General features: G+C 59.7%; 108 protein-coding genes and 7 pseudogenes (2 of these 115 cut by a window edge). 81 read left to right on the top strand and 34 right to left on the bottom strand.

All coding sequences use genetic code 11. The annotated features are described in order from the left end of the window. Positions 1-291 carry the 3' end of an enoyl-CoA hydratase gene (locus ACVIGB_RS19300; protein ID WP_456721443.1) on the top strand. The gene continues 558 nt to the left of window position 1, outside the view, so 291 of the gene's 849 nt are visible here — the last part of the coding sequence; the start codon falls outside the window, past its left edge; its stop codon occupies positions 289-291. Between the two features lie 99 nt (positions 292-390). Continuing rightward, the gene (locus ACVIGB_RS19295) at positions 391-2,016 is read left to right on the top strand and encodes a GMC family oxidoreductase (protein ID WP_092117082.1); all 1,626 of its coding nucleotides are present in this window, start codon (positions 391-393) and stop codon (positions 2,014-2,016) included. 140 nt (positions 2,017-2,156) lie between these two features. Here ACVIGB_RS19295 and ACVIGB_RS19290 read toward each other — a convergent pair whose 3' ends face one another. The 6 genes from ACVIGB_RS19290 to moaA all read right to left on the bottom strand — a co-directional run bounded on the left by ACVIGB_RS19290 (position 2,157) and on the right by moaA (position 7,194). Then, positions 2,157-2,585, bottom strand: a complete 429-nt coding sequence (locus ACVIGB_RS19290; protein WP_456721444.1) for a nuclear transport factor 2 family protein — start codon at positions 2,583-2,585, stop codon at positions 2,157-2,159. 253 nt (positions 2,586-2,838) lie between these two features. After that, positions 2,839-4,023 (bottom strand): aminotransferase-like domain-containing protein, encoded by a 1,185-nt coding sequence (locus tag ACVIGB_RS19285; protein WP_456749191.1) that lies wholly within the window; start codon positions 4,021-4,023, stop codon positions 2,839-2,841. Further along, positions 3,914-4,306, bottom strand: a complete 393-nt coding sequence (locus ACVIGB_RS19280; RefSeq protein ID WP_456749190.1) for a GntR family transcriptional regulator — start codon at positions 4,304-4,306, stop codon at positions 3,914-3,916. Before ACVIGB_RS19280 ends, ACVIGB_RS19285 begins: the two co-directional genes overlap by 110 nt. Before the next feature lie 148 nt (positions 4,307-4,454). Continuing rightward, entirely contained in the window at positions 4,455-5,834 is a 1,380-nt protein-coding gene (locus ACVIGB_RS19275) for an FAD-dependent oxidoreductase (RefSeq protein WP_456721446.1), read from the bottom strand. 19 nt (positions 5,835-5,853) lie between these two features. After that, positions 5,854-6,072 (bottom strand): 4Fe-4S binding protein, encoded by a 219-nt coding sequence (locus tag ACVIGB_RS19270; protein ID WP_244549599.1) that lies wholly within the window; start codon positions 6,070-6,072, stop codon positions 5,854-5,856. 132 nt (positions 6,073-6,204) lie between these two features. Then, on the bottom strand, positions 6,205-7,194 hold the full coding sequence (moaA, locus tag ACVIGB_RS19265; RefSeq protein ID WP_456749189.1) for a GTP 3',8-cyclase MoaA: 990 nt from the start codon (positions 7,192-7,194) through the stop codon (positions 6,205-6,207). Between the two features lie 263 nt (positions 7,195-7,457). Here moaA and ACVIGB_RS19260 point away from each other — a divergent pair, with 263 nt between their 5' ends. Further along, the gene (locus ACVIGB_RS19260; protein WP_456721447.1) at positions 7,458-9,665 is read left to right on the top strand and encodes a molybdopterin-containing oxidoreductase family protein; all 2,208 of its coding nucleotides are present in this window, start codon (positions 7,458-7,460) and stop codon (positions 9,663-9,665) included. A gap of 133 nt (positions 9,666-9,798) precedes the next feature. Here the strand turns inward: ACVIGB_RS19260 and yghU are convergent, their stop codons facing one another. Further along, positions 9,799-10,674, bottom strand: a complete 876-nt coding sequence (yghU, locus tag ACVIGB_RS19255; RefSeq protein WP_456721448.1) for a glutathione-dependent disulfide-bond oxidoreductase — start codon at positions 10,672-10,674, stop codon at positions 9,799-9,801. 552 nt (positions 10,675-11,226) lie between these two features. Between yghU and ACVIGB_RS19250 the strand changes: the two genes are divergently transcribed. The 10 genes from ACVIGB_RS19250 (at position 11,227) to ACVIGB_RS19205 (ending at position 23,907) form a co-directional block, all read left to right on the top strand. Continuing rightward, entirely contained in the window at positions 11,227-12,936 is a 1,710-nt protein-coding gene (locus tag ACVIGB_RS19250) for a PQQ-dependent dehydrogenase, methanol/ethanol family (RefSeq protein ID WP_456721449.1), read from the top strand. A gap of 116 nt (positions 12,937-13,052) precedes the next feature. Then, on the top strand, positions 13,053-14,273 hold the full coding sequence (locus ACVIGB_RS19245; RefSeq protein ID WP_456721450.1) for a c-type cytochrome: 1,221 nt from the start codon (positions 13,053-13,055) through the stop codon (positions 14,271-14,273). 728 nt (positions 14,274-15,001) lie between these two features. Beyond that, positions 15,002-15,487, top strand: coding sequence for a (2Fe-2S)-binding protein (locus ACVIGB_RS19240; protein WP_092117064.1), 486 nt, complete (start codon positions 15,002-15,004; stop codon positions 15,485-15,487). 86 nt (positions 15,488-15,573) lie between these two features. Continuing rightward, positions 15,574-17,913, top strand: a complete 2,340-nt coding sequence (locus ACVIGB_RS19235; RefSeq protein WP_456721451.1) for a xanthine dehydrogenase family protein molybdopterin-binding subunit — start codon at positions 15,574-15,576, stop codon at positions 17,911-17,913. 10 nt (positions 17,914-17,923) lie between these two features. After that, the gene (locus ACVIGB_RS19230; protein WP_456721452.1) at positions 17,924-18,718 is read left to right on the top strand and encodes an FAD binding domain-containing protein; all 795 of its coding nucleotides are present in this window, start codon (positions 17,924-17,926) and stop codon (positions 18,716-18,718) included. Positions 18,719-18,981: 263 nt separating this feature from the next. Continuing rightward, positions 18,982-19,404, top strand: coding sequence for a VOC family protein (locus ACVIGB_RS19225; RefSeq protein WP_092117058.1), 423 nt, complete (start codon positions 18,982-18,984; stop codon positions 19,402-19,404). Positions 19,405-19,513: 109 nt separating this feature from the next. Further along, positions 19,514-20,458, top strand: a complete 945-nt coding sequence (locus ACVIGB_RS19220) for a ketopantoate reductase family protein (RefSeq protein ID WP_244549598.1) — start codon at positions 19,514-19,516, stop codon at positions 20,456-20,458. Between the two features lie 135 nt (positions 20,459-20,593). Further along, entirely contained in the window at positions 20,594-21,415 is an 822-nt protein-coding gene (locus ACVIGB_RS19215) for an oxidoreductase (RefSeq protein ID WP_456721453.1), read from the top strand. A 145-nt stretch (positions 21,416-21,560) separates the two neighbouring features. After that, on the top strand, positions 21,561-22,016 hold the full coding sequence (locus ACVIGB_RS19210; protein WP_456721454.1) for an SRPBCC family protein: 456 nt from the start codon (positions 21,561-21,563) through the stop codon (positions 22,014-22,016). A gap of 697 nt (positions 22,017-22,713) precedes the next feature. Further along, positions 22,714-23,907: an adenylate/guanylate cyclase domain-containing protein gene (locus ACVIGB_RS19205; RefSeq protein ID WP_456721455.1), complete on the top strand. Its 1,194-nt coding sequence runs from the start codon at positions 22,714-22,716 to the stop codon at positions 23,905-23,907. Between the two features lie 912 nt (positions 23,908-24,819). Here ACVIGB_RS19205 and ACVIGB_RS19200 read toward each other — a convergent pair. Beyond that, entirely contained in the window at positions 24,820-25,230 is a 411-nt protein-coding gene (locus ACVIGB_RS19200) for a hypothetical protein (RefSeq protein WP_092117045.1), read from the bottom strand. 189 nt (positions 25,231-25,419) lie between these two features. On the opposite strand from ACVIGB_RS19200, the gene tnpA reads away from it, so the two are divergent. From tnpA to ACVIGB_RS19165, 7 genes and pseudogenes are all read left to right on the top strand, one after another. Continuing rightward, positions 25,420-25,782: an IS66-like element accessory protein TnpA gene (tnpA, locus tag ACVIGB_RS19195; protein ID WP_456721456.1), complete on the top strand. Its 363-nt coding sequence runs from the start codon at positions 25,420-25,422 to the stop codon at positions 25,780-25,782. Next, positions 25,779-26,126, top strand: coding sequence for an IS66 family insertion sequence element accessory protein TnpB (gene tnpB / locus ACVIGB_RS19190; RefSeq protein ID WP_456721457.1), 348 nt, complete (start codon positions 25,779-25,781; stop codon positions 26,124-26,126). The genes tnpA and tnpB (ACVIGB_RS19190) overlap by 4 nt, the downstream gene beginning before the upstream one ends. A gap of 73 nt (positions 26,127-26,199) precedes the next feature. After that, a protein-coding gene (gene tnpC, locus ACVIGB_RS19185; protein ID WP_456721458.1) for an IS66 family transposase occupies positions 26,200-27,742 on the top strand; the annotation gives its coding sequence in 2 pieces (ribosomal slippage) (positions 26,200-27,557 and positions 27,556-27,742; 1,545 coding nt in all). A 104-nt stretch (positions 27,743-27,846) separates the two neighbouring features. Further along, complete coding sequence (locus tag ACVIGB_RS19180; RefSeq protein WP_143046684.1) at positions 27,847-28,098, top strand: hypothetical protein; 252 nt, start codon at positions 27,847-27,849, stop codon at positions 28,096-28,098. Between the two features lie 47 nt (positions 28,099-28,145). Continuing rightward, positions 28,146-28,397, top strand: a pseudogene (locus ACVIGB_RS19175) (transposase domain-containing protein); the annotation flags it as partial. Positions 28,398-28,545: 148 nt separating this feature from the next. After that, positions 28,546-28,692: a hypothetical protein gene (locus ACVIGB_RS19170; protein ID WP_456721459.1), complete on the top strand. Its 147-nt coding sequence runs from the start codon at positions 28,546-28,548 to the stop codon at positions 28,690-28,692. A gap of 252 nt (positions 28,693-28,944) precedes the next feature. Further along, on the top strand, positions 28,945-29,595 hold the full coding sequence (locus ACVIGB_RS19165) for a DsbA family oxidoreductase (RefSeq protein ID WP_092117043.1): 651 nt from the start codon (positions 28,945-28,947) through the stop codon (positions 29,593-29,595). Positions 29,596-29,817: 222 nt separating this feature from the next. Here ACVIGB_RS19165 and ACVIGB_RS19160 read toward each other — a convergent pair whose 3' ends face one another. The 6 genes and pseudogenes from ACVIGB_RS19160 to ACVIGB_RS19135 form a co-directional block, all read right to left on the bottom strand. Further along, positions 29,818-30,648 (bottom strand): N-acyl homoserine lactonase family protein, encoded by an 831-nt coding sequence (locus ACVIGB_RS19160; protein WP_456721460.1) that lies wholly within the window; start codon positions 30,646-30,648, stop codon positions 29,818-29,820. A gap of 125 nt (positions 30,649-30,773) precedes the next feature. Beyond that, on the bottom strand, positions 30,774-32,654 hold the full coding sequence (locus tag ACVIGB_RS19155; RefSeq protein ID WP_456721461.1) for a TRAP transporter large permease: 1,881 nt from the start codon (positions 32,652-32,654) through the stop codon (positions 30,774-30,776). Between the two features lie 48 nt (positions 32,655-32,702). Continuing rightward, positions 32,703-33,720: pseudogene (locus ACVIGB_RS19150) on the bottom strand (TRAP transporter substrate-binding protein). 38 nt (positions 33,721-33,758) lie between these two features. After that, a complete protein-coding gene (locus ACVIGB_RS19145) occupies positions 33,759-35,009 on the bottom strand; it encodes a mandelate racemase/muconate lactonizing enzyme family protein (protein WP_456721463.1) in 1,251 nt (416 codons plus the stop codon). Next, positions 34,918-35,316: an enolase C-terminal domain-like protein gene (locus tag ACVIGB_RS19140; protein ID WP_456725130.1), complete on the bottom strand. Its 399-nt coding sequence runs from the start codon at positions 35,314-35,316 to the stop codon at positions 34,918-34,920. The genes ACVIGB_RS19145 and ACVIGB_RS19140 overlap by 92 nt, the downstream gene beginning before the upstream one ends. Positions 35,317-35,340: 24 nt before the next feature. Next, a pseudogene (locus ACVIGB_RS19135) lies at positions 35,341-35,445 on the bottom strand (hypothetical protein); the annotation flags it as partial. 270 nt (positions 35,446-35,715) lie between these two features. Here ACVIGB_RS19135 and ACVIGB_RS19130 point away from each other — a divergent pair. From ACVIGB_RS19130 to ACVIGB_RS19120, 3 genes are all read left to right on the top strand, one after another. Further along, the gene (locus ACVIGB_RS19130; protein WP_456721464.1) at positions 35,716-35,853 is read left to right on the top strand and encodes a hypothetical protein; all 138 of its coding nucleotides are present in this window, start codon (positions 35,716-35,718) and stop codon (positions 35,851-35,853) included. A gap of 106 nt (positions 35,854-35,959) precedes the next feature. Next, the gene (gene pqqA / locus ACVIGB_RS19125; RefSeq protein WP_092117036.1) at positions 35,960-36,064 is read left to right on the top strand and encodes a pyrroloquinoline quinone precursor peptide PqqA; all 105 of its coding nucleotides are present in this window, start codon (positions 35,960-35,962) and stop codon (positions 36,062-36,064) included. Positions 36,065-36,299: 235 nt separating this feature from the next. Continuing rightward, positions 36,300-36,755, top strand: a complete 456-nt coding sequence (locus ACVIGB_RS19120) for a c-type cytochrome (protein WP_092117034.1) — start codon at positions 36,300-36,302, stop codon at positions 36,753-36,755. A gap of 268 nt (positions 36,756-37,023) precedes the next feature. Here the strand turns inward: ACVIGB_RS19120 and ACVIGB_RS19115 are convergent. Continuing rightward, positions 37,024-37,238: pseudogene (locus ACVIGB_RS19115) on the bottom strand (ATP-binding protein); the annotation flags it as partial. A 34-nt stretch (positions 37,239-37,272) separates the two neighbouring features. Between ACVIGB_RS19115 and ACVIGB_RS19110 the strand changes: the two are divergent. Beyond that, positions 37,273-37,422: pseudogene (locus ACVIGB_RS19110) on the top strand (adenylate/guanylate cyclase domain-containing protein); the annotation flags it as partial. Between the two features lie 437 nt (positions 37,423-37,859). Here ACVIGB_RS19110 and ACVIGB_RS19105 read toward each other — a convergent pair. Continuing rightward, positions 37,860-38,189, bottom strand: a complete 330-nt coding sequence (locus ACVIGB_RS19105) for a hypothetical protein (RefSeq protein WP_456749188.1) — start codon at positions 38,187-38,189, stop codon at positions 37,860-37,862. Between the two features lie 212 nt (positions 38,190-38,401). On the opposite strand from ACVIGB_RS19105, the gene ACVIGB_RS19100 reads away from it, so the two are divergent. Next, entirely contained in the window at positions 38,402-38,731 is a 330-nt protein-coding gene (locus ACVIGB_RS19100) for a hypothetical protein (protein ID WP_092117030.1), read from the top strand. Between the two features lie 104 nt (positions 38,732-38,835). Here the strand turns inward: ACVIGB_RS19100 and ACVIGB_RS19095 are convergent, their stop codons facing one another. Next, the gene (locus tag ACVIGB_RS19095) at positions 38,836-39,852 is read right to left on the bottom strand and encodes a LysR family transcriptional regulator (RefSeq protein ID WP_456725131.1); all 1,017 of its coding nucleotides are present in this window, start codon (positions 39,850-39,852) and stop codon (positions 38,836-38,838) included. Positions 39,853-40,006: 154 nt separating this feature from the next. On the opposite strand from ACVIGB_RS19095, the gene ACVIGB_RS19090 reads away from it, so the two are divergent. The 7 genes from ACVIGB_RS19090 (at position 40,007) to ACVIGB_RS19060 (ending at position 48,399) form a co-directional block, all read left to right on the top strand. Continuing rightward, complete coding sequence (locus ACVIGB_RS19090; RefSeq protein WP_456721465.1) at positions 40,007-41,527, top strand: M81 family metallopeptidase; 1,521 nt, start codon at positions 40,007-40,009, stop codon at positions 41,525-41,527. Positions 41,528-41,615: 88 nt separating this feature from the next. Next, entirely contained in the window at positions 41,616-42,059 is a 444-nt protein-coding gene (locus tag ACVIGB_RS19085) for a RidA family protein (RefSeq protein WP_456721466.1), read from the top strand. A gap of 45 nt (positions 42,060-42,104) precedes the next feature. Beyond that, positions 42,105-43,688: an ABC transporter substrate-binding protein gene (locus ACVIGB_RS19080; protein ID WP_456721467.1), complete on the top strand. Its 1,584-nt coding sequence runs from the start codon at positions 42,105-42,107 to the stop codon at positions 43,686-43,688. Positions 43,689-43,694: 6 nt separating this feature from the next. Further along, positions 43,695-44,636, top strand: coding sequence for an ABC transporter permease (locus ACVIGB_RS19075; protein WP_456721468.1), 942 nt, complete (start codon positions 43,695-43,697; stop codon positions 44,634-44,636). A gap of 10 nt (positions 44,637-44,646) precedes the next feature. Beyond that, the gene (locus ACVIGB_RS19070; RefSeq protein ID WP_456721469.1) at positions 44,647-45,585 is read left to right on the top strand and encodes an ABC transporter permease; all 939 of its coding nucleotides are present in this window, start codon (positions 44,647-44,649) and stop codon (positions 45,583-45,585) included. Position 45,586: 1 nt separating this feature from the next. Further along, on the top strand, positions 45,587-47,254 hold the full coding sequence (locus ACVIGB_RS19065) for a dipeptide ABC transporter ATP-binding protein (protein WP_456721470.1): 1,668 nt from the start codon (positions 45,587-45,589) through the stop codon (positions 47,252-47,254). 104 nt (positions 47,255-47,358) lie between these two features. Beyond that, positions 47,359-48,399 (top strand): alpha/beta fold hydrolase, encoded by a 1,041-nt coding sequence (locus ACVIGB_RS19060; RefSeq protein WP_456721471.1) that lies wholly within the window; start codon positions 47,359-47,361, stop codon positions 48,397-48,399. A 233-nt stretch (positions 48,400-48,632) separates the two neighbouring features. Here ACVIGB_RS19060 and ACVIGB_RS19055 read toward each other — a convergent pair whose 3' ends face one another. Further along, positions 48,633-49,496 (bottom strand): LysR substrate-binding domain-containing protein, encoded by an 864-nt coding sequence (locus ACVIGB_RS19055; protein ID WP_456721472.1) that lies wholly within the window; start codon positions 49,494-49,496, stop codon positions 48,633-48,635. 117 nt (positions 49,497-49,613) lie between these two features. Here ACVIGB_RS19055 and ACVIGB_RS19050 point away from each other — a divergent pair, with 117 nt between their 5' ends. The 10 genes from ACVIGB_RS19050 (at position 49,614) to acuI (ending at position 61,163) form a co-directional block, all read left to right on the top strand. Then, complete coding sequence (locus ACVIGB_RS19050; RefSeq protein WP_456721473.1) at positions 49,614-50,483, top strand: alpha/beta fold hydrolase; 870 nt, start codon at positions 49,614-49,616, stop codon at positions 50,481-50,483. Between the two features lie 26 nt (positions 50,484-50,509). Continuing rightward, complete coding sequence (locus ACVIGB_RS19045) at positions 50,510-52,027, top strand: amidase (protein WP_456721474.1); 1,518 nt, start codon at positions 50,510-50,512, stop codon at positions 52,025-52,027. A gap of 90 nt (positions 52,028-52,117) precedes the next feature. Beyond that, positions 52,118-53,368 carry a transporter substrate-binding domain-containing protein gene (locus ACVIGB_RS19040; protein WP_456721475.1) on the top strand — a complete coding sequence of 417 codons (1,251 nt, stop codon included), beginning with the start codon at positions 52,118-52,120 and terminating at the stop codon, positions 53,366-53,368. A 30-nt stretch (positions 53,369-53,398) separates the two neighbouring features. After that, entirely contained in the window at positions 53,399-54,292 is an 894-nt protein-coding gene (gene urtB, locus ACVIGB_RS19035) for an urea ABC transporter permease subunit UrtB (protein WP_456721476.1), read from the top strand. Between the two features lie 2 nt (positions 54,293-54,294). After that, positions 54,295-55,455 (top strand): urea ABC transporter permease subunit UrtC, encoded by a 1,161-nt coding sequence (gene urtC / locus ACVIGB_RS19030; protein ID WP_456721477.1) that lies wholly within the window; start codon positions 54,295-54,297, stop codon positions 55,453-55,455. Then, entirely contained in the window at positions 55,452-56,198 is a 747-nt protein-coding gene (gene urtD, locus ACVIGB_RS19025; protein WP_456721478.1) for an urea ABC transporter ATP-binding protein UrtD, read from the top strand. Before urtC ends, urtD begins: the two co-directional genes overlap by 4 nt. Next, positions 56,198-56,893: an urea ABC transporter ATP-binding subunit UrtE gene (urtE, locus tag ACVIGB_RS19020; protein WP_456721479.1), complete on the top strand. Its 696-nt coding sequence runs from the start codon at positions 56,198-56,200 to the stop codon at positions 56,891-56,893. Before urtD ends, urtE begins: the two co-directional genes overlap by 1 nt. A 745-nt stretch (positions 56,894-57,638) precedes the next feature. After that, the gene (locus ACVIGB_RS19015) at positions 57,639-58,046 is read left to right on the top strand and encodes a PAS domain S-box protein (RefSeq protein ID WP_092117018.1); all 408 of its coding nucleotides are present in this window, start codon (positions 57,639-57,641) and stop codon (positions 58,044-58,046) included. A gap of 552 nt (positions 58,047-58,598) precedes the next feature. Continuing rightward, on the top strand, positions 58,599-59,921 hold the full coding sequence (locus tag ACVIGB_RS19010; RefSeq protein WP_456721480.1) for an acyl-CoA dehydrogenase family protein: 1,323 nt from the start codon (positions 58,599-58,601) through the stop codon (positions 59,919-59,921). 258 nt (positions 59,922-60,179) lie between these two features. Beyond that, positions 60,180-61,163 (top strand): acrylyl-CoA reductase (NADPH), encoded by a 984-nt coding sequence (gene acuI, locus ACVIGB_RS19005; RefSeq protein ID WP_456721481.1) that lies wholly within the window; start codon positions 60,180-60,182, stop codon positions 61,161-61,163. A gap of 100 nt (positions 61,164-61,263) precedes the next feature. Here the strand turns inward: acuI and ACVIGB_RS19000 are convergent, their stop codons facing one another. After that, entirely contained in the window at positions 61,264-61,458 is a 195-nt protein-coding gene (locus ACVIGB_RS19000; protein WP_456721482.1) for a hypothetical protein, read from the bottom strand. 134 nt (positions 61,459-61,592) lie between these two features. On the opposite strand from ACVIGB_RS19000, the gene ACVIGB_RS18995 reads away from it, so the two are divergent. From ACVIGB_RS18995 to tnpC (ACVIGB_RS18985), 3 genes are all read left to right on the top strand, one after another. After that, the gene (locus ACVIGB_RS18995) at positions 61,593-61,940 is read left to right on the top strand and encodes a transposase (RefSeq protein ID WP_456721483.1); all 348 of its coding nucleotides are present in this window, start codon (positions 61,593-61,595) and stop codon (positions 61,938-61,940) included. Beyond that, positions 61,937-62,281 carry an IS66 family insertion sequence element accessory protein TnpB gene (tnpB, locus tag ACVIGB_RS18990; RefSeq protein WP_071916490.1) on the top strand — a complete coding sequence of 115 codons (345 nt, stop codon included), beginning with the start codon at positions 61,937-61,939 and terminating at the stop codon, positions 62,279-62,281. The genes ACVIGB_RS18995 and tnpB (ACVIGB_RS18990) overlap by 4 nt, the downstream gene beginning before the upstream one ends. A gap of 74 nt (positions 62,282-62,355) precedes the next feature. Continuing rightward, entirely contained in the window at positions 62,356-63,948 is a 1,593-nt protein-coding gene (gene tnpC / locus ACVIGB_RS18985; protein WP_456721485.1) for an IS66 family transposase, read from the top strand. A 91-nt stretch (positions 63,949-64,039) separates the two neighbouring features. On the opposite strand, the gene ACVIGB_RS18980 is transcribed toward tnpC (ACVIGB_RS18985), so the two are convergent. Continuing rightward, a complete protein-coding gene (locus tag ACVIGB_RS18980) occupies positions 64,040-65,356 on the bottom strand; it encodes an acyl-CoA dehydrogenase family protein (RefSeq protein ID WP_456721486.1) in 1,317 nt (438 codons plus the stop codon). Positions 65,357-65,672: 316 nt separating this feature from the next. Here ACVIGB_RS18980 and ACVIGB_RS18975 point away from each other — a divergent pair, with 316 nt between their 5' ends. The 4 genes from ACVIGB_RS18975 to ACVIGB_RS18960 all read left to right on the top strand — a co-directional run bounded on the left by ACVIGB_RS18975 (position 65,673) and on the right by ACVIGB_RS18960 (position 68,306). Further along, positions 65,673-67,010, top strand: coding sequence for an acyl-CoA dehydrogenase family protein (locus ACVIGB_RS18975; protein WP_456749187.1), 1,338 nt, complete (start codon positions 65,673-65,675; stop codon positions 67,008-67,010). Positions 67,011-67,359: 349 nt separating this feature from the next. Continuing rightward, on the top strand, positions 67,360-67,962 hold the full coding sequence (locus ACVIGB_RS18970; protein WP_456721488.1) for a superoxide dismutase: 603 nt from the start codon (positions 67,360-67,362) through the stop codon (positions 67,960-67,962). 109 nt (positions 67,963-68,071) lie between these two features. Next, a complete protein-coding gene (locus tag ACVIGB_RS18965) occupies positions 68,072-68,212 on the top strand; it encodes a hexameric tyrosine-coordinated heme protein (protein WP_456749186.1) in 141 nt (46 codons plus the stop codon). Further along, positions 68,196-68,306 (top strand): hexameric tyrosine-coordinated heme protein, encoded by a 111-nt coding sequence (locus ACVIGB_RS18960; protein ID WP_456749377.1) that lies wholly within the window; start codon positions 68,196-68,198, stop codon positions 68,304-68,306. The genes ACVIGB_RS18965 and ACVIGB_RS18960 overlap by 17 nt, the downstream gene beginning before the upstream one ends. 132 nt (positions 68,307-68,438) lie before the next feature. On the opposite strand, the gene ACVIGB_RS18955 is transcribed toward ACVIGB_RS18960, so the two are convergent. Further along, positions 68,439-69,074, bottom strand: coding sequence for a helix-turn-helix transcriptional regulator (locus ACVIGB_RS18955; protein WP_456749185.1), 636 nt, complete (start codon positions 69,072-69,074; stop codon positions 68,439-68,441). Between the two features lie 259 nt (positions 69,075-69,333). On the opposite strand from ACVIGB_RS18955, the gene ACVIGB_RS18950 reads away from it, so the two are divergent. The 6 genes from ACVIGB_RS18950 to ACVIGB_RS18925 all read left to right on the top strand — a co-directional run bounded on the left by ACVIGB_RS18950 (position 69,334) and on the right by ACVIGB_RS18925 (position 74,492). Next, a complete protein-coding gene (locus tag ACVIGB_RS18950) occupies positions 69,334-70,443 on the top strand; it encodes an S-(hydroxymethyl)glutathione dehydrogenase/class III alcohol dehydrogenase (protein ID WP_456721492.1) in 1,110 nt (369 codons plus the stop codon). Positions 70,444-70,560: 117 nt separating this feature from the next. Beyond that, positions 70,561-71,124, top strand: a complete 564-nt coding sequence (gene gfa, locus ACVIGB_RS18945) for an S-(hydroxymethyl)glutathione synthase (RefSeq protein ID WP_456721493.1) — start codon at positions 70,561-70,563, stop codon at positions 71,122-71,124. Positions 71,125-71,286: 162 nt separating this feature from the next. Beyond that, positions 71,287-71,796: a hypothetical protein gene (locus tag ACVIGB_RS18940; protein ID WP_456721494.1), complete on the top strand. Its 510-nt coding sequence runs from the start codon at positions 71,287-71,289 to the stop codon at positions 71,794-71,796. An 84-nt stretch (positions 71,797-71,880) separates the two neighbouring features. Further along, on the top strand, positions 71,881-73,269 hold the full coding sequence (locus ACVIGB_RS18935) for a cbb3-type cytochrome c oxidase subunit I (RefSeq protein ID WP_456721495.1): 1,389 nt from the start codon (positions 71,881-71,883) through the stop codon (positions 73,267-73,269). Positions 73,270-73,308: 39 nt separating this feature from the next. Continuing rightward, a complete protein-coding gene (locus tag ACVIGB_RS18930) occupies positions 73,309-73,881 on the top strand; it encodes an SCO family protein (RefSeq protein ID WP_456725132.1) in 573 nt (190 codons plus the stop codon). Beyond that, positions 73,878-74,492, top strand: coding sequence for a hypothetical protein (locus tag ACVIGB_RS18925; RefSeq protein ID WP_456721496.1), 615 nt, complete (start codon positions 73,878-73,880; stop codon positions 74,490-74,492). Before ACVIGB_RS18930 ends, ACVIGB_RS18925 begins: the two co-directional genes overlap by 4 nt. A gap of 673 nt (positions 74,493-75,165) precedes the next feature. Here ACVIGB_RS18925 and ACVIGB_RS18920 read toward each other — a convergent pair. Both ACVIGB_RS18920 and ACVIGB_RS18915 read right to left on the bottom strand, forming a co-directional pair. Then, positions 75,166-75,693 carry a tyrosine-type recombinase/integrase gene (locus ACVIGB_RS18920; RefSeq protein WP_456749376.1) on the bottom strand — a complete coding sequence of 176 codons (528 nt, stop codon included), beginning with the start codon at positions 75,691-75,693 and terminating at the stop codon, positions 75,166-75,168. A gap of 476 nt (positions 75,694-76,169) precedes the next feature. Continuing rightward, a complete protein-coding gene (locus tag ACVIGB_RS18915; protein WP_456721497.1) occupies positions 76,170-76,655 on the bottom strand; it encodes a universal stress protein in 486 nt (161 codons plus the stop codon). Positions 76,656-77,354: 699 nt separating this feature from the next. On the opposite strand from ACVIGB_RS18915, the gene ACVIGB_RS18910 reads away from it, so the two are divergent. Then, complete coding sequence (locus ACVIGB_RS18910) at positions 77,355-78,323, top strand: c-type cytochrome (RefSeq protein ID WP_456721498.1); 969 nt, start codon at positions 77,355-77,357, stop codon at positions 78,321-78,323. Positions 78,324-78,634: 311 nt separating this feature from the next. Further along, positions 78,635-79,309 carry a thiaminase II gene (tenA, locus tag ACVIGB_RS18905; RefSeq protein WP_456721499.1) on the top strand — a complete coding sequence of 225 codons (675 nt, stop codon included), beginning with the start codon at positions 78,635-78,637 and terminating at the stop codon, positions 79,307-79,309. Between the two features lie 218 nt (positions 79,310-79,527). Here the strand turns inward: tenA and ACVIGB_RS18900 are convergent, their stop codons facing one another. Together ACVIGB_RS18900 and ACVIGB_RS18895 are read right to left on the bottom strand one after the other, a co-directional pair. Then, positions 79,528-79,821 carry a hypothetical protein gene (locus ACVIGB_RS18900; protein WP_456749184.1) on the bottom strand — a complete coding sequence of 98 codons (294 nt, stop codon included), beginning with the start codon at positions 79,819-79,821 and terminating at the stop codon, positions 79,528-79,530. Between the two features lie 268 nt (positions 79,822-80,089). After that, complete coding sequence (locus tag ACVIGB_RS18895; protein WP_456721501.1) at positions 80,090-81,028, bottom strand: LysR family transcriptional regulator; 939 nt, start codon at positions 81,026-81,028, stop codon at positions 80,090-80,092. Positions 81,029-81,157: 129 nt separating this feature from the next. Between ACVIGB_RS18895 and ACVIGB_RS18890 the strand changes: the two genes are divergently transcribed. From ACVIGB_RS18890 to ACVIGB_RS18870, 5 genes are all read left to right on the top strand, one after another. Then, positions 81,158-82,474, top strand: coding sequence for a 4Fe-4S dicluster domain-containing protein (locus ACVIGB_RS18890; protein ID WP_456721502.1), 1,317 nt, complete (start codon positions 81,158-81,160; stop codon positions 82,472-82,474). Next, on the top strand, positions 82,467-82,820 hold the full coding sequence (locus ACVIGB_RS18885; protein ID WP_456721503.1) for a 2Fe-2S iron-sulfur cluster-binding protein: 354 nt from the start codon (positions 82,467-82,469) through the stop codon (positions 82,818-82,820). The genes ACVIGB_RS18890 and ACVIGB_RS18885 overlap by 8 nt, the downstream gene beginning before the upstream one ends. Before the next feature lie 6 nt (positions 82,821-82,826). Continuing rightward, on the top strand, positions 82,827-84,071 hold the full coding sequence (locus ACVIGB_RS18880) for an NAD(P)/FAD-dependent oxidoreductase (RefSeq protein WP_456721504.1): 1,245 nt from the start codon (positions 82,827-82,829) through the stop codon (positions 84,069-84,071). 66 nt (positions 84,072-84,137) lie between these two features. After that, positions 84,138-85,433, top strand: coding sequence for a C4-dicarboxylate transporter DctA (dctA, locus tag ACVIGB_RS18875; protein ID WP_456721505.1), 1,296 nt, complete (start codon positions 84,138-84,140; stop codon positions 85,431-85,433). 126 nt (positions 85,434-85,559) lie between these two features. After that, entirely contained in the window at positions 85,560-86,786 is a 1,227-nt protein-coding gene (locus tag ACVIGB_RS18870; protein WP_456721506.1) for an amidase, read from the top strand. Between the two features lie 335 nt (positions 86,787-87,121). Here ACVIGB_RS18870 and ACVIGB_RS18865 read toward each other — a convergent pair whose 3' ends face one another. From ACVIGB_RS18865 to ACVIGB_RS18855, 3 genes are all read right to left on the bottom strand, one after another. Then, positions 87,122-87,967 carry an SDR family NAD(P)-dependent oxidoreductase gene (locus ACVIGB_RS18865; protein WP_456721507.1) on the bottom strand — a complete coding sequence of 282 codons (846 nt, stop codon included), beginning with the start codon at positions 87,965-87,967 and terminating at the stop codon, positions 87,122-87,124. A gap of 190 nt (positions 87,968-88,157) precedes the next feature. After that, a complete protein-coding gene (locus ACVIGB_RS18860; RefSeq protein ID WP_456749375.1) occupies positions 88,158-88,439 on the bottom strand; it encodes a hypothetical protein in 282 nt (93 codons plus the stop codon). 31 nt (positions 88,440-88,470) lie between these two features. Beyond that, entirely contained in the window at positions 88,471-88,584 is a 114-nt protein-coding gene (locus ACVIGB_RS18855; protein ID WP_456721508.1) for a MerR family DNA-binding transcriptional regulator, read from the bottom strand. A gap of 17 nt (positions 88,585-88,601) precedes the next feature. Between ACVIGB_RS18855 and ACVIGB_RS18850 the strand changes: the two genes are divergently transcribed. Beyond that, positions 88,602-89,681 carry an NADP-dependent oxidoreductase gene (locus ACVIGB_RS18850; protein ID WP_456721509.1) on the top strand — a complete coding sequence of 360 codons (1,080 nt, stop codon included), beginning with the start codon at positions 88,602-88,604 and terminating at the stop codon, positions 89,679-89,681. A gap of 117 nt (positions 89,682-89,798) precedes the next feature. Next, positions 89,799-90,224 carry a DUF2147 domain-containing protein gene (locus ACVIGB_RS18845; protein WP_456749183.1) on the top strand — a complete coding sequence of 142 codons (426 nt, stop codon included), beginning with the start codon at positions 89,799-89,801 and terminating at the stop codon, positions 90,222-90,224. 71 nt (positions 90,225-90,295) lie between these two features. On the opposite strand, the pseudogene ACVIGB_RS18840 reads toward ACVIGB_RS18845, so the two are convergent. Then, positions 90,296-90,412, bottom strand: a pseudogene (locus ACVIGB_RS18840) (transposase domain-containing protein); the annotation flags it as partial. A 180-nt stretch (positions 90,413-90,592) separates the two neighbouring features. Next, positions 90,593-91,018: a YybH family protein gene (locus ACVIGB_RS18835; RefSeq protein ID WP_456721510.1), complete on the bottom strand. Its 426-nt coding sequence runs from the start codon at positions 91,016-91,018 to the stop codon at positions 90,593-90,595. A gap of 537 nt (positions 91,019-91,555) precedes the next feature. Here ACVIGB_RS18835 and ACVIGB_RS18830 point away from each other — a divergent pair. Beyond that, complete coding sequence (locus ACVIGB_RS18830) at positions 91,556-91,939, top strand: GYD domain-containing protein (protein ID WP_092116984.1); 384 nt, start codon at positions 91,556-91,558, stop codon at positions 91,937-91,939. Between the two features lie 201 nt (positions 91,940-92,140). After that, positions 92,141-93,301: an IS30 family transposase gene (locus tag ACVIGB_RS18825; RefSeq protein ID WP_456721511.1), complete on the top strand. Its 1,161-nt coding sequence runs from the start codon at positions 92,141-92,143 to the stop codon at positions 93,299-93,301. Between the two features lie 90 nt (positions 93,302-93,391). Here the strand turns inward: ACVIGB_RS18825 and ACVIGB_RS18820 are convergent, their stop codons facing one another. The 3 genes from ACVIGB_RS18820 to ACVIGB_RS18810 form a co-directional block, all read right to left on the bottom strand. After that, complete coding sequence (locus ACVIGB_RS18820; RefSeq protein ID WP_456721512.1) at positions 93,392-93,607, bottom strand: LysR substrate-binding domain-containing protein; 216 nt, start codon at positions 93,605-93,607, stop codon at positions 93,392-93,394. Between the two features lie 154 nt (positions 93,608-93,761). Further along, the gene (locus tag ACVIGB_RS18815; protein WP_456721513.1) at positions 93,762-94,562 is read right to left on the bottom strand and encodes a phytochelatin synthase family protein; all 801 of its coding nucleotides are present in this window, start codon (positions 94,560-94,562) and stop codon (positions 93,762-93,764) included. Positions 94,563-95,085: 523 nt separating this feature from the next. Next, positions 95,086-95,961, bottom strand: coding sequence for a LysR family transcriptional regulator (locus ACVIGB_RS18810; protein ID WP_456725136.1), 876 nt, complete (start codon positions 95,959-95,961; stop codon positions 95,086-95,088). Positions 95,962-96,020: 59 nt separating this feature from the next. Between ACVIGB_RS18810 and ACVIGB_RS18805 the strand changes: the two genes are divergently transcribed. The 7 genes from ACVIGB_RS18805 (at position 96,021) to ACVIGB_RS18775 (ending at position 103,554) form a co-directional block, all read left to right on the top strand. Next, positions 96,021-97,174 (top strand): IS3 family transposase gene (locus tag ACVIGB_RS18805; protein ID WP_456725137.1). Its coding sequence is split into 2 segments (ribosomal slippage): positions 96,021-96,270 and positions 96,270-97,174, totalling 1,155 coding nucleotides; the frame shifts between segments, so codons are not numbered across the junction. 207 nt (positions 97,175-97,381) lie between these two features. Then, complete coding sequence (locus ACVIGB_RS18800) at positions 97,382-98,263, top strand: ABC transporter substrate-binding protein (protein ID WP_456721514.1); 882 nt, start codon at positions 97,382-97,384, stop codon at positions 98,261-98,263. Positions 98,264-98,312: 49 nt separating this feature from the next. Next, the gene (locus tag ACVIGB_RS18795) at positions 98,313-99,584 is read left to right on the top strand and encodes a M20 family metallopeptidase (protein ID WP_456721515.1); all 1,272 of its coding nucleotides are present in this window, start codon (positions 98,313-98,315) and stop codon (positions 99,582-99,584) included. Positions 99,585-99,608: 24 nt separating this feature from the next. Continuing rightward, positions 99,609-101,243, top strand: coding sequence for an amino acid ABC transporter permease/ATP-binding protein (locus ACVIGB_RS18790; RefSeq protein WP_456721516.1), 1,635 nt, complete (start codon positions 99,609-99,611; stop codon positions 101,241-101,243). Positions 101,244-101,282: 39 nt separating this feature from the next. Then, a complete protein-coding gene (locus ACVIGB_RS18785) occupies positions 101,283-102,413 on the top strand; it encodes a M24 family metallopeptidase (protein WP_456721517.1) in 1,131 nt (376 codons plus the stop codon). A 320-nt stretch (positions 102,414-102,733) separates the two neighbouring features. Then, complete coding sequence (locus ACVIGB_RS18780) at positions 102,734-102,871, top strand: hypothetical protein (RefSeq protein WP_456721518.1); 138 nt, start codon at positions 102,734-102,736, stop codon at positions 102,869-102,871. 179 nt (positions 102,872-103,050) lie between these two features. After that, positions 103,051-103,554: an aromatic-ring hydroxylase C-terminal domain-containing protein gene (locus ACVIGB_RS18775; RefSeq protein ID WP_456749374.1), complete on the top strand. Its 504-nt coding sequence runs from the start codon at positions 103,051-103,053 to the stop codon at positions 103,552-103,554. 653 nt (positions 103,555-104,207) lie between these two features. Here ACVIGB_RS18775 and ACVIGB_RS18770 read toward each other — a convergent pair. After that, complete coding sequence (locus ACVIGB_RS18770) at positions 104,208-104,399, bottom strand: hypothetical protein (RefSeq protein ID WP_456721519.1); 192 nt, start codon at positions 104,397-104,399, stop codon at positions 104,208-104,210. 231 nt (positions 104,400-104,630) lie between these two features. Between ACVIGB_RS18770 and ACVIGB_RS18765 the strand changes: the two genes are divergently transcribed. The 8 genes and pseudogenes from ACVIGB_RS18765 to ACVIGB_RS18730 form a co-directional block, all read left to right on the top strand. Further along, positions 104,631-105,089: a DUF6894 family protein gene (locus ACVIGB_RS18765; protein WP_456749182.1), complete on the top strand. Its 459-nt coding sequence runs from the start codon at positions 104,631-104,633 to the stop codon at positions 105,087-105,089. A gap of 562 nt (positions 105,090-105,651) precedes the next feature. Next, positions 105,652-106,848 carry an MHYT domain-containing protein gene (locus tag ACVIGB_RS18760; protein WP_456725140.1) on the top strand — a complete coding sequence of 399 codons (1,197 nt, stop codon included), beginning with the start codon at positions 105,652-105,654 and terminating at the stop codon, positions 106,846-106,848. 180 nt (positions 106,849-107,028) lie between these two features. After that, positions 107,029-107,892 (top strand): FAD binding domain-containing protein, encoded by an 864-nt coding sequence (locus ACVIGB_RS18755; protein WP_456721520.1) that lies wholly within the window; start codon positions 107,029-107,031, stop codon positions 107,890-107,892. Positions 107,893-107,905: 13 nt separating this feature from the next. After that, positions 107,906-108,406 (top strand): (2Fe-2S)-binding protein, encoded by a 501-nt coding sequence (locus ACVIGB_RS18750; RefSeq protein ID WP_092124252.1) that lies wholly within the window; start codon positions 107,906-107,908, stop codon positions 108,404-108,406. Further along, a pseudogene (locus ACVIGB_RS18745) lies at positions 108,403-110,830 on the top strand (aerobic carbon-monoxide dehydrogenase large subunit). Before ACVIGB_RS18750 ends, ACVIGB_RS18745 begins: the two are co-directional and overlap by 4 nt. Continuing rightward, the gene (locus tag ACVIGB_RS18740) at positions 110,827-111,699 is read left to right on the top strand and encodes an AAA family ATPase (RefSeq protein ID WP_456721522.1); all 873 of its coding nucleotides are present in this window, start codon (positions 110,827-110,829) and stop codon (positions 111,697-111,699) included. The pseudogene ACVIGB_RS18745 and the gene ACVIGB_RS18740 overlap by 4 nt, the downstream one beginning before the upstream one ends. Further along, positions 111,696-112,907, top strand: a complete 1,212-nt coding sequence (locus tag ACVIGB_RS18735; RefSeq protein ID WP_456749181.1) for a vWA domain-containing protein — start codon at positions 111,696-111,698, stop codon at positions 112,905-112,907. Before ACVIGB_RS18740 ends, ACVIGB_RS18735 begins: the two co-directional genes overlap by 4 nt. Before the next feature lies 1 nt (position 112,908). After that, positions 112,909-113,510: the 5' portion of an XdhC family protein gene (locus tag ACVIGB_RS18730; RefSeq protein ID WP_456725141.1), read on the top strand. 235 nt of this gene lie beyond the right edge of the window; 602 of the gene's 837 nt are visible here — the first part of the coding sequence; its start codon is at positions 112,909-112,911; the stop codon falls past the right edge of the window.

The following is a 113,510-nucleotide window of genomic DNA, read 5'->3' as shown; positions in this document are numbered from 1 at the left end:
GGCCGGACCATTGGAGCCGCCGAGGCGAAGGCTGTCGGTCTCGTTGCGCGCGTCGTCCCAAACGGCGATCTTCTGCAGGTTGCGCTGGAGGCCGCGCATACGGTCGCCGGCTACAACGCGCCGGCCGTCAAGATGGCCAAGGAGGCCGTCAATCGTGCGTTCGAAGGACCCCTTTCGGAAGGGTTGCGGCATGAACGTCTTCTGTTTCAGGCAGCGTTTGCGACCGAAGGGCAGAAGGAAGGCATGAACGCCTTCGTCAACAAGCGGGCGCCGGTCTTCCGTCACCGCTGACCGCTCGCTGTTCCGGACGGGCGCTGCGGTCCGCGATCCGGACACGCAGGCCTACGGGCGAAGCACTGCAACGCGAACCGCCAACGATTGGAGAGGACCGTGGTTTCCAGCACTGAACTGGATGGCGACTACGACTACATTGTCGTGGGAGCCGGGTCTGCCGGCTGCGTTGTCGCCAACCGATTGTCGACTGACAAAAGAAAGCGGGTTCTCGTCCTGGAAGCTGGCGGCAAGGACAACTGGATCTGGTTTCACATTCCGGTTGGCTATCTGTTCGCGATCGGCAATCCGCGTTCGGACTGGATGTTCGAGACAGAAACCGAAGCGGGGCTGAACGGCCGTTCCCTTAAATATCCCCGCGGCAAGGTGATTGGCGGCTCGTCCGCAATCAACGCCATGATTTCGATGCGCGGACAGGCGTCGGACTATGACCACTGGCGCCAACTCGGTCTCACCGGCTGGGGTTGGGACGATGTCCGTCCGGTATTCAAACGCCTTGATGACCATTTTCTGGGTGAAACCGAGCATCATGGAGTTGGCGGCGAGTGGCGTGTGGAACGCCCCGGCGTGAAGTGGGATATCCTCGATAACGTGGCGAAAGCGGCGGTCGAGATGGGTATCCCGGCAACGACCGACTTCAATACCGGCGACAATACCGGTGTCGGATACTTTCACGTCAATCAGAAGCGCGGTTTTCGCTGGTCCGCGGCGCGCGGCTTTCTGAAACCGGTCCTTCATCGGGCCAACCTACGGCTCGAAACAGGGGTTTTGGTCGAGAAAGTGCTGTTCGACGGCAAGCGTGCCGTAGGAGTCCGATTTCGGCAGCATGGACGAACGATCAACGTTCGCGCGAAAGGCGAAGTCATTTTGTGTGCCGGCTCTGTCGGTTCGCCCCAGATCCTCCAACTGTCCGGCGTCGGCCCGGCTGATTGGCTCGGCGACCTTGGCATTGCCACCGTCGCCGACAGGCCCGGCGTTGGCCGCAATCTGCAGGACCACCTGCAGCAGAGAGCGATCTACCGGGTACATGGCACCAAGACACTCAACGAGACCTACCACTCTCCGATTGGGCGAGCGCTGATGGGCCTCGAATATGCGTTGTTTCGCCGCGGTCCGCTTACCATGGCGCCGTCGCAGCTCGGGATCTTTACAACCTCATCGCCTGTCTTCGATCGAGCCAACATCGAATTCCACGTCCAGCCTCTCTCGCTTAATAAGTTTGGCGACCCATTGCACCGCTTTCCCGCGATCACGGTTGCGGCCTGCAATCTTCGGCCGACATCCCGCGGCACCATCCGCTTGCGTTCGACGAATCCATCAGCGAAGCCTGTTATTGCGCCGAACTATCTTTCGACCGACGAAGATCGCCGCGTGGCGGCTGACGCCATTCGCGTTACGCGCCGTCTGATGAAGCAGGAGGCACTTCGTCGCTTTCGCCCGGAGGAGTATATCCCAGGACCGTCGGTCGATGACAGCGAGGCAGCTCTTGCCAAGGCCGCCGGCGACATCGGAACGACCATCTTCCATCCGGTTGGCACCGCGAAAATGGGCTTGGAGCACGACCCGCTGGCCGTCGTGGATCGCCACCTGCGCGTCATCGGTCTGGATGGGTTACGCGTTATCGATGCATCGGTGATGCCGACGATCACTTCGGGCAACACCAATACGCCGACAATCATGATTGCCGACAAAGGTGCAAGTTTTGTTCTGTGGGACGCTGCCTAAACGGGTGCTGACGGTCTTTTGAAAAAAGAACCCGGCCGAAGCCGGGCCCAGGTGCTCCACGGAAAAGGTCATATTCCGTGGAGAGGAGCTGCAAATGACCGCTGCCAAGAGCCGTGGGGGCTTCTCGGGCACGTCATGATTCAGCTGTGCAGATGGAAGACCTTGTTCATGATTTGCCATTTCCCATCCGTCTTCAGCAACGTGAACATGTCGGTGAAGCGCGATCCCTTCCAGTTGTCGATTTCCAGGCGCACGTTCGCGATCGTGCCGACGATGTCGATTTCCGAAAAGCGGGCTTGGATGCCGGTGGCAGCCCCGTTGGAGTCGTTCCAGTCGAACAGCCCCTGAATAGGTCCTGCAAACAAGTCGGATCCGACATATCCGAAGATCGTAGCGTCCTTGTGGAAGGCGGGCTTCATATCGCTCCCCTTGCCCGACTTGGCGCCGTCCAGATAGTGTTGAACGACCTTTGTGATGGCTTCGTAGTCGCCGAAATTCGTAGCAGTGCCACTCATCTTTTGCTCCCTTGTGATATCTAGCAGCAGCGCCATGGCCGAAGTGGAAAACACCCGCCGGCGCTCCTAACTGCCGGCGCCGTCGCAGTAGGAGCTCGCCCGCAATTTCCAGCGATAACCTAGTAAGACACGAGTGCGCCTCACAGCGCCGGTGCAGGCAAAGCAGATGGTACCGGTTCACAGCGAATGTTGAGCTGATTGGCTCTGTCTCAGCGCAGCGCGCGGCGACACGCGCGTCATCCCCTTCGCGCAAGCGTGCCTGGCCGACGGGCAAGGCATCATGGCCGGCTTCACTTCCGAGAGAGCGTCAAAGCGCCTTGGCGAGCCTTGATACTCCTTCTTCGATTGCCGATTCCGGCAGTGCCGCAAACCCCAACAGAAGATATCTGTCGCAATTCTCGAGGTAATCTGCGTCGCCGATATTTTGGTCGCGCAGCGTGTAGACGCCGATCTGCTGCTTCAGCATGAGCGACTGCAATCTGACGGCACTCGGAAAATCCGGCGGCAACTCCCATACCAGGTGCGTGCCGCAATGGACCGGGTTTATTTGGACGGATCCGATATGCTTTTGAAGCGCCAAGATTAAGCAGTCGCGCCGCGCCATATAGGTTTTGCGGATTTTTCTCAGATGCTTTTCGAAGGCGCCGGTTTCGATAAAATCGTTCAGCACCGCCTGCTCGAGCCAGGGAACACCCGTGCACGGAAAGCCGTGATCGAGCAGCGATGTCGCGTGGACGGCAGGATTAACCAGGTGCGGAGGTAGAACCATGTAGCCCACTCTCAGCCCTGGACCGATGGAAGCCGCAAACGAGCCAACATAGACAACCCGCCCGTAGCTATCGAGACTCTTCAGAGGCGACGGCGGTGAGCCCTGATATCTGATCTCGGTGTCGAAATCGACTTCGACAATGTGAGAATCCGTTTGATCGGCCCAGTTCAGGAGAATGTCGCGTCGGGAAGCCGACAGCATGACGCCCATCGGATACTGACGCGCTGAAGTGACAAAGGCGACGCCGTTCCGGGACTGCGGCAAGTGTCTTACAACAATCCCGCTTTGATCGACGGGAACCGGTGCAATATGTGCGCCATAGGCCCGGAAAAGGTCCGCTGTTGTCCGGCAGCCTGGCGCCTCCATGGCGACTGTCGTACCCGCGCGCACGAACAAGTGGGCGGCGACATTCAACGCCTGCTGAACGCCGGTCACGATGACGATTTGGTCCGGGCTGCATGAAATGCCGCGCGAAGCGCCAAGATACGCGGCAAGCGTTTCACGCAAATCCCGAAGTCCCTTGGGCGTACCGGAATACGTCAAGTTGAATTTTGACGATTGCATGCGCCAATTGGTCAGCCGGCGCCATACGCTGCGCGGAAAGCAGGCCGGATCAGTGCTCTCGAGCACAAAGTCGCAAACGATTTCGCTGGGAGCTCCGGATCGCTTTGCATCGTCGGCAACCGGAAACGAACAGATGAACCGGCTTATGGTAGGCGGCATTCTGGTTCGAACCGCCGGCGACCGATAGGGAGCTGTCGGGAAGCGTCGTCGACACGTAGGTTCCAGCGCCCTCCCGGGACTCCAGATAGCCTTCGGACGTCAACGTTTCATAGGCGAGTATGATTGTATTGCGCGACACCCCGAGTTGCTCGCTGAGGGCACGGGTGCCCGGAAGGCGTGCACCAGGTTTCAGGCGACCGGACACAATCAAGCCGTGAATTTGCTTGAAAACCTGATTCTGCAATGACGCAGCGGATAGGTCAATTTCAAGAGCTAACGGCATCGGCTGCTCCAGTCGTTCGACAGTCGGTACTCAGCCAACATGCCGGTCCGCAACCGCGTCTGTCGCCTGCTCGTTGGATCAAGGCTCGTGGGCAGCCTGGGGGCTGCGGCACTCCCGGGAAGCGGCCCTTGATCGTTACCGTGGAAGCCTACGGCCGGCCGGCGCTTGCTGCAAGCATTTCGGGAATTCTCGTGAATTTCTCCCGCGGCTTGCCCAAGGGCGCGCCGCGAGCCTTCTCCGCCTGATCGATCATTTCCCACTCCTGAAACGATACCGGCCGCATCGCCCGCTGCGCCAAGAGCAACGCGAAGGCATCGCGGCCCGGCTTCGGCTGAGGCATGAAGGTCGGCAAATCGGCAAGAAGGGTCGCAACCGTGGCCATGCTGTCGGCCCGGTTGGTTCCGATGATGCCGGTTGGTCCGCGTTTGATCCACCCGGCGACATAGACAGGGCATTCGCCAGCTGATGCCATTTCTGCGCGGCCATCCTTGTTAGGAATCGTGCCGCGTGCATCATCGAAGGGAATTCCTTCCAAGGCACGACCGCTGTAACCAACACTGCGGATCAGGAGCCCGGCTTTGATGGACAGCGTCTGCCCGGTCCCAACCGCCTCCTGGCGGCCGGCGGCGCCAACGAGCCGGGTTTGCTCGAGAACAAGCTCTTCGAGTTTATGCTCGCCCCGTGCTTCTCTTGGGCTCAGGAAGAAGTGGATGCGGCAGCATTTCCGCTTCTCCCGCTGGCGCGCGGCGAAGCTCCGGAATACATCGAAATTCCGTGCGCGGGTGGGCTCACGGACATCGGCCAATTCCGATTTGCAGGCGTCGCTCAAGAGCAGGTCATTGGGGTCTACAAACGGATCGCATTCAGACAGTTGACCGAGTTCGCGCAACTCTTTGGTGGTGAAGCGCGACTGCACCGGTCCTCTGCGGCCAATCAGATAGATTTCACGAATGCGGCTTTCAGCCAAGGCATCCAGCGCATGTGCGGCGATATCTGTCTTTCGCAGTTCATCCGGCGATTTGGCCAAGATGCGGCACACGTCGATCGCGACGTTACCTTGACCAATGATAATGGCGGAGTCGCCCGACAAATCGAACACAAGGTCGCGGTAATCGGGATGTCCGTTGTACCATCCGACAAAGGCCGTCGCGGCATGACTTCCCTGAATATCCTCGCCGGGAATACCAAGCTTCCGGTCGGTCGCCGCTCCCGTCGCAAGGATCACGGCGTGGTAGCAATCGGCCAGCTGCCCCAGGGTGAAATCCTTGCCATAGGTGACGTTGCCGATGAACGAGAAGCGGGGATCCCGAGCGATCTCGGCGTAGGTGTTGGCGACGTCCTTCAAGCGCGGATGATCAGGTGCGACACCATAACGAACCAAACCGTAAGGGACCGGAAGCCGTTCGAGAACATCGACCTCGGTTGCGAGTTCGGACTGCAGCAGCGCCTCGGCCGCGTAGAACCCGCTTGGTCCGCTGCCAATGATAGCCACCCGCAAGGGGTTGTCTGCTGTTCCAATTGCGTTCACGCCGACTGGTCCAATGTACCTAGCTGGGACCGTAGCCGAGGGCGGCGCGCCGCTCCTCGGCGCCTGCTAAAGGCGTTTGCTTGCTCCGGATCACAGGTGTGCTGCCGGATTTATCAGCGTTGATCTGAATCCACATCTGCTGGTCCTGCGAAAGATCCGCGCTTTCGCTGATCGCATGAACCGGACAGGCCGGAACGCAGGCCGCACAATCGACGCATGCGATGGGATCGATATACATGCGCTGATCGTCCCCGTGGAAGCACGCTACTGGACAGACCAGAACGCAATCGGTGAATCTACAATCACTGCAGTTCCCAGTAACCACATGGGGCATGGTCGTTCCTCATTCGAGCGTCGTTTTCGCGGTACGTCAGCCGCCCGTCGCGGCCATGATTCGTGAAATCTTCCCAGGCTTCTCATTGAACTCGTGGCGCTCCGGCTTTAGGCTCATGGCCGAGCGAAGTGCGTCCACGATCTCGTCGTCGCTGGCACCGCGGCGCAACAGTGGCCCGAATGCCAGCTGCTCACGCTGACCGAGACAGAGATACATTGTCCCGTCGGCGGCCAGCCGCACACGATTGCACGTGGCGCAGAAATGTTGGGACAGCGGGGTGATGAAGCCGATGCTCAATCGTGCATCTGGCGTTTTCATGTATCGGGCCGGTCCGCCGCCGGGCACGTCGGCTGCGACGAGACCGCGCTCCTGCTGCAAGCGTCGCCGGACAGGCTGGAGGTCGAGGTATTGGGTATTCCGGCCAGTCGTACCCATCGGCATCGCTTCGATCAGACGAAGAACAAAACCCTGCTCGATGCAGAAATCGACCATCTCATCGATTTCATCGTCATTCACGTCCCGCATCGCGACCATATTGATCTTGATCGGCGTGAAGCCGGCCTGTTTGGCGGCCTTAAGGCCGGCCAAAATCTTTGCGAGGACATCGCGGCCGCAGATTGCGGCGACGCGCTCGGCGCGAAGAGAATCCAAGCTGACGTTGATGCGCTGCACCCCGGCCTCTCGCAGAGGGGTGGCGAGGGCCTGCAAGCGGGTCGCATTGGTGCTCAAAGAGAGGTCGTCGATGCCCGGTATTGCCGCAAGTCTTGCCGCTAGATTTGGCAAGTCCCGCCTCACGAGTGGCTCTCCACCCGTGAGGCGGATACGCTTCAGTCCACGCGGAGCCATAATCGAGATCAGCCGCTCGATCTCATCGAACCGTAACCAGGAGGCTGGTTCCTGAAATCCGCGGAATCCGCTCGGAATGCAGTAAGTGCAGCGCAAGTCGCATCGGTCGGTGACCGAAAGCCGCAAATATTCGATGCGGCGCCCGAATGTGTCAACCAGGAGTGGGGCTTGCGATCTCATATGATACCGCCGCGATTTCATGTCGACACGCAATGCGCACAACAAGGATTCGCCAATGATCGGCCCCCAGGCCCGCACTGGTGAAGTACCGGTATAAATGAAAGGTCTGAGTCCGGACGGACGGTAAGGGCAAGCCGGCACCAAGAGATTCGAGGCAACCGGTACTCAATTCGATTGAGTCGTTGGATTTAACTGGGAAAGGCCGCTCTTGGCGACCGTAAGTCCCAAGCGCAGATTTCCCTTAGCCGGACGGTAGAAGGAATATGCCGATGTCTGCCAGCACCCAAACAACGAAGGCGAATAGCAAGGAATTCTTTGGCGGTTGCCCCCACGATTGTCCTGACACCTGTGCAATGCTTTACACCGTGGAAGGCAACAAACTGGTCAATGTCCGCGGAAATCCCAAACACCCGATTACGCGCGGCGGATTGTGCGTCAAGCTCAACGACTACGCGGATCGGCATTACAATGCGGATCGCGTCCTGTATCCGTTGAAGCGCAACGGACCCAAGGGCAGCCGCGCCTTCGTGCGGATCAGCTGGGATCAGGCACTGGCGGAAATCAAAGATCGCTGGACGAAGATCATTTCGAGCAATGGCGCAGAAGCCATCATGCCAGTCAGCTATCTCGGCAACGAAGGCTTGGTGCAGGGTCTTACGGTCGGCGATGCCTTCTTCAACAGACTGGGCGCCACTGTGTGCGAGAAGACCTATTGCGCATCGGGCTCTTCCACCGCCTGGCTCCTCACGGTCGGACCCACGAACGCAGTGGATCCGGAGAGCTTCGCCCACTCAAAATATATCATTATCTGGGGCTGCAATTCCCTCAGCACCAACCTGCATCATTGGCCCTTCGTCACCGAGGCGCGTCAAAAGGGCGCCAAAGTCGTCGTGATCGATCCGTACCGGTCGCGCACAGCCAAGCAGGCCGATTGGCATATCGCACCGAAGCCCGGCACCGACGGTGCTCTCGCCATGGCGATGATCCAAACCTTGATCACCGAAGACATGGTCGATCACGATTATGTCGACAAATATGTTCTCGGCTATCCGGAGCTCAAGGAACATGCGGCAACCTGCACGCCGGAGTGGGCCGAGAAGATCACCGGTATCCGCGCCGATGACATACGAAAACTGACGCGCGAATACGCGAAGTCGCGCAACGCCTCAATCCGCATTGGTGTGGCGCTCGAGCGTACCGCGGGCGGCACCCAGGCCATCCGCGCCGTCATCGCGATTCCTGCCTTGACCGGCGCCTGGAAGGACGTCGCCGGCGGCATCTATCAGGCACCGCTGTGGGAATTTCCCGTGAACTTCGGAGCGATCTGCCGCCCCGACTGGATCAAGCCCGGCACGCGCGTGGTGAATCTGCTCAAATTGGGCGAAGCACTGCTTGGCGAGACCAAGCTCGATCCGCCGATCAACTCGATCATGGTCTACAATACAAATCCCGTGACTCAGGCGATGGACGTCGACAAGATCGTCCGGGGGCTTCAGCGCGACGATCTCTTCACTGTTGTCGCGGATCATTTCATAAGCGACACCGCGGCTTACGCAGATATCATCTTGCCGGCGACGATGGCCGCCGAACACGATGACATGATGTTCTCCTGGGGACATTACTATCTCACGCTCAATCAGAAGGCCATCGAGCCGCCCGGTGAGGCTTGCTCGAATGCGGAAATCTTCCGCAGGCTTGCGAAGACGATGGGATTGACCGACCCTGAGTTCCTGAAATCGGACCTCGAGTTGGCCGAAAGCACGATCGACTGGACCGCGCCGCAGGTGGCAGGCGTCGATATGGATCTTCTGCGGCGGCAAGGCTTTGCCAAGTTGAACTTGGGCTCGGCCGATACGCGAACGCCTCACGCCGAGGGAAATTTCAAGACGCCGTCGGGCAAGTGTGAGATCCTGCTGACCGGCGCCACAAATTTCGTGGCACCGCCGTTTCGCCAGCTTTACAACGAAATGCAGAGCGGCGAGCCGATCGAACCGCTTCCCGGCTATACCAGGCCCTATGAGAGTGCGGCTGACGAGCCTGAGCTCGCCAAGCTTTATCCTCTGAACATCATCGCACCGAAAAGCCACGCATTTCTCAATACGAACTACGCCAACGAGCCCAAGAAGCGGAGACTGCAGGGAGATCAGTTCGTTCTCCTCAGTCCGCAGGACGCCGCTGAGCGCATGATCGAGCATGGCGACAAGGTAAAAGTGTACAACAGGACGGGCGGCTTTCACGGCGTCGCCCATATCACCGATGACGTTCAGGCCGGGCTGGTCGTTGCGACTGTCGGCTATTGGCGGACCCATAACGAGGAGGGTACCGTCAACAGCGTGTCCGCAGCTCGGTTCGGTGGGATGGGCAACTGTCCTACATTCTCGGACAATCTCGTTCAGGTGGAGCGAATTGTGAGCAAGAATGCCGCACGGAGCATGCACGAGCCTGCGCCGGTCGCGCTGGTGACAGCCTAGGCATTGTCAAGATGCGCTTGCGGGCCCGCAGCTCGACCGTCGCGGGTCCGCAAGCGTTTGAAGGGCCAATATGTCGCTATGGCCAGAGGCTGTTGAAGCCGTCATTCTCGGCACAAATCCGGTGCGCGAGCAGTTACCCGCCGGTCGCCAGTTTGTCTTGCGTTCTCGTCTCAAAATCACTGGCGTCATGACGCTCATGCAGCTGACTTGAAGCTTCGCCAGTGACGCGATTGACCATTCGCCCGCGTCGGACGGCCGGCCGCTCGGCGATCGCGTCGACCCAGCGCGCAACGTTCTTGTACCCTTGCACCTGAAGGAACTCAGCCGCTCCGTAGAGCCAGCCCCTCGCCAGACCGCCGTACCAGGGCCAAGCGGCGATATCCGCGATCGTGTAGTCGCTGCCGGCGATAAAATTGTTCGTTTCGAGGCGCCGGTCGAGCACGTCGAGCTGGCGCTTCGCCTCCATGGCGAACCGATCTATGGCATACTCGATCTTGGTCGGCGCGTAGGCGTAAAAATGGCCGAAGCCTCCGCCCAAATATGGCGCGCTTCCTGCCTGCCAGAACAGCCATGACAGGCATTCGGCACGCGCAACCGGTTCGGTCGGCAGGAAGGCGTCGAACTTCTCGGCTAAGTATATCAAGATCGCGCCGGACTCGAAGATTCGGATCGGCATCGGTCCGCTTTGGTCCACCAGGGCCGGGATCTTGGAGTTGGGACTCAGCTCAACGAAGCCGCTCCCAAACTGATCGCCTCGGTCGATTCTGATCAGCCACGCGTCGTACTCTGCGTCCCTGTAGCCGAGCGCCAACAGCTCCTCGAGCATCACTGCCACCTTCACACCGTTTGGCGTTCCCTGAGAATAGAGTTGGAGGGGATGGCGACCGACTGGGAGCTCCTTGTCGTGCGTAGGGCCGGCGATCGGGCGGTTGACGTTCGCGAAACGCCCACCGTTCGGCTTGTCCCAACTCCAGACTTTCGGCGGCACATAATCGAACGAGGTGGTCATTCTTAAGAACTCCAGGTAGTTGGTGGCGGTATACGGGTCCAAGGTGCGATCGCGTGCACCGCATTCGTAAGTCGAGGAATTATGCGATGTGCCGCTGGACCTGCCTTCCGTCGTGTGATCTCGTCAGACGGCGCTCTGGTGATTAGCCAGTCCCCCCGCAATCTTCTCCTAATTGCCAACACGAGGCGAAGTCGCACGAGTTCAACGAGCTTAAGGCTCCTTGGCACGAGCGTGAACACCCATTGTTCGGGAGACAGTGTCACGCTGTGCGATTGAGTGAGGGATCAGCGTCGAGTGTCTTTAACCATCGACTGTCGCGCGGAGAGATCGATTAACGCCCGCTCGCTGATGTGCAGGGATGTCCACTCGCAAGCAGAATGCCGTTGGTCGGCCGGTCCCTGCCTTGTTTCGCTTGACGTAACAATGTCTTCCGAACAACGGCTCTTCGAACCTGCGACAATCGTCGATACGCTGGCACGCTGAATCTGCGGCTGCGCTGCGAACGCCTCGGTGCTCCGCTGATGTGGTGATAATAACGCTCAGGAGAAAACGATGAGGAGCAGGCAATTCGTCGCGGTCATCTCAATCGCCATCGGTACATTTTCCGCAGATTTCGCCGCCAGCGCGCACGATTCGGTCGTTAAGGCCATAACCAATCCCGATCAGTGGGCGGTCGCGGGCCATGATTACGGGAATACACGGTTCAGTCCGCTAAAGCAGATCAATTCCGAGAACGCTAGCAAGTTATCCCTGGTCTACTCGTTTTCGCTCGGTTCTCTGCGATCAAACGAGTCGTCGCCGATCGTGATCGGAAGCACTCTCTATGTGACGACCTCATGGGGTCCAAAATATGTCTACGCACTTGATGCCGCGACCGGCGCCCGCAAGTGGACCTATGAGCCGGAGATCCCGGACGATGTATTGCAGTACGCGTGCTGTGACGTAAACAACCGTGGCGTCACCTTCGCAGACGGAAAGATTTTCGTGGGCCGGATCGACGGCAAGTTGACCGCGCTCGACGCTGCAACTGGTAAAGCGCTCTGGACCGCTGACGTTGTCGACTACAAGCAGGGCTCCGTTATCACTTCTCCGCCGTTGGTCGTACGCGACAAGGTGATCACCGGATTTGGTGGTGGCGAATATGGCGTTCGTGGTTCGCTTCAGGCATTTGACCTGAACACCGGAAAGCAGGTCTGGAAGACCTTTACGGTACCGGCGCCCGGCGAGCCTGGCAGTGATACCTGGAAGGGTGACACCGGATTAAGGGGCGGCGGCGCCGCCTGGCTGGTCGGCTCGTACGATCCCAAGACCGATACGGTTTATTGGGGCACCAGCAACCCGGGCCCGTGGAATACTGCCGTTCGCTCCACCGGCGACGGCAATTTCGGAAAGCTGACGAACCTGTACACAGCGTCCACGCTTGCCCTCGATCCGAATACCGGCGCGATCAAATGGCACATTCAGGGGACCCCGGCCGACGCGTGGGATTACGATGGCGTGAATGAGAATATCCTGGCCGACCTCAAGATCGGCGACAACACCGTACCTGCGTTGATGAAAGCCGACCGTAACGGCTTCTTCTTCGTCGCCAATCGCGAAACCGGTAAGCTGCTATCGGCCGAGAAATACGTCTTCGTCAATTGGGCCGAAAAATGGGACATCGCAACTTTACGCGCAGTCGAGAATCCCGACAAGCGCCCCGGACCGGCCCACCCCGTCAAGGACATCTGTCCGAACGTGATAGGCGGCAAGAACTGGCAGCCGATGTCGTTCAGCCCGCAGACTGGGCTTGTCTACATCCCGTCCAACAACTTCTGCATGGACTTCTCAATCAGCGATGTCTCGTACAAGCGCGGCACATTCTATCTCGGGGCCGAATTCCCCTCGAGGGAAGGCCCGGGCGGTTTCCTTGGTGAGCTGGTGGCATGGGACCCGGTCAAAAACCAGAAGGTATGGTCCCTCAAGGAAGACCTTCCATTCAATGGCGGCACGCTGTCCACGGGCGGAAACCTCGTGTTCTACGGTAACATGCATGGTGACTTCCACGCAATCAATGCCGCCAACGGCAAGATCCTTTGGAAGAAGAATCTCGGCTCCGGCATTGGCGCCGGTCCCGTCACCTACGCCGTCGGCGGCAAGCAGTATATCGCAGTCGTGGTTGGCCGTACGGCTTCCATTCCAGCATTCCTGGGAGACATCGGGAAGAAGATGACGGCGGCTGCACCTGAAGGCGGCTCACTGTTCGTATTTTCCGTTGAGTAGCCCACCAACCGAGCAACGTCCGTCGCGCCAGTGACTCTGGTTGGGACGGACGTAGGGCTCTCGATCACCTAAGTAAGCTTCTGGTCTATTCATCATCCGCCAAACAGGGGTTGTGAATGCTGGTAATCTCTGGCGAATATAGGGGCTTGTGCACTAATCACGGCGTGCGCCGGCTCTCAGGTTTCCTTGCCATGGTAGCCATTCTCGCCTGGGTCGAGCCGACCTCCGCTGCCGATACAAGCGACGTCAAACCCCTTCGCTTGTGCGCGGATCCGGCGAATTTGCCGTACTCCAGCGATGATGCCTCCAAGCCGGGCTTCTACCTCGAGGTCGGTCAGGCGATCGGAAAGGCGCTGGGCCGGCCCATTGCGTACAATTGGTACAAGACCTATTTTGGCAAGCGCACCGTGCGCGTCACCTTGTTGGGCGGGCAATGCGACGCCATGATCGGCTTGCCGCTGTCCGATGACTTCATGGGACCCGCGGTGATATTCTCCCGAAAGATCTCCACGCAAACCTACGCCCTCGTCGCCGCAAAGGAGAAAGCTATCAACAGCGTCGAGGATCTCAGGGGAAGCCGGGTGGCCGTGCAGTACCAAACGGCGCCACAAAACCTTCTCGCTCTTCGGGACGATATCGAAAAAGTCAGCGTGCTGAGCCCGGAGGAAGGCATGAAGGCGCTGTATCTCGGCACGGCGGACGTGGCCTTCGTCTGGGGACCAGCCGCCGGCTGGCTCAACAAGACTCAATATGAAAGCCGCTACAAGATCCAGACCGTCGAAGGCGAGGGCTTGTCATGGGACGCTGCCATCGGGTTTTCGAAGACCTCGAAAGAACTCCGCGATCAAGTCGATGCGGTTCTGCCGGGCCTTGAACAGACAATTGTTGATCTTGCCACAAAATACGGCCTGCCAAATGACCCGCCGATAGCGGTCCACGCATTCGCAACTGCGCCAAATCCGCTCACGCCACAAAAAGCCGCGACAGCCGATCTTCCTACTGCGCCTTCTCCTTCCGCCATTGTTGCAATCGCATCGACAGAACGCGCGCCAGACGCAGCAAGCTCCGCCAACGTCGACGCGGGCAAGGAAGTCTTCAATGCAACGTGCGGCCATTGCCATGGCATCGACGCGGTCCAAAGCGAGCGCCGGATCGACCTCCGGCGATTGCAGCTTCGCTACGGCGAAAACGCTCGAGCGACGTTCTGGACAACCGTCCATGAAGGGCGCCTCTCGAAGGGCATGCCGGCCTGGAAAGAAGTTCTCACCGACGACGCTCTCAACGACATATATGCCTTTCTGCTCACGTTACAGACCTCGGCCGGTACCGCCAACTGAAGCGGCGTTTCCCGCTCTGCGGGCAGGCAGCGCCGCAGCTCGCGATGCGGCACACCGGGAGGCGCCTAAGGCACGCGTGCCTGCCGTTGCTCACGAAGGTTGACCGAGGTTCTTATCGAAGCCATCAGCCCGAGCGATGGCTCCCAGCACTCTTCTTGATTGATGCCGTCGCGAAATGCCTAAGACGTTGAGAGTTTCGATTCTAGGGCATTGTTCTTACGATGAAATTTGCCAAACCAAATGATCAACGAGGCATGGAATAAAGTAAGAACGCGGGCCTGTCTGTGCGGCGCAGGGTGGAATTCCGGCGCTCAAGTGCGGCTGTTGAGCCTGGCCAGCCGACACGCCTCGCGATGTATCTCAAGCCGGGCCTCCAGTCTAACGGTAAGAGAATTCGCCGAACGTGATTGGAGGGTTGAATCGTGGATGCGCAGCGGTCTGGTACCATTGATTTCATATCGACCGGCGCTATCGCCGCTCTATGCGTTCGGCCAACATAGTGCTCGCGGCTGTTGCGGTGTGGATTGGACATCGGGTGGAGCCGGGCCAACGCAGCGCCGGAACGCGGATCGAGGCGGCTTGTGCGAGGCGGCTGGGCTTGTCTCACATCTCGCTGTCACGATAGGGACGCAGCGATACTATCGATCGATGCCGCAGACCGATGTGCGCACCTCCGTGTGCGACTTCGCGAGAGGTGCGGGAGACGAAAAAGGGCGGGAGGTCTAGTAGTGTCGACAGTCGATTTAACGATCAACGGTAGGGCTGTGTCTGTAGATGTTGAGGATAGAGTCCTCCTTGTCCACCTCCTGCGCGAAAACCTCAACCTGACCGGCACTCACATTGGCTGCGATACCAGTCAGTGCGGCGCCTGCGTCGTCCATGTCGACGGACGCGCGGTCAAATCCTGCACCATGCTGGCCGGACAAGCCGCGGGCTGCGACGTCACCACCATCGAAGGCATCGCCAAGGGCGACGAGCTGCACCCGATGCAGGCGGCATTCCGCGACAATCACGGCCTGCAGTGCGGTTACTGCACTCCAGGCATGATCATGTCGTCGATCGACATTGTGAACCGCCACAGTGGCAAGCTCGATGAGGAAACCGTCCGGCGCGAGCTCGAAGGCAATATCTGCCGCTGCACCGGCTACCACAACATCGTCAAGGCGGTGCTGGATGCGGCCGGCCGCATGAAGGGATCGCAACCGGTCCGATAGAGGCCCGGAGCTAAGCGACTTTTTCTTTTGGTCGTCGATTTCGGACAAGTCGGCAGAATCAATCACGCGGGTTGGGAGGAAACGGCATGGGCGTTGAAGGCATCGGCGCAAGCGTCGTGCGCAAGGAAGATCGACGGTTCATTACGGGAAAAGGCCGCTACGTCGACGATATTAAGTTAGTTGGCCTGACACACGCGCATTTCATTCGCAGCCCGCATGCACATGCCAAGGTCAAGGGCATCGATTCCTCCGCCGCGATGACGATGCCCGGCGTGGTCGCCGTTCTGACCGGGCAGCAGATCGTCGATGACAAGGTCGGCAATCTGATCTGCGGCTGGGCAATCACGTCGAAGGACGGTTCGCCAATGAAGATGGGCGCGTGGCCGGCAATGGCGCCGGAAACGGTGCGCTTTGTCGGCCAAGCCGTCGCGGTCGTAATCGCGGAGACCAAGAACCAAGCCAAGGACGCGGCCGAGGCCGTCGTCGTCGACTATGAAGAGCTCCCTGCTGTGCCGGATATCACAGCCGCCATCAAGCCAGATGCGCCGCAGTTGCATCCGGAAGCTCCGGGCAATGTTGTCTATGACTGGCATATCGGCGACGAGGCGGCGGTGAAGGATGCCTTCAGCAGAGCTGCGCAAGTGGTGACGCTCAATCTTACGAACAATCGCCTGGTGCCGAACGCGATGGAGCCGCGCGCGGCGATCGCCGACTATAACGGCGCCGAGGAGCATTTTACCCTCTACACGACGTCGCAGAACCCGCATGTTGCCCGTTTGGTGCTGTCGGCGTTCTACAACATCGCGCCCGAGCACAAGTTGCGCGTCATCGCCCCCGACGTCGGCGGCGGCTTCGGCTCCAAGATCTATATCTATCCCGAGGAGATGGTCTGCCTTTGGGCTTCCAAAAAGGTCGAACGCCCGATCAAGTGGACCGGCGACCGGACCGAAGCGTTCCTCACCGACCACCATGGCCGTGACCACATCTCGAAGGCCGAGATGGCGTTCGACAAGGACAACAAGATCCTGGGCCTCAGGGTGAAGACCCACGCCAATTTCGGCGCCTATATGTCGCTGTTCTCCTCGGCGGTCCCAACCTATCTCTACGCGACGCTGCTGTCGGGCCAGTATGTGATCCCGGCGATCTATGCGGAGGTGATCGGCGTCTACACCAATACTACACCGGTCGACGCCTATCGCGGCGCAGGCCGCCCCGAGGCGAGCTATCTGATCGAACGCATGCTGGAGACCGCGGCGCGGCAGTTGAAGGTCGATCCGACCGAGCTGCGCAAGAGAAACTTCATCACCCAATTCCCCTATCAGACGCCGGTGATCATGGCGTATGACATCGGCGACTTTAACGCCTCCATCGATGCCGCGATGAAGGCGATCGACTATGCCGGCTTCCCGGCCCGCAAGGCCAAGGCGAAAGCCAGTGGCAAGCTGCGCGGCATCGGCGTCTCCTGCTACATCGAAGCCTGCGGTATCGCGCCGTCGAAAGCGGTCGGCAGTCTCGGCGCCGGCGTCGGCCTGTGGGAGTCGGCGGAGGTTCGCGTCAACCCGGTCGGCACCATCGAAATCCTGACCGGCTCGCACAGCCATGGCCAGGGCCACGAGACGACGTTCGCGCAGCTGATCTCGGAACGTTTGGGCGTCCCGATCAGCCAAGTGCAGATCGTCCATGGCGACACCGATAAGGTGCAGTTCGGCATGGGCACTTACGGTTCACGCTCGCTCGCGGTTGGCGGCACAGCCATCATCAAGGCGATGGAGAAGATCGAGGCCAAGGCCAAGAAGATCGCGGCCCACGCGCTCGAGGCGTCCGAGGGCGACATCGTGATCGAGAACGGCGAGTTCAAGGTCACCGGCACCGACAAGTCGATTGCACTGCCGATGGTCGCACTCGCGGCCTACACGGCGCACAATCTGCCTGACGGCATGGAGCCGGGTCTCAAGGAGACCGCGTTCTACGACCCGACCAACTTCACCTTTCCGGCCGGGGCTTACATCTGCGAGATCGAGGTCGATCCCGAAACCGGCAAAAGCTCCTTCGTTAACTTCGTCGCCGCCGATGACTTCGGCCGGCTGATCAACCCGATGATCGTCGAAGGGCAGGTCCATGGCGGGTTGGCCCAAGGTATCGGCCAAGCGCTCCTGGAAGCAGCCGTGTATGACAGCAACGGTCAACCGGTAACAGCGTCGTTCATGGATTACGGCATGCCGCGCGCCGACGATTTGCCGTCGTTCAAGCTCTCCCACACCACGACGCTGTGTCCGGGCAACCCGCTCGGCGTCAAGGGCTGCGGCGAAGCCGGCGCGATCGGCGCCTCTGCTGCCGTGATCAACGCGATCACGGACGCCATCGGCAACAACAAGCTGGAAATGCCGGCGACGCCCGATCGCGTCTGGCACGCCATTCACGGTTGAGGAGGATACGATGTACGAGACCACTTATCACCGCGTATCCTCGATCGACGATGCCGTGGCGCAGTTCGCCAAGGGCACGGAGGCCAAGTTCCTGTCCGGCGGACAGACCCTGCTCCCCGTGATGAAGCAGCGCCTTGCGGCCCCGTCCGACGTGATCGACGTCGCCAAGATCAAGGACATGATCGGCATCGACGTGTCCGGCGACACCGTCACCATCAAGGCCGCGACCACGCATTACGACGTGGCGCAAAGCGACGCCGTGCAGAAGGCGATCCCGGCGCTCGCCAATCTGGCGTCGATGATCGGCGATCCCGCCGTGCGTCATCGCGGCACGATCGGCGGCTCGCTCGCCAACAACGACCCGGCGGCGGATTATCCGGCGGCGGTGCTGGCGCTCGGCGCGACGGTCAAGACCAACAAGCGCTCGATCGCGGCGGAAGACTTCTTTAAAGGACTGTTCTCGACGGTGCTGGAAGATGGCGAGTTGATCACCGCGGTCTCGTTCCCCATTCCCGTGAAGGCGGGCTACGCCAAGTTCCGGCATCCCGCGTCGCGTTTTGCTTTGACGGGGGTATTCGTTGCCAAGACCCTGGCGGGTCACGTGCGCGTTGCGGTGACCGGGGCCTCGCAAAGCGGCGTCATGCGTGTACCCGCGATCGAGGCGGCGTTGCTGGCCAATTGGTCGCCAGCCGCACTGGACACCATCAAAATTGCGGCCGATGGCTTGTTGAGCGATATTCACGGTTCGTCGGATTACCGCGCGCATTTGATCAAGGTGATGGCGCAACGGGCCGTGGCAGCTTGAGTGCTCCTTTGCCCGCCGCAGGCTGCACCAACATGCTGGCCTCGCGCGCGATAGGAGTGGCTCCGAAACAATGTGCAGTATTGCTTGACGCGCGCCGTCGCTCGGCTTGGGATCAACCGACACGCCAATGTTCCGTCAGAAGCAACAGTGTCTTTCCAGTAACGGCTCTTCAAGTCAATGACGACTCGCATTAGCGTGGAGTTGGATCTGCGCGTGGGTGGCTACTCACGCTGCCGGTTGGTGTAGGCGTCTGGAGAGCTGCGATGCAAGAGAATGTGCCGCTGACGATCGGTGTCGATCACGTCGGCCTTACCGTCAGGGACCTTGCGCTGACACGGAAATTCTTTTGCGACTGTCTTGGCTGGCGGGTTGTCGGTGAGAATCCAAGCTATCCCGCGGCCTTCGTATCGGACGGAAACGCAATTGTAACGCTCTGGCAAGTTGAAGACCCGGAAAGCTGCGTGCCGTTCGAACGCCGCCGTAATCTCGGCCTGCATCACCTTGCATTGAAGGTTGTGGACCACAACGCACTTGACGCATTGCACGCGCGCGTCGCGGCATGGCCTGGCACCGTGATTGAGTTCGCGCCGGAAAGGTCGGGCAAGGGTCCGAAATTCCACTTTATGATTCGAGAGCCTAGCGGCATCCGGATTGAGTTTGCCTGCGTGTCTCCCGCCACTGGTTAGCCAAGCTCCGGTTGGTGGGGGCCGTTGCGGCGGTCGGTCAGGCGCCCCTCCAGTGATGCCCGCTCCGTTCCCTCGCGCCGAGACCCGGCGTGTCAAAAGGAAGACCTTCGTGAGTAGTCCCAAGATTCTGGTTCTGGGTGCCGGTGGAATTGGCGGCTATTTTGGCGGCCGCCTCGCCGAGGGCGGTGCCGACGTCACGTTCCTTGTCCGGGAAGGACGTCGTCAAATCCTCTCCGAGCAAGGGCTGCGGCTCGAGAGCCCGTACGGAGATGCCCAGTTAGTGGTGAAGACCGTGGTCGCGTCCGAAGTGGCACCGATCTACGACGGAGTCATTCTGACGTGCAAGGCATACGACCTGGACGCCGCCGTAGCGACAATCGCGCCGGCCGTGGCACCGAGCGGTTACGTTTTGCCATTCCTGAACGGTATTGCTCATATCGACGTTCTGAACCAAAGATTCGGCCAGCACCGCGTGCTCGGCGGCACAGCAAAGATTCAGGCGACACTCACGCCGAGCGGCGCAATCCGCCAATTCAACGATTGGCGGACGCTCACTTTTGGCGAGCAATCTGGCGAGATGACCGAACGCGTGACAACGCTGGCGGCCCTGTTCGCTGCTGCAAAGGGCGTCGAAGCTTTTGCGGTAACCGACATAGTCCAGCGGATGTGGGAGAAAATCGTCCACCTCTCGACGGCTGCCGCGATGACCTGCCTGATGCGCGCGAATGTCGGCGAGATTGTCCGCACTCCCTATGGTCGGGAGCTTTTCCTTGACCAGCTTCGGTGCGGTGCCGCCGTCGCAGCCGCCAACGGTCACGCGCCTAGCGATAGCTTTATGAAATTGTGGGAAGAGACATTCTCCCAGCGAGAGTCGCAATACGCGACGTCGATGCTGCGCGACGTCGAACGCGGAGGTCCGACCGAGGTCGATCACATTCTGGGCTTCATGCTCAACAGGGCTATCGATGCCAAAATAGCGCATCGCACATTGATGCTTGCCTATACGAACATCAAGGCACTCGAGCAGAGGCGCGCGGCAGGCCGTCTGCCCTAATCGCACGCGACCACGCGACAATATCAGTGCGTGAACCGCACCGCGAATACCGCAGCTGGTGCGCGCCAAGCAGAGGGTCACGAGCTCATCGAGCACGGCTAAGAATTCGAGGAGAGACAGGGCGATGAGTGGAACATGAATTTTCTGATCACGGGTGCAGGGTCGGGTCTCGGACGAGCTCTGGCGATGGAAGCGCTCTCGTCCGGATTTTCCGTGATAGGCACGGTGCGAAGCGAAACCGCGCGAGAGGAGTTCGGCGCGCTGCCCGGACGTGCGCGAGCCATCATATTGGATGTCACGAATTTTGCGGCCATCGGTCGCGAGGTTGCGCAGGCCGAAAGAGATATTGGTCCGATAGACGTCCTCGTCAACAGTGCGGGATACGGCCACGAGGGGACCCTTGAGGAAAGTACGCTCGAAGAGATGAGGCGTCAGTTCGACGTCAACGTTTTCGGGGCCGTCGCGATGATCAAGGCGGTGCTACCATTCATGCGCGAGAGGCGCCGTGGGCATATCATCAACATTACCTCAATGGCGGGATATGTGGGACTACCAGGCATTCCCTATTACTCGGGCAGCAAGTTCGCCCTTGAAGGCATATCTGAAGTGTTGGCGAATGAAGTGCGCGGTTTCGGCATCAGAGTGACGGCAGTTGCTCCAGGCTCTTTCCGGACCGACTGGGCGGGGCGATCGATGGTCCGTTCGCCGCGGAGTATTGTGGATTACGATCTGCTCTTTGACCCCATCCGAAGGGCTCGAGCCGATAAGAGTGGGCAGCAGGCAGGTGATCCCGTCAAAGCTGCTCGTGCGATTTTGAAAGTGGTGGAGGCCGACGATCCGCCATTGCATCTGCTGCTCGGCAGCGACGCACTGAAAATGGCCCGAGACAAGTTGAATTCGCTCAGGAAGGAGATCGACACATGGGAATCGGTCACGAGATCGACCGAGTACGCGTAGGCGTCGGGACATGGAGTCGTCAGACTAACGCTGGCTGTCTGAAGAGGGATCACATGCAGAGAGAACACGCTGTTGGGTCTGCATCACGGCTGGCTCGCAAGTCGCCAGAAGTGCCCGACGGCGGCTTCATTGGAGGTTACGTCTTATGGCGATGACGATGGCCGGAGAGGTCCAACTTGCCGCGACCCGGGAAGCTGTGTGGGAGAAACTGAATGACCCGGATGTTCTGAAGGCGTGCATTCCGGGCTGCGAAGAGCTCGTGAGGTCGGCGGACAATCAGTTTAGCGCGGTTGCAAAGATGAAGGTCGGCCCGGTCTCAGCTAGATTCAAGGGGCGAGTCACTCTGAGCGATCTCGTTCCCCCGAGCAGCTACCGGATTTCGGGCGAAGGAGAGGGTGGGATCGCAGGATTCGCAAAGGGCGTGGCCTCGGTCGCGTTAGTGGCAAACGAGGAAGGTACGTTGCTATCCTACGGTGTAGAGGCGCAGATTGGTGGGAAGCTGGCGCAGTTGGGTCAGCGCTTGATCAGCGGGGCGGCGAAGAAGATCGCCGACGAGTTCTTTTCGCGCTTTGCAGATGTAGTCAAAGGTCCAACCAGCTAACTCGTTAGCCTAGCCACGCTCCGTCGTTCCTGGTGGGCCGGCGGCGATCGTAAGGGCCGCGCCGGTTAGGCGACTTCGGACACAGCCTTTCGGATGCCCTGCTCGAACGTCTCCGGCGGCTAGGCCCCTGTGATCAGGTAACGATCGTTGCCCACTAGCGGGAACGCTGCTTATCCCTGCTCGCCGCCATTTCTCTTCAGTGTCGCGCCGTCGTCGGCGTAGCGCCCTGAGGTGAGCACATCGCGCGCGGCCCCGGCGTCAAGGCCAGCCGATTCAGCAGCGGCCACGAGCAACGGTCTGATGGCGGTCCGTTCGCAATCGCCGAGTTCATATGCATGATTTGAGGTTCCGGTTTTGGAGCTTGAATCACGTCTCGGGTGCAGCCCGGATTCGCGGACGACTGGGCGGGACAATGCAAGATGTTGGCCCATCGCGTCATTTAGCTGCGCTGCAAACGTTGGTCGCTATCGGTGCATAGCGGATTCCGGCAAGTCGCTCGCCCCAGCTGATTTATGGATTCGGCCTAGCGGTCCTCCAGCATCGCTTGTCGATCACGGCGAGGTCGCGATACCCCTGCTGCGTCCTCTCCGCCAGTGAGGGAGCGGCCGTCCGATGCGCAAGGAGATTGCGGTTGGCTGATGCCGGGGTATGATGGATATCCCGCATTGTCGACCCTGATCTTGCCGAGGAGTGAGATATGAGCGCGCCGCCGAACGGAGATCCTGGCGCCGCGTATAGTAACGTGGTCCATTGGCTGACGAGCGAAACGCGCGATCAGCGCTTCATCGATAATATCTTTGCTGAGCTGTGCGTTCGGCTACGTCGCGCGGGAATTCCTGTCAAGCGCGCGGCACTCCACGTCCTGATGCAGCACCCGCAATGGCGCGGCGCCCGGATTTTTTGGGCCGACGGGATGCGCGAGGCAACAATTACCCGGGTCGACTACGATGTCAGGGAGCGGCCCGAATATGTCGGCAGCCCGGTGCAGGAGATTCATAACGGTGCTGCGGAGGTGCGCGAGAACCTTGAGGACGATCCTTCGCGGGGCCGCAAGCACAGCGTCTATCACGAGTGGCGGTCGGAGGGCCTGACTGACTACGTGGCCTGGCCGATGTATCACACGCTCGGGAAGCGACACGTCGCGGCCTTTGCGACCGACCGACCCTGTGGTTTCGATCAGGCTCATATCGCAAGCCTGTCAGCACTGTTACCAATCCTGGCGCTCGTCAGTGAAATCCGCATTAAGAACCGGCTGGCGCGAACGCTGCTTGAAACATATGTCGGGGCGCATGCCGGTGAACTTATTCTGGCAGGCGCCACGAGGCGCGGTAGCGGGACAACCGTCCACGCCGCCGTCATGATCTGCGATCTGCGCGACTTTACGAGGATCTCCGACAACTGGCCGCGCGATGACGTCATTGATATCCTGAACAACTATTTCGATGCAATGTCGGAGCCGATCGCGCGGTATGGCGGTGAGATCCTGAAATTCATGGGCGACGGCCTGCTCGCCATCTTTCCGCTGAGCGCGCCCCAGGCCTGCACAAACCTGCTGCGTGCGGTATCCGAAGCTCGTCAGGCGATGGCCGCCTTGAACGAAAAGAACAAGGAGACCGGGCGTACGTCGCTCAACTACGGCATCGGCGTGCACGTCGGAGACGTCATGTTCGGCAATATTGGTTCGCGCACCCGGCTCGACTTCACAGTCATCGGTCCAGCCGTTAACATGGCAGCGCGCCTCGAGGCACTCACCAAACAATTGGGGAGGACGGTGCTGCTCTCCCGGTCGTTCGCCGACCTCCTCGAGAACGAACCCGGTCTCGAGCCTGTCGGTGAATATCCCGTGCGCGGCTTCAGCGATCCCGTCGAGCTATTCACCTATCATGGTTGAGAATGCCTGATCCTGAATTCGGCCCTTCGCTGCCGTGATGCAAAAGACGACGGCCTGGCCAAGGACGAAGGTCCGGTGCAAGGCTGGACGCCGCGCTCTTGACGCAGGTATTTGAGCGGCCTGCAGCCTGGCGGCTTCGCTCCACTCGTGTGGCGGCCAAACGCGACGAAAAGACGATAAGGCTCGTCTCAGTGCCAGGGTGCGATGCCAAGCGGCCTCACCGAGCAGCAGGTTGCCCAACTCGCGCTGACGTTTCGGTCGCGCTGTCGCGATAGAGGACGAGCTCGATGTCAGGCAATGAAGGAAGGTCCTTCTTTGGCGCCAGAACGCGGAGGTCCGGAGTGAGAAACCTCTCCGCTAAAGGTGTCATTGCGATTCCGGCGATAGCCGCTGCTCGGATGCCAGAACAGCTGGCACGTGTAGACAATAGACCAGGACGCTCCGCCTCTTGGAGAATCTCAATAGCGGTGGATCGGTAAAGGCATGGCTTTGAGTAGACGGCGAGACGCAACGGAGAAGCCACGCTAGAGTCGTAGTCCGGCGAAGCAACCCAGCTGAGCTCTTCGCGAGACACAATCTGGGTCTATGGCGTCGGAGAGGACGGCGTCAAGGCGTTCACCGACTTCGGAATCGAAATCCTGTCGAGCTTATCAAGCTCTACAAGGATAACCACAAGCTGCTGAAGCGGTGATCCCGCGGCCTACGCCGCACGGTTACCCCGAACCTGGCGACCGCGCCGAAGGTCTCGCAGGCCGCGACGGCCACATGGATCGGCAGGGTGTCGAGCAGACCGCCGCGGAAGGGCCATAGAGCAGCGCATGGCGACCGTAGGCCTCGAAGCCGGTCAGAGGGGCGTCTGGGCCTCAGAGACGAGCGGGGAGAGCCCCTCGCAGGCGGCCTATCGATTTTCTCCTACGGTACGTTCGCTTGTCTTCGCGGTACCGCGTCTCGCCGGCGCCGCTTTCGTTCCCGCTTGCGTCGGGCTGGCGCCATCGAAGGCGTCGGTGATGGAGGCCCGTCCGGTGCCGGCTGCACGACTGCTTGGATGGAATCCATGGCCTCGGCGGGCGCCGGCCGCGTCTCCATGACCTCAAGAACAGCGCGGCCCTTCTCGGTAATGCGCCAGCCGCCGTTCAGCCTCTCGACGAGACCTTGCGAGAATATATCCAAGCCGGGCACGCGGGCTGCCAATCTCTTGGTGCGTTCGGTCCAGTCCCGTCCGCTGGTCGTTAGGATCGCCATATCGCGCTTGAGGTCAGCCATCGCAGCGAACCCGTCCGGATAGCTGACCAGCACCTTGAGAACTGTAACCTGGAAGTTCACTGCCCCTCACCCGTACCCGGCCTCCGCGAACTTACTCCCTCACACCTTAGGCGGCTCAATGAGCCGTTGTCGACTCATGCCATTCAATGGTATCCGTCCGGTGAAGGCCGCCTTGCCGAATGAGGCGTGTTGTTGAGAACTGTCCTTATGGACAGTGATAGGCGCAGTGCCCAAGTCGAGCGGCTTGAGGTGGTGGACACGGGCCGGCGGCGTCGCTGGTCCGAGGATGAGAAGCTCAAGATCGTCCTGGAGAGCTTACAGGCGCCGCGCCAAGTCGCGGCGACAGCGCGGCGGTATGGTGTTTCGCGCTCATTGCTGCTGCGATGGCGACGGTCGTTTCAATCCGAGCCGAAGGATGCCGCCCATCAACCTGGCTTCGTACCGGCGATGGTGGTCGCGGAATCAGGGTCGACGCCTTGTCCAGTCGCGCCGGTCAGCAGCAGCGGGTCGATCGAGATCGAGCTTGCTGCCGGGACTCGGATCACGAGTATGGTCGACGCGGCGACGCTGAAGGCCGTCGTCGCGGCGCTGGCAGATGGACGCCTACGGTGATCCCCATTGCGTCGGGCGTGCGGGTGTGGATTGCGACCGGCCACACCGATATGCGTCGCGGCATGAACTCGCTGGCTTTGCTGGTGCAGGAAGCTTTTAGACGCGACCCGCACGGCGGCGACCTCTATGTGTTCCGTGGCAAAAGCGGCAAGCTGATCAAGGTCCTTTGGCACGATGGACTGGGCATGTCGCTCTATGCCAAGCGGCTGGAGCGCGGCCGCTTTTTGTGGCCGTCATCGGTTGATGGCGTGGTGACAATCACCCCAGCCCAGCTTGGCTACTTGCTGGAGGGCATCGACTGGCGGCTGCCGCAACATACCTGGCGACCGCAGGCGGCGGGCTGATCGCTGGGATTTGAATCGGTGGCGCGATCAGCGGTTCGGACAGAGACCGCGTCTTGTGATTCTCTGGTCGGCGATGGGTACTGATGATTCTCTTCCCGACGATGTGACTACGCTGCAGGCGATGCTGCGCGCCGAGCGAGCGGCCCGGTTGGCCGCGGAAGCCGAGGTCCATGCGGGGAGCTTGCTGATCGAGAAGCTCAAGCTCACGATCAAGAAGCTGCGGCATGAGCAGTTCGGACAATCCTCCGAGCGCGGCGCATTGCTGGACCAGCTCGAGCTAAAGCTCGCCGACCTGGAGGAGAACTCGGCGCAAGGGGAGACCACGGCAGAGAGGGCCGCAGCCGACAAGATTACGGTGCCATCGTTCGAGCGCTGCAAGCCGGCCCGCCGTCCGCTGCCGGAGCATTTGCCGCGGGAGCGCATTGTCTATTCGGTGCCTGCCGCGTGCCCATGCTGCGGCGACAGCCGATTGCGCAAGATTGGAGAGGACGTGACCGGAATGCTGGAGCTCGTTCCGCGCCAGTGGAAGGTGATCCAGCACGTGCGCGAGAAGCTCACCCAGCCGCCGGCTCCTTCGCACCCGATTGCGCGGGGACGTGCAGAGCTGCTGGCCCATGTCCTCTTCGCCAAGTACGGCCTGCACTTGCCGCTTCATCGTCAGAGCGACGTCTACCAGCGTGAAGGCATCGACCTCGACGTATCGACGCTCGCGGACTGGGTAGGTGCCTCCGCAGCAAGCCTGATGCCTTTGGTCGATGCGATCCGGAGCCACGTCTTCGCAGCCGAGCGAATCCACGCGGATGACACCACGGTGCCGGTCCTGGCCAAGGGCAAGACCCGGACCGGCCGGCTCTGGACTTACGTGCGCGACGACCGGCCGTTTGCGGGCCCGGATCCGCCGGCGGCCGCGTTCTTCTACTCGCCCGATCGTGGCGGTGCGCATCCAGAGCAGCATCTGGCGGGCTATGCCGGACTGATGCAGGCTGACGCCTACGCCGGCTTTGGCAGGCTCTACGAGGCCAATCGCAAGGGCGGTCCGATCATCGAGGCCGCGTGCTGGGCGCATGGAAGGCGCAAGTTCGTTGACCTAGCGCGGCTCACCAAGGCGCCGATCGCGGCCGAGGCGGTGAAGCGCGTCGATGTCCTGTTCGCCATTGAGCGCGAGATCAACGGACTTCCTGCGCAGGAGCGTTTGCGTGTGCGCCAGGAGCGTAGCCGCCCCCTGATCGGCGAGCTGGAGGTGTGGTTGCGCGAGCAGCGCGCCAAGCTCTCCAGGAACAACGACACGACCAAGGCGATCAATTACTGCCTCAGCCGCTGGAGTGCGTTTAGCCGCTTCCTTGATGACGGAGGGCTTTGCATGTCGAACAATGCTGCTGAGCGTGAGCTACGGGCGGTCGCCATCGGACGAAAAAATTGGACCTTCGCCGTCCGATGAGGGCGGCCGGCGTGCTGCTGCCATCTACAGCCTCATCGCCACCGCAAAACTCAACGACGTCGACCCGCAGGCTTGGCTTGCCGACGTGCTGGCGCGGCTACCGGATCACCCTGCCAAGCGCATTGACGAACTGCTGCCTTGGAAGTGGAAGCCTCAAAGCGCTGCTCACGCCGCTTAAGGGCGATACTGTCGAGACCGCGATACGGTCTCCTACGGACTGGCTTTTGGACAGCCCGCGATGCACACTCCCAGCCGCGCATGCGAGCGACGAAAGGACGAGCGATGGCATTGGGAAAGGGCAAATATGACGAGCTATGCCGCGAGATCCGCGAGAAGGTCGGCCTCGGTGGTGGGGAGATTCCGCAAAGCGGCGGCGTGCTGCTGATCGTGATGGGCGGCGAGCACGGCAACGGTTTCTCGTGTCAGGCCGACATGGATACGACCCTTGCGCTCCCGGATCTGTTGGAGCGCGTGGCTCGCCAGATCCGGGAGACGGGCCCGTTCATCCCTAACCGAAGTAGTAAACCGCGATGAGCACGAGAGGGCCAAAGCCCCGAGCAACTAGTAGACGACGCGATAGGGACAATGCTGCCGAGCGTGAGCTGCGGGCGGGCGCCGTGGGGCGAAAACATTGGACCTTCGCCAGGTCCGATGAGGGCGGCCGGTGCGCTGCTGCCGTCTACCGCATAATAGCCAACGCCAAGCTCAATGACATCGATCCACAGGCTTGGCTGGCCGACGTGCTCACGCGCCAACGGGATCACTCTGCCAAGCGCATTGACGAACTGCTGCCTTGGAAGTGGCAGCCTCAAAGCATCGTTCAGGCCGCTTAAGCACGATCAGCCTTCCGCAAAAACGGTTTGCGCGGGGCCTTCGCCGGATGCGTACATTCAATGCGGGTTTGGCGGTGGACCGCACGCGGGCGAAAAAGATCGGGCCGACGTGACGAAGGAAAATGCTTGATCGCCTCGGAGATTAGGGATGATTGCCTCGAACGACGTGTCCGGTGTGCAAGCACCGGATTGCCTTGGCACGCATCTCGCCGGTGGACAGCGGGTTCGGGGAGCACTTTCCAATACTCCACCTTCCGGCATTGATCAGACCACGGTCGTTCAGCTTGCGCTGTGAGGAAGGCGCGCTGGCGGCGATGCTCCCGGAAAGCGAACTCCGAAGCGTTGGATAAGGCTGGGAGCGCTGCTCATGTCCAGGTCGAACGCGTAGCGCGCGCAGAGCGCCACAGCAAGATTGTACCGATCTACGAAAGAGTGTCTTCCTGCCGGCGGCTGTTCATCCGATGCCTAAGCGTCCTATCTGCAGAACTACTTCAGGGGACGCCTGGCGTGCCCAAACGTAACCAAGCGAACAGCGAGCGGCCTTTCCATGACTAAAACGGTCAAGATTGACTTCGTATCTGATGTGTCATGCCCCTGGTGCGTCATTGGGTTGGGAAACCTGGATGTTGCGCTCAAGCGATTTGAGGGGCAATTGACGGCCGACATCCGATTTCAGCCCTTCGAACTCAACCCGGGCGCCCCGCCGGAGGGTGAGAGCCGCTTCGACAACGTGGCACGCAAATACAACGTCGGGCGCGAGCAGGCGATCGCGAACCGTGAGCGCCAGCGCGCCCTCGCCGCGCAAGTGGGCTTCGACATGGTAACCACCGACGAAAGCCGGTTCTACAACACATTTGACGCACACCGCCTGCTGCACTGGGCCCGGATCGAGGGGCGACAGGTAGAGTTGAAGCGCTTGCTGCTCGCCGCCTACCATACCAACATGCAAAATCCCGGTGACCACGGCGTGCTCGTGGCCGCAGCTGAATCGGCTGGCCTTGAAGGCGCGGCCGCGCGCGATGTGCTCACCTCAAGGCGCTACGCCGACGAGGTGCGCGACACTGAGGAGAAATGGCGGCGAGCAGGGATAAGCAGCGTTCCCGCCGTGGTGGTCAACGATCGTTACCTGATCACAGGGGCCCAGCCGCCGGAGGCGTTTGAGCAGGCCATCCGAAAGGCTGTGTCCGAAGTCGCCTGATCGGTGCCGCCCCGACCATCGTCCGAGGTCTTGGTCGCGGCGCCGCGCCCCAACGGACAAGGAGTAGGGTGGCCATTTTCGGCGCGGTCCGTTTTGAAGCGAGATACGTAGCAGGGTCATTTCCGATACTTCGCAGCTGATAAGTCGTACGGAAACAGCGAAAGCCCAACGAGCCTGCGCGACGCGGTCTGACGTCGCGCAGCTACAGATAAAAAGCTCCGCTTAGTCGTAGAATTCCGGCGACAACTTTTGGGCGTCCCTCTGCACCTTGTCGTGGTTGATCCAGAGCGTCGCGTTTTCCTTCTTCAAGATGTCCGCGACGCGTTGCATCGAAGAATTCGTTTGATCCTTGCTGGTATTAAATGTGGGGACGCCACGGTTTTCCCAGTTGCTCATGAAATGAGCTAAGTCGCCGGACAGGACGATGTTGCCGGTTTTGGGGAGCTTCACCAGCAATACCTGGTGGCCTGGGGTGTGACCTGGGGTGGCTAGCAGAACAATGCTTCCGTCTCCGAAGACATCGAGGTCTCCTTCAACCTTCGTAACCGGATGCTCGGGCTTGAAGCGAGGCGTTCCGTCCGGGTTCGGCCATTCGTATTCGACTTTCTGAACATACAGCATGGCCTGCGGAAACAATTCGACATTTCCGATATGATCGGGATGGGTGTGCGAGACGGCGATCTTTTTGATGTCGGCAGGTAAAACATTCAGCTCGGCGAGCTGCGCCGCCAGCGTTTTCGCGCGACGCCAGTGGATGAACTTTGGGTTGGCGGGGGGCAGACCGTTTGGCAAGGTCGCAACCGAATCCGAAAGACCGGTGTCCCAAAGGAACCAACCCTCTTTGTGCTTGATAAGGTAACAGCTGTCGACGAAATCCATCGACTTTCCTTCGTCGATCCCTGGCGACCACAGGGAAATGTCTCCGGCGATCCCCTCGCCGCAGCTCAGGATATATAGCTTCTCAACGCCAGACTTCCCCGATTGCGCATGGGCACCGCCAAACGAAAGTGCAAAGGCGAAAACCATCGCGAAGGTAGCGGATATCATTCGCATTCTGCTTTTCCTTTTGAAAGCCGTGTAGAGATTGGCATTGCTGGCCATTATCGTTGGCCGTGGGCGATCATTGTTACGTGGTAGGGCAAGTGCACCAAATCAGCTCCCTGATAACGTCTCGATCGTTACAGGAAGCCCGTTGAAATCCAGGGGATTGCCGCAATAGCGAGAAGCGCGATGAACAGCGCGGCCAAGTAAGCCCACACATGCCTAACCGCCGCTTCCGGTCGCACTTTTCCGATGGCACAGGCAGCATAAAATCCGACTCCAAAGGGTGGTGCGAACAACCCCAGACCCATCGCAAAAACGGCGACCATCGCATAGTGCACTTCGTTGATTCCGACGTTCCGCGCTATTGGAAACAACAGGGGCCCAAAAAGAACGATCGCCGGAATACCCTCGAGAAAGCTGCCCAGGATCACGAAGGCAACGGCCGAGACCATCATGAAGCCCATCGGGCCCCCGGGGACGATGGACATCCACGCGGCTAATTGAACCGAGAATCCGGATTGGGTGAGAGCCCACGCCATGGAAGTCGCGCACCCGATGATCAGCAGGATGGCGCCGGAGAGGGAAGCCGTATTAACTAGCATCGGTTGAAGCGTCTTCCATTCGAACTTCCTGTAAAAAATCAGGCCAACTGCGAAAGTATACGCGATTCCGATCGTAGCCACCTCCGTCGCCGTCGCCACTCCGTTGACGACGGCGGTGCGGATCAAGAAAGGGAGGACGATCGACGGGAGGGCGTAACAAAGAGCAGTCCAGATATCCTTGCTCGATGCCCGCTGCAGATACTGTACGCTCTTGCTTCGGTTTTTGATCCAAACGACCATAGCCATCGCGAGAGCGCCAACTACGGCGGGCATGAAGCCGCCGGTAAACAGCGCAGCGATCGAAACGTTCGTGACTGATCCGATCGTGATCAATACCAGGCTGGGAGGAATGGTCTCGGACATCGCGCCGGCCGAACTCAACATGGCTACCAGCTCGCCCTCGTCCTCCCCGCGCCTTTTCATGTCCGGAAACAGCGCAGGCGCAATCGCCGCCATGTCCGCAGCCTTTGAGCCGGAGATGCCGGAGACAAGATACATGGCGCCTATCAGCACGTAAGAAAGGCCGCCGCGCATGTGGCCGATTAAGGAAGCGAGAAAGCCAATCATCGCTTCGGCCAATCCCATCGACTCGATGAGCGCCCCCAGAAAGACAAATAGCGGGATTGACAACAGGATCAGTCCTGACATCCCCTCATCGATACGGTTGACCGCAACGGTGATCGGAATATCAGTGACCGTTAGCAAATAGGCGAGCGTGGATAGTCCAAATGCCGTCATGATTGGCGCGCCGGCCAAGACGATAATCGCCACACCGATCACAAAAAATAGAAATAGATGAGCGTTCCCCATGTCCACGAGTTGCACCTGGAACAGGTAAAGCCCACCCGAGACACCGAGAACGAGCAGGCCGCAAAGAGCGATGTTTGCCGAGGAGGCGCTCGATATCAAGCGCGACAGGGCGACGGCAAACATCAGCGTGAAGCCGCATGTCAAGGCACCCACGCGAAATGCATGCGGTATCTGCAACGCAGGTGTCATGATCGCCCATTCGTCGACCGTGTACTCCCAGGCGGGCACGATCAAAAGGGCCATGAACAGAACCACAAGAGTGTTTGCCAGCGCCTCCGTCCGCTGCTTTGCCCGCGGCGACAATTTTGAGATTATGGTCGTGAGCCGCATGTGCTCACCTCGCCGAAGGGCGATGACACAACCGAGCATCGACAACCAGACAAAGAGCAGCGAGGCGAGTTCGTCCCCCCATGTGAGTGGGTCGCGCAAACCGTATCGATAGGTCACGTTGGTCAACAGCAAGCAGAATTCCGCGACCACCAAAAGCGCGGCGGGAATCTCCGTCGACCACGCTATGATGCGGTCCAGAATGAGGCTGGCGTGAACAAGCCGGCCTTTGCTGGCGCCCGTTCCGGTCGCGTCCTGCGAATGTTCAAACGACATGTCTTCGCCATCGTACGAATTTGACCGGGAATTGGCTCTCAAGCATTCTTACGCGATTGCTTTTGCGTATTTGCTAAGGACCGCCCAGCTTTCTTCGCCAAATTTCTTATGCCACTCCGCGTAAAATCCGGCAGCCTGGAGCGCATCGCGGAACGGCTTTGGATCCGTCTCGTTAAACACCATGCCTCGTTCGACCAGCGATTTCCGCAGCGCGTCTTTCTGCTTGACGACGTCGTCACGCAGATCCATCGCGGAACGATTCAGATGTTCCTGAACAATGTCTTGGACGGTCGCGGGGACCGCGCTCCAGCGGCGAGAATTCATCAATAGCCAGAATCCGTTCCAAACATGGTTAGTGACGGAGCAATATTTCTGCACTTCATAGAATTTCGCGGATTCGATGATTGAGAATGGATTTTCCTGCCCTTCGACGACCTTTGTCTGAAGCGCTGAATACAATTCGTTCATGTTCATTGCGGTCGGACCGCAGCCAAAAGCCTTGAACATCGAGACCCACAGCGGTGCCACGGGGACGCGGATCTTGAAACCGCGAAGATCTTCGGGGTGGTTGATCGGCTTCGTGCTGCTGGTAATTTGTCGGAAGCCATTCTCCCAGAAATTGCTCATCACCGATAGTCCGGATCCGGCGATCCTGCCACGGATGTGGGCACCCAAATCGCCATCCATTGCAGCGTGGACGTCAACTTCATTGTCAAACGCGAACCCCATCGCGTTGATGGACGCCAGCGGCACCAACGTTCCAAGGATGATGTCGGGCATTAACACCATCTCCAGAGCGCCGGAGCGCGTCTGCGTCAACATGTCGGTATCGCCGCCCGAGTTGGCTGTTGGCGAACGCCTGGAGCAGGAATTGCCCGTTGGTCTGAAGCTTGATGCGTTCGGCCGCTTCGACGAGGCGCAAATGAACCGGGTGCGTCGCCGCTTGGTCGTGTCCAATCTTGAAGTTCATTGGGGCCGCCAGCGCCAGCGAGGGTGACAAGGCGACATAAGAAGCTCCCACAGCGGTCGCGTTCGTCTTCAAGAACGTGCGGCGTGTAATGGACATGAAAATCTCCAAGTCGGCGGTGCGGATTGAAAGCGGTCTTAGCTCAGGACTTGAAAACTCCGTACGACGTCCGGATCCGGATCAACCCCCAGGCCCGGGCCTTGAGGAACAACAATCGCTCCGCGCTTGGGGAAGATGGCATCCCCGTAAAGTTGAGCCTCGAGATCGAAGTATCGCCACTCCACCAGCGACCCCTTCGAGCCAAGCGCAGCGCTCGCATGTACGCTCGCAAGCAAGCCAGGGCCGTCATAAAAGGTGTGGACCATGACCGTGGTGTTATGTGCAGCGGCAAGTGTAAAAACCTTTTGCAGCTCGGTGATGCCACCCATTTTTGCTGGGCTCGGCTGCACGAAGTCGACTGCACCTGCGACGAGCATTTGCTGGAAATCCATTAAGGTGGAAGCGTTCTCCCCGGCTGCGATCGGTATCCCCGCCTCGCGGCGCAACCGAGCCAGTCCGTCATAATTCTCCGGGGGCCAGATCGGCTCTTCGAGCCATCGCAGATTGAAAGGCCGCAGCTTGGAGCTCATATCTAGGGCTTCGCGGACCGTCCACGGGCAATTGACGTCAAGCGTAATTTCCACGTCGCCGCCGGCAGTCTTGCGCGCTGCCCGCACCGCCTCCACGTCAATTTCGTGAAGCTTGAGATGAGAGAACCCATCTGCCAAAGCCCGCTCGACGTTCGCAGCAACGACTTCCGGCTCAGAATAGCGAACGAGGCTGGCGTAGCACTGCAGTTCAGTCACTTCCCTGCCACCTAACAATCGATGAACTGGCCGACCTGTCGCTTTGCCAAGAATGTCCCACAAAGCGATATCGATTGCGGAAATGGCGAACATGATGGCGCCGCTGCGCCCGAAGATATGCAGGCGCTTTTGAACATCGAGCATCAATGATCCGATGCTAGCTGCGCTACGGCCGATGCATAAGGGAGCCAGTACCTGTTCGATCGCCGCCTTGACGGTAGGGATAGCCGTGAAGCCGAAAGACTCACCCCATCCGGTGATCCCATTCGACGTGGTGACCTTGACGAGGAGAGAGTCGGCGGTGTTCGCGTTCTTCTTGCCCCAAGCCGTTTCGGCCGACTTCCCGCCCCCAGCGAAGGGAATTGAAATCACGATCGCTTCGATCTTTGCGATCTTCACTTGGTTATCTGCAGCTTCGTATCCGGCATTCATCTGCGGTCCTCCAGAATCGTCAAACGCATTGGCAACATGAAACGCCGGGAGTTTTGCAAGATGCAGTCGCGCTTCGTTGGCATGGTGCCGCCATGGGTATTTCACTCTCACGGCGCATTCGAGCCAAACCGTCAAACCTCTCTGGAGGCCGAATGGGCTCTTCCAGCCAGCGCAGATTGAACGGTCGCAGCTTGGCGCTCATATCGAGGGCCTCGCGCACGGTCCGTGGACAGTTGACGTCCAGGGTGATCTCCACGTTATCGCCGGCAGCGATCCGCGCCTCACGGACTGCATCCGCGGTAATCTCATGGAGCTTCACATGACAGAAGCCATCGGCTAGAGCTCGAGTGACGGTTTCAATGACAAGCTGCGAGTCGGTGTAGCGAACGAGCCTTGCATAGCAAACCAGCTCCGACACTGCTGTACCGTCCAACAGTCGGTGTACAGGTTGTCCGGTTGCCTTTCCCAGGGTGTCCCATAACGCGATATCGATCGCGGAAATCCCGAACATGATGGCGCTGCCGCACAATCTGGGCCTGACCAAAAGACGCCAGGCGCTCTTCCTAAGCGCACAATCTCAATCCGAAAAACGAATAGATTAGATTGCACCTATCTCGACAGCAGATTGCGAGCAGCCCGGAGGGCTGCGCGCCCATAACGCAACAAGCGCTTGGGTACAATCATTCCGGTATGTCAACGAGCTGAGACGGAAGCGATTGATCGATTCGACAGTTGGAGACGCTCGACATTGATCCCGCACTCAATCGTGTAGACGATATCCGCGTGGGGCCCGACCTGTGCGGGGGTGTACGGGTTCTTGAACGGCGCGCATGTATCGATCATGCGGCTCTTCTCCGCCCTCGTCGCCGCGCGCATTGCGGCCGCGTCGAAGCCTCAGCGGCGCCTGCATCAACTGGCTATCGTATTTGAAGATGGCTATTATCTGAACAAGTGATTATCTATCGCTCGTTTCCTCGCGTATGAATCGAGGATGCGCGCGTTAGCTTCTTCGTGCGCTCTTTTTCTCAAATCGAAGTTACCGAGAAATTGGAGGAAAGCAGATGAAGTGGGCTGCACCAAAGATCGTCGAAGTGTCGGTGGGCATGGAGATTAATATGTACGCCAGTGCCGCAGGGCCAAAGCCGCTTATGCCCCGAGTCAGTTGATCCGCGTTACATCCTGAAGGGAGAAATGTTCCGTGGTCTTCTTGGAAGGAGGCTACGATTTCTCATCGTCAGTACTTGGCCGGCGCTTCGGTGCCGGCCTTTTCTCTTTAGGTAGGTGCCTGTTGGTCGCTCAAGATACGTCCAGACTGTACGACCAGCGTCCCGTGAGTAAACAAAACCAAGCCTCGCCGGGCCGATCCGGCAGCCTGGAACGGAACCTTCTGGGAGGTGATTCATGGCAGTTCGTTTCGTTGTTTCAGCAGCGGCGGCATGCGTGATGTGTTCCGCGGCTCCTAACGCGTCAAGGGCAGAGGATCAGCAGGAGTTCAAGCTCGTTTCGCCGCCGCTCATCATATTCAGAGAACAGATACGGCCTCCTGCGGACGTTCTGCCGGTGCCAATCGGCTTTAGCAGGGAGCAGATCCTGCATGGCGATCGCGTGTTCCATGGGGAGGCCGCGAACGGGCAGTGCAGCGTCTGTCACGGCCAAGACGGGAAGGGAACAGGAAACGGGAACGACCTGACACTCGGGATATTCGCTTGGAGCGACGGGAGCGTTAAAGAGCTGAAGCGAACGATCTTGCACAACATGGCGGTGGCCCCCGGAATGGATGGCGACTTGAAGCCAGCGGATGTTGACGCGGTGTCAGCCTATGTTTGGGCTATTAGCCATCAGCCCGCGCTCCAGTAACGGCATCGCTGTAACGGCGCTTAGCGCACGGAATGCGTGAACGGGGCTATGACCAGTGCCGCGTTCAGCTTGACCGTCCCACGGGCTATGCTGTAGCGCGATAATCTGGATGGGGACACAGCGACAATGAGATTGGCCATTGCGGCGCTCGGGACAAGAGGGTGATTGTCGCGATGCGGCGGTAAGGCAATCGATATTTTCGTGACGCGTGATTCGATTGTCCTGGAGCGACAATCAAAATAGCGCTTTGATTGCCGCGCGCGTCGCGTGGTTGTCGGGCTCCACGGGTCTTGTCGACAGCTTCGTTGCGGCGATAACTGTCGACCTTCATTCCGAGGATCGTGGCGTGATGGACGAGGCGATCGATGACGGCGAGGCTCATGGCTTGATCCGGGAAGATTGTGCCCCATTCGAACGAACGATGGTTTCGGCTTGGTCCTTGGTGACATAGGCGAGATCGTCGAGGATGCGCAGCTGATATTTGCCGGGTCGCTTCGAGCATGAGATCGCGGAGCGTGAGGCACTCACCAAACAATTGGGAAGGACGGTGCTGCTGTCCCGATCCTTCGCCGACCTCGTTGAAGGTGACTTCGGCCTTGAACGTGTCGGAGAATATCCGGTGCGCGGCTTCAATGAGCCGATCGAGCTATTCGCGGATCACGGCTAAGGACGCCGGATGCGAGCTGCAAGCCCGTTGCGCGATCGCCGAACCAGGCGCCCCCGCCTTAGCGGCGCCCTTTAGCCGCCGGGCTCACGTGCGTTGACACTTGAGCAACGAAGTCGAACAAAGACTGCTATTGCTCAAATGGAAGTTAGGCCTATTCTTTGTCCGTCCCGTCTACTGCGGAGCTGGACTTCGCAAAGACAGCGCAGTGTGACCCCGCCAACTAAGCCTCGTTCAGTCATAATGGCCTGTTTGATCAGACGGCGTCGCCTGCTGGCGGTCATTGTACTACCTCAAGCCGCGCAGCTGGAGGCCATCCTTGAAGACACGCCTCGTCGGATCTGGCCCGCGCGGCACGCAAACGAGTTCTCCCGGCGGAGTAGAGCATGACCAACACAAGCCTAGGCAAACGCGAGACTTGCGAGACGCCAAGAGCAGGATCAAGGCCATGGACCGTCGCGGACGACGATCAATTGAAGGAGCTCGCCGTCTCCGGTGCATCCTTGCTGACAATGGGGCAACGGCTCAAACGAACCGAAGCTGCCATTCGAGCGCGTGCATATTTCCTCGATATTCCGCTTCGTCGCGTCGGAATAAGACGAAGAACCACATTCAGGTAGCAGCGGCAAGACGATTAAGGCCGCCGCGGTTGACTCGGTGGTGATGTGGGCGGGCTCTGTTCTGAACTGGGGCACGATCAGCCGATTCATCAGGACAGCGTCCGCTTCAATTTCTCCCGAAAAAGAGCGCGCACTGCGGTCCCGTTCCATGAACGAGACCGCGCGACTTTGGAAAACGGACGTTGGCACCGATTGCTTGGACAAGAGAACCAGGCACGAGCAATTGCCGTCGTCAACGGAGCCTGACCGTGGAATCGTCATGTCAAGAATATGATCTCAACAAGCTAACTCGACTGGCGCAGGTTCTTTGATCCATGCCAACCGTTCCTCAGACTGGTAGAAGGGCATCGAGCAATTTCTCGATGAAGGCAGGCCTCGTCGCCCGCTTCGCTCCACACGGGCCAACCGTCGTCAACTTAAGAACTTGCGAACGTTCGGAATGGCTGTTGGTCGCCGTCAACCAGGCGAAGATCACGATCGAGGTGCTATCGGGTTATCTTTCACTTTCTGGTCAAAGTCTCGATATGATCATCAGCGCCAAAGAGAACGCTTATCTGACCAATGCCGAGCACGTCATGATTCAGGTCTTGAGTGAGGCGGGAGCTGACCTGATCATTTCGCTCTTCCCAGGGCGGACGTTCAGTATTTCGGAGATCGCGCGCGTTTCGGTGACGGCGCGCGAAATAGTTTGATCGGACTGGCGCGTGTTCTGTAACGGCAGTATTGGATTTGCACCTGTATTGCGACAGATAGTGGACCCTGTCATGCCAGCCGCGACGACAGCCTGCGGCTTTGCCTAAGGCAACCTACCCGGCGTTATGCCGAACGATGCAAGGCGGCTTCGCATATTGCTCAATAGGCGCGCCGCCGCCGGCGACAACGGTCGAGCTCGCCGTGCAATGAGCCGAAGCTTGGCTTTCGCGCAAATGGCGTGATCGATATCCAGCATGACGACCTCACCACGCGCGACTTCGGTGGCGGCGGCAACGCCGGCGCCGAGGATCGCGACGCCCTGTGTGGCTCTGACGTAGCGTCGCAGCGCGAGGACCGAACTGCTGATGAATGTTGGCCGAAGCTTGACATGCTCTGAATATTCCAGCGCATCGATCAATTGGCTGACGCCATAACCACGCGGCATCGAGGCGAACGGAAATTCAGCCAGCTGGCCTACGGTGATGGGACGGCGCTGCCGCGCGAGCGGATGGTCGACGCGAACCAGCAGGCGGGCCGGCGCAGGCACGCTTGCGACGAACTGGATGCGAGGGTCGGCCTGTGGATTATACGCCAGTCCAATATGGGCGGCGTCCTCTCCGACCTGATTCATGATGTCCAGGACGGGGAGCGGATCGATCGCGATCGACAATTTCGGATGCTGTGCGCAGAAGGGCCCCACGATGTGCTCGATCAGATGATCGACATAGCCCTCGCTCAGCACGATCCTGACATGGCCCTCGTCCAGTCTCTCGATGGCCTCCAGCCGCTCCGACAGTTGCTGCCGATGGGCCTGACAGCTGCGCCAATAATCCAGCAAATGCGTTGCCGCGTCATTCAATTTCATGCCGCGCGCCTGCCGTTCGAATAGTTTCAGCCCTAGCTCCGTCTCAAGCAGAGCGATCTGGCGCGTGATCACCGACGGTGCCGTGTTCAGCTGGTCAGCTGCGCCGCGGATCGTACCGTGCCGGCAGACGGCCTCGAAATAGCGCAGGCGGCTGTGACTGGGTTCTCGCATAACCAACCTCTGTTGCTGTTTTGGCAACGAACTGGAACAAAGATTGCTGTTGCTCGAACGCAGGTCAAGCCTATTCTCCCGCACGTCCAACCAGCGCGGATTTTAGCCGGCGAAGACAGCGTAGGTCGGATAGCCGGCCGTCCATCGAAATTGTGAGCCTGACCACCGCGAACCGCCCGCTGCCTCCGTGTGGCTGGCCGTAAACCCGCGCGCGGTCAACAAAGAAGAGGAAGCTCCGTTGAAAATTCTTGTCGCCGGCTTTCAACATGAAACGAACACGTTCGCGCCGTCCAAGGCCACCTATGACAGCTTCGTGCGGGGCGAGGACTTTCCGAGCCTGGTGAGAGGCGAGGACGTCCTGAGCCTCTTGGACGTCAACATTCCGATCGGCGGCTTCATAAAGCACGTGCAGGCGCGTGGGCACGAGGTGCTGCCGGTGATTTGGGCAGGCGCCGGTGCTTCGGCTCACACGACCGAGGATGCCTACGAGCGGATCGCGGGTGAGATTCTCGATGCCGTCAAGCGCAGGAATTTTGATGCGATCTATCTCGACCTGCACGGGGCGCAGGTGACCGAGCATCTCGACGATGGTGAGGGCGAGCTTTTGGCGCGAGTTCGCGAAATCGTTGGACGCGAGATGAAGATCTCGGTGTCGCTCGATTCGCATGCCAATGTCACCGAGCAGATGCTTGAGCTTGCCGATGCGGTGGTCGCTTATCGTACCTATCCGCACGTCGACATGGCGGACACTGGACGGCGCGCAGCGGAGCTCCTGCTTCATCTGGTATCGTCGCGCCCGCCGTTTTACCGCGCAGCCAAGCGCATTCCCTTCCTGATCCCCGTCAACGCGATGTCGACCATGCTGCAGCCGGCGCGCGGCGTGTACGACTTGCTGGAAGAGCAAGAGGGGGCCGTGAGCTCGCTGTCCTTCGCGCCGGGCTTCTCCGCAGCCGATTTTCCGGGATGCGGGGCCACCGTCTGGGGCTATGGCAGCGATCGCGACGCCGTCGAGCGTGCCGTGGAGCGGATCTACCAGCACATCGTCGACGCCGAGATTGCTTGGAACGTCGAATTCGAAGATGCCGACAATGCTGTGGTACGCGCCATCGCGATTGCGCGGAGCGCAAAGCGTCCGGTCATCCTGGCCGATACGCAGGACAATCCGGGAGTCGGTGGCAACTCCAATACCACGGGTCTTTTGAAGGCGTTGATCCGACACGATGCCAAGAATGCGGCCATTGGCCTGATCTGCGATGCGAAAGCCGCCGCGGCCGCGCACGCCGCCGGTGTCGGCGCGGAGATCTCGATCGATCTCGGCGGTTGCGCGGAGGTTCCGGGCGACAGCCCATTGACCGCGCGTTTCCTCGTCGAAACGCTATCCGACGGCAAGCTCGTCTATGGCGGGCCGATGATGAACGGCAAGCAGGCCAATCTCGGCCTAACCGCCTGTCTGAAAATCGATGACATTCGCATCGTTGTAACCTCGGCCAAGGCGCAGTTGCTCGATCGCAATATGTACCGGACCGTCGGCATCGATCCGGAAAAAATGAGCATCCTGGTCAACAAGAGCTCGGTGCATTTCCGCGCCGACTTCGCGGCTATCTCCGAGGAAATCATCGTCGTGAAGTCTCCCGGGCCATTCCTGGCAGACCCGACCGCGCTGCCCTGGAAGCATCTGCGCGACGGCATTCGGCTCGGTCCGAACGGTCCCGTCTTCAAGGCCCCGATCCGTGCCGCGCGGGCCAAACTCTCGGCCTGAGCCTCAATCACTCCGCCCGTCATCTGGTGAGGACCAGGGAGAGGACGATGGAGAAATAATGATGAGCGTCTATCAACGTCTTCAGGCCATGGACATCGTGCTGCCGCCGATCACGGCGCCGGCGGCGTCCTATGCGCCTTACCTGCGTGCAGGCCAGACCCTGTATTTATCCGGCCATCTCGCCAAGCGCGACGGTGCGGTCTGGACCGGCCGGCTCGGCGATGAAATCTCGTTGGAAGAGGGCAGATCGCCAGCGCGCGCCACGGCCATCGACCTTCTTGCAACGCTTCAGCATGCGAGTGGCAATCTCGAGATTATCGCGCGCATCGTCAAGATGACCGTCATGGTTGCCTCGAGGTCGAATTTCTTCGAGCAGCATCTGGTTGCCAACGGCGCAAGCGAGCTGTTCGGTGAGGTGTTCCCGGCCGCCGGCCCTAATACGCGAAGTGCGTTTGGCGTGGTCCAGTTGCCGTTGCGCGCATGTGTTGAGATTGAGTTGATCGCCGAACTTGCCGCTCCGGGGTCAGCGTAGGCAGCACACTGAAAAACGTCAGATCGAGCAATGGAAGGGAAGCAAATGACTGATAGGCGTTCATTCCTGGCAATGACTGGCAGCTTGATGATTGCAGCGGCAGCGCCGCGGACAAGCTTTGCCGAGGAGCCGAAGGTCCTGCGCGTCGTGCCGCAGTCCGATCTGAAGATTCTCGACCCGATCTGGACGACCGCGATCATCACGCGCAATCACGGCTATGCCATCTATGACACGCTGTTCGGGGTAGACGATCAGGGGCAAGTCAAGCCGCAGATGGTTTCCGATTACAGCCAGAGCGACGATGGCAAGGTGTGGACTTTCACGCTCCGCAAGGGCCTCAAGTTCCACGACGGCGCGCCGGTGACGTCCGCGGACATCATCCAGTCGCTCAAGCGCTGGGGCGCGCGCGACAATCTCGGCCAAAGATTGCTGGCGGCAACCGCCTCGCTCGATGCCAAGAGCGACGACACATTCGTCCTCTCGCTCAAGCAGCGCTTTGGTCTGGTGCTGGAAGCGCTGTCAAAGCCGGCGTCGGTGCCGCCGTTCATCATGCCCAAGCGGGTCGCAGAAACGCCCCCCGATCAGCAGATTACCAGCCAGATCGGCTCCGGACCGTTCGTATTCAAGACCGACCAATATCGTCCGGGCGAGCGCGTCGTCTACGTCAAGAACACGGACTACGTGCCGCGGAACGAGCCGGCGTCGGGAACGGCAGGCGGCAAAGTGGTCAATGTCGACCGCATGGAATGGATCATTCTGACCGATGGCCAAACGCAGACCAATGCCATCATCAACGGCGAAGTCGACCTGATCGAATGGGTGCCGGCCGATCAGTATGTGGCGCTGAGAGATAATCCAAGGATCTCGTTTGTCGATCTTGTGCCGAAGGGATCCTTTGCGCTGCATCTCAACCACCTTTACCCGCCCTTTAACAACCCGAGGATCGCGCAGGCGGCGTACATGGCGATCAGCCAGGATGCGCTCATGAAGGCGCAGATGGTTCACCCCGATCTGTACAATGCAAATCCCTCGCTTTATCCGACGGGCACGATCTATCATTCCGAGAAGACATCTTACTACACGGGCAAGCCGCAATTTGCGCGCGCGCGCGCCCTGCTCAAGGAGGCGGGCTACAACAACGAGCCGGTCGTCCTAATGTATCCGGCGAGTTTCGCGATCCTCAACAAATTTCCGCCGGTGATGGCGGCATTGTTGAAGCAGGCCGGCTTCAACGTCGATATGCAGTCGATGGACTGGCCGACGCTGGTCGCGCGGCGTGCCATGAAGACGCCGCCCGCTCAGGGCGGGTGGGGTGCCTTCATCACCGGCTGGAACATACCGGACACCATCAACCCGATGTTCTACGCGCCGCTGACCGGTAACGGCGAAAATGGTTGGTTCGGCTGGCCGACCGACGCAAAACTCGAGGCGCTCAAGGACGAGTTCTTGTTGGCGGCAACCAGTGAGCAACGCAAGTCGTTGGCCGACCAGATCCAGGAGCGCGCCTACGATGCCGCGATTGTCGCGCCGATCGGCGAGTACAAGACCATCACGGCTGCGCGCAAGGACGTGATTAGCGGCACCGTGAGCTCACCGGTGTGTGTGTATTGGGGCATCCAGAAGGGTTGATCTCCGATGGCTGTATTTCTTGTCAGGCGGCTGGTTGCAACGATTCCAGTCTTGTTGATCGTTGCGGTCATTATCTTCCTCATGACGCGGCTTGCGCCGGGGGATCCGGCGGCCGCGATCGTGGGCAATGACGCCAGCGCGGCGGCACTCGAGGCGGTGCGGGCGCAGCTCGGTTTGAAGGACCCGCTGCTGCTGCAATTCGGGCGCTGGCTGCTCGGCGTGCTGCACGGTGATCTCGGCCAATCGTTCTTCATGAAGCAGCCTGTATCGAAGCTGATCGGGCAGCGCATCGAACCGACCATCGCGCTGTCTACCCTGACCATCATCGTGACGATCCTGCTTGCGGTCCCGCTCGGGGTCCTTGCGGCATGGCGGCACGGCGGCTGGCTCGATCGCGGATTGATGACGTTTTCGGCGCTTGGCTTTTCCGTGCCCGTGTTCGTGACAGGTTACGTGCTGATCTGGATCTTCGCGCTTCGGCTGCAGCTGCTACCCGTGCAAGGCTATGACCGGATCGCCGATGGCGTGCTGCCCTGGTTGCGCCATTTGATCCTGCCGGCAACGACCCTATCGATCGTCTATCTGGCGCTGATCGCACGGGTCACGCGCGCCTCGGTCGCTGAAGCACTGACCGAGGACTTCATCAGAACCGCGCGCGCCAAGGGCATTTCCGAGTTGCGCGTGCTCATTCATCACGCCTTGCGCAACGCTGCGATTCCGATCGTGACGGTGATCGGCATCGGTATCGCCCTTCTGATTGGTGGCGTCGTGATCACGGAATCAGTGTTTGCCATTCCAGGATTGGGATCGTTGACGGTCGATGCGGTGCTGTCGAGGGATTTTCCGCTAATCCAGGGCATCACGCTGCTATTCGCAGCGATCTATGTCGGGATCAACCTCCTGGTCGATCTCAGCTATTTGTTGCTTGACCCTCGTATCCGCCAATGAGGAGGTTCGCGTGACTGAGGCAGCCATCGAGACGCTCGCTGCGGCGTCGCTTGCGGCCAGCGCATTGCGTCGCCGGTCGATCTGGGTGCGTCTCTTGAACAACTGGTCGGTGCGGATATCGGGCCTGGTGCTCGTTGTCCTGGTGCTGATGGCGATTTTCGCGCCTTGGCTCGGCACGTTGGACCCGACCGCGATCGATCCATCGATCAGCAATGCGCTGCCTGGAACGCATGCGAACTTCACGACCCTTGAGGGCAACGTCATCCCGCATTGGTTCGTGATGGGAACAGACAGCCTCGGACGTGACATCTGGAGCCGGACGCTCTATGGCGGTCGTGTGTCGATCGTCGTGGGGCTTTCGGTTGCGGTCTTCGCGATCGTGCTCGGCGTAGCACTCGGATTGATGGCCGGCTATTTCAGGTGGCTCGACAGCATCGTCATGCGCATCATGGATGGCGTCATGGCCATTCCGGGAATCCTGCTCGCCGTCACCCTGATCGCACTGATCGGTGGGACGCTGACCAGCGTGGTCATTGCGATCGCCCTGCCGGAGGTGCCCCGTGTCGCACGGCTGGTTCGCTCGCTGGTCTTGAGCATCCGCGAAGAGCCTTATGTCGAGGCTGCTGTCGCGCTGGCAACTCCCACCTGGAAGGTCCTGCTCCGGCACGTGCTTCCCAATTCCTTTGCGCCGCTGATCATTCAGGCAACCTATGTGTGCGCATCGTCAATCCTTGTAGAGGCAATCCTTTCGTTTCTCGGCATTGGGTTGCCGGCCGATCTGCCGAGCTGGGGCAACATCATGGCGGAGGGGCGCTCCCAGTTCAATCAATTCCCCCACAATGTGCTGTTTCCCGGAATCTTCCTCGCGCTGACCGTTCTCGCAGTCAACATGCTGGGCGATGGCTTGAGGGATACGCTGGATCCCAAGTTCAACAAGCGGGGAGAGTGACATGACGACGACGCCCATCATGCCGCTCAACGAACCCGTGCTCGCGGTCAACGCGCTGGCAATTCCGTTGCCGCCGAGGGCGGATCGGCCGTATGCGGTCGAGAATATATCCTTTCAGGTCGAGAGGGGGGAGACGGTCTGTCTGCTGGGGGAGTCGGGCTCTGGCAAATCGATGATCGCGAGCGCGATCATGGGGCTGTTGCCGTCTGGGCTTCGTCCGTCGCACGGATCGATCAAGCTCGAGGGCTGCGAACTGGTTGGACTGAGCGAGAATGCGCTCCGCAGGTTGCGCGGGCCATCTATGGCCATGGTGTTCCAGGAGCCAATGACCGCACTCAATCCTGTCGTAACATGCGGCGAGCAGATCGACGAGATGTTGCGCCAGCACGTCCGGATGAGTGCAGCTGCACGCTACAAAACGATCCTCCAGATGATGGCGCGCGTTAATCTTCCGGACCCGGAGCGGCTCTATCGGTCCTATCCCCATCAACTCTCGGGCGGGCAACGGCAGCGGATCGTCATTGCGATCGCATTGGTACTGAAGCCCGCGCTCCTGATCTGCGACGAGCCCACGACTGCGCTCGACGTGACGACCCAGGCTGAAGTCCTCAAGTTGATCCGCGAACTGCAGGCCGAGAACGGCACCGCCGTCCTCTTCATCACCCATGATTTCGGCGTAGTCGCCGATATTGCCGACCGCGTCGCGGTGTTGCGTCTAGGACAAATGGTTGAGGCTGGCCGCAAGGACAACGTGCTCAAGCGGCCGCAACACGCCTATACCCGATCGCTGATGGCGGCTGTTCCCCCGCTGAATCCCAAGTCGCGTATGGCACGCGCTGATGTGGCTGCGCTGTTATCCGCAACGGACGTCTCCAAGAGCTTCGTGCGAGGCCATTGGCCGGCGCGTAAGACGACGGTAGGGGCGGTCAAGCAGGTGTCCCTGTCCGTGGCGGCCGGCGAGACGGTCGGCATCGTCGGCGAATCCGGCTCGGGCAAGTCGACATTTGCTCGCTGCGTCGCCCGACTGGCCGAGCCGTCCGGCGGAACGATTGTCATCAACTCCCGCAACGTCACCCACCTCAAGACCCGTCAACTGGTGCCGGTCAGGCGCGACGTGCAGGTGATTTTCCAGGATCCCTATCGCTCGCTCAACCCCCGTCAGACGGTCGGGGCCTCGATCGTGGAGGGCCCGTTGAACTTTGGTGTATCCGCCGGCGTCGCCTGGCAGCGTGCGGAAGAATTGATGAAGCTTGTCCGTTTGCAGCCGGATGCACTGCGCCGTTATCCAAACGAGTTTTCGGGTGGGCAACGGCAACGCATCGCGATCGCCCGCGCCCTTGCTTGCCAACCGCGCCTGATTATCGCCGACGAGCCGGTGTCGGCGCTCGACGTTTCCGTTCAGGCACAAATTCTTCAACTCCTGGAAGACATCCAGTCACAGACCGGCGTCGGCATTCTGTTCATCACGCATGATCTGCGTGTCGCCAGTCAGCTGTGCGACCGCATCGTCGTCATGAGAAACGGACAGGTGGTCGAGCAGGGGACAACAGTCGAGGTCTTTGGTAGCCCGAAAGAAGATTACACACGCCGACTGCTCGCGGCTGCGCCGGGGCAGGGCTTTGCGTTCGGCGGTGACCTGCCGTCGGAGAATGTCGAGGTCGTCGCCTAAATCCGCAGGTTGCTACATGAAGTTACAAATACGGCTCATGCGGACACAGCCAAGATACAAGCGCCCCAATAGAACTGGGAATTCCTGTTAACTGGAGAGACGATATGGAAAACGTAGATCTCAAGCGACGTTTGCTGGTTGCCGCGGCGGGCTTTGCTACCGCACTGCCATTCACCCGGATCAGCACTGCAAGTGCGCAAGCCGCCAGCCAGCCCACGCCTGACACGATCCGCGGCAGCCACACGTCATTCGGTGCGATCAAGCAGATCGACGCGGGTGATCTGAACATTGGCTATGCCGATGTTGGTGCGGCGGACGGCAAACCGGTCGTGCTGCTGCATGGCTGGCCCTATGACATCCATTGCTACGTCGATGTCGCGCCGCAGCTCGCCAAGGCCGGCTATCGCGTCATCGTTCCCTATGTGCGTGGGTATGGCCCCACCAAATTCCTTTCGGATTCAACGATGCGCAACGGGCAGCAAGGGGCGGTCGCCGCTGACGTGATCGCGTTGATGGATGCGCTCAAGATCAGGAGTGCCGTTGTCGGCGGCTGCGATTGGGGTGCACGTTCGGCGGCCATCGTCGCAGCGCTTTGGCCCGAGCGCTGCAAGGCCTTGGTAGCGGTTTCCGGCTATCTGATCGGCAGCCAGGCCCTCAACAAGGCGCCGCTGCCACCCAAAGCCGAATTGCTCTGGTGGTATCAATATTACTTCGCGACCGAGCGGGGCATGGTTGGATATCAGAAGTACACTAGAGAGTTCGCTCGGTTGATCTGGGAACAAGCCTCACCAAAGTGGGCCTTTGACGACGCGACCTTCGAGCGTTCTGCGGCGGCCTTCGCCAATCCCGATCACGTCGCAGTCTCTGTTCACAATTATCGCTGGCGCCTCGGACTGGCCGAGGGTGAAGCAAAATACGATGACATGGAGAAGAAGCTCGCGAGCTTCCCAAATATAGGCGTGCCGAGCATCACTTTGGAAGGTGACGCAAACGGTGCGCCTCATCCCGAACCGAGCGTCTACGCGAAAAAATTCAGCGGCAAATATCAACATAGGACGCTGACCGGCGGAATCGGTCACAATCTCCCGCAAGAGGCGCCGCTGGCATTCTCTCAAGCGGTCATTGACGCCGACAATCTCAAGTAATGGGGATCCGTAGGTAAAATTGACGACCTGCGACTTGAACTGTTGAAGGCTGTACTCAAGCAGCCTTCATTCTTCCAACAGGCGGCGTCGCTCCGATCCCGCGGCCGCCGCCGCGCGAGAATTTCGGCGCCGTTCCGCCAACGCCGTCCTTGCGCCAAGGAACGCGCTGCTGTCCGGCGGCTTTGCGCATGAGGACTCGCCGGCGCGCGCGGCGAACGATAGATGCGCTGGCCTCATTGCCAGGGAGCAATGCCGAGCGGCCTCACCTTGAGCAGCAGGTTACCCAGTTCACGTGAAGCTGACGTTTCAGTCGCGCTGTTGCGATAGAGGACGAACTCGATGTCAGGCAACGCGGGAAGGTCCTCGCGCGGCGCCAGAACGCAAAGGTCTGGCGTGAGAAATTTCTCCGCTAAGGGCGTCATTGCGATTCCGGCAATAGCCGCTGCTCGGATGCCTGAAAGGCTCGGGCATGTGTAGACAATCGACCAGGGGCGCTCCGCCTCTTGGAGAATCTCGATGGCGGTGGATCGGTAAAGGCATGGTTTCGGGTAGACCGCGAGCGCTAACGGGGAAGCTGCGCTGAACTCGTAATCCGGCGAAGCAACCCAGCTGAGTTTTTCGCGAGACACGAGTTCGCCTTCAGGGTCGCCAATCCGGCGCTTTCCTAGAACCAAGTCCAGTTCCCCGCTCTCGAGCTTATCGTAGAGGTTACGGCTAAGACCGACCTCGACCGTCAGCCGCACATTCGGATGAATGCGCCGGAAACGCCCCAATACCTCCGGCAGCGAGTAGGTTGCGAAATCGTCAGAGGCGCCGAGGCGCACGTGCCCAGCCAGCTTCGGTGCGCCAAAATGCTGCTTTGCATCATCGGCCAGTTGCAGGAATTTGCGGGCGTAATCGATCATGATCTCGCCGTCTTCGGTGAGCGAGATCGACCGGGTGGTCCGGTGAAGAAACGTCCGATTTGCCTGCGCTTCCAGACGCTTAATCTGGTGGCTCACAGTTGATTGGGTTGAATTCATCCGCTCGGCTGCACGGCTAAATCCACGACATTCGGCGACCATGACGAACGCCCGAAGCAACTCTGGCTCGAACATCGGCGTGTCTCCCGCCCTTCAATAAATTGTCAATGTGCATATATCGCATCTAAACAATTCATTTCCGTCATTGTCAATCCGCTCCTACCGTTCGGAAAACACAGGGCGGACACACGTATGCTGGTAGGCTTCGAGCCGAGGTTCGTCGAGACGGCGGATGTCTCGATTCACGTCGAGATGGCAGGACGAGGAGCGCCTGTTCTGCTGTTGCACGGTTACCCGCAGACCAAGGCGATGTGGCGCAAGATCGCTCCTCGCCTTGCCGAGAAATTCACCGTCATTGCCACCGATCTGCGCGGATATGGCCGCTCGAGCAAGCCGCCGGGCGGCAAAGGTCACGCGAACTATTCCAAGCGCGTGATGGCTGCCGATCAGGTCGAGGTGATGCGACAACTTGGCTTCACCTCATTCCAGGTGGTGGGGCATGATCGTGGAGCGCGTGTCGCCCACCGAATGGCTCTGGACCACCCGGACTTGGTGCAGCGGCTAGCCGTACTCGACATTGCGCCGACCGACCTGATGTACCGGTTGTCGAACCAGCGCTTCGCTACGGCTTACTATCACTGGTATTTTCTGATCCAGCCGCGAGGCTTTCCGGAAAAGCTGATCGGCAGTGACCCGGAGTTCTTTCTAAGGCACACGCTCAATTCTTGGAGCCGGATTCCCAACGCTTTTGGCGAGGAGGCGATCGAGCACTACGCACGCTATTTCAGTGATGCCGACGTCATCCGGGCGTCCTGTGAAGACTACCGCGCGTCCGCAACGATCGACCTCGACCATGCCGTTCAAGACGGCGATCGCAAATTGCAGCAGCCGCTCCTCGCTGTTTGGGGCGCCAACGGAGCTGTCGGCACCATTTTTGATGTCCTGTCGGCTTGGCGGGAGAAAGCAACCGAAGTGGAAGGGCACGGTTTGCCGTGTGGCCATTTCCCGGCCGAAGAAATGCCGGAGGAGACACTCGCACTACTCTTGAAATTCCTGAAGTAACCAACTCCGCTGAGAGGATTTCGATCATGACCCTACGCAGACCCTCGCGCAAAGACATCGTGGAACTGAGCGATCGCACGCATGTAAATCTCACGGAAGCGGAGCTCGACGTCATTCATGATCTCGTCAACGCAAATCTCGAAGCGTACGACGACCTCGATCAGATGCCCGAACCGGTCAGGCCAGTAACACCTGCGATCCGTATTCCCGGGGAACGGCCCAGCCGAAAGGATGATCCCCTCAACGGCATCGTGCGTTACGTGGACGTCAAAGCCGTCAATGCAAAGGGACCGTTGAGCGGAAAGAAGATCGGTATCAAGGATACGGTCAGCGTTGCCGGCATTCCGACGACCTGCGCGTCCAGGCTTCTGTATGACTACACGCCCGACGTCGATGCCACAGTCGTCAAGCGCATCCTGGAGGCCGGCGGCCACATCACAGCGATGCTTAACACCGACGACTTTTCCTTCTCCGGCGCCGGTCACACGAGCACGTACGGCCCCGGGCTCAACCCCGCAAATCCCAAGCACGTTGCTGGCGGATCGTCGTGCGGTTCAGCTTCGGCGGTCGCAACCGGCCAGGTCGACTTGGCGCTGGGCGGAGACCAGGGTGGCTCAATCCGTATGCCGGCATCTTGGTCCGGGATCGTCGGTCTCAAGGCGACCCATGGCTTGGTGCCCTACACCGGCATCGCTGGATTCGACCCGACCATCGATCATATCGGTCCTATGACGCGCACCGTCGAAGACGCGGCGCTTCTCCTGTCCGTCATCGCCGGCAAGGATGAGACCAGTGCCGATCCGCGTCAGCCAACATCCATCGAGAAGGTCGACTACCTGAAAGGACTTGGCGATTCAATCAAGGATCTCCGCATCGGCGTCGTCGATGAGGGATTCGACACGCCCGCCTCCATGAAGGTCGTGAATGATGCCGTCAAGGAAGCCGTCAAATACATTGGCCACCTCGGAGCGACCGTCGATACGGTTTCAATCCCGCAACACCGGTCCGTGATGCCGATCTGGACCGCCATTGCGGTCGAGGGCGGCCTGGATGCGTTCTACCACGGGCTTTCGCCCTATGGCACCAAGGCTTGGTACAACACCCGCCAAATGTCGCTCATGTCGAAGTCTATCAAGACGAACGGCGGCGACTTCTCCCCAACGACCAAAGTCGGCGCAATCCTTGCCGCCTATATGAAGGAGCAATATCACGGCGTTTTCTATGGCAAGGCGCAGAATCTCTCGCGCCGTCTCAATCAGGCCTACGAAGATGCCTTCACGCGCTTCGACATCCTGGTCATGCCGACGACGCCACAGACGGCCCACGAGATTCCGCCGATGCCTGAGGTCGACCGGAAGACACACATCAGCCAGGCACTGAACATGCTTTGGAACACGGCCGTGTTCGATCTCACGGGCCATCCTTCGATCTCTGTGCCTTGCAAAGACGTCAAAGGGCTTCCCGTGGGCTTGATGCTGACGGCCCGGAACTTCAATGAGGCCACGCTGCTGAGAGCAGCGCGCGCCTACGAATCCGGCAGGTAGCGACTTCGTTCAATCCACCTGGAGCGCGTCCGGTATCACGCCGGCGAACGATGGCGCGCGTCTTTTTTGTACCATGGAGAGGAGAGGGCAATGAACGTCAAAGGAACACGACGAGACTTTCTCAAGACCGGGGCCGCCGCACTGGCGTCTCCCTATTTCTTCGGTCGGACTGCGCTGGCGGCTGACACTCTCAATGTCGGTGTCGTTTTTTCGTTGACCGGCGTGACCTCAATCATCGAAAAATCGCTTGCCGATGCGACGTTGATGGCAATCTCCGAGATCAACGCCCAGGGCGGCGTGCTCAGCAAGCAAGTGAAGGTTATCCAGGAAGATGGCGCGTCGGATCCCAAGACCTACGCCGAGAAGGCATCGAAGCTGGTGGTTCGCGATAAGCTGGGAACCGTGTTCGGCGGGCTGACGTCTGCGAGCCGTAAAGCGGTCCTTCCGATCTTCGAGCGGCGCAACAGCCTGTTCTTCTATCCAACCTACTACGAGGGTTACGAGTGCTCGCGTAACGTGATCTACGGCGGGGCCGTCCCGAACCAGCAGCTGTCGAACTTCATTCCGTGGATCATCAAGAACCTCGGGAAGAAAAAGTTCTTCATCGTCGGCTCGAACTACATCTATCCGCAGGAGATGGCCAAGGTCTGCAAGATCTTGATCAAGGAAAACGGGGCGGAGTGGATCGCAGACGAGCATCTCGAGTTGGGCGACTCCGAGTGGGGCGCCATGGTGAACAAGATCAAAAACTCCGGTTGCGACGCCGTAATTTCGAACGTGGTCGGCGATTCAGTGGTGGCCTTCTATCGTGAATACAAAAATCAAGGCCTGACCCACGACAAGTTGCCGATTTGCGCGACGGTTACCTCCGAAATCGAGATTGCCGCCATGGGGGCCGAATACGCCGTCGGAGGCTTTACGTCCTTCCCGTACTTCCAGGCGATCGATAGCACCGCAAACCGCTCATTCATCGAGCGCTATCGCAAATTCGTCAAGGATCCGAAGGCCGTCACGCACCACGCGATGGAATGTGCGTACACGACCGTCTTCCTGTGGAAGAAGGCCGTTGAGAAGGCAGGCGAGGCGACGCCGGATGCGATCCGCGAAGCCATTCGGGGTCAAGAGTTCGATGCCCCTGACGGGAAAGTTAAGATCGAGCGTGAGAACCTCCATACATGGCTCACGCCTAGGATTGCGCAGTGGCAGTCAGACGGCCAAGGGAAGATCGTCGACGAATTCAAGTCCCCGATCATGCCCCTTCCATACGCGGCCTATGGAGAGCGGGAGAACAACCTTTTCTGCAAACCAAGCGGTCTCGACACCACGAAGTTGAAGACCTGAGCAGAAGAGCGATCTTAGAGAGGCGCCCCAATGACCGACATCGTATTCATCGGCCTCAGCATAGGTTCGATCATGCTGTTGGTCGCCTTGGGATTAGCCATCACCTACGGAGCAATGGGCGTGATCAATCTCGCACATGGCGAGATGGTCATGCTCGGGGCTTACACAACGGTGCTCTCGGGAATCTGGTTGAACGTCGGCTTCCTGCTATCGATCCCCCTTGCCTTTATCGTCACTGCATTGATTGGCATGGCGACAGAACGGCTTATCATCCGACGGCTCTACGGACGGATTTTGGATACCCTGCTCGCGACATGGGGCGTCGCGATCTTGCTGCAGCAATTTGTGCGCCTAGAGGGTGGACTTTCGTTTCTTGGCATCCACGTGGCAGGGCTCGGTCCCGGTTTGCAAAAGGTCGATGTGCCATCCTGGTTGATTGGGACATTGTCGTTGGGTGGCTTGGACCTGAACGTCTATCGCTCCTTCATCATTTTGATGACGGCGGTCATGACGCTCCTGACGTGGGCGATCCTGTATCGGACATCCATTGGGATGCAGGTCCGGGCTATCATTCATAATCCGAAAATAGCGGCCGCTTGCGGCATCGATGTACGCAGGATCAATGCGCTGACCTTCGCCTACGGATCCGGCCTCGCCGGTGTCGCAGGGGTCCTGGTATCCGGCTTCAAGACGGTGTTCCCCGACATGGGGACATCGATGGTCGTCGACGGCTTCCTCGTTGTGGTGACCGGCGGCGTAGGCAGCCTGCTTGGGGCGGTAACATCCGCAGGTCTCCTTGGCCAAATCAATGGTGTCGTTGCATCGCTTACGAACGACGTCCTCGCGCGAGCGGTCGTCTTCGGCGTGGTGATCGCCATCATCACCGTTCGCCCACGTGGGCTGTTTTCCCCAAAGGGACGTTGATAATGTCCGCGAAATCCCGCGCCGAAGTCGCCTGCTACCTAGCGTTTGTCGCGATCGTCATGATCATGCCGCTCTTCATGGACGAGTTTGGCCTCAACCGGTTCGCGAAGTTCCTCATCTTCGGGATGCTTGGCACGGCGATCGCTCTCTCTTGGGGATATTCGGGAATTCTCAATCTCGGCCAGGGCTTGTCCTTCGGTCTGGGCGCGTACATGCTGGCGATGTCCCTGAAATTGGCTAGCGAAACGAGTCTGCGCCAAGGGGCCGATCATCCCTTGCCGGATTTCATGTTCTGGAATGCGGAGCCAGGTGCGCCGGCCGAATTGTGCTGCATCACCAAGGCGTCCTTCCTCTGGTTACCATTTCAGAGCCAGTGGTTCGGTGCGTTGATGGGAATCGCCGTACCGTCCCTCGTTGCATTTGCCCTGGCATCCCTTCTCTTTCGAAAACGCATCGCGGGAGTCTTCATCTCCATCGTGACGCTGGCGTTGGTCCTGTTGGTTCGATTGCTCGTTATAAACGCTCAATCGGTCACCAACGGCTTTAATGGACTAACCGATCTCGGTTGGCTAACAGTCGGGAGCATGAAGTTCGATCCATTCATCGTGCCGACCTACTACCTCGTCGCGACGATCGTGTGCGCCGCGGTGGTAACCTCAAGACTGCTCGTCCGTACGCGTGCAGGCCTGGTACTGCAGGCTATCCGCGATGATCAGACGAGGGCAAGGTATCTCGGGTTTGACGTCCCATCGTACCAGGTATTCTTCTTCGTGGTGTCAGCGGCAATGTCCGGCGTTGCCGGTATGCTGTACGTGGTGGTCTCTGAGTTTGCTTCTCCGACATTTATGGACGTCTCATTCTCGATCACGATGGTCGTCTGGGCGGCTGTTGGGGGGCGTTCCTCCCTGCTCGGTGCCTGCATCGGCGCGATCCTTATTAAGATGATCGAGGCCGGGGTCAGCGAGACCGAGTCTCTCCTGGAGGCTTGGAAGGCCATCATCGGTCTCATATTCATTCTGGTCGTACTCTTTGCGCCAAGGGGCTTGGCTGGCGTCGGGAATGACCTGGTCGACCGGTTCGGATCCCTCCGCCGGCGTCCGTTGTCTTCTCGAAAAATGCCGGACGTGCGCGATGAGATAGCCGATCGAGGTGGTGTGTCATGAATAACGCCCTTGTCACGCGCGATCTGTCGGTTGCGTTCGCCGGCTTCAAGGCGGTGGATGGTGTCTCGCTTAGCGTCGCAGAGGGGGAACTCAGGGTCCTGCTTGGGGCGAATGGCGCCGGCAAAACAACCATGATGGACCTCATCTCGGGGCGTACCACGAGCACTCGCGGCGAAGTCGTGCTCTACGGGGCGGACATTACGAATTGGGACGAGCATCGCATTGCGCGCGCCGGCGTTGGCCGCAAGTTCCAGATCCCCACCGTCTTTCGCGATCTAACGGTACGGCAAAACCTTGAAGTCGCCAGCTGCCGCGGTTGCGGTGTCCTCTCAAACCTTGGATTCCGCTTCAACGCCGCGCAACAGGAACGTGTGGACGAAGCGCTCGACCTTGCCGGATTAAGGAGCAGGCAGGATGATATCGCCGCCGGGCTTAGCCACGGCGAAACACAGTGGCTTGAGCTCGGACTCCTGATCGTGCAGGACCCGAAAGTTCTTCTCCTTGATGAACCGACCGCCGGTATGACCCAAGCCGAGACGTTGAAGACGGCGGAGATCGTGAATGACCTTCGCGGTCGGCATACGATCATTGTGGTCGAACACGATATGGCATTCGTCCGGGAAATCGCCGAGCGGATCACTGTCATGCATTTGGGCAAGGTGCTGGCGGAGGGCACCATCGACGAGATTGAATCAAACCAGCTCGTTCGCGATGCGTATCTCGGTTCACAGGGAATCCGCTGATGCTGAGCCTTTCACGCGTCGACAGCTTTTATGGTCGCAGCCACGTGCTTCACGCTCTATCGCTCGAGGTACCGGACCGCGAAGTCACGGTCATCCTGGGCAGGAACGGCACAGGAAAGACGACCCTTCTGCGGACCATCATGGGCCTGACCGATCGGACCAACGGCAGTATCCGTCTTTGCGGGACGGCGATTGAGGGAGACGTGACCTTTCGAAGGGCCCGCGCCGGCATAGCGTACGTTCCGCAAGGGCGGGAAATCATTCCTCAGTTTACGGTCCGCGAGAATATCCTGATGGGTACCTACGCCCGGGCTGACGGCAATCGCACCATCCCTGATATCGTGGGTGAACTCTTTCCCTATCTCGCCGCAAATCTCGATCGTCCGGGTGGACTGCTGTCCGGTGGCCAGCAACAGCAGCTAGCCATCGCGCGTGCGTTGTCTGCGGCGCCTAAGCTCCTGCTGCTGGACGAGCCCACGGAGGGAATCCAGCCCAACATCGTCGAAGAAATCGAAAATCTGATCATAGGGTTGAACCGGACGGCAGGGATTACGGTGTTGCTGGTCGAGCAGAACGTGGCTTTCGCCAAAAGGGCGGGGCGCTCCTTCGGGATGATGGAGAAAGGGCGCATCGTCGTTCACGGCGCGATCTGCTCGCTCACGGACGACATCGTGCACGCTCATATGGCCGTCTAGGAACCGCGAGGTTGGACGATTTCAAGGCTGTGAAAGTGCGTCGGACGAATGAACAGGCTTGCCGCCTTCTCCGCGGCAAAGGCAATTTTTCTGACAGAGCCTTGCGTGATTTATTGACGGGCTTCGAATGAGCGGTCCTTTCGTCGGGCGAAAGTCTGCGCGAAATCACGGCTCGTAACCGGTGTGAGCGAGGCCGCCTTGGGCGGCTCATTGCTGACCTCGAAGGAGCATTCTGCAGCGGCAAATTGATTCGTTCGCGACACGCCATGGCGGGATTTTCTGCTATTTTGCTAATGAAGTTGCAACTCGATTGACCAGCGCAACCGTCGTGGCAGTGTCGAGGTGAGGGCAGAGAGAGCCTGCCTTCGGAGTTTCGACCGATGCCATTGAGTTCATCAGCAGTGACAATTTGATAAACAACATTATTCAACCGATCAAAGTCACCGCAAGCAGTATGAATTTATTGCTTGGTGCGAACAGCTATATTGGAACAGCCGGCGCCGCTGCATTGGGGATTCTCGCGATCGTTGCGGTGGTATTTCCGTCGGTGCCGGTTGTCGCGCCCGACTGTCCGAGTGTCGAGGGCTTTGTTGGAGCGCGTTGCTCTTTATCAGTTCTCGGGTGACCGCTGCTTGCGCGAAGAGGCCATTGGCCGAGAACTTGACGTCGGCTATCCGTTGGTCGACGATCCGTCGTGCCGGGCAGCACAATCGAGCCGACGGTTTCTTATCGGAAAGGCGCGTCGATGAAAGACCAGTCCCAATTGGCTGAGACCATTATGGATCAAGTCGCTGACGCGATCGTCTATGCAGACCGCGTGGGCGTCATCGTTCGCTGGAATCCCGCTTCTACCGCTTTGTTTGGCTTCTCCGCGGAGGACGCGCTCGGCCAAAGTCTCGATCTTATTATTCCCGAACACCTGCGGGCTCCTCATTGGCGCGGCTTCGAAGCTGCGATCGCCAATGCCACAATGAAGCTCCAGGGCCGCCCCACGCTAACCCGCGCTCTGCATAAGAGCGGACGCAAACTATACGTCGAGATGACCTTCGCGATCGTCCGAGGCGAGAGCGGCGAAGCACTTGGCGCGGTCGCAATGGCGCGAGACGTAACGGACCGGGTTGAACGAGAGCGGGCTGCGACCCGGGCAACTTGAGACGCTCGAGCAAATATCGCCATAGTGGGACCTCGCTATAGACAAGCCTTCTCCGAGGGCGACCCCGACTATACAGGCGTTTGGTTCGGCGAATGCGGCTGGTCTGGTCCGCACCATCGAACCCGCTTCCGTCATGGCTAACTGAATGGCGACGGACGCAGCCGGCCTCCTTAGTCGCCACCGAGCCACGTCGCTGACATGACGGGCACGCCGCAAAAAGACGACCACCGGCGATACAGTTGGCTTGACGCTCACTGCAGTCCGATTGCCCTTTGGATTGAATACGAGGGGAGACAGGTCCGCCCGACTCGCGGGGGCAGAGCAGCCCGGAAGAGGAACTGGCCGACTTTACCGCGCGAGATGGCTACGGAAGTTTGGCGAGCGCGCGGCCGGTAAGAAAGATAATTCTCCGAGCGGGTGATTTGAGCGGCGTATCGCCGTTGCTCCGTGACTCGGTACTATTGATTTCACATCGACCGGTACTACGGTCGCTCTATGCATTCGGCTATGTTCTTGGATACGAGCTGTGGGCTAATGCGGTGTGGAGGGAACATGCCCATTGATTTCCAGCTATCGAAGAAAGAGCTCGGCTTGCGGATGCAGGCGCGGGAGTTCGGGGATCAGATACTGCGCCCGCTGATCGCGAAGGTTGAGAGCGAACCAGACCCAGAGAAGCGTTTTCAGCTCACTAAGGAGGCCTACAGGGCTGCATACGCCGATGGGAGTGCGTTCGGGTTCTTGCCAAAAGAATACGGGGGCGCGGGCCTGAGTACACTCGACTACGCGATCATTGCCGAGGAGCTGTGCGCAGTTGATCCAGGCGTTCCCACAACGGTGGTCGCTAATGGGCTGGGTCTGATGCCCGTCGTGTACTACGGAAATGAGGAACAGAAGGACCGCTTCCTCCGCGCAGCAACATCGGACCCATCGGGAGAATTCGTTGCCGGGTATGGTGTTTCAGAGCCATCGGGTCGCCACAGCGGGACAGCGAACTTCGATGCCCCGCTTCCGGCACCGGCAGGAATCGGCCTGACGGCAATACGCGATGGTGACGAGTATGTCCTCAACGGCCGGAAGTATTGGCCAAGCACGACTGGTGGTTGGGATGGACAAGGAGCGAATCTAAATCTCTTTGTTGTCCGCACCGATCCAAATCGTGGCGGGAAGTCAGGCATATCCGCCATCATGGTTGAGCGCGGTACACTTGGCATAACTTATAAGGCTATCGACAAGATGGCGCATCAGGGGGCCCGGAACGACGAAGTAACGTTCAAAAATGTTCGTGTGCCAGCGAGGAATCTTATCGAGGAAACCATCGGTAATGGCGATCTACTGATAAACCGTAACTTTGGCTGGTCGGGCCCGTTAGTCTCGGCCGCCGCGCTTGGAAACGCGCGGGGTGCCTATGAGTATGCCTTAGAGTGGGCGAAAAACAACTCTGCGGGTGGCCCTGAGCCAATCATCAAATATCAAAACGTCGGCTACGTTTTAGGTGACGTCGCGACGAGAATTGAAGCGTGCCGTTACTTCGTTTGGAAGGCGGCCCACTACCTAGATAGCCATGACTATCATGGTGAGATGATTGGCGCGATGTGCAAGTCGTTCGTGACCGAGACCATGTTCGACTGCGTATATAAGTGCATGCAGGTTGTCGGTACGAACAGTGCTGATCGAAAGCTCCCGTTCGCAAAGTTCTTCAACGAATCGGCAATCTTCCCCATTTATGATGGTGGCAACTTCGGCATGCAACGACGGCGTGTACACGGAATCCTTGCTGACCCCGGTTATGATCCACGTGCGCTTGCAGAAAACCGGCCCGTGGAATTCACCAGGGAGATGGAAGGTATCGATACGGTTCCGGGCGCCAGCGTTTGATCGACGTTGCTCGTACCTTTGGTAAGGCATGCTCCGGTTGACGATGTGGCTCAAGGAGATGTTCCGGAGTTGTCTTGTCGGACTGGTGCACGTCGACGTGCACCAGTGACAGACATGGTTGTCCGCAGCGGGAGGCTGTTCCTGGATGGCCTCCGAACCGAAGCGGAAAAAGGGGAAAGTAGAGCGTCAGTTGGTTTGCCGCGTGCGCATCGGTCAAACGCCCGGCCGAAGAAAGAAATTGTAAAAGGGAGCACGCGCTTGTTCAGAGCTGTATTCATCGAAAAGGACGAACGGGGATATCGCGCCGACGTGGTCGAGTTGCCCGAAAGCCGCCTCCCCGACGGCGACGTGCTAGTCGACGTCGAATTCAGCACGTTGAACTATAAGGATGGTCTTGCCATCACAGGAAAAGGGCCGATCGTCAGATCTTTTCCGATGGTGCCAGGGATCGATTTTGCCGGCGTAGTCAGTTCAAGCTCCAATCCGGCATTCGCCGCGGGCGACCGTGTGGTCCTCAACGGCTGGGGCGTTGGAGAACACCACTGGGGCGGATTAGCGCAGCGAGCCAAGGTAAAGGGCGAGTGGTTGATCAAGTTGCCAGGATCGATGCCATCTCGCCGCGCGATGATCATCGGCACCGCGGGCTACACGGCAATGCTTTCGGTAATGGCCCTCGAAAAATATGGCATCCATCCCGGAGCCGGCGATGTACTGGTGACCGGTGCTGGCGGAGGAGTAGGCAGTATTGCGATCATGCTGCTCCACAAGCTAGGCTTTCGTGTCGTCGCTTCGACTGGCCGCCCGGAAGAAGAGTTGTATCTGAAGAACCTCGGTGCCTCCGAAATCATCGATCGGACCCAGTTCTCGCAGCCCGGCAAGCCTCTACAAAAGGAGCGCTGGATTGCGGCGATCGACTCGGTCGGCAGCCATACGCTGGCCAACGTGTGCGGCGGCATCAGGGCTGACGGCGCGGTAGCCGCATGCGGCATGGCTCAAGGTCTCGATTTTCCTGCCAGCGTCGCGCCGTTCATCCTCCGTGGTGTCGCACTTTTCGGCATCAACAGCGTGACGCGTCCGAAGGCAGAACGTATCGAGGCCTGGAATCGGCTCGCTTCGCTGCTGACCGAAGCGGATCTCGAGAGGGCGGTGATGGAGGTGGGTTTGAAAGACGTCGTGGCGGCCGCTGGCCGCCTCATGAGCAACCAAATCCGGGGACGCACGGTCGTTGACGTCAACCGATAGGCTGAGCTACGACAAGCATGATAGCGGAAATCGCTCTGCAATCATATCGATCGCTCTAGGAGAACGGGACACTGAATTCCCGATTCGTTGCTATGCCAACCTAGGCCTCTGCCATAGGCACGATCCACCGCGCAGCATCGCTATGCGAACCCTTGAATATTTCGATCCGATCGCGAACGGACTGCAGCAACTTGGTGAGCTCTCTTGCGATCAGGCGTATCGGTTCGCTGGCCTCAAGGAGATGTCGGCCCACGTGGTGCCCGATGTTGCCCGTAGGCGTGGTGACGACGATCATCTAAAAGCCTTGTCTGTAAGCGGCAAGGAAACCCCGTCTGGCGGAGTGGTAAGCGATCGGCTATCGGCTGCTGAGTTTGTGAGCCGATGTGAGCTTCTATGTCTGCGCCTAGTTCTGGAACTAGAACCTTCCATATGATCGAAGCGGTCGCCGACCGTCTTGAGGGAGCGCCGCGGCAGCTTCGCCGAAGCTGGTCGGACGAGTTCAAAGCGCAAGTTGTGACGGAGGCGCTGGAGCCTGGCGCGAGCGTCTCGGCGATCGCCCGCCGGATCGGCATTCACCCGTCGCAGCTGTTCGCCTGGCGCCGTGATGCTCGGGCCGAGCGGCATTATCGCTTGCGGCACTCGAGTTGCGAGGGCGTGGTGGCGTCTGCGGCAGGCACAGTGATTGAGATTGCCATTGGCGAGGTCGTCGTGCGTGCCGGCCTGGACGTCGACGAGGCGCACTTGCAGCGGGTGATCCGAGCGGTGCGTTCGGCATGATTCCCTCGGGCGTGAAGGTGTTCCTCGCCAGCCATCCAGTCGACTTCCGCAAGGGTATCGATGGCCTTGTTGCGCTTGTGCGCGATGCGGGCTCAGATCCGTTCGACGGTGCGCTTTATGTCTTCCGGGCCAAAAGAGCCGATAGAATAAAGATCGTATGGTGGGATGGGTCCGGCGTGTGCCTCTATTTAAAGCGTCTTGAAAAGGCGAAGTTCTGCTGGCCGCGGATCGGGCATCATCGGGTGCAGCTCAACCCCGCGCAGTTGATGGCACTGGTGGATGGGATGGACTGGAAGCGGGTCCGGACCGTGGCGGTCAAGCCGCCGGAGATTGTTGGGTAAAAGAGCTGCGGCGAAGTGAATCAGTGAGCTGAAAGGGCAAGAGAAACGGAGCAAAATGTGCTCTGGTCGGGCCAATGACGCCGCCCGATCTCAACCTCCCGAATGACGTAGAGATGTTGAAAGCCATGGTGCTTGCCATGGCTGAGAAGGCGGCCCGCGCCGATGCTCTGGAGAGCGAAGTCACCGATCTCAGGGCGCGCAACGCCGACGCCGATGCGCGCATCGAGCGGCTGACGCAGATCCTAAAGGCCTTCGACCGCGCCCGGTTCGGCCGACGATCGGAAAAGCTCGGCTCTGCGAACGGTGACGATGAACAGCAGGCCTTTGTCTTCGAGGAGATCGAGACCGGCATCGCTGCAATCAAGGCCCAGGTCAGCAAGGGCCGTGAGCAAGCGGATGGCAAGCGTGCACCGCGTCGGCGCAAGGGCTTTGCGCCCCATCTGGAACGGATCGAAACCGTCATTGAGCCGGAAGACCTTGCTGAGCATGCCGGCAAGCAGAAGGTGCTGATCGGCGAGGACGTGTCTGAGCGCCTGGATGTGGTGCCAGCGAAGTTCCGTGTGATCGTCACGCGCCGTCCCAAGTATGCCTTCAAGAACGCGGACGGCGTAATCCAGGCGCCGGCTCCGGCCCATATCGTTGAAGGAGGCATTCCGACGGAAGCGCTTCTGGCCCAGATCGCCGTCTCCAAATATGCCGATGGCCAGCCGCTCTATCGGCAGGAGGCCATCTACGCCCGCGACAAGGTCGAGCTCGACCGCCAGTTGATGGCGCAATGGATGGGCAAGCTCGGCTTCGAGCTGGAGATCGTGGCCGACTACATCTTCAGCGAGGTCAAGAAGGCCGAACGGGTCTTTGCCGACGAAACCACCTTGCCGACGCTCGCTCCCGGCTCCGGATCGGCGAAGACGGCCTACTTATGGGCCTATGCCAGAGATGACCGAACTTTTGGCCGCAGCGGTCCCGCGATGGTGGCTTATCGCTTCGAAGACAGCCGCTCCGGCGAATGCGCGGTCCGCCACCTCAATGGTTATCGCGGCATCCTGCAGGTGGATGGCTATGCCGCCTATAACAAGTTGGCGCGACCCGATCGCGGCAATGATGGCATCACATTGGCTGGCTGCTGGTCACACAGCCGGCGCAAGTTCTACGAGCTGCATGTTGCAGGGAGCTCGAGAGTCGCAACGACGACGGTCGAGCGGATGGCAAAGCTCTGGCAGGTCGAGAAGGGCGTGCGCGGTCAAAGCCCCAACGCACGCGTTGCCGCGCGCCAGCAAGCCTCCGCAGCGGTCGTCGCAGATCTCTTCGATCTCTGGCAGCAGACCTTGCGGCGGATCTCCGGCAAATCAAAACTGGCCGAGGCGATCCGCTATGCCGTCTCGCGCCGTGCCATCTTCGAACGCTTCCTGACCGATGGTCGCATCGAGCTCGACTCCAACATCGTCGAACGCGCCATCAGGCCGCAAACAATTACGAGAAAGAATAGCCTCTTCGCGGGCAGCGACGGCGGCGGACGAACCTGGGCGACCATCGCAACGCTGCTGCAGACGGCCAGGATGAACAACGTCGATCCGTTCGCCTGGCTCACCCTCACGCTTCAGCGTATCGCCAATGGCTGGCCGAGCAGCCAAATCGACGTACTTATGCCATGGAACCACGCCGCCTGACGGCCTCAGCTTGCCGCTTACCCTTGTCTCAGTGCTTACTGGAGAGCATCAGCGACTTAGCGTCATCCTGGCAAACCTGATTGCTCAAGTGCTACTTCTGCTCAGTTGCAGCGATGGGCCAGGTCTTTTCAAACGGCGTAGGTTTGCTGTTCATGATCGCCTTTGGATCAAAGGCGGGATGGGTCATCACGCCCCAGAGCTTGCGCATCTGCATGCCCAGATTGCCGGCGTCATAAAGCGGAAAGACAGCCGCCTCCCGCATATAGCGCTCCAGCGGATGGGTCTGATCCAAGGAGTTCACGCCCATGACTTTCATGGCTTGGAACACGGCATTGAATAAGATTTCGCTGCAAAAGACCTTTGCCATGGGACCGACGGCATGCCCGTTCGAATCATGCAAATCGTGGTAGTGAGCCGCTTTCCACGCGAACGCACGACATGCCTCGATCTTCATGGCGATATCAGCCAAGGCATAGCCCACCGCCTGATGGTGTATAATCGGCTTGTCGCCCCCGCCAGTGTATGTCTTGGCCCAATCGAAAGTGTATTCGTAGGCTGCCCGCGCGACTCCGACTGATGCGATTGCCGCAATCGGCCCGGACCAAGTGAACGCTTTGTTGACCACTAAGTCGCCGTGCCCCAGCGCGAAGATGTTCTCGTCCGGGATGCGGCAATCGGTAAAAGTAATCGAATTGTTTTGGCAGGTGCGGTGGCCTAGCTTCGAGATGGGAGTGGCGTATTCCACGCCCTTGGTCCCGCGCGGCACAATGGCGCAACTTAGCCCACCGGTGCCACCAGCTTCGGGCGTCGTGCGGACGACGCAGATATTTACGTTTGCGCCCTTAAGGTCCCAACCGGCGGAATTGCACGGCCATTTTTTTTTGCCATTCAGTACGAATTCGCCGTTTGCGCGATCATGAGTTGCGATCAGGCTAATGCCTACCGGCGCTGGACCTGGATGATCGAAATTGGCCGTCCCTCCTGGCGACCCGGCGGCTTCGCTTACCGTCCAGGCAGCAAGGTATTCGCCGCGCGGGTCGCTGGTCGCAGGTACTAGCCATTTGCGCTTCTGCGCCTCGGATCCAAACCAAACTAGCGGCATTAGGGCGAGGCCGTTGACGAGAAGGATAGTGGCAAACCCAGGATCTACGGCGCAGATTTCTTCTACGATTATTTGCAAATCCAAGTTGCTCACGCCAGCGCCGCCGTAGGCTTTCGGCAAGAACCCTGTCGCGAAGCCCAGCTTGTAGGCTTCTACGTAGGCGCCCTTCATCGCTGTGAAGGCCTTCTGACTGTCCGACATCTCGTCCGCTGCGCGAACCAACGGACTAAGAACGTCGTTTGCGAATTCCCGGGCAATGCTTTGAAGACGGCATTGTGCCTGGGTCAGGGTGAAATCTATCGCCATCAAACTGCTCGCTCCGATGCCGGTGACTTTGGTGGAATTCCTGTAACCAGTCGGCCGCGGCCTCCTATGACCATGAGATAACACGCATTTGCTGGAAGCAGGGCTGAGTGTGGGGCCGCAAAACATATTCTTCAGCGTCGGATAACGAGGTCGCCACGATCTTGAGATCCCATCAAATATTTTGACATTAAAAACTGTCTAAAGTATCATAACGTCGGGCCAGCCGCGATCAAGCTACCGATTGCGTTCTCAACCGGCCCAAAAACGTAAATGGCGGGACAGAATCTCAACCAAAAGTTACAAAGGAGGATTCAACATGGCGATCGATTTCACCCTCACTCCCGAACAGAAGAAAATACAGGCAGGCGCGCGCGACTTTGCGCAGTCGGTGCTAGCTCCGCTTGTTGAGGCTGTTGACGCCGAGCCCGATCCGCTGCGCGCCTTTCAAATGATGAAGCCGGCGTACGTAGAGGCTTCCAGGAGGGGGATGGCGTGGGCCATGCTTCCCAAGCAGTATGGAGGCGGCGGTCTGTCGAACGTCGACTACCTCATCGCAGCGGAGGAGGTCCAATCGGTTGATCCCGGTTTTGGGACGACGCTTCTCGTGAACGGGCTCGGTCTTATGCCGATCTGGTACTACGGATCCGAAGAACAGAAGAGGAGGTTCATCGGAGGCGCTACCGCGGACAAGACGGGTGAGTTCATCGTCGGCTATGCGGCGAGCGAGCCACCTGGATCGCCAGGAGGCACGGCGAACTTCGACGCCCCCGCCGGCGGCGGAGCAGGCATCGCAGTCACGGCAACGCTGGATGGCGACAGCTATGTCCTGAATGGCCGCAAGTACTGGCCATGCAATGTGGCGGGTTGGGACGGCCGAGGCGCTGATCTCAACTTGGTGGTTGTTCGAACGGACACCAGGGCCGGCGGCAGGGAAGGGCTGTCCGCAATTGTAGTCGAACGGGGAACGCCCGGCGTCTCATACAACTTGATCAACAGCTCAGGACAGCGCAGCGCTCCCAATGCCGAAATCATCTTCGAGAATGCGCGAGTCCCGGCAGCAAATTTGATCAAGGACACCAAGGGCAACGGCGACTTCCTCATCAACCGAAACTTCGCATGGTCCGGACCGGTGGCCGGAATCGGCGCCGTCGGTATCGCGCGAGCCACCTATGAGGCAGCTCTCAAGTTTGCGAAGACGTATACCGCAGGCGGCCCATCACCTATCATCAACTACCAATATCCCGGCTACGTTCTTGGCGATGTCGCCGCCAAGATCGAGGCCGCTCGTGCCTTTTGCTTCAAGACCGGGCACTACATGGATGCTCACGATTACCACGGCGAGATCATTGGCGCGATGTGCAAGGTCCATTGCACAGAGATGCTGTTTGACTGCGTCTACAAGTGCATGCAGGTGGTAGGTGTCAACTCCTTGGATATGAAGCATCCGTTTCATCGCTATTTCCGCGAAGCGTCAGTGTTCCCCCTCTACGATGCGGGCAACTTCGGCATGCAGCGGCGACGCGTGCACGGCGTCATGGCAGATCCGGGATACGATCCGCGCGCGATCATGGATCACGCCTTCATTCCATTTACCAAGGATATGGAAGGTATCGGGACTGTGCCCGGTCCGGCGCGGGTAGGGGCAGATCCGTAACAACTCGTGCGGTTGTCATGGCTGTGTCTTGCCTCAAGATATCCACGAGGTGGAGGCGATGCCTATCCTCAACAGGCAGGCATCGCCTGATTGGCATCTTATGCGAGGCCCGGCGCGTAGTTGAAGTGCCGTTCCGCATACTCCAGCCGAGCGAGAGGTCGATACAGAAGAGTGCCTTCTCTGTGCGTACCAGCGAGACTGGATGTGTGATGGCGACGAAAATGTTCCGGTAGACCTGGGCTTTCGAACAAGAAGCCAGACATTGAATGCTGCGAGGAGCGAGTCGAGAAACTCGCCGCAGCATTCGAGAGGATGCAAGTCAACAACCTGGGCAAATAAGGAGCTAAGTATGACCCTCGAGCTTCCAAGCCTTCCGTATGCTTATGATGCGCTCGCGCCTTATATGTCAGCGGAGACGCTCGAATTTCACCACGCCAAACACCATCAGGCATATGTCACCAACGGAAACAATCTGCTCAAGGGCGCAAAGTTCGAAGGCATGCCGCTGAAGGAAGTTGTAGTTGGCGCGTACGGAACGGACGCAGCGCTCTTCAACAACGTCGGGCAACACTTCAATCATCTCCATTTCTGGAGGTGGATGAAGCCGGGTGGGGGCGGCGCGAAGTTGCCGTCAAAGCTCGCAAAGAAGATTGATGAAGATCTCGGCGGTTACGAGCAGTTCAAAGAGGTCTTCATCGCCGCGGGTGCTGGACAATTTGGTTCCGGTTGGGCGTGGCTTTCAATGAAGAATGGCAAGTTGGAGATTAGCAGGACAGCGAATGGGGAAAGTCCGCTCGTCCATGGAGCGTGGCCAATTCTCGGCGCCGATGTCTGGGAACACGCGTACTATATCGACTACCGCAACCGCCGTCCCGACTATCTGAAGGCCTTCGTGGAACATCTCATCAACTGGGATTACGTTGAAGAGCTATTTGAGGGCGTCAGAGATTAGCCGCTAGGGATCGACATCACGATGGCAATGAAGGGAATGCTTCCCGTTGCAGCCAATGGAATGGGACATTCAGTGACGCAGATAGTTGCCGAGATGGAGGAACTGATCGATGAATGAGCAATGGCTAGGATCTCTGTCAGCACCAAGCGCTCAAGAGGGATTTGAACTGGCGCTTAAAATATCACGCGCGAGTATCAAGGCTATTCAGCCATCGGAGAAAAACGCGAAAGGAACTGCGGCCTACTTATGATAGTGATGCGGAGCGGTTGATCGCCGCGTCGCACGTCGTCGCAGTGAATTTTGCTACGATCGCAGCAGCTAACGAGTATTGGCGAGAGAAGTGATAAAGACGCGCTCCAGCGGCGCAATAAAACTCGGGTCGGCCAAGTCGGCCTGTCCGAATGCGGTAATTCCGCGGTGCTGTTGCTGTCAAAAGTCAGCGGTGAGCGCTGGACTTGGTCAGTCGGCCCGACGCTTTAGGCGAGCGGCTTGAATCGGAAGCGACAGCACTGACCGCCGCGTTGCATGCATTCTTCGTGCTCGACATCGGCGCCCATGAGACCGCTGATGAAACCGATATCGAATCGGCAGACTTCAGTGAATTCCTTTGACATATCATGATAGACGCAGTTTTTGCACTCGATCCGCGGTAGCGTGTCACCTTGTGCAGGCCCTACGGCGTATGCAAGAAATCCTGTCTCGTTCATTATCTTCAGAATTTCCGATACCCGCTCGGGGCGAGTTTTACCGAGTAAGCGGGGTATCGCGGACGCTGACATTTCAACTCCCAGCTCATACATATACTGCGCAAATTGATCGGCGCCGATCTGTCCGCGCAACTTCTCAAATAGAACACGAGAAAACCAAGAATACTTCTTGGGGAAGTTTTCGACTCCCACGTCCGTCAAGACGTACACACGGCCAGGCCGGCCACCGGTCTTCCGTGCGGAACTCTGCGCGACGTCTCCGCTGCTTTCCAGGGCGGAAATGTGCTGCTTAACAGCGGTTCGCGTGATGTCCAGTCGCGCAGCAAGTTCGTCGATCGTTAGACCGCTTTTGCAGTCTAAAAGTTGCGTAAGCAAACGATGCTGCGTATCGCCCGTAGCGTTCAATCTAACAGTCCCTTCAGTTCCGGTGTTCCATTGATTCATTGTCGTACATAGTCGGTGCAATGCGCAACAGCAACCGGCGGGTGGCACCACGATCGGATTCAAGAAGTATTAAAACATTTGACAATAAAAAGTATCTAAAGCTAGAGTGCCATCAATGCAAGATGTCCCCGGAACTTGAACTCCGGCGTCTTTGATATGCGATGGTCCCGGATTTCGAAGGTCAGCGGACCGGGCTCAAGCAAGGTGTTGAGGTGAACGGATGAAGACCCGCGCCGCAGTCGCATTCGAAGCCAAGAAGCCGCTTGAGCTCGTCGAGCTCGACCTGGAAGGCCCCAAGGCCGGTGAGGTCCTTGTCGAGATCAAGGCGACGGGCATCTGCCACACCGATGCCTATACGCTCGACGGCTTCGACAGCGAAGGCATCTTCCCCTCGATCCTCGGCCACGAAGGCGCCGGCATCGTTCGCGAGGTCGGCGCCGGCGTGACGTCCGTGAAGCCGGGCGATCACGTGATCCCGCTCTACACGCCGGAATGCCGCCAGTGCAAAAGCTGCCTGAGCCAGAAGACCAATCTCTGCACCGCGATCCGCGCCACGCAGGGCAAGGGCGTGATGCCCGACGGCACCTCGCGCTTCAGCTACAAGGGCAAGACGGTCTTCCACTATATGGGCTGTTCGACCTTCTCGAACTTCACCGTGCTGCCTGAGATCGCGGTGGCGAAGATCCGCGAGGACGCGCCGTTCGACAAGAGCTGCTACATCGGCTGCGGCGTCACCACCGGCGTCGGTGCCGTCGTCAACACCGCCAAGGTGACGCCGGGCTCCAACGTCGTGGTGTTCGGCCTCGGCGGCATCGGCCTCAACGTGATCCAGGGCGCCAAGATGGTCGGCGCCGACAAGATCATCGGGGTCGACATCAACGACTCCAAGGACAATTGGGGCCGCCAGTTCGGCATGACGCATTTCGTCAACCCGACCAAGGTGAGCGGCGATATCGTGCAGCACCTGGTGGCCCTGACCGACGGCGGCGCCGACTACACCTTCGACTGCACCGGCAACACCAACGTGATGCGCCAGGCGCTGGAAGCCTGCCACCGCGGCTGGGGCGTGTCGGTCGTGATCGGCGTCGCGGAATCCGGCAAGGAGATCGCAACCCGGCCGTTCCAGCTCGTCACCGGACGGGTCTGGAAGGGTACTGCGTTCGGCGGCGCGCGCGGCCGCACCGACGTGCCGAAGATCGTCGACTGGTACATGAACGGAAAGATCCAGATCGATCCGATGATCACCCACGTGCTGAAGCTCGACGAGATCAACAAGGGCTTCGACCTGATGCACGAGGGCAAATCGATCCGTTCGGTCGTCGTATTTTAGGGCATGGACTGTCCGCAGCGCGTCAGGATCGGGCCCCTATAAGAATGGAAATCGTGACCGGATTCGACCGGATCACGATTCTTGTTAAGCAATGTAAAAAGCCAGGAGGAATGACCCATGACTGTTCACATCCATCCCTCGGTCGACAGCGGCGTGAAGAAGGACACCGGTCAATTTGCCGGAGGCACTCTGGCCTGCAAGTGCAATAGTGCGCGAGTAAAGATCGACGTTAAGGGTGATGTCGCGCATAACCACGCCTGCGGCTGTACCAAGTGCTGGAAACCTGCCGGCGCGACGTTCTCGGTGGTGGCAGTGGTGCCGCGGGAGAACGTCACCGTGCTCGAGAATGGTGACAAGCTAAAGATTGTCGATCCCGCCGCGGTAATCCAACGCCATGCCTGCACTGGATGCGGCACGCACATGTACGGCCGGATCGAGAACAAGGACCATCCGTTCTACGGCCTCGACTTCATCCATCCCGAGCTGTTCCAGGAGCCAGGCTCAGCGGCCCCGGGATTTGCCGCCTTCGTGTCGTCGGTGATCGAGTCCGGCGTCAAACCAGCTGAAATGCCGGCCATTCGGTCGCGTCTCAAGGAACTCGGACTTGAGCCGTATGACTGTTTGTCGCCAGCGCTGATGGACGCAATCGCCACCCACGTCGCGAGAGCGAAGGCGACATAAGTTGAAGCTGGCGGCGCCGCGTCGCCGCCAGCTCAGCAATCTCTACGATAAATGCCGTTAGGTTGCTCCCTTGTCGCAGCTGCGCGGAAGCTCGTCTGCACTGGCGCGGCGCGCGCTTGAGCCCCCGACACAGGGACACGACGGATGTCTGCCGGAGAGCACATGCAATCGACAATCCTGATGACGACGTTTGCCCTGATGGTTGTGGTCACCGCGACCTTCCTTTGGGTTTTGAAGCAAGCCGGCGCAGTTGAATCAGAAGAGGCATCAACGGTCGAAAAATATCGTTCGATGCTCTTTTGGGGAATGCTGCTTCTGGGCGTTTTTGTTTCCATTGGTTCGCTGCGGCCTTGGCCCAAAGCGATCGCGGCGGGACCGAACGTCATCAATGTGAAAGCAACGGGCTCGCAGTGGAGCTGGGAGCTTGATCCGAAGACAGTTCCTGCCGGCAAGCAAGTTACCTTTAGTGTCGCAACTACGGATGTTACTCATGGCTTCTCCGTATACGACCCGGATGGACACCTCCTCTTTCAAACGCAGGCGATGCCTGGCTACATAAATCAAGTGAGCTATACGTTCAAAACGTCGGGAAAGTACCGAGTTTTCTGCATGGAATACTGCGGACTAGCCCATCAGGACATGACTGATGAACTCGTTGTTGCTGCGCAGTAGGAGCAGGTCGAAACCATGACTCAATCAGATCCCACAGCCACTGCGAACGCAAGGTGTCCGGCCGAAGCTGCGGTCAAGGTAGCCATGTTATTTACGATCGTGGTGCTGCTGCTCATGATGCTATTTGGCTTGACGATGCGACTAAGCCAAGCTGCGCTCCTACCGCTCGATCCTTCGATTTTCTACCAACTAATGACCGCCCACGGAATCGGGATGGTCGGTATCGCCGGCATGTCTGGTGCAGCAATCATGTGGTATTTCCTTAGTCGCCACGTCGTGCTAACCGGCTGGGTTTTCTGGGCGCTGCTCGGATTGTGGCTTTCTGGGGTTGTCCTGATTCTCGGATCAATTTTCATCGGCGGCTTTGCCGGCGCGTGGACATTTCTTTTCCCGCTGCCTGCCAATTCCGGTGGAGTATGGTCGTCTGGTGCGGCCGCGGCGTATCTAGTGGGCTTGGTTCTGGTTGGCGTGGGCTTTTTGATATTCGAGATGGAATGCGGTCGAGCACTAGTTTCTCGTTACGGTAGTCTTGGAAGTGCTCTTGGCTGGCGATCGCTCCTCAGCGGTAACCTTGCGGAGGCTCCGCCGCCAGCCGTTATCGCGAGTGCCTCAATTGTTGTGTTCAACAGCATCGGCACAATCGTTGGTGCGGCTGTGCTGACGATTAGCCTAATAAACCTCTATTTCCCTAGCTTTCCCATAGACGCTCTTCTTGCCAAGAATCTAATTTATTTCTTTGGTCACGTCTTCATCAATGCAAGCATCTATATGGCAGTCATCGCGGTATATGAGATCATACCGGAGTATACCGGGAGGCCCTGGAAAGCGTCGAAAGCATTCATCGCGGCCTGGAGCGCAGTGATATTGCTAGTGATGGCCGTCTATCCGCACCACCTGTTGCAAGACGCGGTTATGCCCCGTTGGACTCTTGCTTTGGGGCAGATCGTTTCATACGCGAGTGGAATCCCGTTGCTGGTGGTGACGACGTTCTCGTTACTTACCTATATCTATCGCTCTCGTATTCGATGGGATCTCGCGTCGTCGCTGCTGGTTCTGGGCGTCTTTGGGTGGTCAATCGGTTCAGTGCCAGCAATCATCGACGGAATGGTTTCCGTCAACAACGTTATGCACAATACGCAATGGGTGCCTGGCCACTTCCATCTCTATCTTCTGTTGGGTGAGGTCGCGATGGCGATTGGCTTTGTGGCGTGGTTGGTGAAATCCGAACTGAGAACCCTGTCTGTTGGACGGATTGGCGCGGGATTTCTGACCTATATGATTGGCGGTTTAGGGTTCTGTCTGGTGTTCCTCGTTTCCGGTTCGATGAGCGTGCCGCGCCGCTGGGCCACTCATTTGCCGGAATGGCGACCGCAGGACCAACTGGGTAGTTTGTTCGCCGTTTTCACCATTGTGGGCTTCGCGATGATTGCAGTGCCCATCGCGAAACGTCTTGTCACCAAGCTGAAAAGTTGAGCGGACGTGGTCCGGACAGTCTTGGCGACAATCGGCGCGATGATTCTCGGATGTGCCACGCTTTGGCACTCCACGGACGGGTTGAGAGCGTTTACGAGCGAAGCTTCCCGTCGCGTCGCGACCCTTGCACACCCGAAGCCCATTCCGGATATTGAACTCATTGATCTTGCAGGGCGTTCGCTTCGACTGTCTAGCGCCGCGCCGCGCGCTGTGGTGGTAGAATTCATCTACACTAGATGCCCTCTCGTGTGTACATCGCTTGGCGATGCTTTCGCCCAGCTCCAGACTCTAGTGGACAAAGTTGGGCTTCATGACCGGGTCAACTTGGTAAGTATTAGTTTTGATCCCACGGACGACGAAGAGCGCATGTCCGACTATGCGCGGGTACATGGTGCAGACGGAGTTCGATGGATAATTGCAAAGCCACAAAATGCAGAAGAGTTGCCAGCTCTGCTCAAAAGTTTTGGTGTCGTTGTCATTCCCGACGGCGATGGCGGTTTTGTCCACAATGCGGCATTGCATGTCGTAAGTCCCGACCGGCGACTTATTGCAATTTTTGACCTTGGCGAGAGCAAGGCAACATTAAATGCTTTGGTGGAGCTCGCGCCGTGAAACCTCGGTACACTTTGACCTCTGCAATTGGGTTGCTTGCAATTTTGTCGCTGCCGGTGTCGAGACGGCTGCTGGAACTAAACTTGGTCACTCATATAGTCGTGCAGATGCCTGTCCTGGTGTTCTGCGGTTGGGTGATCGCACGAAGGCTTGCGCCATTTCTCGAGCCGATTGGAGAGGAGTGGAATGCTGGAGGCGCTACCGGATTAGCTGCCGTATCGTATGTCTTTGCCTTTTGGATGCTGCCGCGATCGGTCGACGGAGCGGTACAGACAGCTATTTTCGAGATTGGCAAGTTTCTAACGTTGCCAATCGCTGGCGCGGTTCTCGCATTGAGCTGGCCCCGACTACCGAGCTTGGCGATTGGCGTGCTCAAGGCTAACGTTGTGTCGATGTTGCCTGTCCTTGCATGGATCTACTCCGCTTCACCGGTTAGATTATGCAGCAGCTATCTGCGGAGCGATCAAGATATCCTTGCTTATGTTGTGGCTTTCATCGCGGTAGTTCTTAGTGCAACCTGGGGCGCAAGCATTATGGCGGGCCGATCCTCTGAGCCGCTTGGTGATTCATCTCTAGGCCTTGGAGCGAAAGAACCGGAGTTCTCTCGATGACTTCTTATGAGCGAGCCTTCTTAGGGTTCAGGCGCTCCGTGGAAGACGCCGCTTGCGCGGGGGAATCTCCATTTTGGGGGGACGCCGAAGACGGACTTTGGATGCCGGAAGGGGGGCTTGAGCGCGTGTCGATACCTGCTCGGCGACAGGCCCGTCAGCTTCATTTTCTGCTCGGGGTCGGTTGCGCTTTCCGTGCTAATCGAGAGCACCCGTGAATCGGACTCCGAGGTGGAGCGTTTGGCGCATTTCTTGGCCGTTTAACGCACGTATCGATCCGGCCAAGCCGACAGCGCCGCTTTCACCGGAAACGATTGGGGGCTCCGGCGACATTTGCGGAACGCAGTTCGATCTAGGAGACGAGTAAATTGGCCGTCTGAAGGCCCTCGGATGCTCGATGCAAGACCCCTCAGATTGGTCGAGCCGAACTCGGTGACGATGTGGTGCGCGTCGATGCGCGGCACACCGCGGGTCTCGCTTTTCGTCCGGTAGACTTCGCTACCCTTGACATCGCTTCAAATGCGGCCGGTGATGTCGTCGAGATCAGGAGCGCGATTGTCGAGGTCCGCTAAAAATCGATTCGCTTCCAGCACGAGATGCACTAGCGTCGACGACTATCACATGAGCTTGCCACGGATTGAACTGGGCAACCTTAACCAGCCTGATTATAGGTGACTCAACCCTGCGCGCCTCCCTTGATCGGCATCACCTTCTTGGAATCCAGCCAGAAGTCGATCCGATCAGCCCAATGCTGCATCAGCTTCGTACGCGAGCCGATCAGCGCGAGCGGTCCGTGCTTCTTGTAGAGACCTTCCACAGTAGAGCTGTCGAGATGCGCGAGCTGCAGCTCGACGACATCGCCATCCCATGCCTTGGAGTCCTTGATCTCTTCGTGGTGAGACAGGGTCGAGAAGGTGGTCCGGAATCCGTGGGCACAATGATCAGTCTTGGTGTCAATGCCAAGTAGCCGCAAGCGCTTGTTGAGCGTGTTGTTTGACAGCGGTGCGTCTTTCGAGCAGGAAAACGCGTACCGGCGTTGGCCAGTCAGCTTCTGAACGATGCGCAGGATTGCGAGCGCCTGCCGCGACAAAGGCACGACATGGTCCCAACCGGTCTTCATTTTGGCGGCTGGAATAGTCCAGCGTTCGGCATCCCAATCGACCTCGCTCCACTCCATTTCATTGACCATGCCGGGGCGGGGAATCGTCAGCGCATTCTGAACCTACTCGTCGACCATTTCACCTTTCACCCGGCGACGGATCGCGCACGAGGCGGTTTTGGCGTTCTGGCTAACGCGCCGTGGTCAGCCAAGGCTACGTTTTCCGCGATGGCGACTGTCTGGTTGACCGCCTGAGATAATCGCTACCCAGCGAAAGGGTCTTACGTTCGATGGTTAGGGACCGTATCCAGTGATCATAGCTGCGGCTTCCTTGTGCGTAATGACGCGCTAGAAATTGGAGATGTGTTTGTCAGGCAGCGCGTCATCTCCGCAGAAGAGAACGGTTGTCCAATCGTGATGTGGGTTTATCGTTGCTCGCATTTGAAGCGTCTTTGCGAAACAACCCGCGCGTAACGGATATGCCTCGGGTTGTCCATACTTGAACGCCTCAAATGCATGCTTGAATTCGACGTGAAACGGTCAGGACCCTGCCTGAGCGAGATCGGAGAAAGAAAATGGCATCAGACTCTAGACTCTTGCTGCCTTCCCGGGTGCTTCAGCCGCTCAAATTCATCGTCGCTGATGTCCGTTTGACCGACCAGGACACTGCAGCGGAGACGCTTGACCAGGTAACTGCCGACAGACCCGAACCACCATCGGGCCAGTGGCCCTTGCGGGCGATGTCCAACGACGACGAGTTGCGCTCCCATTTCCTCAGCGACATCTGCAATTGTATGCCCGGGATCTCCCGTTTCCAATCTTGCGGTAGGTGAAAAACCCAACGCTTTGAGACGCTCCACGCCCTCCGCAAGGATGGCTCTGTAATTTGCCGTTTGTTCGTCTATCGGAATGGTAAGCCCAGCATCAGGGGTCACGATGGAAGGTAGCTCTACAACAGCAAGCAGAAAAACCTCGGCTCGGCAGAGCTGCGCGAGCTTGGCTCCCTCTCGCAACGCCCGCCGTCCTTCGATTGAACCGTCATAAGCGAGAAGAACCTTCCTGTACATGAGGCGCTCCCATCGATTGCCGCGAAGATCAGCCGGTGAAGACTAGCATTAATAGACCAAGACGGATCACAATATTGACCGGGCTGCGTGGCGACAGTCCCAGGTAAGAAGCGCGTGGAGGGTGACCCCAGTAGGGTACACCTTGGTCGCCGTGCTTGGCCAACTTATGAAACGGCGCGACCGTCCCGGACATAGCCCCGAACCTGCTCTTGTAGCCGCCCCGCTGAAGTCGCGAACGCACTCTGCGGTCCAGCCGAGTTCAGCCATCACCTTGGCAAGGTGCCGGTATGCGCCGGCGGTACGCTCCCGCTGTGGTACCTCCAGGATATCCAACAGGACCTGCGTGCTGATGCGCTCCAGGCCACCGAAGCGATTGTCGCGCACGCTCAAGCCGCAAGCGCACGTGGATCCATGCGCTCCGGTCAGCCCGCGCGCCGCGCGACAAATAGGGGGTAGTAAACGGTACCGACTTTCGCGTCATGAATGACCCTGGTCGCGTCGAATCCAGCGGGGCTTCACGGCAACGCCGAGATCAAACGTCGCGGCTGAATGGCTTCGGCGGGGCACACGCGGCGGCCCGGGTTTGCTTGGGCGGCTTCAGTCATTTTGAGTTCGTTGACAGTCGCGGGCACTTGCCCGGAGTTCACGGGTGAGGCAAGCTCCCCATAGCTGCCGGCTCGGACACTCGGGGAACTGAAAATGAGGATTGTTCCCGCGCTGCTCTCGTCTGTGATCGTTTGTGGCTTGCTCGCGATACGGATGGCAACCGCCGCAGACGGTCCTCCCGGTTGGGCCTATACGCCGAACAATCCCGCCTACAAGCCTCCCGTCGATGACGGAAAGCCAGTTCGCGTGCCAGGCAGCACGGCCGGCTATACCTGGAGCCAGTTGCGTGATCGTTTCATTGCGCCGGTTTGGCACCCCGACGACCACGGCGCGCTGCCAGACATCGTCGCGAATGGCCGCAAACCCGGTGTGTTCGCATGCGGATATTGTCACCGTGCCACCGGGCCTGGTGGTCCGGAAAACGCGGACCTTGCAGGGCTGCCGAAGAGCTACATCATCCAGCAGATGGCCGACTACAAGAGCGGGGCGCGTGGTACAACCCTCCCCGGGCGAATTCCGCCAAAGCTAATGATCGAGCTTTCTAAGCCGATCACTGACGCCGAAATCGAAGCCGCGGCAGCCTACTTTTCGGCCTTACAGCCGCGCAAACGCATCAAGGTGGTCGAGAGCGACACCGCGCCAAAGACCTATGTGGCGGGTCTGCTTTGGGCTGCGGTGGAAACCGGCGAGCGCGAGCCGATCGGAGCGCGGATCGTGGAGGTCCCGGACGATCTGCTCAGCTTCGAAAGCCGCGACCCTCGATCGACCTTCACAGCGTATGCACCAATCGGAAGCCTCGCCAAAGGCGAGGCGCTAGTCATGAAAGGTGGGGCGGGCAAAACGATCCAATGCGTGTTGTGCCATGGCGCGGACCTAAAAGGACTTGGACCGTTGCCAAGCATTGCTGGTCGTTCACCGAGCTACATGTTCAGGCAGCTCTATGACTTCCAGCGTGGCGCTCGAACGGGAGAATGGAGCTCGTTGATGGCTCAGGTTGTGGCCAATCTCGACGAGCAGGACCTTCTCGCGATTGTCGCGTACCTCGCATCTCGCGATCCGTGAGCGGGCACGAAACCGCGCCACGCCATCCGGGACAAGGTCATGCTCAGGAGCGTCGGGCCCAACTCCCTAAATGTGCTTTGAGTAGGCATAGGAGGCGCCGGCCGTAGGCGAGCCTGAGGCTCGCGTCGCATCGCTCTCTTCATCGAAGGACGTATGAGGTCCGGTTCTGGCACAAACCTGACGTAACCGCTGCCTTGAAGAATGTCCCATGTTGAGGTGAAGAGCGGACATTGTTCTTGACCTGAGAGGTCTGCTTATGACGGGGTAGCGAGCCAAAGACCCTTATTGAAAAGCAAACCCTGCGAAAGATCATGACCTTCTTCGAGCGACTCACGGAAGCAGCATCAGCCGAGTGGCGGGCCTACACCGAGCACCCCTTCACGGAAGGGTTGGCAGACGGTTCGCTCGCCGAAGCGGGGTTTCGCCACTACCTCGTTCAGGACTATCTGTTCCTCATCGAGTTTGCTCGCGCCTACGCGCTCTCGGTCTACAAGTCACCTAAACTTGCCGACATGCGTGAAGCAGCGGCCGGCCTTTCGGCCATCCTTGATGTCGAGATGAACCTGCATGTGAAACTCTGTGCCGGTTGGGGTCTATCCCTGAGCGACCTTGAACAAACACCTCCGGCGGTCGAGATGCTGGCCTATACACGCTACGTGCTTGACGCAGGAATGCGCGGCGATCTGCTGGCACTTAAGGTGGCGCTTGCCCCCTGCGTGATCGGGTACGCGGAGATCGCAACGCGGCTCGCCTCGCGACCCGATGCGCACGCTGGGACAAACCCCTATCGCGTTTGGATCGCCGAGTACGCCGGCGCGGCGTACCAGGAGGTCGCGGCGAAAGCGCGAGCGCACCTGGAGCATCTCGCTGATCTCTACGCCACGCCGGCCCGCGAGGCAGAGCTGATTGCGATCTTCAAGGAAGCCACCCGACTCGAGGCAGACTTCTGGGAGATGGGCTGGCGCGCGGGCCAGCGTGATGAGTAACCCGTCAGGCTCATAACCTTTAGGTCATAAGACTAAATCCTATCCGGGATTCGATCCTGCCCGGCGATCCTTTGGGCGGTGATCCGCCTGAACACGCTATCGACACTGTTAGCTGTTGCATCGGCCCATTGCTGCCACCCTTCCCCGTGCGATCCACTCTTCAACGCTGCGTCCCTCGATCTCTGTGGCGGCAGTGGCGCCCATTGATCGCAACGCCGTCAGGAAATCGCGCAAGCCGGCGAGCTCGCGTTAGTCATGCGCTGGTCGCCGTTCCATCTCCAAGGATCTGTACCAATAGGCTCGGAATGGTATTCGAGGCCCGCCAAATTGCGCAGCACCTCATGACCTCGCTCATCAACTTCGCCATTAAAGCGCGATGCAATTGCGGCAGACGCGCGCTCCGCAGTTTTCGGGCTCGACTTGCCGATCCGTTCCGATTGAGATTTACGTTGTTCGTCCAAGGCGAATGGATCATCGACCCTATCCACGACGCTGGCAAATTCCACCAGCAACCCATCGCCAGACGCGGGCTGTCCCGTGGGCTTGTTGTGATATTGGATAGGACAGCACGACAAGCCGAGATGTTATGTCGTCATTCCTACTGGATGTGATCTAGTAGGCACATGGTGTCGAGCCAGCTTTCTGCCTATTTCAAGCGCAGCACTTGCAGGCTGCGACAAGGATAGTCTTTCGACGGACATCCGATGACCATTTTAGAGGAAGCAGCTCGGATAAACGGTTTGCACCTTTCGCCACGTTTTTGGGCAGACTGTGCGAGTCTCACCGTTTTCGTACCGTTTCGAGGATAACGGCGCGTGCCGACCGTAGGAACCTCTCGACCACGGGCGTTGACGAGCGGTGCTTGAGCCTTTGAATGACGACTGGAAGGCGTTGTGAGCATTCGAGCGGCAGCGCGTACAGGCCCCACCGGTCGGCACCATGGCGAAAGGAGTATTCCGTCATGACGGTGAGATACTCTCCTGTCGTGAGGAGTTGCTGGCGCAGTTGCATGGAATAAGTCGCTATCGCTGCATCCGGCACCTTTAGGCCACGCTGCCTGAATTCATCCTCTAGGGTGATACGGGCCATGCTGTCGGTGGCCGCCAGGATCCAGGTCTCCCCCGTCAGGTCTGCCCAGTCGATCCGCTTCCGCGCCGCCAACGGATGAGTTGAGTTCGTCACGACCTTGAGCTTCTCCTCCATCAGGTGCTCGACGAGCAATTCGCTATCGATGTTTTCGTGTGAGCGCCGACCGAGCAGGATATCGATGCCGCGCTCGAGAAGCTCTCGGTATTCCGGCGCCGAAACGCGCATGCTGGTCTCGAAGACATGCACGGATATCCCAGGATAGCGGCTGCGCAGATGGATAATGATGTCGGCCATCAAGCCGCCGGCGATGAAGGCCATGTCGGCCCCTACTCGCACGACGCCGCGACCGCTCTCTGTCAGGAACGCGATGTCGCGCATGCCGAGGTCAAGCGTGTCAAGCGCCTGACGCCCGCGCGCAACCATCGCTTCTCCCGCAACCGTGAGCACGACGCCCCGAGGGCTTCGGTCGAGCAGACGAACGCCCGCAAAACGTTCCAGGTCCGCGATCGCCTGCGAAACCGCCGGCTGCGTAATCGACAGAAACGCCGCTGCCTTGGCCATGCTGCCGAGCTCAGCCACGACCGTCAGGGTGTGGAGGTCACGCAGCTTCAGCGAGCGTCCGAGCCGCATCCCCCGCGCATCTTTTCGCGTAGGCATAAGCATCTTTTATATCCTCATTTGAGCTTTGGCAATTCCGCACGCACAGCGCGCCACTCCATAGTCGACCAATCGGGCCGATACGCTCGAAGGAGCCGGCGAATGGATTTTCTCGAGACGCTCAACGCGCGCGTGCAGGATGTAGCCTCCGCTTGTGTCGGCTGTGGCAAGTGTTTCGAGGTTTGCCCAATGAAGGGGGCCATCGGCCTCTCCGAGGCTGACCCAAAGCATGTACTCGGCGGCATTATCGACCTGATACGCGGCGGCGAAGGCAACGAAGCTGCGCAACGTTGGGCCGGAGCCTGCTCGAGCAGCGGGTACTGCCGCGAAGCCTGCGACTACGGGGTGGACCCGCTCTTCCTTGTGAAGATGGCGAATTACACGAATGTTCGCCGCCGTGATGGCGACGCGGTCCGCAAAAACGCCGCCGCCTCTTTCCGCGGGGTCGCAAAGTCGCTGAGGATCATATCCAGGCTGCAACTGGATCGGCACGAGGTCGCCCGGCTACAGCCGGAATTCAAGCCCACCACCGACGAGGATAAGCCCGACATCGCTTTCTATATCGGCTGCAACGTCGGCAAGACGCCGCACATTGTCCTGTTGTGTGTCGAGATCATGCAGGCGATGGGTTTCTCCTGTGAGATCATCGGCGGTTCGAGCGCCTGCTGCGGCATCAACCAGTTTCGCGCGGGCGACGGCGAAACCGCCGGACGGGCCGGCATGGCGGCGCTGAGCCAGATCGAGGCCAAGCAGGCTACCACCAATTTGACATGGTGTCCGAGCTGCCAGTCGCAGTTCGAACACATCATCCTGCCCGCGCACCAGCTCATGACCGGGCGCGATGATCTCGACATGACGCCGTTCTATGTCTTCCTTGAACGCCATCTCGACCGGCTGAAGCCGCTCATGAAGCATGACATGAGTAAGCGGATCGCCATCAACGAGCGTCCCGGAAGACCCGACGTTGTGCGCTCCGTCGAGCGGTTGTTGAGCGAGATTTCGGGCGTCGAACTCGTGCACCTCGACGTGCCGCGGGCCGGGCTGATGTCCACCTATCTGACAGTAACGCCGAAGTTCAAGGAAAACCTACGGGTGACGGAATTCGAGGCGGCGGCGCGCGCCGGCGTCACCACGCTGGCAACCATCTTTCACGGCTGCCAGCGCGAACTCTGCAAGTTCGAAAACGGCGTTTCGTTCGAAATCGTCAACGCGGTCGAGATCATCGGCGAAAGCATCGGCATCCGCGTCGAGGACACCTACAAGAAGCTGGCACTTGCTGCCTCCGTAGAAGACGCGCTGGAAAGCTGCGCGCCACTTTTGGCTGAACACGGACTCAATGCGGATGAAGCCCGCAGCGCGTTTCTCGCTGACATGCTCGGGTCACGACCGCTCCAGGGAGCGGTCCAAGAAGTTGTCTGACAACCAAACGCACAGGACGACCATGGCACGGATTGTTTTCAGGACGCCGCAGGGGACACAGCGCGAGTGCGAAGCCGAGATCGGCGAGACCCTGATGGCCGTTGCACGCAATCATGCGATTCCGGGGATCGAGGCCGAGTGCGGCGGCGCGCTTTCCTGCGGCACTTGCCATGTCTACCTCTCGGCGCCTGCGACTGCCGTTCTGCCGGGTGCCTCGGAAGCTGAAAGCAGCATGCTCGAGGTAGTGGCGGCGGAGCGCAGGTCCGATAGCCGGCTGGCCTGCCAGATTGCCATCACGCCCGACCTGTCTGGGTCGTTCGTCGAAATCCCTGCAACACAGTTCTAGTCCGAAATGAGCGTCGATCCGCAGTCGTCCGGAGGTATCGTTATTGTTGGCGCCGGCCATGCCGGCACCGAGGCAGCATTTGCGCTTCGCTTAGGGGGGCAGGACGGCCCGATCACACTGATCAATGGCGAAGAGACGTTGCCCTACCAGCGCCCACCTCTCTCGAAATCCTTCCTGCAGCACGGCACGGCGGCACCTCTGCGTTCGCCGAATGCATTCGCCAACGCCGGGATCGATGTGATCCGCGGACGGGTGAGAGAAATCGATCGGGCCGGCCAGACGCTGTATTTGGACGGAGGGAAGGAGCTTCGGTATGAGCATATCATTCTCGCCGTCGGTGCCGAGCCGAACCGGCTTGCTGTGGCAGGAGGCCTGTCCCTAGCCCATCTCAATGATCTGCACTCTGCCGAGCGTCTGCGCGGCGCGCTGCCGAACGCACGTCGCGTGGCCATCATCGGTGCCGGCTTCATCGGAATGGAGTTCGCCGCTGCGGCGGTGGCCCTTGGCAAACAGGTTACGGTCGTCGATCGGGCCGCAAGAGTGCTTGAACGGGCGGCGTCGCGCGACGTATCCCGTTATCTGGAGCATCGACATCAGTCGCGCGGCGTCAAGATCATCCTCGATGTCGGCGTGATCGGGATCCGGTCCCCTGTTTCGTCATCCTTTGTTCTCACCCTGTCCAACGGCGTGCAGATCGATGCCGATCTCGTGGTCGAAGCTGTCGGAGTCACCCCGAGAATCGAGCTTGCGAAACAAGCTGGTCTTCAGACGGACAGCGGAATCATGGTCGATCATGATCTTCTGACATCCGATCAGCGAATTAGCGCGATCGGAGATTGCGCGCAATTTCCACGTTGCGACGCCTCCCAAGCTATCGTGCTCACCTCTGTTCAGAATTCGGCCGATCAGGCCAAGTATGTCGCCAGACGCCTTTCCGGGGTTAGGGCTTCATATTCCGCTGTTCCCTGGTTCTGGAGTGATCAGGCGGATGACAAGCTGCAGATCGTTGGGCTTGTCCCGCAATGCGCCGACCGGGTGGTGCGGCGCTTCAAAAATGACCGATCCTTCTCGATATTTTCCTTTCAGAATGATCTGCTCGCTAGCGTCGAAACATTGAATTTTCCAGCAGAGCACGTGATCGCCCGGCGCCTCTTGGGCGCAAGTGTTCCGGTTCGGCCTCAACAGGCCGAAGATCCCAAGTTCGACCTGGCCTCTCTTCTCCGAGCGCCTTCGCAGACCGCAAATAATTGAAATTTCCGAAAGGCCTGAAAGGCCGACCGATCCCTTCAAATCTTCCAGACAACCGAGGAACAAGACATGTCCATTTCTCTGAGCGAAGGTCTGGGCATGGCGCCAAAGAGGAGTCCGGCGCGTGTTTGGAGTTCCATCTATTTCCAGGTCGTTATCGCTGCGATATTCGGCATAGGGCTAGGATGGTATCTCCCAGCACTTGGCGCGGAAATGAAGGTATTGGGCGATTTCTTCATTCGCTGCGTCAAGATGGTGCTTATCCCGATCATTTTTCTGACCATCACCGTCGGTGTTGCCCGAATGACCGACATCAAAAGGCTCGGTGCGGTTGGAATTAAGACGATCCTCTATTTCGAAGTAATCTCGACGATGGCTCTGGCGATTGGGCTAATCGTCGGCAATCTCGTCCAGCCTGGCGCAGGATTCAATGTTGACGTCTCCAAGATTGATACCGCATCAATCGCTACATTTCAGAAAAGCTCTACGACACTTGCCGACACGATCTTCACACTGGTGCCTGAAAATATTCTTTGGGCCATGTCCAAGGGAGAAATATTACCAGTCCTGATTTTTGCCGTCCTCTTTGGTGTCGGACTTTCTCTGAGCGGAAAATTCGCTCAGTCCGCCGTCGATGCGATGGACAGCGCACTTCATGGGTTTTTCGGCGTGATGCGCATTGTCATGCGGCTCGCTCCGATTGGCGCGTTTGGCGCCCTTGCCTTTACGATCGGGAAATACGGGATCAGTTCCGTTGTCAATCTCGCACTGCTTGTTGCCTGCATGTATCTAACGGCGGCGTGCTTCGTCGTGTTTGTACTCGGAGCGGTGGCGCGCATTGCTCGTGTACCGATGCTCAAATTCCTGCACTATATCCGTGCCGAAATCGCCATCGTTCTCGGCACGTGCTCATCTGAGAGCGTGCTGCCGCAGCTCATGGAGAAGCTGGAGCGCGCGGGATGTCCCAAGCCTATCGTCGGGCTGGTGATGCCTGCGGGCATCACCTTCAACCCGGACGGCAGTGCGATCTATCTGAGCCTTGCGGCGTTGTTCATATCGCAAGCGACGAACACCAGTCTATCGCTGACAGATCAGGTCGGCCTGCTTGCCGTCATGCTTGTGACATCCAAAGGATCCGCAGGTGTGGCCGGAGCCGCTTTCATCGCTCTTGCGGCCACGCTGGCCACGACTCACGCGCTTCCTGTCGCCGGGCTCGCGCTACTTCTTGGGGTCGACCGCTTCATGAACGAGGCCCGCGCGGTAACCAATACCATCGGCAATGCGCTCGCAACGCTCGTCGTGTCGCGTTGGCAAGGAGAACTGGACGACAAGGCCATGATGCAGGCCCTATCGGCGGAGGAGTAAGCGCCGGTCACCGAGTCGTCGCTTTCAGAGTTCCGGGGGCTTCGATTCCGGATCTGATCGGCCCAAAAACAAGCCCGCCACGAAACGCGCTGCGCATCGAGTTGTTAGCCTCCAGCAGGATTGATTATGTCTCCTATCACGCCACCCCGTCCTCGTAGGGATGATCCCGTCGGCGCTTTCATGCCAGGAGTTCGTCTTCATATAGATCCCACAGGCTCGGGACCGTTGGATGGCCTCACCTGTGGCGTCAAAGACGTCTTCGATATTGCGGGAGCGACAACGGGCTTCGGCAATCCTGTCTGGGCGCGAACCCATCCGCCGGCAACAGCGCATGCCTGGGCCGTCGAGCGTGTGCTCTCTCGCGGTGCGCGCGTGGTGGGTAAGACCATCTCGGACGAGCTGGCCTTCAGTCTCAGCGGCGTCAATCACCATTATGGCGCCCCGCTCAACAGCGCTTCGCCCGATCGCCTGACCGGAGGCTCATCCTGCGGGTCGGCAGCGGCTGTCGCCGCAGGGCTCTGCGACTTCGCGCTGGGAACGGATACGGCTGGCTCCATCCGTGCTCCCGCGAGCTTCTGCGGTCTGTTCGGCTTTCGCCCCACCCATGGCGTAGTGTCGACTACTGGGGTCTGCGCACTTGCGCCCTCCTTCGACGTAGTCGGATGGTTCGCGCGCAAGCCTGGGATACTCGAACGAGTGGGAGACGTGTTGTTGCCGCCGGACCAACTCGGTCTTGAATCATTGGTAATCCACTGGGATATCGAGGCCTGGAGTATTCCGGAGGTGTGTGACCCATCGCACCGCGTTCAGATTGCCGGTCTCGTGTCCCCAGACATCCGGCTTGAGGACGGAGAAGTGAGCGAACAGGGGCTCGACCTCTGGTTCGAGACGTTCCGGACATTGCAACTGGCGGAGGTCTGGGCGCAGCTGAAGGACTGGCTGGAGACCGCAACACCCGCGCTCGGACCCGGTATTGCGGAGAGGATGAAAGTCGCTCGAAGCGTGACCGCTGAGCAGGTCTCGGCCGCAGCGGCTCTGCGCGACGAGATTCGCCGCCAACTGGAGCGAACCTGGCGGCGGACACAAGTGATTGTGGTTCCCACCGTTCCCGGTGCAGCCCCGCTGCGGTCCGCTTCAGTGGAAACGCTTGAGGCCTATCGGCGGCACGCCATGCGTCTTCTTTGTGTGGCGGGCCTTGGTGGATGTCCTCAGGTAACGCTTCCGTTCTTGCGCATGTCCCATGCACCACATGGACTTTCGTTGATCACACCTCCTGGCACTGATCGTCAGCTACTCGCGCTGGCGCACCGAATCGCTGCGAAGTTCGCAGCTTTGGATTTGGAGTGGACGTGATCGCGCTCCCCGGAGGGCTGTGACCTCGGGGTAGGGTGGCGCTATTCGACAACGATCCCGTCGACATCATTGAACTCATTGGCATGCAGCGGCGACTACGATTCACAGTCGATCATGTCATCAGGCGCAGCACCATCGTGTGGTTCGGTCGGGATGCCTTGCCATACACACCGACTATGGCTGCGCGAGCCTGTATGCCGTGCCGTGAACCTGTTCGGCGGAAACTACCGATTCGTCCGGGAGACGCAGGGCCCGGGCCGGCAGGTGGGCGATGGTCCGGCCGCTTTGATCGGAGGGCGCGATCGTGGTCGACGCGTTGACGAACCGCGCTGGGCTTATTGAGGCGTCAGACCCAGCTTCCTCGCGAAGATGCGGTCCACCGCCCGGTTGGGCAGCAGCCGCGGCAGGGTCCAGTTGAACAGGGCGTTCTTGACCACGGCGTAGCGGGTCTTCGGCTTGTCGACGGTCAGCGCCATGAGGACCACGGCGCCCAGCCGTTCGGGCTTCAGTCCTTGGCGGCCGCTCTTAATGAAATAATCGTTGACCCGTTTCGCCGGCCCCTCGTAGGCGGTGCCCGCGAGATAGCCGATATCGGTGGCCTCGGCCTTGTCCCAGATGGCGGTGACCACCGCCCCCGGGCCGATGATGATCACGTCGATCCCGAACACCATCAGCTCGCGCCGCAGCGACTCCGACAGCCCCTCCACCGCGTGTTTGGAGCCGACGTAGGCGCCGACGAAGGGCGCGCCGAACTTGCCGGCCATCGAGCTCATGTTGATCACTCGGCCGGGCCGCGTCTGGCTGGTCGGCGTCGCCGCCAGCAGCGGGGCGAAGGCCTGGGTTACGCGCAGCAGACCGATGACATTGACATCGAACACCTGCTGGATTTCGTTGATCGGCTGATAGAGCAAGGGTCCGCCCAGGCCGATGCCGGCGTTGTTGACCAGGCCGAACAGCGATTCGCCGCCGAGCGCCGCCTTCACCTGCGCGGCCGCGGCGGCGACGGAGGCCGCATCGGTGACCTCCAGGGTGATGGGGGTGATCTTGCCCCGCGTCGAGGCCGAGGCCTTGCGCAGCGGCTCGCTCGCGGCCTCTGAGCGCACCCCAGCGAAGACGTCGTAGCCCGCTTTGGCTAGGGCCACGCTGGTCGCAAAGCCGATACCGGTCGACGCGCCGGTCACCACAACTGTCTTAGACATGTTCGTCCCTGGCTTGTTCGTTCCGCCGCGCAGCCTGCGGTGTGAACACTGATCGCCACAGCCCTAACCTTTAAGCGTGGTTGAGGGTCAAGCGGTAATGGCGAAATCGGCCAAATCGGAAAACGTGCGATCGACATTCGCGGCGCCGACCATGCCGGTCTAACGTAATCCGTCACCTGTCCAGGGCCTGCGTCCGCTGCGGGTCCTTGAGCTGCTTCAGAACGCGGTCGATGTTCGCTTCACAGGTCAACCCCTCAGGCCTGTTCTCAACATCAGCGATCAAGGCCTCGATCTGCAATCGCGCCCGCGCCAGGCGCTTTCCCATCGCGCTGATGCCGTCGACCTTTTTCCGCAGGGCGTCGAGCAAAGCTCCATCGTAGCCGCCGGACAGGTCACCGGGCATGAGGCGGCGAATTTCTTCGAGGGTGAAGCCGGCGTCTTGGGCGCTGGTGATGATGTTCAGCGCTACGAGCGCAGCGGGCGAATTAGATCCGATAGCCGTTGGCCCGCCGGTCGACGCTGATCAGGCCTTGGGCTTCGGAGAAGCGAATCCGGGACGCGGTGAGCCCGGTGCGTTTGGCCAGTACTCCGATTTGCATGATTTCTCCAATGCCGCTTGACCCTCAACCTAACTAAAATGTTACGGACGAGGCAGTCCAGGAGCGAAAAACGAATGCTTGCGTACGTCCTCACGCGATACGGCGGCCCGGAAGGCTCGGCGTTGATGGAGTTCCCAGAACCGAAGCTTCGGCCGCGTGACATCCTCGTCAACGTGCGCGCGGCGGGTCTGAATCCGGTGGACATCGGATTTCGGCAAGGAAAGCTGCGGCCCGTTTATCGGCTGAAGCTTCCCCAGGTGCTCGGCAATGAGTTTGCAGGCGAGGTGGTCGCTGTCGGCGATGAGGTCACACGGTTCTCCGCCGGCGATCGGGTGTTCGCCCGGATCGAGAAGGATCGGCTGGGCGCCTTCGCAGAACAGGCTTCTGTCGGTGAAGACTGCGCCGCCCGTATACCCTCAAATATGGATTTCGAGGAAGCAGCAGGCGTGCCCCTTGCGGCGCTGACCGCGCTCCAGGCCTTGAGGGATGAACTCGGCGTGAAGCCGGGGCAGAAGGTCTTCATTTCGGGCGGTGCCGGCGGCGTCGGCACGTTCGCGATCCAGATCGCCAAATGGCTGGGCGCCCATGTGACGACAACTGCTTCGAAGCGGGGAGAGGCCTTGGTGCGCTCGCTCGGGGCTGATGACGTGATCGACTATACGAGCGACGACCTCTCCAGGTTCGGAAAGGATTTCGACGCGGGCTTTGATCTGATCGGGGGCGAGACCTTGGACCGGATGTTCAAGATCATGAAGCCCAGGACCAAGATCGTCTCGGTCGCCGCCGTTCCGGAGCCGCAGACCGCGCGGCAGGATCTCGGCGGTCGCTGGATTCTGGCCGTAGCCTTCTGGGCCATAAGCTACGGCGTCAGGCAGCGGGCACGGCGCGCGGGCGTCGGCTACAGATTCCTATTCATGCATCCGAGCGGGAGCGATCTGGCTCTGCTCGCGGACCTGATCGAACAAGGCCACCTTCGGGTCATCATCGACAAAACCTATCCCTTCGCCAAAATCGCCGAGGCCCTCGCTTACGTTGAGACCGGTCGCGCCAAAGGGAAGGTCGTCGTCGTCCAACGAACTTCGTCCTCTCGACCATAAGCGTCCATTTAGAATGGACGCTGGGATGATCGATGCCCGTCAGCGCGCCTACAACGTCGACGCCCGGTCCGCCCGCACGTCGGCGCTCGAACTCGTGGAAGAGGAAGGAGTAGACTCATGGGACTTGTCTCAAGCATGGCGGCAGCTTGTCTGGCGCTGACTATCGGAATTGCGACATCTAGCAACGCGAACGCTCAAACAAACGGTGATCTGTCTGGTATCTGGCTGACGCAGGATCAGGGCTCGACCGTTCGTATCAGTCGCTGTAGCCGCGGGTACTGTGGATCTATCGTCAACGCCACAAAAGGTGCCGTCGATACAAACAACCCGGATCTGAGATTAAGGACACGACCGCTAGAAGGCCTGATGATCCTTCAGGCGCCAACTCCGACGGCAAATGGTTTTGAAGGCCAACTTTACAACCCGAGAGACGGAAAGAGCTATTCCGGACGGCTTGTAGTCACAGGAAAAAACTCGCTGTCAGTAACTGGATGCGTGATGGGGGTCTTTTGTAGAACCCAAACTTGGGTCCATTCCCAATAATTTCAGTCACTGGAATGTGTCTTATCGCCAGCGATCTGACGAAGCCCAAGGACTCATGGTAAGCGTCGTCCTCAGGCCACCGCTTTGAGGGATTGCTCGCGATAGGCCCAAGGAAGGAGTTGGTCGATGTCGCGGTTCAGATGACCGTTGACGATTCTGGTCAGGACGTTGGTGAGGTACCCTGCCGGTAAGAGCCTCATCGTGATTTCGTTCTCGATCGCGTAGATGGCGACGAGTGCTTCAACAGATCTGCGCAGCCATTTGGCACGGCATCCTGTCGTTGGCGACAAAAGCCAAATGGCCGCTCAACGACGCCTTGTTACGATCGACCGCTTCTGGCGCAAAGCGGACCTAAGAACGAGTGATGCCTATTTGCCCTCGTTCCAGATGTCGGTGGTGAGCTTCCAGTCATTTCCGACCTTTTCCCAAACCACGACATACTTTCCAGTCACTTCCTGCGGTGTCGCTCCCTTAGTCTTCAGGACGAAGGTCCCGATCTCGCGTGCCGCGGAGGGGCCAAGCGGCTTAACGTCAATGGTTGTGAGCTTCGGATCGCCAACTTGTTCCGCCATGCCTTTCCACATTGCCTCGATGGCCGCTTGGCCGTGTACCATCGCAGAGCCGGGTGGGAAAGCGGTCGCATCAGTGCTGTAGAGCGACGCAATCCCGGAGAAGTCGCCCTTGTTGAACAATTCAATCCATTTCGTGTTAATCGCTTCAATCTCGGCCTTCTGAGCCGAAGCCGGTGCGGTCAACGTGATCACGAATGCAATCACTAGTGCTTCGCTGCGCATGATTATCTCCCATCCTGATCTTGACGTCGAAGTGGATGCGTTGAATGCCGCATCCCAGACCGCGTTTGGAGCGACGGCAATTCCGGGGAATTACCGTCAATAACATTGACGAACCGCAGCAACACAGCGCCTCGCCCAGCTTGCCAAGTAGGGTAGGAGCGACGAGAGTGGCCAACGAATTCATCGTCCATTTCTCGCGGAGATTGCTCAATTGCCACGATGGGTTCGTCCGAACTGGTGTGCCGATGAGGTCTCGCAGTTTGCCGGCCTGCCGAAGAAGAGCTTTCCCTTGTTGCTTGACGTCCTCGTTGGGTGAAAAACGCGACTTCGCTAGGACGAGCGGTCTTGGCGCTTAGCCGACATGAGTGGCCGAGCTGACGATGTCGACTTGCGGGGGTAAGGACCTCGAGGTGGTGATGGCCGAAGTCGGCAAATGAACCCATTTCGGACATTTCGATTGCAATGTTAATGCGAACATCACCGCGACACGACGTTACTTCGGAGAATGGACCACTAGCGAATGCAGAGGAGGCCAGCATGACGATTTACATTTCTCAAGGTCGTTACACCGCAGCGGCCATCAAGGGGATGACTGCGAAGCCTGAGGACCGTTCCGAGGCGGTCGCGGAGTTGTTCGCCGCCGCCGGTGCTCGACTGATCAGTTGGTATCTGACTTTGGGACCCTACGATTGGCTAATCATAGCGGAAGCACCGGATGAACCCACGATGATTTCAGCGATCCTTGCGGCCGCGGCGGGTGGAAGCCTTTCAGACATAACCACTACCGTGGCGCTCACGGCGAGTGATACGGCAAAGGCCTTCCAGCGGGCAGGCGAACTTACTCTGAAATTCAGATCGGCGGGCCGTGCTGATTACTACGGAGTAGGGATCGATTCGGGCCGTGAGATCGGCGAAGCTTGAGTGCCAAATTCTGGGATCTGCGCTGCTGCCGACATGACGAAGCCAGCAGGGTCGTGGGCAATAGGCATGCCCGGTGCAGCTTCGTCAGCCGAGCGTGGGCTGCCGGATCGCTAATGCAACTCGAACGAATGGCCGCTTCTGGCGGCGGGCTCAATTGGTCAGCGCAACACTCTAATCTTCTAGCAAAGATGGGGTGTGGACATGAAACAGCGGCGTCGCATTTATTACTCGGCCGCCCAGCGGTCCGAGATCTGGGATCGCTGGCAGGCCGGCGAACCAATGAGTTCGATCGGACGCCGGTTTGACCGAGAGTCCTCGTCGGTCTTCTCGGTAATCTCGCCGACCGGTGGAATCCGTCCTCCGGATCGGCACCGTGCCAAACGTGCGCTCAGCCTTTCGGAACGAGAGGAAATCTCTCGATGGCTCAGCATGCGCTGCTCGTTACGTTCGATTGCGCGCCACTTGGGACGATCTCCGTCAACTATCAGCCGTGAAGTCGAGCGCAATGGCGGGGCGGATAGCTATCGAGCTGCAGGGTCCGATCAAGCCGCCTGGGATCGGGCGCGGCGTCCGAAGCTTTGCAAGCTGGCTTGCCGTCCGTTCCTGAGGCGGACAGTATCGACCTTGCTGCGGCGGCAATGGTCGCCGGAGCAGATTGCCGGCTGGCTAAAGCGCACATATCCGGTGGAGCCTCAGAAGCAGGTGTCACACGAGACGATCTATCGCAGCCTGTTCATTCAGGCGCGCGGCGTGCTGAAAAAGGAGCTTCTTGAGCACCTGAGGGCGAGGCGCACGGTCCGCCGATCCCGGCACGCCAGCATGAAGCGGAACGGGCTCGGCCAGATCAAGAATGCCGTATCCATCAGTGAACGACCGTCGTCGGTGGAAGATCGAGCGGTCCCCGGCCATTGGGAAGGCGATCTGATCGGCGGGTCGAGAAATAGCTATATTGCAACGCTTGTCGAACGCCATTCGCGCTACGTGATGCTGGTCAAGGTTGCCAACAAAGACACCGAAAGCGTCGTCTCGGCGCTGATCAAGCAATCGCAGCGATTGCCTAGCGAGCTTTACCGGTCGCTGACCTGGGACAGAGGCAAAGAGCTTGCCGACCATCAGCGCCTGGCATTGGCCACCGAGGTCGAAATCTATTTTTGTGACCCTCGGTCTCCCTGGCAACGCGGTTCAAACGAAAACACCAACAGATTGCTGCGCCAGTATCTTCCGCGTGGCACCGATCTGTCTTTGCACAGCCAGGCCAAGCTCAGTGCCATCGCAAGACAGCTCAATGAAAGGCCGAGAAAGACCTTGCTCTATCAGACGCCGGCTGAGAAGTTCGCAGAATGTGTTGCAGCGATCGGTTGAACTCACCGCGCAAAGCGGTCATTCGGTAAATTTGTGATGTCCGTTAAGTGCCTGCCCGCCAAAAAACGGACATTGCTCATTCAAACGATTTCAGGGTTTTGCCACGTCAATAACGGCGCGAAGCTTTGGCGCTAGGGACGCGCGCTTTGGATAATAGAGAAATGATCCGTCATATTCGGCCGCCGATTGCGGCATTAGCCACTTAAGGCTCCCTTCGCGCAGGTACCGGCGCGCCAGCGGTTCGGCAACATAAGCAATACCTACCCCTGCCAAAGCCAAGCTGAGCGCCTGCATTCTATCTGTCACCAAAGCTGTTCCCGATACATCGTGCGCCCAAAGGTACCCGCTTCTGAGACAAACCGGGTCGTGGGCCCGAAGCGAATGCAAGTCCTATAACATGAATGCGCCGCGCCGCCGTGCGACCGGGGTAGCCGAGTTGACGTAGTGGCATCATTGATAATCAACGTGATTGAACTAAAATATACCCACGATTCTCGATCGTGTCGAACGTGCGCATTCCCTTGATGAGGGTCGCCACCGGCATCCAGACCCAACCGGCGCTGGCAGGGTTCACGTCCATAACAAGCACCGAGTCGGAATCGGCGTCATATGCCCCAAGAGGTGAAATGTGGGCGCCGCCTGGTTGGCCGACCTCCGATCGTCTGTAGTTGACGATTACGTAGTCGCCAGCGCGCTCGAGGTTTTCCTTGAAATCAGCTCGAATTTCCGCCTCAGGCTTTTCGTCATCAACCACGACGAGCCGAGTGGCAAGACCGTTCGCAGTCAGTAATTCGTCGAACTGACGCAACTGATAGCCGCCATCCCTAATCTGCTTTCCATTCAGGGTGACGGGCTCTCCAAGAACCTGTGCGCGTGTCTTATGGCCCTTGCTAATTACGTTGTCTTGGGTGAAGCGCGGGACCGTCAAGTCGAATCCGTTCGGCAGATACTGAAGGTCTTCAGGATGCAGTCTGCTGTGATCACGGGGAAGATCCTGGCTTCTGGCGCGTACCGTGTTCAGCACAATTGCTGCAGTGGTGGGACCGCAGAAGGCGATGTTCGATTGCGGCTCAAATTGATTCGCCAGGGCAGGGAAGTCGATCTTTCCCACCGCCCGGGCCAAGCGGGCGAGACCTTCATCTGAGGTAAAAGGTACAAGTGCTTGTACAGCAGGCGGGGTGAATACATCGCGTGCCAGCGTTTGGGGAACAAACGCAATAGCCAGATAACACGCAAGGGCAACGCGAGCGAGGAGTGACATTGTTTTCTCCAGGTCTGCAGGATTACCAAAGTTCTTCTTGATTTAGGTGAGAGGGGCAGTTGAGCAAATAGCCCTCCAAAAATAACGCTTCCGAATGACGACCCTCCCTGGCCGGCAAAGGCAGGCAGCACTCGGTGGATCTGATTTCGTTAGACGTCCGATGCCGAAGTTAGCTTAAACTTGCTCATGATGGAGTGGAGCGAGAATTTAATATTTTCAGCCAGTTAGAAGTAGCGTGAGCACGTGCGTGCACCGGGAGGTCAAAGAAAATCTACGGACGGCTAACGCGAGCAGCTTTCGAAACGCTCGTTGGTGCCGGCGGTGTCTCGGAGGCGGCTGATCTCGTTCGCGACGCGGATATTGGCGAGACCAATCTATGCCAAGTCCCAATTCGCGGAATGGGCGCTTGTCGAACGGCCGCTTCTGGCTGCAAGCGGCCGTTCATTGTGAATAAGCGTCCAAGAGGGCCCTCTCCACCGGTAGATGAGGTTTCAAAATTCGAGGCACGCGCACTTCGCTAAAGCTAGAAGCGGGATATGGAGCTCGCAATGCGCTGATCGCCCCGGCCTCGCTTCGTCCCAACGAACCAGCTTTCCTCGCGTGCGAGCGCTGCCAGTTGCGGTACCAGAGGATTGTCGCTTGCTCGCAGATAGGCCGCCGAATATTCCATATCCATCGCGCTAGAGTCCTCAAGCAAAATCTTGAGTGCACCGGCAGCAAGGTCTTCCGCGAAGAGGTCTGCTGGAAGCAGGCTGATCCCGATCCCACGCCTAACGAGAAGTAACATCACGCTGAAGCTGTTGCAGCGATGGATGAAGCGAGGGCTGAGGCCGGCCTCCTCGAACCAATTCACCATCAAATGATAGACGCTTGCGTCTTGTGGCATGCCGATAGTCGGAAGCTCCGCAAGTGCGGCTGCCGTAAGATTGCGATCCGGTGGGCAAAATCGAGGGTGGCCAAGCCATTTCAAGGCGCAACTCCCGAGTGAAATGCGAACCGAGCCCAACAGATCGACCGGGCCTGGCAATAGCGCAATGTCGATCTGACGCCGGGTGAGCTTGGCTGCCAGGCCGCCCGCAAGATCGGCGTCGATCTCGAGACGCACTTTCGGAAATCGCTGCTCGATTCGAGCGACGAAACTTTGAAACCAGGTTAGCGCGATGCTCTCCACCACGCCGACACGGATGGTGCCGACTTCAGCATCTTGGCCGGCGGCCGCCTTCATCATCGCGACTTCCGAGAGAACGCGCTCGGCGCGCTCCAGACAGCTTTGGCCCAGCGCAGTCAAAGCGACGTTGCGGCCCTGCCGCCGCAGCACTCTGGCGCCGAGCTCGCGCTCGAGCTCCTGGATGCGCCGGGTGACGGCCGGCTGAGTAAGGTTGAGATGTTGCGCGGCGATGAGCTGCTGCCGGTTTGATGGACACCCAGATTAGGTGTTTCATGAAGCCGGAGGTGGCGATGAAAAGACGGAAGTTCAGCCGCGAGTTCAAGGTCGAGGCGGTCAAGCTAGTGCGGGAACGTGGGGTGTCGGTGGCGCAAGCCGGCCGTGACCTGGATGTTCATGAGAACGTACTGCGCAAATGGGTGAAGGAGTTGGGCTCCGACCCGGCGCAAGCCTTTCCCGGCCACGGGCAGATGAAGCCGGAGCAGCAGGAGATCGAGCGGCTGCGCCGTGAGGTCGCCAAGCTGAAGGCCGAGCGGGATATCCTAAAAAAGGCCGCAGCCTACTTCGCGAAGGAAGCGACATGAAGTTCGCCTTCGTCGCGAAGCACCGGACGATCTGGCCGGTGGCATGGCTATGCGATGCGCTGGGAGTGTCGCGGTCGGGCTTCCATGCCTGGCTGAACCGCTCTCCCAGCGCCAGATCCCGCAGCGACGAGGAGCTCGGCGGCAAGGTCAAGGCCAGCTTCGCCGCCAGCGACCGCACCTATGGCGCACGCCGGGTGTGGCGTGACCTGCTCGCCGATGGGGCGGATTGCGGCCTGCACCGGATTGAGCGGCTGATGCGCCTGCAAGGCTTGCGGGCGCGGCCGCGACGTCGGCGCTTGCCGAAGGACAGCGGCGATCGACAGCTCGAGACCGTACCGGCGAACCTCCTTGACCGGCAGTTCGCCGCCGAGCGGCCGAACCAGAAGTGGATCGCCGACTTCACCTATCTCTGGACGGCCGAAGGCTGGCTCTATGTCGCAGCGGTGATCGACCTGTTCTCACGCCGCGTGGTGGGCTGGTCGATGAGTGCCGCCATGACGGCACAGCTCGTGACGGACGCATTGTTGATGGCCGTCTGGCGGCGCGGAAAGCCGGATGCGCTGTTGCATCACTCCGACCAGGGCAGCCAGTACACCAGCGAGCAGTTCCAGCGCCTGATGGCCGACCACGGCATCGTTTGCAGCATGAGCCGCTCCGGCAACGTCTGGGATAACGCGGCGATGGAGAGCTTCTTCTCCTCGCTCAAGACCGAGCGTACGGCCAACAAGATTTATCGAACCAGAGATGAGGCACGCGCCGATGTGTTCGACTACATCGAACGATTTTACAACACGACCCGCAGGCACTCGACCATCGGCTATCTCAGCCCCATTGAGTTCGAGCGCAAGGTGGGATTAGCTTAACCGGGTGTCCATCAAACCGGCAGCAGCTCACGGCGCCGATACCGCCGAGCCGCACAACCCACAAAAGCGTTTCGAGATGACGTGAATCCATTTCAAATCATAAAATATGCGCATGAATTGAATGTCCATCTTTCATTTGTAATCGTTGCGTGACGCGAACAATATTCACGAAGGCGGGCTAATTTTTGCGATAAGGAAATCCCATCCATGCGTAGTCTGCATAGATTGCAGCCAATAGGCGCAATTTTTGTGCTTGCTCTGGCGCTTCTTTGCGCAGTTCGGCCGGCGCCGGCCCATGCTGACGATACGGCCTGCGAGCCCACCAAGCTGGCGGCGAAGTATCCCGGATTGGCCGGCAAGACCATCAAGATTGGCCAGGATGGCGAGAGCGTGCCGTTCAGCCAGCGCGACCCGAAGGATCTGACCAAGCTGATCGGGCTCGATGCCGATCTCGCCCGCGCCACATTCGCTTGTGTCGGCGTGCCCATCGATTTCACCATCGGCACCTGGTCGGGTCTGATCCCGGCGGCGATGTCCGGCCAGGTCGATATCATGTGGGACACCCTGCTCTACACGCCCGAGCGGGCTAAGAAGCTTGACTTCGTCGTCTACATGAATGCCGCGACCGGAATGCTTATCGCAAAGGGCAACCCTAAGAGCGCCCACACGCTGGACGATCTCTGCGGGTTGACCGCGACCACCCAGCTCGGCACCACGCAGGAAGCGATGCTGCGCGAGGCGAACGCCAAATGCACCGCGGCCGGCAAGTCCGCCGTGACGATTATCCTGTCGCAGGACATGCCGAGCAGCCTGCGCCTGGTGCAGAGCGGGCGCGCCGACCTCGCGGCGGTCAACAAGTTCGTCGGCGACCGCATGATCGCCTCCAGCCCGGACAAGGTGCAGAGCGCATTCGACGTTGTCACCGGGGCCAAGATTTCGGTTGGTATCGCGAAAGGCAATCCTGACCTCGTGAAGGCGATCAAGGATGGACTCGCGACGATCCGCGCCAACGGTACCGAGAAAGCGATCTACGAGAAATACCAGGTGGACTACAGCCTGACGACAGAGCCCACCGTACTGACCGAGTGATCCGATCGGCATGTGCCGATCAGATGCGTGACCTAAGCGGACCAAACTTATGACCACTGAACTGACGAGCGTGCAGAAGCACGTCGATCCCATGCGCGTGCTGGAGATCGAACAGGCGTTGCTGCGCATTCCGAGCTCCGCATTCGAAGAACAGTCAATTGCGGATCATCTGGCGGAGCGGATGACTGACATCGGTCTCGACGTCATGATGATGGAGGTCCAGCATCCGTTCAATTCGGCATCGAAGAGCCGGCAGCCGGTCGGCATCTTACGCGGGACCGGCGGCGGATCGTCCCTCATGCTCAATGGGCACATGGATCCTGGCGTCGAAATGCCCGGATGGTCGGTCGATCCCTATGGCGCCAAGTTCGAGGATGGCTGGATTTGGGGCATGGGCGCCCACGACGACAAAGGCGGACTGACCGCGGCTTTCTGTGGCTTGGAGGCAGTGATCAAGTCCGGCACGCGCCTGAAAGGCGATGTGCTACTGTGTCCCGTCGTCGCGCACAAGCTCGGCGGCGCCGGCACGCGGGCGCTGCTGAAGAGCGGCATCCGCGCCGATCTCTGCATCAACATGGAGCATTCCAACAACACCATCGCCAACGTCTGCGTCGGCATCCTCATGGTGCGCATTCGCGTCGAGGCGCCGGAACTGTTCTTCCGCTACAGCGCGGAAGCCAAGGCTCAATATTGGAATCCGATCGAGCAGCTCTGCGAGGTGATCCGCCGAATAGGACCGAGTCTCGATCCGATTCCGGAAGGTGGTTGGATGAGCTTCACGTCGCATCCGGAGTTGCCGGGATTTCCGACCCACACATTCGACACCTTCCATAAGGAGCACTACTACCAGAAGAACCTGTCCGGTCTGCACAGCAAGCAGGCCGAGCTCTTGTTGCAATTCCGTACGGTGCCGGGTCAAACCATGCAGAGCGTGACCGCTGATCTGACGGGGCTACTCGAAGGCATCAAGCGCGAGCATCCGGCGTTCAATTATTCGTTCGAGCTGCCAGCCAAGGGCACCAAGAACGGCTGGTGTCAGGAGCCGATGGCGTGTTCGTCCGACCATGCGCTGGTGACGACGTTGGCCGAGGGACAAATGCGCGCCTCCGGGGCGCCGGCTGTGATCGGTGGCTGGGGCCGGCTCGGCAATGTCGGCGACGGCAACATCATCGCGGCTCTCGGCATCCCGACAGTGCAATATGGTCCCGGCGATATCCGCATCTACAAGGAATGGCCGACGGCAGATGAGCGGGTGCTGTTGTCCGATCTGGTAACGGCGGCGCAGACCGTCGCGCATGCGACGGTCAAACTATCCGGATAATGATCTAGGAACGGGATGAGCGCGATGAGTGAGGCGATGGCCGCCGAGAAGAAACTGGTCTCCGGTCCTGCCGCCTTGGCCGGGCTGGCAGTTCTGGTTGCGCTGGTGGCGGCAGCCGCCGGCCTCCACGCAGGGATGCTGCCCGAGCCGGTCATGGAAGTGCTGGGCTACGTCTTCTCGGCTTTCCTGCTCGAGGGCGCGGTCAACGCCCTGAAGATCGCGGCGCTTGCGATGGTCGGCGGCATCGGGCTGGGGCTCGGCCTGGCGCTGATGCGCCTTTCGCCGTTGGCGCCAGTGCGCGGGGCCGGGTGGCTCTACATCTGGTTCATGCGCGGCACGCCGCTGATCCTGCAACTGGTGTTTCTGTACGACGCGTTGCCGGCAGTCGGCATCCGGCTCGACAGTTTTACGACGGCGTTGCTCGGCTTCACCCTCAACGAGGCCGCGTTCTGCGCCGAGATCATCCGTGGCGGCATTCTCTCCGTCGACCGCAAGCAGACCTTGGCTGCGGCGTCTTTCGGCATGGGGCCGTTCCTCACCATGCGCCGAATCATCCTGCCACAAGCGATGCGCGCGATCCTGCCGGCGATGGCCAATCAGGTGATCTCGCTGATCAAAGGCACCTCGATTGCCTCCGTAATCTTCGTCAACGAGCTGACGTTCCGCGCGCAGCAGATCGTTGGCCAAAACTTCAAGTTTTTCACCGTGTTCGCGGCCGCCGGCATTCTCTACCTCGTGCTGACCAGCGCAGTCGCGATCGCGCAGTTTTATCTCGAACGCAATTTCAGCGCCGATCGGAAGCGTGAAGCCAAGGCCGTGGTGCAGTCCGCCGTGTCGCCCACGGCGTGGACCGACGCTGTCAAGGCGGGACCGTCCGAGGCAACCCGGGACGAGGCGTTCGTTGTCCTGCAGAACGTGCAGAAATCCTACGGGAGCCGCGCAATTCTCCGCGGCGTTGATCTGACCATCAAGCGCGGGGAAGTGGTGGTCCTGATGGGGCCGAGCGGTTCAGGCAAGAGCACGCTGCTGCGGCTCGTCAATCATCTGGAGCCGCTCGATTGGGGCGAGATCACCGTCGACGGCAAATATGTCGGCTATGCCAGACAGCCCGGGGGCGGCTTGGCGCCGACCCGCAATCTCGCTAAGGCACGCGCAGATGCGCGGATCGGCATGGTATTCCAGCATTTCAATCTGTTCGATCATTTGACCGCGCTGGAAAACATCGTGGAGGCGCCGATGCGGGTCTATGGCGAGCCCGCGGACAAGATGCGCGCGCTCGGCCTCAGCCTGTTGAACGCGGTCGGCCTTGCCGCCCACGCAGATCATCTGCCGCATCGGCTGTCCGGCGGCCAGCAGCAGCGGGTTGCGATCGCACGCGCACTCGCGATCTCACCGCGGCTGATGCTGTTCGATGAGCCGACCTCCGCGCTCGATCCAGAGCTGGTCGGCGAGGTGCTGGCCGCGATCAGGCGGCTCGCCGAAGCCGGCATGACCATGATGATCGTGACGCATGAAGTGCGGTTCGCGCGCGAGGTCGCCGACCGCGTGATCTTCATGGACGAGGGCGTGGTGGTCGAGCACGGTTCGCCTGAGCAGGTACTGGATCGTCCGACCCAAGAACGGACCCAACGCTTTCTCAGGCTGGTTGAGCCGCATTGACGCCGCGTTGCAAAGCAATTTCGTATCAGGAGAACAAAAATGAAGGCCGCCGCCAAAGATTTCGTGCAGCTCGCTCGGCTGGAGCGGGAGATGGATGCGCAAGGGTTGGATGCCATTGTCGCGCGCGCCGGCGTCAATTTCACCTATCTCACCGGCTTCGCCTATCCAGGCACCTTGGCGCGGCACCTTGATCTCGCGGACTCGCCGCGCGGCGTCTATCTGGTCTGGCCGCGGAAGGGAGAGCCGCGCATCGTCGTCAACGCGATCGCCAAGGATCTGCCGGAGCGCGATTCCTTTGTCGAGCATTTCGACGTCTATGAAGGCTACACCGAACCGCCGATCGAGCGGCTTGCCAAGACCCTCGGCGATATGGGGCTCACCGATGGCAAGGTCGGCTTCGAGACCAACTTCATCAACGCGGCTGATTGGGAGGCATTACGCGACAAGCTGCCGAAGATGCGCACATCAGATTGCGTCGCTCTGATGGATCATGTCCGGGCCGTGAAGACCAAGGCGGAGCTCGCGCGCTTCAAACTTGGGGCCGACATGCTCGACGATGCTTACCTAGCGTGTTTCCCTACCGTGCGGCCCGGCATGCGCGAGCGGGATCTGCATGCGGCGTTAATGGCCTATTGCCTCTCGCACGGGTCGGAATTTACCCACGGCATTCTCAATTCCTCGCGCAACACGATTTCCTATGGCGGCGAGAGCGATTTTGCCTTTGCCGCGGGCGACGCGATCCGGACCGACTATGTGACCTACGTGAAAGGCTATCCTGGCCACCAGTCACGCTGCGCCGTGGTCGGCAAACCGTCGGAGGAGCAGCGCCGCGAATACGCCGTCATCCGCGACATCTATCGCGCCGCCAACGAACAACTGGTGCCGGGAAAGACTGCGGGCGAGGTCTACCGCTTCGTGGTGGAGCGGTTCGCCGCAAAGGGCAAGGTATATAAGTCGATGCTGGCCGGTCATAGCGTTGGTGCCTGGTGGCATCAGCAGGAGCCGGTGATCTCGCGCGACAATCCGCGGCGGCTGGAAGAGGGTATGGTGATCGCGATGGAACCCCACATCAACCACTGGCACATTCAGGATATGCTGTTGATCGGTCGGAACGGTCCCGAACTGATATCAGACAAGTTTCCGACCGACGAGATCTTCTCGTGCGTATGAGGCTCCAAGCGGCAGGGCAGCAGTAATTCTTCACGCAGGATGAGCAGCCGGTGTTTTCCTCACGAATTTTGCGTCAGCCGAGGAACTACGAGAGGGAAAAGAGGGTTGCGCAAGTGCTTACCGGCCACATGCAATAGAGGTTTGTACGCCTGGAGGCGGTGAGCATGGCTCGCCGGCCGCCATACACACGGGACGGCGCGGACTGACGGCCGCCTACATGCTCGCGGAAGTCGTCGGCGGTCTGGTCACTCGTACCCGGCGTTTTCTTGATCCGAAAGCTGGTTGCGAATGCGTTTGCATCTTTTTTACGCGAAGACGACTTGGTCGAGCATCTGATCCTGTCCCGCGGGCGAACCGGCGATCATGTCCTTCGCCTCGTCGGCTTTTTCCAGAACGATCGCGTCGATCTCCTCGACACGCTTGATCGTGTGGCCCCGGGGGACGCAACTGCCGCCTGACCACCCAACAGTACGCGCGACTATGTCTAATTGGCTGGCCAGCGTAGGGCTGGATCTGCCCCTGTGCGGCACACGTTCACTACGCCGAACACGGCGACCCTCATTTACCCGTGAACAAGCGTCTAAGAGTGACCCCTCGAGCGTTAGTTAGATCGATGGCTTAGCGCGCCAATCGGCGTCTGGACCCCACGCCGATTAACGCCGAGCCGGAACAATGGCTGCGCGACCGCGACCTCTACCGTCAAGCGACGACGCGACCCGGTGCAAAGATCCCGCCCGCATGGCTCGTTGGTTCGGAAGGTACGCGCATGTCGACGTTGGACGTGACCGGGAAGGGTCTGTTCACCGTCGTGACCGGTCTCGCCGGTTCCGCTTGGAAGGACGCGGTGCGCCGCCTCAATCTGCCGTTCCTGCGGATCGTCGTGACGGGTTCGCCCGACGCGCAGGACCTGTACTGCGAGTGGCAGCGCGTCCGCGACATCGAAGAGGCCGGAGCGCTGCTTGTGCGACCCGACGGGGTGGTGACTTGGCGCGACAAGGAAGGGACGCCCGACCCCCAGGTTGCCGCCGAAAAACTGAGCGCGGCGATCCGTGCTGTGCTCGACTTGCAAGATCTCTCCACGATCTCGCAAGAGAAGCAGCCCGAGCCATCGAAGCCCAACGGCCCGCCGCTGTTCGCCTGAAAGCCAGCCGGCGAGACACAGTCACGCGACGCCGGAAGAAGGCAAACAGATCCCGGACATGATCGCAGGTTCGAAGTTCGTCGTCATGAACCGGTATACGGTATTCGCCTGCATCTCGTCGTCGACGGCGGACGCCATGGTGCACCCGATGCACAATCGGCAGATAGAACTAGAGTCTCTTGGGCACTCGATAGCGTCCTCCACTGATCACGATTTGAGGTGGACGGTGGAATCGATTGAAGTCGCCGCAACGCGCCTGCGAGAAGCATACACAGTGGGGCAAATTCCCCGTTGCGCTCTGCGCTGGGTCCTTTGGACGCTACCAAAGCCTATGCGATCCAAGCAGCGAACACCAGCATTGGGTCGCTCAGGGGCGTCGCATCGTAGGCCGAAAAGTGGGCTTAACGGCGAATACCAGTAACGCGCCGAAGAGAAGTTCGCCGTTGCAAACGGCGTGTTCGCGCAGACAACGCTTCATTTTACGGCGTAGCTCAAATGGTGGGTTTTGGTCTTGAAAACTGAAAGTGCTTTATCTTTAAATGGGGATTGACTGACACTCTCTCCGCCGCGAACAAAGTCATCGGACGCCGGGTGGACTTGATAGTCATCAGCCCGGCCGCACCGGCAATCCAAGCCACGTGACACTGCATTTTCTATCCACGCAGTGGCAGTACCGACTCGAAACTGCTGCTGCGGTTTCCTTCGATCTTCCTCTCTCTCTTGGCGATCTTCTCGACGGCGTCCGAGAGATAATCGGGGTGATGATGGCCATAGGTATTGAGCAGAATGTCAAGCGACATGCCCAGGTAGCCCGCTGCCTGCCACGGATCGGCGCCGCGCTGCATCAGCCTGAAAGAGCTTCTCCCCCTGTCGCGAGCGAGAGGCGTTACCGCGGAAGGCGCGACGGGACGAAACGGCCCGCCCACATGGCCGAGTGGCTAATTGTCGGGGATTAAAACCGCCAATCAAGAAACAACCGGCAATAGCTGGGTTGGAATGCATCATCGAGCGGACCTCGGCAATGATCGGTGACTGAGAGTGCTTCATGCTCCCGCCTGGTTTGGCAGCCGCACCCAATGTGCCGCTTCTTTTTCGATCGACGCGACGAGCAAGGTATCGTCACAGATGACGACGGAATGTTGCTTTCGGACTTGGAAGCTGCGCAAGACGAAGCGGCTCGCGCGCTCGGAGATTTCGCGCGAGGCGAGGCGCGGCGGGTTAAATCTGCCGCCGGAATTGGGCGCCAATTGGCAATTGAAGTGCGCAACGGGGACGGCGCGGAATGCACGCAACATTTTCGTTTGAGATTAAGCGCGTACAGTGAGGCCGCCTTAGTTGGTGGCCTTTCCCGCCAGCGCAACAAACCGTTTCAACGGAGGCATATGCCTAGCAGCCGATTCAGGCCGTGGTCAGCAGAAGACGACATGCTTCTCATTGCGCTCACGGGGATTGCCGGAATGACGCAGCGAGAGATAGCCATCCATCTCGAAGCTACTGTTAGATGCCGACTGACGTTGGTCAGGAAGGACAGGTAGGCATCGATCGGTCAGCACAAGCACAACGCCGCCCAAGCGGAATATAGGTCGCTTGGCGGCGTTGGGTCGACATCGGGCCCCTGAAATCCCCCGAAGTCGGGTGCTAGATCGACGCAGTATCTGTCGGATCAATCGTCGATCACGAGTTCGACGAGGAGCTCCGGTGCACTTGATCGGGCCATTCATTACGGGTCCCCTCTGGGCCGACGCTGAGAACAGGAGCATCTTGGACGCAACTGGCGTGTTCTTTGCGGACTGGGCGCCGGCGTCGCGTGGTCGATGCCTTTACATCGTGCGGCTAAAAACGCTTCCCGTCGCCCAGCATTTTGGAGACTAAGTCGGCGCCAACTCCCACTCTTCGGCCAGCAACTTACGAAGGCCGGTGTCGAGATGACGGAAGTCGGCACCGACGCTCACCGAAAACACTTGCGCGGCCTGGTTCATGCGGGGAATTGGGTTGGGGCTCGCCTCGCCATCATCTGATTGTCAAATCCCCCACCGCACCTGTAGAGTCACGATTGGGAGGAGGCTTTTCCGTGGTGGCGGGGAGGCCGAGACGATCATGTTCGAAGGACACGATCCTTATCTCGTCGCGCTCTCGGTGGCGATCGCGATCCTGGGCGGTTATACCGGTTTCGGCCTCGCCGCGCGCATCCGCGGTACGCCGGATGCCGGGCATCGCCTGCTGCTCGCGGGTGCAGCATTCTTTCTCGCCGTCGGTATCTGGACCATGCATTTCGTCGGCATGTTGGCGGCGCCGCTGCCGGCCGGCACGGTCTATCTGGTTTTGCCGACCATTGTCTCATTCCTGATCTGCGCGCTGGTGGTTGGCATTTCGCTGTTCTTTGTCAGCATCGGCGAGCCGTCCATGCTGCGGGTGGTGTCATCGGCGGTATTGCTCGGGCTCGGCATCGCCAGCATGCATTATGTCGGCATGCACGGACTATCCGGCGACTTCGCGATGAGCCATGCCGCTGGAATGGTAGTGCTCGCAGTCGCGATCGCCATCGCTGCCGCTTATGGCGGCCTACGGGCGTTTCTTGCGCGGCAAGGCGGCGTGCAACTGATGCTGAGCGCGGTCGCGTTCGGTGTTGCAGTCTCGGGCATGCACTACACCGCGATGGCGGGGATGCGGGTCGTTTCGCCCTCGGCGACTGCGCACCACCACATGGATGGTCTGGCCGCATCACCCCAGATCTTGTCGCTGGTTGTGGCGCTGCTCTGCTTTGTGATTACGGCCGGTTTCTTGCTGTCACTGGTGCCCGATTCGCGCCGGAAGGGCTCGTCGTCCGCCGCGGAGGTTGCAGCGGCGGCTATCGACATCCCGATTGGGGATGGCGGCGCGGTCCCGACTAGCCCGAAGTTGCGGCCGATCCCGCTTGGCGGCATCGGCCAGCCGCCCCGTCCCGCTCCCGCTCCCCGACTACCAGTTGAAGGTGCCGACGGCACCCATTTCATCAACGCTGCCGACGTTCGCAGTGTCCGGGCCGATGCCCACTACACCAAGGTCCATGACGGGACTCGGGAGCGGATGTGCCCGTGGTCGATCTCGGAGGCTGAGGAGCAGCTCGACCCGAGCCTGTTTGTTCGGGTGCATCGCAGCCACATCGTCGCTATCCCGCATGTCAGCTTCGTCCGCAAGGAAGGAGATGGCGCGGTCATCGAACTGGATGGCCCATCGCCGCATCGGGTTCCGGTCAGTCGGGCCAAGATCGCCGAGCTGAAGGCACGACTCGGGCTGGCGCGCCGTATGGCCTGAACGGGTTCTCTGTCTCGTTGGGGCGCAGACACTGACGCATTTCGTGTACTTCTGGCCGCATTTGGTGCGAATTTCACGCTCCTGTGCCCTTGTCATTGCGGGTGAATCCACCCGGAGCGACCGTCCTCCCCAACGTCCGCGTGCCCCGTAAGGGCCTCACAGGACAAGATGGAGGAGACGATGATCCCTGGCCCGTTCAGCTACCACCGGCCGGCGACGGTGGCCGACGCCGTGAATCTGCTTTCGACGCTCGGCGATGAGGCGCGACCGCTTGCCGGCGGCCACAGCCTGGTTCCGATGATGAAGCTCCGGCTGGCGACACCAGAGCATCTGGTCGATCTGCACGGGGTCGCCGGGCTGAAAGGGATTCGCCGCGACGGCAACGCGGTCGTGATCGGGGCCATGACTACCCAGCACGAGTTGCTGGCCTCCGATGAGATCGCCAAATCACTCCCGATCCTGCGGGAAACCGCGCTGCTGATCGCCGATCCCCAGGTGCGCTACCGCGGCACGATCGGCGGCAATGTCGCTAATGGCGATCCCGGTAACGACATGCCGGCGCTCATGATGACGCTTGGCGCCAGCTACCGGCTCGAAGGCCCCAAGGGTGTGCGCGACGTCGCGGCGACTGATTTTTACCAGGGCGCCTATTTCACTGCACTCGAGCCCGGCGAACTCCTGACCTCGATTTCGGTGCCAGCTCCTGCCGCTGGCCATGGCTACGCCTATGAGAAACTGAAGCGGAAGGTCGGTGACTACGCCACTGCCGCGGCCGCGGTGATGCTCACGATGTCCGGCGGCAAGGTGGCGACCTGTGCGATCGGTCTGACCAATCTGTCGGAAACGCCGCTGCTCGCCAATGCGGCCGCGAAACTGGTGGTCGGCAGCAGCCTCGATGCTGCCACGCTCAAGACAGCGGCTGCGGCGGCCGTCGCGATCATGGCGCCGGCCGCGGATGCCCGCGGCCCGGTCGAATACCGCAAGCATGTCGGCGGCATCATGGTGATACGCGCGCTGCAACGCGCCGCCACCAAAGCAGCCTGAGGGGAGCGATCAGATGGCAAAGACCCACATCACGATGAAGATGAACGGTGTCGAGGTCGAAGGCCTCGTCGAGCCGCGAACTCTGCTGGTGCATTTCATCCGCGAGAACCTGCAGCTCACCGGCACCCATATTGGCTGCGAGACCACGCATTGCGGCGCCTGCACCGTCGATATCGACGGCATGTCGGTGAAATCTTGCACCATGTTCGCGGTCCAGGCCAACGGCTGCGATATTACCACCATCGAGGGCGTGGCCAATGCCGATGGTTCGCTGTCGGCACTGCAGGAAGGCTTCCGCATGATGCACGGCCTGCAATGCGGCTTCTGCACGCCGGGCATGATCGTCCGCGCACAGCGGCTGCTCCAGGAGAATCCGTCGCCGACCGAAGACGAAATCCGGATGGGCATCTCCGGCAATATCTGCCGATGCACCGGTTACCAGAACATCGTCAAAGCCATTCAATACGCCGCCGCCAAGATTAACGGCGTTGAGTTCCAGGAGGCCGCGGAATGAACGACCTGACTCCCACGCGGGAACAACGCACCGTCGCCCTCGAAGGCATGGGCTGCAAGCGCAAGCGGGTCGAGGACATCCGCTTTCACCCAAGGAAGAGGCAACTACGTCGACGACGTCAAGCTGCCCGGCATGTTGCATGGCGACTTCGTGCGCTCGCCGCACGCCCATGCGCGCGTCAAGTCGATTGACGACAGCGAGGCACTGAAAGTCCCTGGCGTGCTCGCGGTCATCACCGCCGAGACGCTGAAGACGGTCAACCTCGCCTGGATGCCGACGCTCGCCGGCGACGTCCAGATGGTGCTTGCCGACGGCAAGGCGCTGTTCCAGAACCAGGAGGTCGCCTTTGTCGTGGCGACCGACCGCTACGCGGCTGATGACGGCATCAACAAGGTCAAGGTCGAGTACGAGCCGCTGCCGCCGCTGATCGATCCGTTCAAGGCGATGGATGCAGATGCGCCGGTCCTGCGCGATGATCTCGCCGGCAAGACCACCGGCGCCCATGGCCCGCGCAAGCACCACAACCACATCTTCGAGTGGACCGTCGGTGATAAGGATCTGACGGACGCAGCTTTCAAGAAGGCTGAAGTGACGATCAAGGAGATGATTTCCTATCATCGCACCCACCCGTCACCGCTCGAGACCTGTCAGTGCGTGTGCTCTTTCGACAAGATCAAGGGCGAACTGACGATCTGGGGCACCTTCCAGGCGCCACACGTGATCCGCACCGTGGTGGCGCTGATTGCAAAGATTCCCGAACAGAAGATCCATGTGATAGCGCCCGACATCGGCGGCGGCTTCGGCAACAAGGTCGGGGCCTATCCCGGCTATATCTGCGCGGCGGTGGCCTCCATTGTCACTGGAAAGCCGGTGAAATGGGTCGAGGACCGCATCGAGAACCTGACCGCGACCTCGTTCGCGCGCGACTATCACATGACCACGGAAATCGCCGCAACCAAGGAAGGCAAGGTCACAGGGCTGCGCGTCCATGTGCTCGCCGACCACGGCGCGTTCGACGCCTGCGCCGATCCGTCGAAATGGCCGGCCGGCTTCTTCAACATCGTCACCGGTTCCTATGACTTCCCAACTGCGCATCTTTCGGTTGACGGCATCTACACCAACAAGGCGCCCGGCGGCGTCGCCTACCGTTGCTCGTTCCGCGTTACCGAGGCGGCGTACTGCATCGAACGCGGGATGGATATTCTCGCGCAGAAGCTGGGAATGGACCCGGCCGAGCTGCGGTTGAAAAATTTCGTCAAGCCGGAGCAGTTCCCCTATCACTCGGCACTGGGTTGGGAATATGACTCTGGCGACTACCACACCGCGATGCGCAAGATGATGGAGTCGGTTGATTATGCTGGTCTGCGCAAACAGCAGGTGGAGCAGCGCGCGGCTTTCAAGCGCGGCGAGACCCGCGAGATCATGGGTCTTGGCGTCTCCTTTTTCACCGAGATCGTCGGCGCCGGCCCATCGAAAAACTGCGACATCCTCGGCATCGCGATGTTCGACTCCTGCGAAATCCGCATGCATCCGACCGGAGCAGGCATCGCGCGGGTCGGCTCAAAGAGCCAGGGCCAGGGCCACGAGACCACCTGGGCGCAGATCATCGCCACCGAGATCGGCATTCCCGCCGACAACATCATGGTCGAGGAGGGCAACACCGATACCGCACCCTATGGGCTTGGCACCTATGGCTCACGCTCGACGCCGGTCGCCGGCGCCGCGATTGCGATGGCGGCGCGGAAAATCAAGGCCAAAGCGCAGATGATCGCGGCCTACAAGCTCGAGGTTCACGAGGACGATCTCGAGTGGGACATCGACGGCTTCCGCGTCAAGGGCCTGCCGGAGAAGGTCATGTCGATGAAGGATATCTGCTGGGCGGCGTATAATTCGGTGCCGCCGGGCATGGAGCCGGGCCTCGAGGCGGTGAGTTATTACGATCCGCCGAACATGACCTATCCGTTCGGCGCCTATATCTGCGTGATGACCATCGATGTCGACACCGGCGTCTACAAGGTCAAGCGCTTCTATGCGCTCGACGATTGTGGCACTCGGATCAACCCGATGATCATCGAGGGGCAGGTCCATGGCGGCCTCACCGAAGCCTTCGCGATCGCGATGGGGCAGGAGATCCGCTACGACGCCGAGGGCAACGTGGTCACGGGCTCGTTCATGGACTTCTTCATGCCGACCGCGGTCGAGACTCCTCATTGGGAGACCGATTTTACCGTCACGCCGTCGCCACACCATCCGATTGGCGCCAAGGGTGTCGGCGAGAGCCCGAATGTCGGCGGTGTGCCGGCCTTCTCCAATGCGGTCAACGACGCGTTCTCTTTCCTTGGTTCGACCCACATCCAGATGCCGCATGATTTTTGGCGGAATTGGATGGCGGCGAAGAACCTCGGCGTGTTCGCAGCCGCATGAGGACCCGGGACGAGATCGCGCAAGCGCTGGGCAGCGCCGGCTATATTGCCGACACCGAGCTCGCGACCGCGATCTCGCTGATGCAATTGCTTCGACGCCCGCTGCTGCTGGAAGGCGAAGCGGGAGTCGGCAAGACCGAAGTGGCAAAGGCACTCGCCGCCGTTCACGCGACCGAACTGATCCGGCTGCAATGCTACGAGGGGTTGGACCAGTCGGCAGCGCTCTACGAGTGGAACTACCAGCGCCAGTTGTTGTCGATCCAGGCCCATCGCGGCGTTGATGCCGATGCCGTCGAGGACCAGATCTTCTCGGAAAAATACCTGCTGGAGCGGCCGTTGCTGGCCGCGATCCGCCGTGACAAGCCGCCGGTGCTGCTGATCGACGAGATCGACCGCGCGGACGACGAATTTGAGGCATTCCTGCTCGAGCTGCTGTCGGACTTCCAGGTCTCGATCCCCGAGCTCGGAACGATCAAAGCAAGCTCGATCCCGCATGTCGTGCTGACGTCGAATGGTACCCGCGAACTCTCCGATGCGTTGCGCCGACGCTGCCTCTACCACTATGTCGACTATCCCGATGTCGAGCGCGAGGCGCGCATCATCATGACCCGTATCGAGGGTACCGGTGCCTCGCTGGCGCTGCAGATCGCGCGCATGGTCGATGGCATCCGTAAGGAAGAACTGCGCAAGGTACCGGGCGTCGCAGAGACGCTCGATTGGGCGGCGGCGCTGGTCGGGCTCGATGTGAGGGATCTGCACGATGCACCCGAAACCGTGCACGAGACGTTGATGTGCCTGCTCAAGACGCAGGAAGACAAGGCGCGGTTGACGCGCGAGGTCAGTGAACGCCTGCTGGGGGAGGTCGCATGAGCTGCTGTGGCGCATCTCCTGATTTCGAAGACATCAACGAGGTCTCTCGCCTCGTCTCGGGCAAACTCGCAGCGTTCCTGCGGACCTTGCGCGACAGCGGCTTTGCGATCGGTCTTGCGGAAAGCCGGGATGCCGCCAGACTGATGGGCGCCGGCTATGCGGCGCGGCCGGGCCTGCTGCGCTCGGCGCTCAAGCATCTGTTCTCGGCGCGGAAGTCCGATTGGGACAAGTTCGACGGCATCTTCGATGCGTTCTGGCTCGGCAAGCGGCTGCGGTCGCGCTCGATCACCATTGGCGCTGCGAAGGCCGCGAACAACCCGTCATTGAAGAGCCTGCCGGGCCAGCCCGCTCAGCCGCGCGAAGGTGGCGATGCGGCGACCGATCAAGCCCCATCGATCGACGGCGCCGACAATGACCGTTCGGGTGAGGGACGCATGGAAGGCGCCTCGCGCGCGGCCAACCTCGCCGAGGTCGATTTCCGAAACATGACCGATTCCGAGCAGGTGGCGCAGGCGCATCTGGCAGCGGCACAATTGGCGCGCGCGATGCGGACGCGGCTGACGCGGCGCGATCTGGCGCGGCGGCGCGGCTATCGGCTCGATCTGCGCCGCACCATTCACAGCAATATCAGCCATGGCGGCGTGCCGATCAATCTGGTGAAGCGGCAGCGCAAGCCGAAGCAGTTGCGCCTGGTGGTACTACTCGACGCTTCCGGCTCGATGAGCATGTACACCGGCGTGTTTCTGCGCTTTGTCCATGGCGTGCTCGATGAGTTTCGCGAGGCCGAGGCCTTCCTCTTCCATACGCGCTTGGCCCATGTGTCCGATGCGATGAAGGAGAGGGACGCGGGCCGCGCGCTCGACCGGCTCTCGATCATGGCGCAAGGCGCCGGCGGCGGCACCAGGATCGGTGAGAGCCTGCAGACCTTCAACCGCTGGCATGCGGCGCGCGTGATCCATTCGCGCACCTGTGTAATGATCGTGTCCGATGGCTATGAGACCGGCGATGCCGCGCTGCTCGGTCGCGAGATGGCCGCGCTTGGCCGACGCTGCCGCCGCATCGTTTGGCTCAACCCGATGATGGGATGGCAGGGCTATACGCCGGAGGCGCGCGGCATCAAGGCGGCGCTGCCGCATGTCGATTTCTACGCGTCGGCCAATACGCTTGCGAGCCTGACCGCACTGGAACCTTATCTTGCGAGGCTTTGAGATGGGCGTGCATGTCGAGGTGATGGATCTGGTCGCGCAGATGAAGGCCGCCGAGCAGGCCTTCGTGCTGGCGACCGTGGTGCGCACGGTGTCGGTGACGGCGGCGAAAGCCGGCGCGAAGGCGATCATCCGCCCTGACGGCAGCATCGTCGCTGGATGGATCGGCGGTGGTTGCGCCAGGGGCGCGGTGCTGAAAGCTGCGCGCGAGGCGCTTGCCGACGGCGAGCCGCGCATGGTGTCGGTGCAGCCGGAAAACCTGCTCGCGGAGCTCGGCGTCAAGCCCGGCGAGAGCAAGGACGGTGTGAGATTCGCCTCCAACATGTGCCCCAGCAAGGGCACGATGGATATTTTCGTGGAGCCGGTTTTGCCGCATCCTTCGCTGGTGATTCTCGGCGCGAGCCCGGTCGCCGTGTCGCTGGCCGGACAGGCGCGCCAGCTCGGCTATCACGTCACGCTCGCTGCACCGGCGTCCGATCTCGTCGCCGCACCCGATGCGCATGTCGTTGTTGACGGTTTTGAACCCGGCGCTCTCAACGACGCTCGTCGTTTCGTCGTGGTGTCGACGCAAGGTAAGGGCGATGAAGCCGCGCTGAAGCAGGCGCT

Source organism: Bradyrhizobium sp. USDA 4341 (genome assembly GCF_054063755.1).
This window is presented reverse-complemented; position numbering and strand designations above follow the sequence as displayed.

Excerpts from the sequence above, each read along its gene's own strand:
- ACVIGB_RS19040 (WP_456721475.1), top strand. The coding sequence starts at position 52,118 with ATGAACGTCAAAGGAACACGACGAGACTTTCTCAAGACCGGGGCCGCC.
- ACVIGB_RS18760 (WP_456725140.1), top strand. The coding sequence starts at position 105,652 with ATGTTCGAAGGACACGATCCTTATCTCGTCGCGCTCTCGGTGGCGATC.
- ACVIGB_RS18910 (WP_456721498.1), top strand. The coding sequence starts at position 77,355 with ATGAGGATTGTTCCCGCGCTGCTCTCGTCTGTGATCGTTTGTGGCTTG.
- ACVIGB_RS19170 (WP_456721459.1), top strand. The coding sequence starts at position 28,546 with ATGATTGCCTCGAACGACGTGTCCGGTGTGCAAGCACCGGATTGCCTT.
- pqqA (WP_092117036.1), top strand. The coding sequence starts at position 35,960 with ATGAAGTGGGCTGCACCAAAGATCGTCGAAGTGTCGGTGGGCATGGAG.
- ACVIGB_RS19055 (WP_456721472.1), bottom strand. The coding sequence starts at position 49,496 with ATGTTCGAGCCAGAGTTGCTTCGGGCGTTCGTCATGGTCGCCGAATGT.
- ACVIGB_RS18965 (WP_456749186.1), top strand. The coding sequence starts at position 68,072 with ATGAATGAGCAATGGCTAGGATCTCTGTCAGCACCAAGCGCTCAAGAG.
- ACVIGB_RS19080 (WP_456721467.1), top strand. The coding sequence starts at position 42,105 with ATGACTGATAGGCGTTCATTCCTGGCAATGACTGGCAGCTTGATGATT.
- ACVIGB_RS19245 (WP_456721450.1), top strand. The coding sequence starts at position 13,053 with ATGCTGGTAATCTCTGGCGAATATAGGGGCTTGTGCACTAATCACGGC.
- ACVIGB_RS19010 (WP_456721480.1), top strand. The coding sequence starts at position 58,599 with ATGCCCATTGATTTCCAGCTATCGAAGAAAGAGCTCGGCTTGCGGATG.
- ACVIGB_RS19205 (WP_456721455.1), top strand. The coding sequence starts at position 22,714 with ATGAGCGCGCCGCCGAACGGAGATCCTGGCGCCGCGTATAGTAACGTG.
- ACVIGB_RS19155 (WP_456721461.1), bottom strand. The coding sequence starts at position 32,654 with ATGTCGTTTGAACATTCGCAGGACGCGACCGGAACGGGCGCCAGCAAA.
- ACVIGB_RS18765 (WP_456749182.1), top strand. The coding sequence starts at position 104,631 with ATGTGCCGCTTCTTTTTCGATCGACGCGACGAGCAAGGTATCGTCACA.
- urtE (WP_456721479.1), top strand. The coding sequence starts at position 56,198 with ATGCTGAGCCTTTCACGCGTCGACAGCTTTTATGGTCGCAGCCACGTG.
- ACVIGB_RS19160 (WP_456721460.1), bottom strand. The coding sequence starts at position 30,648 with ATGCGAATGATATCCGCTACCTTCGCGATGGTTTTCGCCTTTGCACTT.
- ACVIGB_RS18825 (WP_456721511.1), top strand. The coding sequence starts at position 92,141 with ATGAAACAGCGGCGTCGCATTTATTACTCGGCCGCCCAGCGGTCCGAG.
- ACVIGB_RS18975 (WP_456749187.1), top strand. The coding sequence starts at position 65,673 with ATGGCGATCGATTTCACCCTCACTCCCGAACAGAAGAAAATACAGGCA.
- ACVIGB_RS19065 (WP_456721470.1), top strand. The coding sequence starts at position 45,587 with ATGACGACGACGCCCATCATGCCGCTCAACGAACCCGTGCTCGCGGTC.
- ACVIGB_RS18870 (WP_456721506.1), top strand. The coding sequence starts at position 85,560 with ATGTCTCCTATCACGCCACCCCGTCCTCGTAGGGATGATCCCGTCGGC.
- gfa (WP_456721493.1), top strand. The coding sequence starts at position 70,561 with ATGACTGTTCACATCCATCCCTCGGTCGACAGCGGCGTGAAGAAGGAC.
- ACVIGB_RS19235 (WP_456721451.1), top strand. The coding sequence starts at position 15,574 with ATGGGCGTTGAAGGCATCGGCGCAAGCGTCGTGCGCAAGGAAGATCGA.
- ACVIGB_RS19210 (WP_456721454.1), top strand. The coding sequence starts at position 21,561 with ATGGCGATGACGATGGCCGGAGAGGTCCAACTTGCCGCGACCCGGGAA.
- urtB (WP_456721476.1), top strand. The coding sequence starts at position 53,399 with ATGACCGACATCGTATTCATCGGCCTCAGCATAGGTTCGATCATGCTG.
- ACVIGB_RS18735 (WP_456749181.1), top strand. The coding sequence starts at position 111,696 with ATGAGCTGCTGTGGCGCATCTCCTGATTTCGAAGACATCAACGAGGTC.
- ACVIGB_RS19100 (WP_092117030.1), top strand. The coding sequence starts at position 38,402 with ATGAAGGCAGGCCTCGTCGCCCGCTTCGCTCCACACGGGCCAACCGTC.
- ACVIGB_RS19050 (WP_456721473.1), top strand. The coding sequence starts at position 49,614 with ATGCTGGTAGGCTTCGAGCCGAGGTTCGTCGAGACGGCGGATGTCTCG.
- ACVIGB_RS19105 (WP_456749188.1), bottom strand. The coding sequence starts at position 38,189 with ATGGAACGGGACCGCAGTGCGCGCTCTTTTTCGGGAGAAATTGAAGCG.
- ACVIGB_RS19180 (WP_143046684.1), top strand. The coding sequence starts at position 27,847 with ATGGCATTGGGAAAGGGCAAATATGACGAGCTATGCCGCGAGATCCGC.
- ACVIGB_RS19225 (WP_092117058.1), top strand. The coding sequence starts at position 18,982 with ATGCAAGAGAATGTGCCGCTGACGATCGGTGTCGATCACGTCGGCCTT.
- ACVIGB_RS18950 (WP_456721492.1), top strand. The coding sequence starts at position 69,334 with ATGAAGACCCGCGCCGCAGTCGCATTCGAAGCCAAGAAGCCGCTTGAG.
- ACVIGB_RS19165 (WP_092117043.1), top strand. The coding sequence starts at position 28,945 with ATGACTAAAACGGTCAAGATTGACTTCGTATCTGATGTGTCATGCCCC.
- ACVIGB_RS18980 (WP_456721486.1), bottom strand. The coding sequence starts at position 65,356 with ATGGCGATAGATTTCACCCTGACCCAGGCACAATGCCGTCTTCAAAGC.
- ACVIGB_RS19215 (WP_456721453.1), top strand. The coding sequence starts at position 20,594 with ATGAATTTTCTGATCACGGGTGCAGGGTCGGGTCTCGGACGAGCTCTG.
- ACVIGB_RS18880 (WP_456721504.1), top strand. The coding sequence starts at position 82,827 with ATGAGCGTCGATCCGCAGTCGTCCGGAGGTATCGTTATTGTTGGCGCC.
- ACVIGB_RS18890 (WP_456721502.1), top strand. The coding sequence starts at position 81,158 with ATGGATTTTCTCGAGACGCTCAACGCGCGCGTGCAGGATGTAGCCTCC.
- urtD (WP_456721478.1), top strand. The coding sequence starts at position 55,452 with ATGAATAACGCCCTTGTCACGCGCGATCTGTCGGTTGCGTTCGCCGGC.
- ACVIGB_RS19250 (WP_456721449.1), top strand. The coding sequence starts at position 11,227 with ATGAGGAGCAGGCAATTCGTCGCGGTCATCTCAATCGCCATCGGTACA.
- ACVIGB_RS19285 (WP_456749191.1), bottom strand. The coding sequence starts at position 4,023 with ATGCCGCCTACCATAAGCCGGTTCATCTGTTCGTTTCCGGTTGCCGAC.
- tnpB (WP_071916490.1), top strand. The coding sequence starts at position 61,937 with ATGATTCCCTCGGGCGTGAAGGTGTTCCTCGCCAGCCATCCAGTCGAC.
- ACVIGB_RS19075 (WP_456721468.1), top strand. The coding sequence starts at position 43,695 with ATGGCTGTATTTCTTGTCAGGCGGCTGGTTGCAACGATTCCAGTCTTG.
- ACVIGB_RS19280 (WP_456749190.1), bottom strand. The coding sequence starts at position 4,306 with ATGCCGTTAGCTCTTGAAATTGACCTATCCGCTGCGTCATTGCAGAAT.
- ACVIGB_RS18895 (WP_456721501.1), bottom strand. The coding sequence starts at position 81,028 with ATGCGGCTCGGACGCTCGCTGAAGCTGCGTGACCTCCACACCCTGACG.
- tenA (WP_456721499.1), top strand. The coding sequence starts at position 78,635 with ATGACCTTCTTCGAGCGACTCACGGAAGCAGCATCAGCCGAGTGGCGG.
- ACVIGB_RS18750 (WP_092124252.1), top strand. The coding sequence starts at position 107,906 with ATGGCAAAGACCCACATCACGATGAAGATGAACGGTGTCGAGGTCGAA.
- ACVIGB_RS18785 (WP_456721517.1), top strand. The coding sequence starts at position 101,283 with ATGAAGGCCGCCGCCAAAGATTTCGTGCAGCTCGCTCGGCTGGAGCGG.
- ACVIGB_RS18790 (WP_456721516.1), top strand. The coding sequence starts at position 99,609 with ATGAGTGAGGCGATGGCCGCCGAGAAGAAACTGGTCTCCGGTCCTGCC.
- ACVIGB_RS19270 (WP_244549599.1), bottom strand. The coding sequence starts at position 6,072 with ATGTATATCGATCCCATCGCATGCGTCGATTGTGCGGCCTGCGTTCCG.
- ACVIGB_RS18930 (WP_456725132.1), top strand. The coding sequence starts at position 73,309 with ATGATTCTCGGATGTGCCACGCTTTGGCACTCCACGGACGGGTTGAGA.
- ACVIGB_RS18915 (WP_456721497.1), bottom strand. The coding sequence starts at position 76,655 with ATGTACAGGAAGGTTCTTCTCGCTTATGACGGTTCAATCGAAGGACGG.
- ACVIGB_RS18795 (WP_456721515.1), top strand. The coding sequence starts at position 98,313 with ATGACCACTGAACTGACGAGCGTGCAGAAGCACGTCGATCCCATGCGC.
- tnpC (WP_456721485.1), top strand. The coding sequence starts at position 62,356 with ATGACGCCGCCCGATCTCAACCTCCCGAATGACGTAGAGATGTTGAAA.
- ACVIGB_RS18940 (WP_456721494.1), top strand. The coding sequence starts at position 71,287 with ATGCAATCGACAATCCTGATGACGACGTTTGCCCTGATGGTTGTGGTC.
- ACVIGB_RS18770 (WP_456721519.1), bottom strand. The coding sequence starts at position 104,399 with ATGCAGCGCGGCGCCGATCCGTGGCAGGCAGCGGGCTACCTGGGCATG.
- ACVIGB_RS19085 (WP_456721466.1), top strand. The coding sequence starts at position 41,616 with ATGGACATCGTGCTGCCGCCGATCACGGCGCCGGCGGCGTCCTATGCG.
- ACVIGB_RS19120 (WP_092117034.1), top strand. The coding sequence starts at position 36,300 with ATGGCAGTTCGTTTCGTTGTTTCAGCAGCGGCGGCATGCGTGATGTGT.
- ACVIGB_RS18970 (WP_456721488.1), top strand. The coding sequence starts at position 67,360 with ATGACCCTCGAGCTTCCAAGCCTTCCGTATGCTTATGATGCGCTCGCG.
- moaA (WP_456749189.1), bottom strand. The coding sequence starts at position 7,194 with ATGAGATCGCAAGCCCCACTCCTGGTTGACACATTCGGGCGCCGCATC.
- ACVIGB_RS18995 (WP_456721483.1), top strand. The coding sequence starts at position 61,593 with ATGATCGAAGCGGTCGCCGACCGTCTTGAGGGAGCGCCGCGGCAGCTT.
- ACVIGB_RS19045 (WP_456721474.1), top strand. The coding sequence starts at position 50,510 with ATGACCCTACGCAGACCCTCGCGCAAAGACATCGTGGAACTGAGCGAT.
- ACVIGB_RS19060 (WP_456721471.1), top strand. The coding sequence starts at position 47,359 with ATGGAAAACGTAGATCTCAAGCGACGTTTGCTGGTTGCCGCGGCGGGC.
- ACVIGB_RS18755 (WP_456721520.1), top strand. The coding sequence starts at position 107,029 with ATGATCCCTGGCCCGTTCAGCTACCACCGGCCGGCGACGGTGGCCGAC.
- ACVIGB_RS19230 (WP_456721452.1), top strand. The coding sequence starts at position 17,924 with ATGTACGAGACCACTTATCACCGCGTATCCTCGATCGACGATGCCGTG.
- ACVIGB_RS18835 (WP_456721510.1), bottom strand. The coding sequence starts at position 91,018 with ATGCGCAGCGAAGCACTAGTGATTGCATTCGTGATCACGTTGACCGCA.
- ACVIGB_RS19260 (WP_456721447.1), top strand. The coding sequence starts at position 7,458 with ATGCCGATGTCTGCCAGCACCCAAACAACGAAGGCGAATAGCAAGGAA.
- ACVIGB_RS19015 (WP_092117018.1), top strand. The coding sequence starts at position 57,639 with ATGAAAGACCAGTCCCAATTGGCTGAGACCATTATGGATCAAGTCGCT.
- ACVIGB_RS18845 (WP_456749183.1), top strand. The coding sequence starts at position 89,799 with ATGGGACTTGTCTCAAGCATGGCGGCAGCTTGTCTGGCGCTGACTATC.
- ACVIGB_RS18935 (WP_456721495.1), top strand. The coding sequence starts at position 71,881 with ATGTTATTTACGATCGTGGTGCTGCTGCTCATGATGCTATTTGGCTTG.
- ACVIGB_RS19000 (WP_456721482.1), bottom strand. The coding sequence starts at position 61,458 with ATGATCGTCGTCACCACGCCTACGGGCAACATCGGGCACCACGTGGGC.
- ACVIGB_RS18800 (WP_456721514.1), top strand. The coding sequence starts at position 97,382 with ATGCGTAGTCTGCATAGATTGCAGCCAATAGGCGCAATTTTTGTGCTT.
- dctA (WP_456721505.1), top strand. The coding sequence starts at position 84,138 with ATGTCCATTTCTCTGAGCGAAGGTCTGGGCATGGCGCCAAAGAGGAGT.
- ACVIGB_RS18815 (WP_456721513.1), bottom strand. The coding sequence starts at position 94,562 with ATGTCACTCCTCGCTCGCGTTGCCCTTGCGTGTTATCTGGCTATTGCG.
- urtC (WP_456721477.1), top strand. The coding sequence starts at position 54,295 with ATGTCCGCGAAATCCCGCGCCGAAGTCGCCTGCTACCTAGCGTTTGTC.
- ACVIGB_RS18830 (WP_092116984.1), top strand. The coding sequence starts at position 91,556 with ATGACGATTTACATTTCTCAAGGTCGTTACACCGCAGCGGCCATCAAG.
- yghU (WP_456721448.1), bottom strand. The coding sequence starts at position 10,674 with ATGACCACCTCGTTCGATTATGTGCCGCCGAAAGTCTGGAGTTGGGAC.
- ACVIGB_RS18855 (WP_456721508.1), bottom strand. The coding sequence starts at position 88,584 with ATGCAAATCGGAGTACTGGCCAAACGCACCGGGCTCACCGCGTCCCGG.
- ACVIGB_RS18740 (WP_456721522.1), top strand. The coding sequence starts at position 110,827 with ATGAGGACCCGGGACGAGATCGCGCAAGCGCTGGGCAGCGCCGGCTAT.